Source organism: Anaerobacillus sp. MEB173 (assembly GCF_052119505.1).
In the GTDB taxonomy this organism is placed as follows: Bacteria; Bacillota; Bacilli; order Bacillales; family JBJMAU01; genus JBJMAU01.
Genome location: NZ_JBJMAU010000004.1, coordinates 228,967 through 344,309, shown reverse-complemented (window position 1 = coordinate 344,309; position 115,343 = coordinate 228,967). Strand labels below are relative to the sequence as shown.

The 115,343-nt window shown below is 36.8% G+C and carries 124 protein-coding genes, 1 pseudogene and 2 riboswitches (2 of these 127 only partly in view); of the genes and pseudogenes, 104 read left to right on the top strand and 21 right to left on the bottom strand.

Features of this window, described 5'->3' with window-relative positions:
• The 8 genes from ACJ2A9_RS11620 to ACJ2A9_RS11585 all read left to right on the top strand — a co-directional run.
• On the top strand, positions 1 to 976 hold the 3' end of the coding sequence (locus tag ACJ2A9_RS11620; RefSeq protein WP_441421814.1) for a flagellar assembly protein A. The gene continues 1,124 nt to the left of window position 1, outside the view; 976 of the gene's 2,100 nt are visible here — the last part of the coding sequence; the start codon falls outside the window, past its left edge; it ends in the stop codon at positions 974 to 976.
• A 13-nt stretch (positions 977 to 989) separates the two neighbouring features.
• Positions 990 to 1,301, top strand: a complete 312-nt coding sequence (locus tag ACJ2A9_RS11615; protein WP_441421813.1) for an STAS domain-containing protein — start codon at positions 990 to 992, stop codon at positions 1,299 to 1,301.
• A gap of 52 nt (positions 1,302 to 1,353) precedes the next feature.
• Positions 1,354 to 1,722, top strand: a complete 369-nt coding sequence (locus ACJ2A9_RS11610) for a PilZ domain-containing protein (RefSeq protein WP_441421812.1) — start codon at positions 1,354 to 1,356, stop codon at positions 1,720 to 1,722.
• A gap of 185 nt (positions 1,723 to 1,907) precedes the next feature.
• Positions 1,908 to 3,170 (top strand): Y-family DNA polymerase, encoded by a 1,263-nt coding sequence (locus ACJ2A9_RS11605; protein WP_441421863.1) that lies wholly within the window; start codon positions 1,908 to 1,910, stop codon positions 3,168 to 3,170.
• Between the two features lie 138 nt (positions 3,171 to 3,308).
• Entirely contained in the window at positions 3,309 to 3,644 is a 336-nt protein-coding gene (locus ACJ2A9_RS11600) for a YolD-like family protein (protein ID WP_441421811.1), read from the top strand.
• 141 nt (positions 3,645 to 3,785) lie between these two features.
• Positions 3,786 to 4,079 carry a hypothetical protein gene (locus ACJ2A9_RS11595; protein WP_441421810.1) on the top strand — a complete coding sequence of 98 codons (294 nt, stop codon included), beginning with the start codon at positions 3,786 to 3,788 and terminating at the stop codon, positions 4,077 to 4,079.
• Positions 4,080 to 4,232: 153 nt separating this feature from the next.
• Entirely contained in the window at positions 4,233 to 5,168 is a 936-nt protein-coding gene (locus ACJ2A9_RS11590) for a hypothetical protein (RefSeq protein ID WP_441421809.1), read from the top strand.
• Positions 5,168 to 5,638: a low molecular weight protein-tyrosine-phosphatase gene (locus ACJ2A9_RS11585; protein ID WP_441421808.1), complete on the top strand. Its 471-nt coding sequence runs from the start codon at positions 5,168 to 5,170 to the stop codon at positions 5,636 to 5,638. Before ACJ2A9_RS11590 ends, ACJ2A9_RS11585 begins: the two co-directional genes overlap by 1 nt.
• A gap of 51 nt (positions 5,639 to 5,689) precedes the next feature.
• Here the strand turns inward: ACJ2A9_RS11585 and ACJ2A9_RS11580 are convergent, their stop codons facing one another.
• The gene (locus ACJ2A9_RS11580; RefSeq protein ID WP_441421807.1) at positions 5,690 to 5,869 is read right to left on the bottom strand and encodes an H-type small acid-soluble spore protein; all 180 of its coding nucleotides are present in this window, start codon (positions 5,867 to 5,869) and stop codon (positions 5,690 to 5,692) included.
• A 176-nt stretch (positions 5,870 to 6,045) separates the two neighbouring features.
• On the opposite strand from ACJ2A9_RS11580, the gene asnB reads away from it, so the two are divergent.
• The 41 genes and pseudogenes from asnB to ACJ2A9_RS11375 all read left to right on the top strand — a co-directional run bounded on the left by asnB (position 6,046) and on the right by ACJ2A9_RS11375 (position 48,189).
• A complete protein-coding gene (asnB, locus tag ACJ2A9_RS11575; protein ID WP_441421806.1) occupies positions 6,046 to 7,893 on the top strand; it encodes an asparagine synthase (glutamine-hydrolyzing) in 1,848 nt (615 codons plus the stop codon).
• A gap of 156 nt (positions 7,894 to 8,049) precedes the next feature.
• Positions 8,050 to 9,042 carry a zinc-binding dehydrogenase gene (locus ACJ2A9_RS11570; protein ID WP_441421805.1) on the top strand — a complete coding sequence of 331 codons (993 nt, stop codon included), beginning with the start codon at positions 8,050 to 8,052 and terminating at the stop codon, positions 9,040 to 9,042.
• Positions 9,043 to 9,341: 299 nt separating this feature from the next.
• Positions 9,342 to 9,770: a MaoC/PaaZ C-terminal domain-containing protein gene (locus ACJ2A9_RS11565; protein WP_441421804.1), complete on the top strand. Its 429-nt coding sequence runs from the start codon at positions 9,342 to 9,344 to the stop codon at positions 9,768 to 9,770.
• 19 nt (positions 9,771 to 9,789) lie between these two features.
• Entirely contained in the window at positions 9,790 to 11,148 is a 1,359-nt protein-coding gene (locus ACJ2A9_RS11560) for a sigma-54 interaction domain-containing protein (protein WP_441421803.1), read from the top strand.
• Positions 11,149 to 11,410: 262 nt separating this feature from the next.
• On the top strand, positions 11,411 to 11,842 hold the full coding sequence (locus ACJ2A9_RS11555) for a Zn-ribbon domain-containing OB-fold protein (RefSeq protein WP_441421802.1): 432 nt from the start codon (positions 11,411 to 11,413) through the stop codon (positions 11,840 to 11,842).
• Positions 11,842 to 12,984: an acetyl-CoA acetyltransferase gene (locus ACJ2A9_RS11550; RefSeq protein ID WP_441421801.1), complete on the top strand. Its 1,143-nt coding sequence runs from the start codon at positions 11,842 to 11,844 to the stop codon at positions 12,982 to 12,984. The genes ACJ2A9_RS11555 and ACJ2A9_RS11550 overlap by 1 nt, the downstream gene beginning before the upstream one ends.
• 78 nt (positions 12,985 to 13,062) lie before the next feature.
• A complete protein-coding gene (locus ACJ2A9_RS11545) occupies positions 13,063 to 13,503 on the top strand; it encodes a hypothetical protein (protein WP_441421800.1) in 441 nt (146 codons plus the stop codon).
• 189 nt (positions 13,504 to 13,692) lie between these two features.
• Positions 13,693 to 15,366, top strand: a complete 1,674-nt coding sequence (locus tag ACJ2A9_RS11540) for a class I adenylate-forming enzyme family protein (protein WP_441421799.1) — start codon at positions 13,693 to 13,695, stop codon at positions 15,364 to 15,366.
• A 160-nt stretch (positions 15,367 to 15,526) separates the two neighbouring features.
• Positions 15,527 to 15,652: a hypothetical protein gene (locus ACJ2A9_RS11535; protein ID WP_441421798.1), complete on the top strand. Its 126-nt coding sequence runs from the start codon at positions 15,527 to 15,529 to the stop codon at positions 15,650 to 15,652.
• A 210-nt stretch (positions 15,653 to 15,862) separates the two neighbouring features.
• Positions 15,863 to 16,711, top strand: coding sequence for an SDR family oxidoreductase (locus tag ACJ2A9_RS11530; RefSeq protein WP_441421797.1), 849 nt, complete (start codon positions 15,863 to 15,865; stop codon positions 16,709 to 16,711).
• A 92-nt stretch (positions 16,712 to 16,803) separates the two neighbouring features.
• Complete coding sequence (locus tag ACJ2A9_RS11525; RefSeq protein WP_441421796.1) at positions 16,804 to 17,589, top strand: enoyl-CoA hydratase/isomerase family protein; 786 nt, start codon at positions 16,804 to 16,806, stop codon at positions 17,587 to 17,589.
• A gap of 181 nt (positions 17,590 to 17,770) precedes the next feature.
• A complete protein-coding gene (gene dctP, locus ACJ2A9_RS11520) occupies positions 17,771 to 18,904 on the top strand; it encodes a TRAP transporter substrate-binding protein DctP (protein WP_441421795.1) in 1,134 nt (377 codons plus the stop codon).
• A gap of 140 nt (positions 18,905 to 19,044) precedes the next feature.
• Entirely contained in the window at positions 19,045 to 20,370 is a 1,326-nt protein-coding gene (locus ACJ2A9_RS11515; RefSeq protein ID WP_441421794.1) for a TRAP transporter large permease, read from the top strand.
• Positions 20,371 to 20,441: 71 nt separating this feature from the next.
• Entirely contained in the window at positions 20,442 to 20,945 is a 504-nt protein-coding gene (locus ACJ2A9_RS11510; RefSeq protein ID WP_441421793.1) for a TRAP transporter small permease subunit, read from the top strand.
• Between the two features lie 363 nt (positions 20,946 to 21,308).
• Positions 21,309 to 22,070 carry an SDR family oxidoreductase gene (locus tag ACJ2A9_RS11505; protein ID WP_441421792.1) on the top strand — a complete coding sequence of 254 codons (762 nt, stop codon included), beginning with the start codon at positions 21,309 to 21,311 and terminating at the stop codon, positions 22,068 to 22,070.
• A 48-nt stretch (positions 22,071 to 22,118) separates the two neighbouring features.
• Positions 22,119 to 23,270 carry an acyl-CoA dehydrogenase family protein gene (locus ACJ2A9_RS11500; protein ID WP_441421791.1) on the top strand — a complete coding sequence of 384 codons (1,152 nt, stop codon included), beginning with the start codon at positions 22,119 to 22,121 and terminating at the stop codon, positions 23,268 to 23,270.
• 81 nt (positions 23,271 to 23,351) lie between these two features.
• On the top strand, positions 23,352 to 24,149 hold the full coding sequence (menB, locus tag ACJ2A9_RS11495) for a 1,4-dihydroxy-2-naphthoyl-CoA synthase (RefSeq protein ID WP_441421790.1): 798 nt from the start codon (positions 23,352 to 23,354) through the stop codon (positions 24,147 to 24,149).
• A 9-nt stretch (positions 24,150 to 24,158) separates the two neighbouring features.
• The gene (locus tag ACJ2A9_RS11490) at positions 24,159 to 24,941 is read left to right on the top strand and encodes an enoyl-CoA hydratase/isomerase family protein (protein ID WP_441421789.1); all 783 of its coding nucleotides are present in this window, start codon (positions 24,159 to 24,161) and stop codon (positions 24,939 to 24,941) included.
• A 24-nt stretch (positions 24,942 to 24,965) separates the two neighbouring features.
• A complete protein-coding gene (locus ACJ2A9_RS11485) occupies positions 24,966 to 25,709 on the top strand; it encodes an SDR family NAD(P)-dependent oxidoreductase (protein WP_441421788.1) in 744 nt (247 codons plus the stop codon).
• 54 nt (positions 25,710 to 25,763) lie between these two features.
• The gene (locus tag ACJ2A9_RS11480; RefSeq protein ID WP_441421787.1) at positions 25,764 to 26,675 is read left to right on the top strand and encodes an SDR family NAD(P)-dependent oxidoreductase; all 912 of its coding nucleotides are present in this window, start codon (positions 25,764 to 25,766) and stop codon (positions 26,673 to 26,675) included.
• Between the two features lie 49 nt (positions 26,676 to 26,724).
• On the top strand, positions 26,725 to 27,177 hold the full coding sequence (locus ACJ2A9_RS11475; RefSeq protein WP_441421786.1) for an FAS1-like dehydratase domain-containing protein: 453 nt from the start codon (positions 26,725 to 26,727) through the stop codon (positions 27,175 to 27,177).
• Between the two features lie 240 nt (positions 27,178 to 27,417).
• Positions 27,418 to 27,819: a MaoC/PaaZ C-terminal domain-containing protein gene (locus tag ACJ2A9_RS11470; protein ID WP_441421785.1), complete on the top strand. Its 402-nt coding sequence runs from the start codon at positions 27,418 to 27,420 to the stop codon at positions 27,817 to 27,819.
• Between the two features lie 58 nt (positions 27,820 to 27,877).
• Positions 27,878 to 29,122, top strand: a complete 1,245-nt coding sequence (locus ACJ2A9_RS11465; RefSeq protein ID WP_441421784.1) for an acyl-CoA dehydrogenase family protein — start codon at positions 27,878 to 27,880, stop codon at positions 29,120 to 29,122.
• A 285-nt stretch (positions 29,123 to 29,407) separates the two neighbouring features.
• Positions 29,408 to 31,093 carry a class I adenylate-forming enzyme family protein gene (locus ACJ2A9_RS11460; RefSeq protein WP_441421783.1) on the top strand — a complete coding sequence of 562 codons (1,686 nt, stop codon included), beginning with the start codon at positions 29,408 to 29,410 and terminating at the stop codon, positions 31,091 to 31,093.
• Positions 31,094 to 31,163: 70 nt separating this feature from the next.
• Complete coding sequence (locus ACJ2A9_RS11455; protein WP_441421782.1) at positions 31,164 to 32,243, top strand: TRAP transporter substrate-binding protein; 1,080 nt, start codon at positions 31,164 to 31,166, stop codon at positions 32,241 to 32,243.
• Between the two features lie 83 nt (positions 32,244 to 32,326).
• On the top strand, positions 32,327 to 32,836 hold the full coding sequence (locus tag ACJ2A9_RS11450) for a TRAP transporter small permease (protein WP_441421781.1): 510 nt from the start codon (positions 32,327 to 32,329) through the stop codon (positions 32,834 to 32,836).
• Positions 32,837 to 32,899: 63 nt separating this feature from the next.
• The gene (locus tag ACJ2A9_RS11445; protein ID WP_441421780.1) at positions 32,900 to 34,210 is read left to right on the top strand and encodes a TRAP transporter large permease; all 1,311 of its coding nucleotides are present in this window, start codon (positions 32,900 to 32,902) and stop codon (positions 34,208 to 34,210) included.
• Between the two features lie 111 nt (positions 34,211 to 34,321).
• Entirely contained in the window at positions 34,322 to 35,074 is a 753-nt protein-coding gene (locus tag ACJ2A9_RS11440) for an SDR family NAD(P)-dependent oxidoreductase (protein WP_441421779.1), read from the top strand.
• 658 nt (positions 35,075 to 35,732) lie between these two features.
• Positions 35,733 to 36,719 (top strand): MBL fold metallo-hydrolase, encoded by a 987-nt coding sequence (locus ACJ2A9_RS11435; protein ID WP_441421778.1) that lies wholly within the window; start codon positions 35,733 to 35,735, stop codon positions 36,717 to 36,719.
• 161 nt (positions 36,720 to 36,880) lie between these two features.
• The gene (locus ACJ2A9_RS11430; RefSeq protein WP_441421777.1) at positions 36,881 to 38,056 is read left to right on the top strand and encodes a CaiB/BaiF CoA transferase family protein; all 1,176 of its coding nucleotides are present in this window, start codon (positions 36,881 to 36,883) and stop codon (positions 38,054 to 38,056) included.
• Between the two features lie 24 nt (positions 38,057 to 38,080).
• Positions 38,081 to 39,247: an acyl-CoA dehydrogenase family protein gene (locus ACJ2A9_RS11425; RefSeq protein ID WP_441421776.1), complete on the top strand. Its 1,167-nt coding sequence runs from the start codon at positions 38,081 to 38,083 to the stop codon at positions 39,245 to 39,247.
• Between the two features lie 50 nt (positions 39,248 to 39,297).
• Positions 39,298 to 40,176 carry an HpcH/HpaI aldolase/citrate lyase family protein gene (locus ACJ2A9_RS11420; protein WP_441421775.1) on the top strand — a complete coding sequence of 293 codons (879 nt, stop codon included), beginning with the start codon at positions 39,298 to 39,300 and terminating at the stop codon, positions 40,174 to 40,176.
• A gap of 33 nt (positions 40,177 to 40,209) precedes the next feature.
• Positions 40,210 to 40,680 carry a MaoC family dehydratase gene (locus tag ACJ2A9_RS11415; RefSeq protein ID WP_441421774.1) on the top strand — a complete coding sequence of 157 codons (471 nt, stop codon included), beginning with the start codon at positions 40,210 to 40,212 and terminating at the stop codon, positions 40,678 to 40,680.
• A gap of 33 nt (positions 40,681 to 40,713) precedes the next feature.
• A complete protein-coding gene (locus tag ACJ2A9_RS11410) occupies positions 40,714 to 42,663 on the top strand; it encodes an AMP-binding protein (RefSeq protein ID WP_441421773.1) in 1,950 nt (649 codons plus the stop codon).
• Positions 42,664 to 42,685: 22 nt separating this feature from the next.
• Positions 42,686 to 43,300, top strand: a complete 615-nt coding sequence (locus tag ACJ2A9_RS11405; protein ID WP_441421772.1) for a TetR/AcrR family transcriptional regulator — start codon at positions 42,686 to 42,688, stop codon at positions 43,298 to 43,300.
• A 67-nt stretch (positions 43,301 to 43,367) separates the two neighbouring features.
• Positions 43,368 to 44,546, top strand: coding sequence for a thiolase family protein (locus ACJ2A9_RS11400; RefSeq protein WP_441421771.1), 1,179 nt, complete (start codon positions 43,368 to 43,370; stop codon positions 44,544 to 44,546).
• A 53-nt stretch (positions 44,547 to 44,599) separates the two neighbouring features.
• On the top strand, positions 44,600 to 45,370 hold the full coding sequence (locus ACJ2A9_RS11395; RefSeq protein WP_441421770.1) for an electron transfer flavoprotein subunit beta/FixA family protein: 771 nt from the start codon (positions 44,600 to 44,602) through the stop codon (positions 45,368 to 45,370).
• A gap of 15 nt (positions 45,371 to 45,385) precedes the next feature.
• Positions 45,386 to 46,363, top strand: a complete 978-nt coding sequence (locus tag ACJ2A9_RS11390; RefSeq protein WP_441421769.1) for an electron transfer flavoprotein subunit alpha/FixB family protein — start codon at positions 45,386 to 45,388, stop codon at positions 46,361 to 46,363.
• A gap of 268 nt (positions 46,364 to 46,631) precedes the next feature.
• Positions 46,632 to 47,396: pseudogene (locus ACJ2A9_RS11385) on the top strand (MBL fold metallo-hydrolase); the annotation flags it as partial.
• A 61-nt stretch (positions 47,397 to 47,457) separates the two neighbouring features.
• Complete coding sequence (locus tag ACJ2A9_RS11380) at positions 47,458 to 47,859, top strand: acyl-CoA thioesterase (protein WP_441421768.1); 402 nt, start codon at positions 47,458 to 47,460, stop codon at positions 47,857 to 47,859.
• A gap of 42 nt (positions 47,860 to 47,901) precedes the next feature.
• The gene (locus ACJ2A9_RS11375; RefSeq protein WP_441421767.1) at positions 47,902 to 48,189 is read left to right on the top strand and encodes a Dabb family protein; all 288 of its coding nucleotides are present in this window, start codon (positions 47,902 to 47,904) and stop codon (positions 48,187 to 48,189) included.
• Between the two features lie 275 nt (positions 48,190 to 48,464).
• Here the strand turns inward: ACJ2A9_RS11375 and ACJ2A9_RS11370 are convergent, their stop codons facing one another.
• Both ACJ2A9_RS11370 and ACJ2A9_RS11365 read right to left on the bottom strand, forming a co-directional pair.
• Positions 48,465 to 48,602, bottom strand: coding sequence for a hypothetical protein (locus ACJ2A9_RS11370; protein ID WP_441421766.1), 138 nt, complete (start codon positions 48,600 to 48,602; stop codon positions 48,465 to 48,467).
• Positions 48,603 to 48,716: 114 nt separating this feature from the next.
• Entirely contained in the window at positions 48,717 to 49,526 is an 810-nt protein-coding gene (locus ACJ2A9_RS11365) for a stalk domain-containing protein (protein ID WP_441421765.1), read from the bottom strand.
• Between the two features lie 249 nt (positions 49,527 to 49,775).
• Between ACJ2A9_RS11365 and ACJ2A9_RS11360 the strand changes: the two genes are divergently transcribed.
• From ACJ2A9_RS11360 to ACJ2A9_RS11345, 4 genes are all read left to right on the top strand, one after another.
• The gene (locus ACJ2A9_RS11360) at positions 49,776 to 50,885 is read left to right on the top strand and encodes a GerAB/ArcD/ProY family transporter (RefSeq protein ID WP_441421764.1); all 1,110 of its coding nucleotides are present in this window, start codon (positions 49,776 to 49,778) and stop codon (positions 50,883 to 50,885) included.
• Between the two features lie 161 nt (positions 50,886 to 51,046).
• Positions 51,047 to 51,520 (top strand): nucleoside deaminase, encoded by a 474-nt coding sequence (locus ACJ2A9_RS11355; RefSeq protein WP_441421763.1) that lies wholly within the window; start codon positions 51,047 to 51,049, stop codon positions 51,518 to 51,520.
• 62 nt (positions 51,521 to 51,582) lie between these two features.
• Entirely contained in the window at positions 51,583 to 53,313 is a 1,731-nt protein-coding gene (ade, locus tag ACJ2A9_RS11350) for an adenine deaminase (protein WP_441421762.1), read from the top strand.
• Positions 53,314 to 53,402: 89 nt separating this feature from the next.
• Positions 53,403 to 53,687, top strand: a complete 285-nt coding sequence (locus ACJ2A9_RS11345) for a hypothetical protein (RefSeq protein ID WP_441421761.1) — start codon at positions 53,403 to 53,405, stop codon at positions 53,685 to 53,687.
• Positions 53,688 to 53,740: 53 nt separating this feature from the next.
• On the opposite strand, the gene ACJ2A9_RS11340 is transcribed toward ACJ2A9_RS11345, so the two are convergent.
• The 3 genes from ACJ2A9_RS11340 to ACJ2A9_RS11330 form a co-directional block, all read right to left on the bottom strand.
• A complete protein-coding gene (locus ACJ2A9_RS11340) occupies positions 53,741 to 54,001 on the bottom strand; it encodes a DUF2621 family protein (protein ID WP_441421760.1) in 261 nt (86 codons plus the stop codon).
• A gap of 116 nt (positions 54,002 to 54,117) precedes the next feature.
• A complete protein-coding gene (locus ACJ2A9_RS11335; protein WP_441421759.1) occupies positions 54,118 to 55,287 on the bottom strand; it encodes a toxic anion resistance protein in 1,170 nt (389 codons plus the stop codon).
• Positions 55,288 to 55,291: 4 nt separating this feature from the next.
• Entirely contained in the window at positions 55,292 to 55,936 is a 645-nt protein-coding gene (locus tag ACJ2A9_RS11330) for a 5-bromo-4-chloroindolyl phosphate hydrolysis family protein (protein ID WP_441421758.1), read from the bottom strand.
• A gap of 289 nt (positions 55,937 to 56,225) precedes the next feature.
• Here ACJ2A9_RS11330 and ACJ2A9_RS11325 point away from each other — a divergent pair, with 289 nt between their 5' ends.
• The 4 genes from ACJ2A9_RS11325 (at position 56,226) to ACJ2A9_RS11310 (ending at position 59,812) form a co-directional block, all read left to right on the top strand.
• Positions 56,226 to 57,734, top strand: coding sequence for a flotillin family protein (locus ACJ2A9_RS11325; RefSeq protein WP_441421862.1), 1,509 nt, complete (start codon positions 56,226 to 56,228; stop codon positions 57,732 to 57,734).
• 183 nt (positions 57,735 to 57,917) lie between these two features.
• Positions 57,918 to 58,130 (top strand): PLDc N-terminal domain-containing protein, encoded by a 213-nt coding sequence (locus ACJ2A9_RS11320; protein WP_441421757.1) that lies wholly within the window; start codon positions 57,918 to 57,920, stop codon positions 58,128 to 58,130.
• Positions 58,131 to 59,039, top strand: coding sequence for an ATP-binding cassette domain-containing protein (locus ACJ2A9_RS11315; protein WP_441421756.1), 909 nt, complete (start codon positions 58,131 to 58,133; stop codon positions 59,037 to 59,039).
• A complete protein-coding gene (locus ACJ2A9_RS11310) occupies positions 59,036 to 59,812 on the top strand; it encodes an ABC transporter permease (RefSeq protein WP_441421755.1) in 777 nt (258 codons plus the stop codon). Before ACJ2A9_RS11315 ends, ACJ2A9_RS11310 begins: the two co-directional genes overlap by 4 nt.
• A gap of 30 nt (positions 59,813 to 59,842) precedes the next feature.
• Here the strand turns inward: ACJ2A9_RS11310 and ACJ2A9_RS11305 are convergent, their stop codons facing one another.
• The 3 genes from ACJ2A9_RS11305 to ACJ2A9_RS11295 form a co-directional block, all read right to left on the bottom strand.
• Positions 59,843 to 60,514, bottom strand: a complete 672-nt coding sequence (locus ACJ2A9_RS11305) for a TetR/AcrR family transcriptional regulator (protein ID WP_441421754.1) — start codon at positions 60,512 to 60,514, stop codon at positions 59,843 to 59,845.
• Between the two features lie 39 nt (positions 60,515 to 60,553).
• Positions 60,554 to 60,925 carry a PaaI family thioesterase gene (locus tag ACJ2A9_RS11300; protein WP_441421753.1) on the bottom strand — a complete coding sequence of 124 codons (372 nt, stop codon included), beginning with the start codon at positions 60,923 to 60,925 and terminating at the stop codon, positions 60,554 to 60,556.
• Positions 60,926 to 61,169: 244 nt separating this feature from the next.
• Positions 61,170 to 62,378, bottom strand: coding sequence for an MFS transporter (locus ACJ2A9_RS11295; protein ID WP_441421752.1), 1,209 nt, complete (start codon positions 62,376 to 62,378; stop codon positions 61,170 to 61,172).
• A gap of 346 nt (positions 62,379 to 62,724) precedes the next feature.
• Here ACJ2A9_RS11295 and ACJ2A9_RS11290 point away from each other — a divergent pair, with 346 nt between their 5' ends.
• From ACJ2A9_RS11290 to ACJ2A9_RS11275, 4 genes are all read left to right on the top strand, one after another.
• On the top strand, positions 62,725 to 63,786 hold the full coding sequence (locus ACJ2A9_RS11290; protein WP_441421751.1) for a DctP family TRAP transporter solute-binding subunit: 1,062 nt from the start codon (positions 62,725 to 62,727) through the stop codon (positions 63,784 to 63,786).
• Positions 63,787 to 63,853: 67 nt separating this feature from the next.
• A complete protein-coding gene (locus ACJ2A9_RS11285) occupies positions 63,854 to 64,348 on the top strand; it encodes a TRAP transporter small permease (protein WP_441421750.1) in 495 nt (164 codons plus the stop codon).
• Positions 64,345 to 65,673: a TRAP transporter large permease gene (locus ACJ2A9_RS11280; RefSeq protein WP_441421749.1), complete on the top strand. Its 1,329-nt coding sequence runs from the start codon at positions 64,345 to 64,347 to the stop codon at positions 65,671 to 65,673. Before ACJ2A9_RS11285 ends, ACJ2A9_RS11280 begins: the two co-directional genes overlap by 4 nt.
• 25 nt (positions 65,674 to 65,698) lie before the next feature.
• Positions 65,699 to 66,676, top strand: a complete 978-nt coding sequence (locus ACJ2A9_RS11275; protein WP_441421748.1) for a bile acid:sodium symporter family protein — start codon at positions 65,699 to 65,701, stop codon at positions 66,674 to 66,676.
• 52 nt (positions 66,677 to 66,728) lie between these two features.
• Here the strand turns inward: ACJ2A9_RS11275 and ACJ2A9_RS11270 are convergent, their stop codons facing one another.
• The gene (locus ACJ2A9_RS11270; RefSeq protein WP_441421747.1) at positions 66,729 to 68,009 is read right to left on the bottom strand and encodes an acetyl-CoA hydrolase/transferase family protein; all 1,281 of its coding nucleotides are present in this window, start codon (positions 68,007 to 68,009) and stop codon (positions 66,729 to 66,731) included.
• A gap of 368 nt (positions 68,010 to 68,377) precedes the next feature.
• Here ACJ2A9_RS11270 and ACJ2A9_RS11265 point away from each other — a divergent pair, with 368 nt between their 5' ends.
• A complete protein-coding gene (locus ACJ2A9_RS11265; RefSeq protein WP_441421746.1) occupies positions 68,378 to 69,463 on the top strand; it encodes a D-alanine--D-alanine ligase family protein in 1,086 nt (361 codons plus the stop codon).
• A gap of 55 nt (positions 69,464 to 69,518) precedes the next feature.
• Here the strand turns inward: ACJ2A9_RS11265 and ACJ2A9_RS11260 are convergent, their stop codons facing one another.
• Positions 69,519 to 69,767, bottom strand: coding sequence for a hypothetical protein (locus ACJ2A9_RS11260; protein ID WP_441421745.1), 249 nt, complete (start codon positions 69,765 to 69,767; stop codon positions 69,519 to 69,521).
• Positions 69,768 to 70,061: 294 nt separating this feature from the next.
• On the opposite strand from ACJ2A9_RS11260, the gene ACJ2A9_RS11255 reads away from it, so the two are divergent.
• On the top strand, positions 70,062 to 70,187 hold the full coding sequence (locus ACJ2A9_RS11255) for an anti-repressor SinI family protein (RefSeq protein WP_441421744.1): 126 nt from the start codon (positions 70,062 to 70,064) through the stop codon (positions 70,185 to 70,187).
• A gap of 233 nt (positions 70,188 to 70,420) precedes the next feature.
• Here ACJ2A9_RS11255 and ACJ2A9_RS11250 read toward each other — a convergent pair whose 3' ends face one another.
• A complete protein-coding gene (locus ACJ2A9_RS11250) occupies positions 70,421 to 70,753 on the bottom strand; it encodes a helix-turn-helix domain-containing protein (RefSeq protein WP_441421743.1) in 333 nt (110 codons plus the stop codon).
• 153 nt (positions 70,754 to 70,906) lie between these two features.
• On the opposite strand from ACJ2A9_RS11250, the gene ACJ2A9_RS11245 reads away from it, so the two are divergent.
• Positions 70,907 to 71,644, top strand: coding sequence for a glucose 1-dehydrogenase (locus tag ACJ2A9_RS11245; protein ID WP_441421742.1), 738 nt, complete (start codon positions 70,907 to 70,909; stop codon positions 71,642 to 71,644).
• A gap of 206 nt (positions 71,645 to 71,850) precedes the next feature.
• Here ACJ2A9_RS11245 and ACJ2A9_RS11240 read toward each other — a convergent pair whose 3' ends face one another.
• On the bottom strand, positions 71,851 to 73,368 hold the full coding sequence (locus tag ACJ2A9_RS11240; RefSeq protein ID WP_441421741.1) for an NCS2 family permease: 1,518 nt from the start codon (positions 73,366 to 73,368) through the stop codon (positions 71,851 to 71,853).
• 188 nt (positions 73,369 to 73,556) lie between these two features.
• A complete protein-coding gene (locus ACJ2A9_RS11235) occupies positions 73,557 to 74,144 on the bottom strand; it encodes a xanthine phosphoribosyltransferase (RefSeq protein WP_441421740.1) in 588 nt (195 codons plus the stop codon).
• Positions 74,145 to 74,291: 147 nt separating this feature from the next.
• A riboswitch (purine riboswitch) is annotated at positions 74,292 to 74,393 on the bottom strand.
• A gap of 269 nt (positions 74,394 to 74,662) precedes the next feature.
• On the opposite strand from ACJ2A9_RS11235, the gene ACJ2A9_RS11230 reads away from it, so the two are divergent.
• The 4 genes from ACJ2A9_RS11230 (at position 74,663) to trpB (ending at position 80,238) form a co-directional block, all read left to right on the top strand.
• Positions 74,663 to 75,505, top strand: coding sequence for a tyrosine-type recombinase/integrase (locus ACJ2A9_RS11230; protein ID WP_441421739.1), 843 nt, complete (start codon positions 74,663 to 74,665; stop codon positions 75,503 to 75,505).
• Between the two features lie 276 nt (positions 75,506 to 75,781).
• Positions 75,782 to 76,969 (top strand): acetyl-CoA C-acetyltransferase, encoded by a 1,188-nt coding sequence (locus ACJ2A9_RS11225; RefSeq protein WP_441421738.1) that lies wholly within the window; start codon positions 75,782 to 75,784, stop codon positions 76,967 to 76,969.
• A gap of 373 nt (positions 76,970 to 77,342) precedes the next feature.
• Positions 77,343 to 78,968: a citramalate synthase gene (gene cimA, locus ACJ2A9_RS11220; RefSeq protein ID WP_441421737.1), complete on the top strand. Its 1,626-nt coding sequence runs from the start codon at positions 77,343 to 77,345 to the stop codon at positions 78,966 to 78,968.
• A gap of 82 nt (positions 78,969 to 79,050) precedes the next feature.
• The gene (gene trpB / locus ACJ2A9_RS11215) at positions 79,051 to 80,238 is read left to right on the top strand and encodes a tryptophan synthase subunit beta (protein WP_441421736.1); all 1,188 of its coding nucleotides are present in this window, start codon (positions 79,051 to 79,053) and stop codon (positions 80,236 to 80,238) included.
• Positions 80,239 to 80,289: 51 nt separating this feature from the next.
• Here the strand turns inward: trpB and ACJ2A9_RS11210 are convergent, their stop codons facing one another.
• From ACJ2A9_RS11210 to ACJ2A9_RS11200, 3 genes are all read right to left on the bottom strand, one after another.
• Positions 80,290 to 80,475, bottom strand: coding sequence for a Spo0E family sporulation regulatory protein-aspartic acid phosphatase (locus tag ACJ2A9_RS11210; RefSeq protein WP_441421735.1), 186 nt, complete (start codon positions 80,473 to 80,475; stop codon positions 80,290 to 80,292).
• Between the two features lie 204 nt (positions 80,476 to 80,679).
• Positions 80,680 to 81,639 carry a TIGR03943 family putative permease subunit gene (locus ACJ2A9_RS11205; RefSeq protein ID WP_441421734.1) on the bottom strand — a complete coding sequence of 320 codons (960 nt, stop codon included), beginning with the start codon at positions 81,637 to 81,639 and terminating at the stop codon, positions 80,680 to 80,682.
• A 26-nt stretch (positions 81,640 to 81,665) separates the two neighbouring features.
• Positions 81,666 to 82,688, bottom strand: a complete 1,023-nt coding sequence (locus ACJ2A9_RS11200; protein WP_441421861.1) for a permease — start codon at positions 82,686 to 82,688, stop codon at positions 81,666 to 81,668.
• A gap of 190 nt (positions 82,689 to 82,878) precedes the next feature.
• On the opposite strand from ACJ2A9_RS11200, the gene ACJ2A9_RS11195 reads away from it, so the two are divergent.
• Entirely contained in the window at positions 82,879 to 83,874 is a 996-nt protein-coding gene (locus ACJ2A9_RS11195; RefSeq protein ID WP_441421733.1) for a CobW family GTP-binding protein, read from the top strand.
• A gap of 54 nt (positions 83,875 to 83,928) precedes the next feature.
• Here the strand turns inward: ACJ2A9_RS11195 and ACJ2A9_RS11190 are convergent, their stop codons facing one another.
• Positions 83,929 to 84,759 (bottom strand): undecaprenyl-diphosphate phosphatase, encoded by an 831-nt coding sequence (locus ACJ2A9_RS11190; RefSeq protein WP_441421732.1) that lies wholly within the window; start codon positions 84,757 to 84,759, stop codon positions 83,929 to 83,931.
• Positions 84,760 to 84,951: 192 nt separating this feature from the next.
• On the opposite strand from ACJ2A9_RS11190, the gene ACJ2A9_RS11185 reads away from it, so the two are divergent.
• From ACJ2A9_RS11185 to ACJ2A9_RS11165, 5 genes are all read left to right on the top strand, one after another.
• Positions 84,952 to 85,368: a fluoride efflux transporter FluC gene (locus ACJ2A9_RS11185; protein ID WP_441421731.1), complete on the top strand. Its 417-nt coding sequence runs from the start codon at positions 84,952 to 84,954 to the stop codon at positions 85,366 to 85,368.
• Positions 85,361 to 85,735, top strand: coding sequence for a fluoride efflux transporter CrcB (crcB, locus tag ACJ2A9_RS11180; protein ID WP_441421730.1), 375 nt, complete (start codon positions 85,361 to 85,363; stop codon positions 85,733 to 85,735). The genes ACJ2A9_RS11185 and crcB overlap by 8 nt, the downstream gene beginning before the upstream one ends.
• 21 nt (positions 85,736 to 85,756) lie before the next feature.
• Positions 85,757 to 86,692 (top strand): DMT family transporter, encoded by a 936-nt coding sequence (locus ACJ2A9_RS11175; protein ID WP_441421729.1) that lies wholly within the window; start codon positions 85,757 to 85,759, stop codon positions 86,690 to 86,692.
• Positions 86,693 to 86,707: 15 nt separating this feature from the next.
• Positions 86,708 to 87,349, top strand: coding sequence for a TlpA disulfide reductase family protein (locus ACJ2A9_RS11170; protein WP_441421728.1), 642 nt, complete (start codon positions 86,708 to 86,710; stop codon positions 87,347 to 87,349).
• 114 nt (positions 87,350 to 87,463) lie between these two features.
• Complete coding sequence (locus ACJ2A9_RS11165; protein WP_441421727.1) at positions 87,464 to 88,537, top strand: DUF3866 family protein; 1,074 nt, start codon at positions 87,464 to 87,466, stop codon at positions 88,535 to 88,537.
• On the opposite strand, the gene mciZ is transcribed toward ACJ2A9_RS11165, so the two are convergent.
• On the bottom strand, positions 88,534 to 88,668 hold the full coding sequence (gene mciZ / locus ACJ2A9_RS11160; protein ID WP_441421726.1) for a Z-ring formation inhibitor MciZ: 135 nt from the start codon (positions 88,666 to 88,668) through the stop codon (positions 88,534 to 88,536). The two genes, ACJ2A9_RS11165 and mciZ, sit on opposite strands and share 4 nt — an antisense overlap.
• A gap of 88 nt (positions 88,669 to 88,756) precedes the next feature.
• On the opposite strand from mciZ, the gene ACJ2A9_RS11155 reads away from it, so the two are divergent.
• From ACJ2A9_RS11155 to ACJ2A9_RS11115, 9 genes are all read left to right on the top strand, one after another.
• Complete coding sequence (locus ACJ2A9_RS11155) at positions 88,757 to 89,308, top strand: NUDIX hydrolase (protein WP_441421725.1); 552 nt, start codon at positions 88,757 to 88,759, stop codon at positions 89,306 to 89,308.
• Between the two features lie 6 nt (positions 89,309 to 89,314).
• Complete coding sequence (locus ACJ2A9_RS11150) at positions 89,315 to 90,487, top strand: endonuclease Q family protein (RefSeq protein WP_441421724.1); 1,173 nt, start codon at positions 89,315 to 89,317, stop codon at positions 90,485 to 90,487.
• 198 nt (positions 90,488 to 90,685) lie between these two features.
• Positions 90,686 to 91,330, top strand: coding sequence for a stage II sporulation protein M (gene spoIIM / locus ACJ2A9_RS11145; protein ID WP_441421723.1), 645 nt, complete (start codon positions 90,686 to 90,688; stop codon positions 91,328 to 91,330).
• Positions 91,331 to 91,479: 149 nt separating this feature from the next.
• Positions 91,480 to 91,944, top strand: a complete 465-nt coding sequence (gene fur / locus ACJ2A9_RS11140) for a ferric iron uptake transcriptional regulator (protein ID WP_441421722.1) — start codon at positions 91,480 to 91,482, stop codon at positions 91,942 to 91,944.
• Positions 91,945 to 92,094: 150 nt separating this feature from the next.
• Positions 92,095 to 92,325: a YqzK family protein gene (locus ACJ2A9_RS11135; protein WP_441421721.1), complete on the top strand. Its 231-nt coding sequence runs from the start codon at positions 92,095 to 92,097 to the stop codon at positions 92,323 to 92,325.
• A 36-nt stretch (positions 92,326 to 92,361) separates the two neighbouring features.
• Complete coding sequence (gene xerD, locus ACJ2A9_RS11130) at positions 92,362 to 93,255, top strand: site-specific tyrosine recombinase XerD (RefSeq protein ID WP_441421720.1); 894 nt, start codon at positions 92,362 to 92,364, stop codon at positions 93,253 to 93,255.
• Positions 93,256 to 93,391: 136 nt separating this feature from the next.
• Positions 93,392 to 94,573: a phosphopentomutase gene (gene deoB / locus ACJ2A9_RS11125; RefSeq protein ID WP_441421719.1), complete on the top strand. Its 1,182-nt coding sequence runs from the start codon at positions 93,392 to 93,394 to the stop codon at positions 94,571 to 94,573.
• 187 nt (positions 94,574 to 94,760) lie between these two features.
• Complete coding sequence (locus ACJ2A9_RS11120; RefSeq protein WP_441421860.1) at positions 94,761 to 95,567, top strand: purine-nucleoside phosphorylase; 807 nt, start codon at positions 94,761 to 94,763, stop codon at positions 95,565 to 95,567.
• A gap of 189 nt (positions 95,568 to 95,756) precedes the next feature.
• Complete coding sequence (locus ACJ2A9_RS11115) at positions 95,757 to 97,058, top strand: pyrimidine-nucleoside phosphorylase (protein WP_441421718.1); 1,302 nt, start codon at positions 95,757 to 95,759, stop codon at positions 97,056 to 97,058.
• A gap of 86 nt (positions 97,059 to 97,144) precedes the next feature.
• Here ACJ2A9_RS11115 and ACJ2A9_RS11110 read toward each other — a convergent pair whose 3' ends face one another.
• Entirely contained in the window at positions 97,145 to 97,771 is a 627-nt protein-coding gene (locus tag ACJ2A9_RS11110) for a carbonate dehydratase (RefSeq protein ID WP_441421717.1), read from the bottom strand.
• A gap of 219 nt (positions 97,772 to 97,990) precedes the next feature.
• On the opposite strand from ACJ2A9_RS11110, the gene ACJ2A9_RS11105 reads away from it, so the two are divergent.
• The 20 genes from ACJ2A9_RS11105 (at position 97,991) to ACJ2A9_RS11010 (ending at position 114,032) form a co-directional block, all read left to right on the top strand.
• A complete protein-coding gene (locus ACJ2A9_RS11105) occupies positions 97,991 to 99,160 on the top strand; it encodes a D-alanyl-D-alanine carboxypeptidase family protein (RefSeq protein WP_441421716.1) in 1,170 nt (389 codons plus the stop codon).
• A 181-nt stretch (positions 99,161 to 99,341) separates the two neighbouring features.
• A complete protein-coding gene (spoIIAA, locus tag ACJ2A9_RS11100) occupies positions 99,342 to 99,692 on the top strand; it encodes an anti-sigma F factor antagonist (RefSeq protein WP_441421715.1) in 351 nt (116 codons plus the stop codon).
• Positions 99,693 to 100,133 (top strand): anti-sigma F factor, encoded by a 441-nt coding sequence (spoIIAB, locus tag ACJ2A9_RS11095; RefSeq protein WP_441421714.1) that lies wholly within the window; start codon positions 99,693 to 99,695, stop codon positions 100,131 to 100,133.
• A 12-nt stretch (positions 100,134 to 100,145) separates the two neighbouring features.
• Complete coding sequence (sigF, locus tag ACJ2A9_RS11090) at positions 100,146 to 100,904, top strand: RNA polymerase sporulation sigma factor SigF (protein ID WP_441421713.1); 759 nt, start codon at positions 100,146 to 100,148, stop codon at positions 100,902 to 100,904.
• A gap of 240 nt (positions 100,905 to 101,144) precedes the next feature.
• Complete coding sequence (locus ACJ2A9_RS11085) at positions 101,145 to 101,756, top strand: stage V sporulation protein AA (RefSeq protein ID WP_441421859.1); 612 nt, start codon at positions 101,145 to 101,147, stop codon at positions 101,754 to 101,756.
• The gene (locus ACJ2A9_RS11080) at positions 101,746 to 102,168 is read left to right on the top strand and encodes a stage V sporulation protein AB (protein WP_441421712.1); all 423 of its coding nucleotides are present in this window, start codon (positions 101,746 to 101,748) and stop codon (positions 102,166 to 102,168) included. The genes ACJ2A9_RS11085 and ACJ2A9_RS11080 overlap by 11 nt, the downstream gene beginning before the upstream one ends.
• A 21-nt stretch (positions 102,169 to 102,189) precedes the next feature.
• Positions 102,190 to 102,651 carry a stage V sporulation protein AC gene (gene spoVAC, locus ACJ2A9_RS11075; RefSeq protein ID WP_441421711.1) on the top strand — a complete coding sequence of 154 codons (462 nt, stop codon included), beginning with the start codon at positions 102,190 to 102,192 and terminating at the stop codon, positions 102,649 to 102,651.
• Between the two features lie 30 nt (positions 102,652 to 102,681).
• Positions 102,682 to 103,704 carry a stage V sporulation protein AD gene (spoVAD, locus tag ACJ2A9_RS11070; RefSeq protein WP_441421710.1) on the top strand — a complete coding sequence of 341 codons (1,023 nt, stop codon included), beginning with the start codon at positions 102,682 to 102,684 and terminating at the stop codon, positions 103,702 to 103,704.
• Positions 103,697 to 104,050, top strand: coding sequence for a stage V sporulation protein AE (gene spoVAE / locus ACJ2A9_RS11065; protein ID WP_441421709.1), 354 nt, complete (start codon positions 103,697 to 103,699; stop codon positions 104,048 to 104,050). The genes spoVAD and spoVAE overlap by 8 nt, the downstream gene beginning before the upstream one ends.
• Before the next feature lie 8 nt (positions 104,051 to 104,058).
• On the top strand, positions 104,059 to 104,628 hold the full coding sequence (locus ACJ2A9_RS11060) for a stage V sporulation protein AE (protein WP_441421708.1): 570 nt from the start codon (positions 104,059 to 104,061) through the stop codon (positions 104,626 to 104,628).
• On the top strand, positions 104,621 to 106,096 hold the full coding sequence (locus ACJ2A9_RS11055; protein WP_441421707.1) for a spore germination protein: 1,476 nt from the start codon (positions 104,621 to 104,623) through the stop codon (positions 106,094 to 106,096). The genes ACJ2A9_RS11060 and ACJ2A9_RS11055 overlap by 8 nt, the downstream gene beginning before the upstream one ends.
• Before the next feature lie 177 nt (positions 106,097 to 106,273).
• Entirely contained in the window at positions 106,274 to 107,584 is a 1,311-nt protein-coding gene (gene lysA / locus ACJ2A9_RS11050; RefSeq protein ID WP_441421706.1) for a diaminopimelate decarboxylase, read from the top strand.
• A gap of 103 nt (positions 107,585 to 107,687) precedes the next feature.
• Positions 107,688 to 108,122 (top strand): peptidylprolyl isomerase, encoded by a 435-nt coding sequence (locus ACJ2A9_RS11045; RefSeq protein ID WP_441421705.1) that lies wholly within the window; start codon positions 107,688 to 107,690, stop codon positions 108,120 to 108,122.
• 148 nt (positions 108,123 to 108,270) lie between these two features.
• Entirely contained in the window at positions 108,271 to 108,591 is a 321-nt protein-coding gene (locus ACJ2A9_RS11040; RefSeq protein WP_441421704.1) for a hypothetical protein, read from the top strand.
• Positions 108,592 to 108,970: 379 nt separating this feature from the next.
• The gene (locus ACJ2A9_RS11035; protein WP_441421703.1) at positions 108,971 to 109,252 is read left to right on the top strand and encodes a hypothetical protein; all 282 of its coding nucleotides are present in this window, start codon (positions 108,971 to 108,973) and stop codon (positions 109,250 to 109,252) included.
• 139 nt (positions 109,253 to 109,391) lie between these two features.
• Positions 109,392 to 109,540: riboswitch (FMN riboswitch) on the top strand.
• Positions 109,541 to 109,796: 256 nt separating this feature from the next.
• A complete protein-coding gene (ribD, locus tag ACJ2A9_RS11030) occupies positions 109,797 to 110,888 on the top strand; it encodes a bifunctional diaminohydroxyphosphoribosylaminopyrimidine deaminase/5-amino-6-(5-phosphoribosylamino)uracil reductase RibD (RefSeq protein ID WP_441421702.1) in 1,092 nt (363 codons plus the stop codon).
• Positions 110,888 to 111,541: a riboflavin synthase gene (gene ribE / locus ACJ2A9_RS11025; protein WP_441421701.1), complete on the top strand. Its 654-nt coding sequence runs from the start codon at positions 110,888 to 110,890 to the stop codon at positions 111,539 to 111,541. Before ribD ends, ribE begins: the two co-directional genes overlap by 1 nt.
• Positions 111,542 to 111,675: 134 nt before the next feature.
• Complete coding sequence (locus ACJ2A9_RS11020) at positions 111,676 to 112,869, top strand: bifunctional 3,4-dihydroxy-2-butanone-4-phosphate synthase/GTP cyclohydrolase II (RefSeq protein WP_441421700.1); 1,194 nt, start codon at positions 111,676 to 111,678, stop codon at positions 112,867 to 112,869.
• A gap of 115 nt (positions 112,870 to 112,984) precedes the next feature.
• A complete protein-coding gene (gene ribH, locus ACJ2A9_RS11015) occupies positions 112,985 to 113,452 on the top strand; it encodes a 6,7-dimethyl-8-ribityllumazine synthase (protein WP_441421699.1) in 468 nt (155 codons plus the stop codon).
• Positions 113,453 to 113,675: 223 nt separating this feature from the next.
• Positions 113,676 to 114,032: a GNAT family N-acetyltransferase gene (locus tag ACJ2A9_RS11010; RefSeq protein ID WP_441421698.1), complete on the top strand. Its 357-nt coding sequence runs from the start codon at positions 113,676 to 113,678 to the stop codon at positions 114,030 to 114,032.
• A gap of 6 nt (positions 114,033 to 114,038) precedes the next feature.
• Here ACJ2A9_RS11010 and ACJ2A9_RS11005 read toward each other — a convergent pair whose 3' ends face one another.
• On the bottom strand, positions 114,039 to 114,554 hold the full coding sequence (locus ACJ2A9_RS11005; RefSeq protein ID WP_441421697.1) for a DUF309 domain-containing protein: 516 nt from the start codon (positions 114,552 to 114,554) through the stop codon (positions 114,039 to 114,041).
• Between the two features lie 139 nt (positions 114,555 to 114,693).
• Between ACJ2A9_RS11005 and ACJ2A9_RS11000 the strand changes: the two genes are divergently transcribed.
• Positions 114,694 to 115,343 carry the 5' portion of a segregation/condensation protein A gene (locus tag ACJ2A9_RS11000; RefSeq protein WP_441421858.1) on the top strand. Its footprint extends 103 nt past the window's final position, so only the first 650 of its 753 coding nucleotides appear in the window; its start codon is at positions 114,694 to 114,696; the stop codon falls past the right edge of the window.

Genomic DNA, 115,343 nt, shown 5'->3' with positions numbered 1-115,343 from the left:
ACTTGTAAAAATATCGATCATGTCTAAATTAATTCATCATGGTAATGTCGATATATCATCAGGAAACATCAATTTTAAAGGTGATGTCGAGATAACAGGTTACATTGAGGACAGAATGATAGTAGAGGCCGTTGGCGACATTACAGTTCATAAAACTGTCAATATGGCTACACTTACTGCCTCAGGTGCAATTGTTACGTATGGTAATATTGTTGGTGGAGAACTATCAGCAGGAAAACATAATATGCTTATTACGGAATTAGGCCATCTCCTTGGGATTTTGTATCAAAGCATTGAAAAAATGGTTCAGGTCATTAATCAACTTACGGAATCTCCAGCCTTTAAACCAAATGATCTTACAAATGGTGGATTACAACCGTTAATAAGGATTCTTTTAGAAAGAAAATTTAAAGGATTTCCTACTTTAGCAAAAAAATACGTGGACGTAGTACGAAGAGGAGAAGACTATTTGGAGGATGATATTTGGAGAGAAGTAGCAGTCTCCTTATCACAATTATTTCTCTCATTAACAAATGAAATCACTTCACTTGAACGAATTAAACAATTATCGGAAAAAATGAAAGAGTTACATGAGGTTAGTGAAACCCCTGTTGAACCTAATTCTTATATAACGATCCCGAGTGCCTCTAATAGTAGCCTTTATTGTAGCGGAAATATCCTTATTTTAGGTCAAGGGTGTGTCAATACAAAAGTTCATGCTGGTGGGATGTTAAAAGTTAATGGTATTATTCGGGGTGGAGAAGTATATGGACGGTTAGGGGCTGAAATTAATGAAACAGGATCAGAAAGTGGCACGCCAACGATTGTAGCCGTCCCAAATGATCAAAAAATTAAGATTAAGACTGCAATGGAAGGTACAATTCTTAGATTTGGTCATATAAAATATACGTTAGAGAAAACGATGTATAATCTTGTAGCGAAATTAGATGAAAATGATTCGGTTGTTTTTGAATAATAGGGGTGATTGTATGTTTAGTTTTTCAATCAAAGAAACGGATAATGCCATTGAAGTAATCTTTGCAGGAGATTTGGATATTGAAGGTACAGAAGTTGTAGAAAATGAATTGATTCCAGCTCTCAATAACTGCCAAAGAGTGAATATAGACTTTACAGATGTTCCATTTGTTGATTCTTCTGGAATGGGATTGTTATTAGATTTAGTTCAGACATTAAAAGAAAAGGGAACAATCGTTACGATAACTAAAGTTAGTGAGGAAGTGATGGATGTTTTTGATCTTTTGCAAATTCCAGAGATATTAGGATCAGACGTTTTTGTTTAAGCTTTTCTGCAGCTGATATTTACGAAAAAGGTTAATGTCGGGAGAGGGGAAAATGAGGTATAAACGGGCAGAAACATTTAGATATGAATTTGGCAGGCCGCTAGAGTGTGAATTTAAGATAATTAAAATAAATGGAGGGGACAAAGCTAGTAATCCAGGTAAAGCTAAACTCCATGATATCAGTCCAAGTGGGTTGAAAATTTCAACAAATTTAAACTTACTTTGTCATAAAAATGAGGTAGAGTTAGAGGTTCAGTTTACTTTGTTTTCCTGTTTTGTTGTGAGGGGAAAAATTGTCTGGCAAAAGCTGGATCGATATGGTGAATATTTTTATGGAGTAAATCTATTTATAGATGATAAAGGAAAAGATGAACTAATTAATGACTTGAAAAATTATATTCAAAAAGAAAGAGTTATATAAGAATAAAGTGGCTTAAAGCAATTTCATCTTGTCTAAGAGCCAAAATACGGGGATGTCTCAAGAACAAAGAGACAGTTCCCGTTATTTTTTTGCACAAATTTCCAATTGAAATCGAACATATATTCCTTTATAATGACATATACTACGAACGTAAGTTCTTTATAAATGTGAAAGGAACGATGGATATGAGGATCGATTACGATTCATTTCCAAAACGAACGATTTTTTGTGTAGATATGAAAAGCTTTTATGCAAGTTGTTCTGCTGTTTTACTTGGTCTTGACCCATTAACGACCTATCTTGCAGTTGTTGGAGATACAGAACGGGAGGGAAGTGTCGTACTAGCGGCAACTCCTCCATTAAAACAGGATTTCGGTATTAAAACAGGGAGCAGGCTCTTTGATATTCCTAATGACCCGCGAATACACATCGTGAATGCACAAATGTCGACGTATTTAAAAACATCAATCGCAATTACGGAGCTGTTTCATCGGTATGTACCGATGGAATGTATTCATACGTACAGTGTAGATGAAAGTTTTCTGCAGGTCGATGGGACAACGAGACTATGGGGAGATAAGTTCTCTCTTGCTGAACAAATAAAAGAAGAGATGCAAAAAGAATTTGGTTTAAGCTGTGCAATCGGAATAGGACCTAATATGCTGATGGCGAAACTATGCCTTGATTTAGAAGCAAAAAAGAAGGGGATTGCTGAGTGGACGTATGATCAAGTGGAAGCAAAGCTTTGGCCAGTTTCACCATTAAGTAAAATGTGGGGGATCGGTACGAGAATGGAAGAGCGCTTGCATCGTCTTGGGATTCGTACTGTTGGTCAACTGGCAAATTATCCACGCCATTTATTGGAGAAGAAGTTCGGCGTGATGGGTAACCAGCTCTATTATCATGCACATGGAGTTGATTTATCTGACTTAGGCGCTCCCATTATGCAAGGACAAATCAGTTTTGGAAAAAGCCAAATGCTATTACGTGATTATACAAAGAAGAAAGAGATTAAGCATGTCATACTTGAAATGTGTGAGGAAGTAGCAAGAAGAGCGAGAACAGCCAACAAAGCAGGCAGAACAATCAGTCTGGGCATTGGTTACAGTAAGAAAGAAGGCGGGGGAGGGTTTCACCGCTCTCAGACAATTGCTGAACCAACGAACATGACAATGGAGATTTATCAGACATGTTTGCAGTTGTTTGAAAAGCATTTTGATGAGCGAACAGTGCGGAAAATCTCAATTTCACTCTCAAATGTTGTTGACGATGATCAGCTGCAGCTAAATTTATTTGATCATAGGAAACCAAAACAAAGAGAGATTGGCTATGTAATGGATGCTATTCGGCAAAAATACGGCTCCAACGCCTTACTGCGAGCCGTCTCCTACACAACCGCAGGCACAGCCAGACATCGGGGAAGACTTGTAGGAGGGCATAAGGCGTAAATGTAAAATTAAAAATTTAAAATGTAAAATTGGTTCGGGATGATTCAGGGATGTTTTAAAAGAATGCTTCGATGAAAATCTCTCAAAAATTTTAAATTTTACATTTTAAATTTTACATTCAAAAAGGGGGTTTTCAACGTGATTCGTGATCGGGGGAATATTAAGTGGACGGCGATGATGCTGCCTGAGCATGTCGAGATGCTTAAAACGTTAGAGGAAAAAACAGTGTACAAAACAAAGCCTATTGTTGATGAACAGCAGCTTACAGAAATGAATGAAACACTTTGTGAGGCGATGGCTGAAAATCAGTCACTTTATTTTACGTATTTTCAACATCATAATTATCATGTTCTTGTCGGAAAAGTTCATGATTTTGATCAAGTCAATGAGAAGCTTCGTATTAAGGATTATTTTGAACATGTCCATATTTTAGACATAAAAAATGTTATTGATATAAGGATCGACAACGATTGACAAGGTTCTTTCTTTGGTGAATTCGAGTTCACGGAGCTGTAATTTAATTTTCACAAATTGGTAACAACATTTTTTTCTAAAAATGTTATAGTTAATACGGGTTAAGGAAAACCATAAAAAAAGATAGGAAGTGAAGAGAACGTGATCGTTCAAGGCTTGATTGAAACCAAAGAATATTTTACTGGGGAAACGAAGGATAATTACTTTGTCATTTATGAAAAGTTTGAAAACACAGATGCTGTATTTAAAGGAAACATCGTAGAAGAAAACCATTGCGGTACAGAGGAATTTATTCAAATTTTACGCGGAAATGAAGAGTGCAGCTGTTCCCTTAGAAATGTGATTAGTTTTCGGGTTGGTGATCAATGTAAGTCAGTAGATGAAATCTTACTTAAAATTAAAAGCGAACATAAAGACATTTTTAAGTCTAATTAATTATAATAGTAAAATAAAATGCCCCTTCCATATGAATATTGGAAGGGGTTTTTCATTTTTAGGAAAAAAACTATCCTTAAAAATAGTAACGCAGATTAAAAAAGATTATGCGATAATAAAGTTAAATGGATAGAGATAAAGGGGAGAAGGAACATGTACACTGCTGTTTTTGCATCACCGCGAACGAAAGTAGGACTATCTACAGTTGTAGAGTCATTACTGGGTTGGCTACAGGAAGAAACGAGTTTTCGAGTTGCAGTCTTTCATTGGACGGAAAAAGAGAGAGGCCTTTCAACCGAAGAACTTTTAAATAAGACGAATGAGCAAATTTGTGAAATGAATACGTTTTACTTCAAGGATTTGCAGCATTTATCAGAGGAACAATATCATGAACTGCAAGCAAAGTTAGAGAATTGTTTTGATATTTTACTAGTGGATTTACCACTATTTAAAAAAATGGATTACCTTCATATTATTGAAAGTGCTGACCGTTTATTTTTGTTGCATAAAGAAGGAGTGACTTCTACAATAGCAGCAGAGTTAGAAATGTACATGCAAAAATCAAGAAAAATCCAAAAGAGTCGAATCTCTTCATTTAGAACAAAAATAGGTGAACAGAATAAAGTATTACTGTTTGAAGAAGTACAATCAGCACCAAACAACTTAGGCTTTATTCATGAATTAGGCGATGATAAACCTGTTGATGTTGGGCTGTTAGGCGAAGTGTTACATGGAGAATTTGTCATTAAAGAATTAAAAAAGCGAACAAATGAAAAGATAGATAGAGCAATAGAAAGCATAGTAGCAGACATAACAAAGAGTGAAGATTTTCTCCAATTATTAATGGAACGGATTGATCAAATTGACATTCCATTTCAAGACAAGCTTCTGCTGCAAAGATATTTTTTTCTCCGCTTGTATCTAGGTCAGGAGCCGTTGGAGGCTGTAAATGATATTTTTAAAATGTACCAGGCATTTTTCCCGGAAGAACTTCTGAGGCAGTTTGAGTTTGAATTGAATTTAAGTAAGATTCAGTTTTCATTTAACGGTTCGGAAGAGAAAATAAAAGAGGAAGAGATGGTGAGATAATGGTTCGTGTATTATTTGTTTGTTTAGGAAATATTTGCCGGTCTCCTATGGCTGAGGCTGTGTTTCGGCATAAAGTATCAGAGGCAAATCTTAATCATCAAATCGAGATTGATTCAGCAGGTACTGGACATTGGCATGTTGGTAAAGGTCCTCATGAAGGAACGAGAACAATTTTAAACGAGAACAACATCAGTTATGAAGGGATTGTTGCTCGTCAAGTTGTGGAAGATGATTTAACAAGTTATGATTATATCATTGCAATGGACGCCGAAAATCTTGGTCATTTACATCGAATGGCTGGCAGAACGAATACAGGTGAAATTGCGAGATTGCTTGACTTTTTACCTAAGGCAAAGATGGAAGACGTCCCCGACCCTTATTTCACAGGGAACTTTGAAGAAGTATACAGTTTGGTTGACGGGGCATGTGAAGAGTTGTTATCGTACATTTGTAAGCAAAAACAATTATGAAGATAAAGATGACACTTTAAATTTTAAGGTGTCATCTTTTTATTGCTCAGATTATTGCTCAACGAGTTCATGAATAGGCACGGTCATTTCATCGTCAGGCTTTTCTCTTGTGTAAACTCTAGCTGTTTCACTTTTATCATCGACATTTTGAATCCAAACAGGTGTCCCATTATAGCGAACGATAATTTCCTCAGGTGATTCAATGATTTGCTGCGCACGCATGATATCCATTCGTTCTCCTCCTTCATACCGTTTTTATTATTATTTTCAAATACAGGGAAATTATTCTACTGCTATTGTCAGATAATCATCCAGTAAAAAAATTAAGAGGCACACAAAATCAATCACACATCAAACAGAAAACGAATATTGTATACCAAATACCAAAACTCAAGGGGTTGATGTGGATGTGTGGGATTACTGGATGGGTGGATTGGCAACGTGATTTACGGGTGGAAGAGGGAACGTTAGAAAAAATGGCACGTACTTTATCAAGAAGAGGGCCAGATGATTTAAATGTTTGGAGTTGTAAACAGGCAGCTTTTGGTCATACACGTCTAATTGTTGTCGATCCAGAAGGCGGCGTTCAGCCCATGACAAAAACAGTTGGCGATCGTTCTTTTACAATTGCTTATAACGGAGAGCTGTATAACACAGAGGATCTAAGAAAAGAGTTACTGCAGCGCGGACACAAATTCAGCTCACATTCAGACACGGAGGTATTGCTGACGGCATTTATTGAATGGGGTCCGGATTGTTTAGAGAGGTTAAATGGTATCTTTGCGTTTGCAATATGGAATACGAAAGATCATCACCTGTTTATCGCACGTGATCGTCTCGGTGTAAAACCACTGTTCTATACGGAGAAGGCTGGTGGACTTATTTTCGGTTCAGAAATAAAAGCACTACTTGCTCACCCAATGGTTAAAGCGGAAGTGGATGCCGAAGGGTTAGCGGAGGTGTTTGGTTTAGGGCCATCAAGGACACCAGGGCATGGCGTGTTTTGTGGGATCCATGAATTAAGGCCCGGTCACGCGATGCATTTTACGAATAATGGTGTGAAAATAACTCGTTATTGGAATGTACAAAGTAAAGAACATTATGACAATGTGGAAGAAACAGCAAGAAATATCCATGACATTTTACAAAATGCTGTTGAGCGCCAGTTAGTTGCCGACGTACCAGTGGCAACATTTTTATCAGGTGGTGTTGATTCAAGCGCATTGACCGCTTTTGCTAGTCACTATTTTAAAAGAGAAGGAAGAGGTCCTCTTCATACGTACTCTATTGACTATGTTGATAATGAAAAATATTTTAAAGCAAATGAATTTCAACCAAATGCAGATGGACCGTGGATTAAAATTGTTTCTGATGCATTGGGAACAATCCATCATACCCATGTCATTCAGACAGACCAGTTAGTTGAAGCTCTAAAAGAAGCAGTACATGTCCGTGATATGCCGGGGATGGCTGACATTGATTCTTCATTATTATGGTTTTGTAAGCAAGTAAAAAAAGATGTGACGGTCGGACTTTCAGGCGAATGTGCAGATGAAATCTTTGGTGGCTATCCGTGGTTCCGCAGAGAAGAAGATTTAACTCGTGGCGGATTCCCATGGATGAGATCAACAAAAGAGCGTGAGCAGCTCCTTCATCCAGAATGGCGTAAAAAACTTAATCTCGAAAGCTATTTGCACGATCGCTATAACGAAACGTTAAAAGAAGTGCCGCTCTTGCCTGGTGAAAGTAAGGAATCTGCAAAAAGAAGAGAACTGTTCTACTTTAACATGGTTTGGTTTATGACAACATTACTGGACCGTAAAGACCGGATGAGCATGGGAGCAAGCTTTGAGGCAAGGGTTCCGTTTGCTGATCATCGGCTTGTAGAATACGTTTGGAATATTCCATGGGAAATGAAAAACCTGGATGGAAGAGAGAAAGGGATCTTACGTAAGGCATTAGAAGGCGTCCTCCCACATGATGTGCTTTATCGTAAAAAAAGCCCTTATCCAAAAACGCATAATCCGCATTACACGAATGCTGTAAAAAAATGGTTATTAGAGATTATCGACAACCGAAATGCTCCGATCCTTCAGCTCATTGATGAACAGAAAGTTCGTGACATTGTGAATACAGACGGGGAAGCATTTAAAGTGCCTTGGTTCGGTCAACTAATGAGCGGTCCTCAACTGATTGCTCATTTATCACAAATGAATACGTGGTTGGAAGATTATAAGATTGAGATAAGAGGATAGGTTTTGTGGAAAGCAGCCCGGGAACGTGCTGCTTTTTAATTAATAGCTTTAATACTGATGTATTAGGTTTGTAAGTGACTGGTCATTTGGCATGAAATTTGCAAAAAATAATTTATATAAGTATCAAAATTATTTTAATTAGATGGAGGCGATTATATGAAGGCATTTGTACACAAAGGTAAAGCAGGACTAGAAAACACATTTTATACTGATATGGAAATAAGAGAACCTAATAACGGTGAAGTGAAAGTACGACTTAAGAATGCTGGCTTGAACCATCGTGATATTTGGAATCTTTCTCGCAGAGTAGAGGATGCTCCTCCTGTAGTATTAGGATCCGATGGAGCTGGTGTGGTTGAAGCAATTGGAGATGAAGTAGACAATATTCAAATCGGTGACGAGGTCATTATAAATCCAAGCCTTCGATGGCATGATAATCATGATGCTCCCCCGAGTGATTTCGAAATACTTGGTGTGCCAACACATGGCACATTTGCAGAGTTTATTATTATTCCTGCTGAAAACGTTGAACGTAAACCAAAGCATTTGTCGTGGGATGAGGCGGGCGTCTTACCACTAGCAGCATTAACAGCTTATCGGGCGTTATTTACGAGGGGAAATTTGCAACCAGGCCAAAGTGTGTTAATACCAGGTATTGGAAGTGGTGTAGCTACATTTGTGTTATTAATGGCCAAGGCTATTGATGCTCGTGTCATTGTAACCTCGAGAAGTGAAATGAAAAGAAGGCAAGCAATAGAGTTAGGAGCAGATGTAGCTCTCGACAGTGGGAGTGATTGGAATGAAGGCTTACTAGGTGAAAAAGTAGATTTGGTTATTGAAAGTGTAGGACCAGCTACATGGCAAAAATCTATGGACGCTTTGCGTGTAGGAGGTACCCTTGTATGTTATGGTGCTACATCAGGTGAGGAGGTATCAATTAATTTGAAGACACTCTACTTTGGCCAGTTTAATATAATGGGTACAACAATGGGAAATCACGAAGAATTTAGAGAAATGCTTGAATTTATAGAAGAATATCAAATTAAGCCTGTAATTGATAAAGTGTATCCACTTTCAGATGCTATCCATGCGTTTAATCGTATGAATGATGGGGCACAGTTTGGCAAGATAGGGTTACAAATCGGATAACAAATAAACAAAAAAACGAAAAGGTTAGCCAGTTTTATTTTTACTGGTTGGCCTTTTTTAGGTTTTAGGAAGTTCCACCGTTTGTATTAGATTATTGTTAGACATCAAATACTATATTTATGCAAAGTTAAAGCTATGATATGATAAAATATATACTTAAAAAGGTCCTCTAAGAGGTTTGTTCAGTCATTAAGAGAGAAGAAAAAAATACGCCCGAAAAACACAGAATATTCATTATTTTTCAAAAAATACTTTTACAAGTGGAAATAACTTAATAAGATTGAAAGGGTGAAGGAAAGATGAATAAGGTGAAAAAGAACATAAAGGATTTTTCGATTGGCCAAAGCAGTAGTATTGCACGCGTTTTTACAGAAAAGGATGTCAAGCTTTTTATTGAATTAACAGGAGATGATAATGCCGTATATTCATGTGATTTACGCACTAAAGATTTAAAGGGACCAATTGTTCCTGGGTTATTAACTGAAGGTTTAATTATGGAAGTCATGTCAAAAAAACTCCTTGGTACCACAGGGCTGATGTTACAAAAAGATATGGTTTTTAACCATCCGGTTTATATCGGGGATACAATTACTGCCAAAGTAGAAATCATTGATATTGATGTAAAGAGATCTTGGGTGACAATGATGACACGATGCATGAATCAAGATGGCGAGTTAGTTATAACAGGACAAGTTGTAGGTTTAATTATTACTAATATAGATGGGTAGGTGATATATGATGGAAACGATGTATGTTAGTAATAAAATAAACAAAATAGGTTTCTTTTACGTTGATTTAAAGGGTAAAGTGAAATACTTCTGCTCTAAATTATCGGAAAATTTCAAATTGGATGAAAGTGATTTCGTTGGATTGACAGTGAATCATGTTTTAAAGAGCCAAGTATCTGAAAAACAGTTGTTTGAAATGGCCCAAAAGAACCAGACTGTTTTTGGTGTTATTAAGGATGAACCGTGCCTTATCCATATCTCCTCTTGTTCTGAAGAAGAAAAATCGAATGGATATACCTGCCATGTCGTACTGCGTGCTAGAGACATTCGAGAGAATGATGTTTTAGAATTTTGGAAATCAATGAATTCTCAAAATAAATCTAAGGAAAAAAGAAGAAATAAAAATGCTTATTCCCATAGGTATAGCTTTGAAAATATTATAGGATCAAGCCCCGCGATGAATGAGGTTGTAGAACTTGCTTCTAAGGTCGCAAAGGGTCAGTCGACAATTATGATTTCAGGTGAGAGTGGAACAGGAAAAGAGCTATTCGCTCAAGCAATTCATGATCTAAGCCCACGACGAGAAGGACCCTTTGTTGCAGTTAACTGTACAGCAATTCCTGAACAATTGTTTGAATCTGAGCTTTTTGGGTATGAAGGTGGGGCGTTTAGTGGAGCTAAACGGGATGGGAAAGCTGGTAAAGTAGAGCTAGCACACAATGGAACTTTATTTTTAGATGAGATTTCAGAACTGCCTTTATTACTACAGGGGAAACTTTTACGTGTGCTGCAGGAAAGAGAGATTGAGAGAATTGGTGGAATAGATAGAAAAGATATTAATGTTCGAATTATTGCAGCAACTAATAAAAGTCTAAAGAAGCTTATTGATGAAGGGAAATTTAGAGAAGATTTATATTATCGGCTGCAAGTTTTCGAATTGAAAATCCCAGCGTTAAGATACAGAAATGATGATATTATACCATTAGCGTACTATTTTATTGAAAAATTTAATAACCAACTTGGTTTAAGTGTTAAGCACATAGAACCGACACTCAAACATTGGTTGTTGAATTATCATTGGCCTGGGAATGTGCGGGAATTACAGGCGAAAATAGAACGAGGAATGAATATTGTCGAAGGTGATACCCTTCTCATGAAAAATATGGGTGCTCAGTCAGACTCTAACCAAATAAAGGAACCGACTACTATAGAAAACTATTTACCATTAAAAGAAGAAGTAGCTAATGCTGAGATTAAGGCAATTAGCCGTGCTTTAAAGAAATCCAATGGTGACAGGATGGCTGCAGCACAACTCTTAAAAATTCATATTGCTAGTTTGTATAGAAAACTAGAGAAATATAATATGAAGGAAATTTAATAAGTGGCGATTAGTAATTGAAATCGGCATGGATAAAACATACTTTGTTTTATTTGCAAAAGAGTATCGCGTGTTTGCGATACTCTTTTGCGGTTATGAGAAATATTTAATCTCTAACTTTTTAAATTAAGACATTAGTATCGGCATGATGCTTGCAATAGAACTATTAATAGGGAGGGAATAAAATAATTTAATTAATTATTTATCATGACCTTTTCTTTTTGTTTATTTAAGAGCATTAGTATAGGTGGAGGAGAGTATTATGAACAGTGATAACCAGTTACTACTACAACAGGTGAAAGGAAATGTGTCTAAAAAGTATTGGGACAATTTAAAGGAAGAAAAGTTTATGTTTCAAAAGTGCAAAGATTGTGGCTTCTCAATTTTTTATCCAAGGGTTGTTTGCCCAAAGTGTATGTCCGAAAACCTTTCTTGGCATCAGGCAAAAGGTAACGGACAGATCTATTCATATACGGTAGTCTATAGAACGGGTGATCCAATATTTAAATCTGAAACTCCCTATGTAGTAGGATTAATTGAATTAGCTGAAGGGATTCGTGTGATGGGAATTATTATCGGATGGGATGATCCAGAAGCACTGCAAATCGAGCAAGGAGTATCAATAGTGTATGACAAAGTTACAGATGATGTCACTTTACCAAGGTTTAAAATTAATAGAGAGGGGGTTGTCTAATGAGTATTAAAGGAAAAGTTGCAATAGTAGGGGTGTCAGAAACCGATAGCTGGTACATGCCAGACCTATCTCCACTTGACATGATGGCAAAGTCGGCAAAACGGGCCTTGGACGAAGCTGGAATTGATAAGTCTGAAGTGGATGGATTGTTCTCGGCCTCTTCATATTATTATATGCCCACGCTCTCCTTAGGTGAATATTTAGGGATCACCCCACGCTATACGGATTCTACTACTGTAGGTGGTAGTTCTTTTGTTTCTTTTTTAATGCATGCAGCAGCAGCAATCTCATCAGGTTTATGTAACGTTGCTTTAATTTGCTACGGAAGCTCACAGCGTAGTGATTTTGGTAAAGTTACAAGTATGTCCGAAAAAAATCCATATGAAGACCTAATGGGAGTACTTTATCCGCTAAGTTCTTATGCGTTAGCGGCACAAAGACATATGGCAGAGTATGGGACAACAAACGAACAATTAGCGGAAGTAGCAGTAGCCTCAAGGAAATGGGCAGCACTAACTCCAAAAGCGACAAAGACTGAACCAATTACGATCCAAGATGTCCTTAATTCACCAATGATTAGTTCTCCCCTCCATAAAATGGACTGTTGTCTTGTTACGGATGGAGGAGGTGCTGTTGTCTTAACATCAGCTGAACGTGCGAAATCATTGAAACAAAAACCGGTCTATCTTTTAGGAGCTGGAGAGTCACATTTTCACCGTTCGATTAGTTCAATGCCTAATTTGACTGAAACAGCTGCAAAACCATCAGGAGAAGATGCATTTAAAATGGCAGGGGTTACACAAGCAGATGTTGATTTATTAATGCTTTACGATGCGTTTACGATTAATGTGATTCTTTTCCTCGAAGATTTAGGATTCTGTCCAAAAGGAGAAGGTGGAGCTTTTGTCTCAAACGGTCGAATAGCGCCTGGTGGACAACTTGCAGTTAACACAAACGGTGGAGGACTCTCCTATTGCCATCCAGGTATGTTTGGAATCTTTTTGATTATCGAAGCGGTACGACAACTGCGGCGTGATGCAGGTGAAAGGCAATTAGAAAAATGTGATATTGCTCTAGTTCATGGGAACGGTGGTACGCTGTCAAGTCAGGCAACAGCCATTTTGTCAAATCAATCATCATAATAGTCTTGATAACGTTTAACGGGCTAGCTTTTTTCAGTGAACAAGTTATAAAAATGTACATTGAAAGGATGTGCGATAATGAAATTTGTGACTAAAGAGATTTCAGAGCTGTCAATCGGACAAAGTTGTAGTATCGAACGGACATTTACTGAGGATGATGTAAAGCTTTGTATTAGGCTAACAGGTGATAATAATGCCGTTTATTATAACGATAACGATCATAACTTTAAGACTAATGACTTGGAAGGACCAGTTACTCCAGCATTATTAAGTGAAGGATTAATCATGGAAGTCATGTCAAATAAACTCTTAGGTACTGCAGGGTTGATGTTACAAAAGGATATGATTTATAACCATCCCGTTTATGTTGGGGATACAATTACAGCCATCGTAGAAATCATTGATATTGATATTGAGAGGTCGTGGGTAACAATGATGATACGCTGCATTAATCAAGATGGAAAGGTAGTCACTACAGGACAAGTTGTCGGTTTGATTATTACGGAAATGGATAATTAATTACTAGGTAAATATAAGAGAATTAGAGATGATTCTTTCTTATCATTGTATCACAATATCGCGAAAAATATTCGCAATATTGTGAAAAAATAAAAAGCATTAATTCAGTCATAAAGCTAATCTCAATTGGTATGATAATTGCATATATTTAGGATTGATTGGATTAAATTATAAAAGGAGTTGTGCATAGTGGGAAAATTGGAAAAAAGTGTTGAGCGTCTTCTTTCACGTGACGATGTTAGGCTTACGAAAGAACAGGTAAATCATTATGTGAAGACGAAGCAATGGGGTGAAGAAAGCTTTGTTGACTATCTTGAGCAGCATGCAAAAACCAACCCAAATAGAGTTGCTATAACAGATGAAAATGGAATAGATACAACTTATGCACAATTACAGCAACAAACTGACCAAATTGCTTTAGCTTTACTAGAGTTGGGATTAGGACCTGGGGATCGAATTGCCGTTCAATTACCAAATTGCAATGAGTTTATTCTCACTTTAATGGGGGCTGCGAAAGCTAGTATTGTGCCTGTATTTTGTCATATGCCATATACAGAACATGATCTCGATTATGTAATTGGTTTGACTGAAGCCAAAGCGATTGTCATACCAGATACATTTAAAAACAAAAATTATATTGAGTTAATTGATAAGGTAAAAGAAAAACATACTTGTCTGGAGCATGTGATTGTTGTTTCTGAAAATCTCTCTGCTGGTACGATTAACTTTTACGATTTACTTCAAAAAGACACTCCTGCCGCTTCTAATAAGTTGGATGAAGTACGTCCTGTTGGGACTGACCCATTTTTCATTTTATTCACATCTGGAACAACAGGTAAACCGAAGGCAGTATTCCATTTACATGCAAATAATCTTTTCTATACGAAGGAGTTAAATAAAAACTTAAACATTCCAAATGATGGGAAAATGCTCGTTGTTCCTCCAATTGCACATTTGACTGGTTTAGCAGTAGGGTTTTTGACTTCACTCTATCGGGGAGGTTCCATCGTTTTACTTTCTTCCTGGGATGTAAATAAAGCGGTAGATTTAATCGAAAGTACGAAACCTTCCTACTTCCTAGGGGTTACCCCAATGTTAATTGATTTAGCTAGATTTGTAGGGTCAAATGAGAGGGATATTAGTTCATTAACTAATATGGTTTATGCGGGTGCTCCATGTCCATCTGAAATATTAAATATTTATAGTCAAAATTATAATTGTGAAATCATGGCCCTTTATGGTTATTCTGAAGGCGGATTAACACATTGTACTCGGCCTGGTGATGATACGACCATTACTAGTACAAGCTTTGGTAAAGTTGCAGACGGAATTGAAGCAAAAATTATTGATGGATCAGGGAATGCTCTCGAAGGACCTTGTGAAGGAGAGGTTGTAGTACGAGGTGCAAATTTCATCCCAGGATATTTTCGACAACCTCATAACAACAACAAGATGTTTGATAGTGACGGCTGGTTTTATTCTTCAGACATTGTCCGAATGGACGAAAATGAATACTGTACATTTTTAGGACGAAAGGATGATCTTATCAATCGAGGAGGGTATAAAATTGACCCTCGTGAAATCGAAGAGGCTCTTTATGCTCATCCCGATGTCAGTCAAGTAGCTGTAGTTGGAATTCCTGACGAAAGGCTCGGTGAGAGAATAGCGGCATGTATTATTTTAAAAGATTCAATGAAAACGCTATCACTTGAGGATGTTACAACATTCCTTTCGACAAAAGGTGTGAGTAAAAAGCATTGGCCTGAAGCGATTAAAGTCGTTGAAAGCTTTCCGATGACAGCCTCAGGAAAGATTCAACGATTTGTGTTAAGAAAGCAGGCGAGAGAATTGAAAATGTCTTAGTAAGTTTTAGATAGTTCATATTGTGGTACAAGATTAGTATTACTAGTTCACGGTAAAAATTCGCAATATTTAAATTGTTGCGAATTTTTATCATTTCATGGCCTATTCTAATGGGAAAAAGCGGAGATTTGGATATGAATATAGATGAAGGGTGTTGAACATGGAACAAAAAATGATGCGATTAGAAAAAAGTGTTGAACGGCTTCTGTCTCGTAACGATGTCAGGTTATCAAAGGAACAGGTGGATCATTACTTACGTTCCGGGCAATGGAATGCTGATTGCTAATGAGTTTTGAATAAAGTAACTGTAATATTAGCCAAAGTTTCTTTTGGCTTTAGTAATACAAATTTGCAAATTTAATTCTCTTATCCGCGAAATATTCTTAATATTAAGAATTTACTGACCTATTTTCGTGCTCTTATGGATTGGTACAACTTTTGCATAAGTAATAAAGGTATAGAGATGCTTTCTACAAAATTTAAGGGGGAATGTTTTATGTTTCAATCTGACCTATTAAAGGACAAAGTAATACTTATCACAGGTGGTGGAACTGGCCTTGGTCGTGCAATGGGAGAAAGGTTTCTTGGACTTGGTGCCAAATTAGCTATAACAGGCCGTCGTGAAGAAGTCCTACAAAAGACTGCATTTGAAATGGGCTCTAATGGCGGAGAGGTTTTCTATACAACTTGTGACATTAGAGATGCAGATCAAATAACTGAAATGGTAAATAGGGTTGAGGATCATTACGGACATATTGATGTGCTAGTTAATAACGCTGCAGCAAACTTTATTAGTCCTACAGAACGCCTCTCATCTCGTGCCGTCGATGCGATATTGAACACCGTACTCCATGGTTCGTTTTATACTACCCTTGAGATTGGGAAACGATGGATTGAACAGGGTAGAGGCGGAACAATGCTGAACATGGTAACCGTTTATGCTGAAACAGGCTGCGGATTTTTAGTTCCTTCTTCTGCAGCAAAGGCTGGTGTTTTAGCTTTAACACGCTCCCTCGCTGTTGAATGGGCTAAGTACGGAATTCGACAAGTGGCGATCGCACCGGGCTCTTTTCCAACAGATGGTGCTTGGTCACGCTTGGCACCGACTCCAGAATTAGCGGAGGGGATGGTGAAGAGAATTCCCGTAGGGCGTGTTGGGAATAAGGAGGAACTTAATAATTTAGCTGCGTTTCTAATATCCGATAATGCTGGATTTTTAAATGGAGAAGTCATTACCATTGATGGTGGAGAGTGGCTAAAAGGGGCAGGAGTGTTTAATAGCCTCGTTGACTTAAACGAAGAACAATGGGATGAAATTGCTGAGCTTACACGAAATGCGAAGTAATGTAAAGAATGAATTAAGTAACTAGATTAATAGTAAGCACACAACATGATTTAAGCTCTATTTTAATCCGATTTGAAAGGAATGTATAAAATATGAAAAATGCAAAATTTGAAAAGGAAGGTTCGATAGCAAAAATTACGTTAGCACGACCAAGTCAAAAAAACCCACTAAATAGACACTTTTATAAGGAAATGAATGAGTATTTAGATGAAATTGAAAGAGATGGTGAGATAAGAGTAATTTTATTATCTGGTGAAGGAGAAACATTTTGTTCGGGTGGAGACGTAAAAAATGCACTAAGTGAAGATGAAGCCGAGATGATTCCAGAAAGAAATTTAATTCGGGATTTCTTGAGAATTCCTTTAAGAATGAGGAATATGGACATCCCGATTATTACAGCGGTTAATGGACCAGCTGTAGGAGGAGGGGTCGCATTAGCACTTGCTTCAGATATTATTATAGCTTCAGATCTTGCTAAGTTTCATATGGGCTTTGTAAAAATAGGTTTGTCAGCCGCAGATATGGGAATGACCTACTTTTTACCACGGAATGTCGGTTATGCGAAAGCGTCTGAACTTCTATTATTTGGAGAAGTGATCAGTTCTGAAGAAGCCGAAAGAATTGGAATGATTAACAAAGTCGTCCCACATCAGACTTTAATGTTAACAGCTGATGAATGGGCTAATAGAATAATAGCCGGTCCCCCAGTCGGGATATCTTTAACAAAATATGCTTTAAACAAAGAGCAAGGCATGGATATGACAACCGCATTAGAATTTGAAACCTATATCCAAAGCTTTGCGATGAGAACTCATGATCATAAAGAAGCAGTTTCTGCATTTCTAAATAAAAGAAAAGCTGAATTTGTAGGTAAATAAAGAATAGCAAAAGCAGCAAGTCCACATGAGTGTAAAACGTGATGTAGAAACCATGTTGAGAGATAAGGGTTAACATAAAGAAATTGTCAGCATTGTCAATTTCTTAGTTATCATCTCACAACTTAATACCTAGTAGAAAAGTTTTTTTATAATTATACCCTATAGATGGAGGAGAAATAATATGAAAAAACACTTACAGTTACTACTTATATTGACCATAGGGTTAATCATTACGAGCGGTTGTGTGGATCGACAGGCTGGAAGCAACCAAGTAGATGGAGCAACGAATGAAGGGGACGAAACAATTAACCTACGACTTTCTTCAGGTCTTAGTATGAAAAGTGGTGCAATGGAAGGTTTCTTTGTCCCTTGGATGGATCGTGTTGAAGAGGAGACTGATGGTAAAGTACAGTTTGAAGTATTTACATCCGGAGAACTTGTACCAGTTACCGAAGAATTACGTGCCTTAAAAGATGGTACGATCGATATTGCAGCCCCGATCTATACACCTTATGATTCTCAGAGATTTCCGTTAAGTGAAGTAACTATGTTACCTTTAACAAATTCGGATGCAAAAATTGCAGCTCAGGCCTATGCTAATTTAATGAAAAGTGACGTTATCCTAAAGGATAGAAAAACCTTTTCTGAATTAGAATTTGAGGCAAATGGTATTAAAGCATTACCAACAAATATTGCAGAGAAAGCAGTAATCTCTACTGTAGATCATCCAATACGTACAGTAGAAGATTTCAACCTCTCTTTAAGAACGTCTACACGGGTAAGTGAAATATTTGCGAAGCATGTAGGAATTAGTACGGTTACAATGCCGGCAACTGAACAATATGATGCATTAAGTAGAGGAACTGTAGATGGAGCAATTATTAGTATTCCAGATTGGACGGGTTATGGGGTACATGAATTATTTACATTTGCTTTAGAAGGGTTAAATCTTGGACACTTTTCTTACATTTGGGCCATGCCGAAAGAGAAATGGGACAATTTTCCTGAAGATGTGCAACAGATTATGGAAGATGTGGCTTACGAAGAGGTTATTACTGGAGCTGAGTTGTGGTTGGAACGGGATAAGGAAACGAAAGAATATTTACTAGAAAAGGGTGGACAAATAGGAGAGTTTAGTGAATTAGACCCTGAAACTCGTCAAGTGTTAGAAGAGGGTATTATTAATACTTGGCGTGAGTGGATTGAAGATTTAGAGAATCGTGGAGAACCTGGTTTAGAAGTGGCTATCCTATGGAGAGATTTGATTGTTGAACTAGGTGGAGAAGTACCTGAGGGTGTTATGGAACTAGAATAATCTATCGGCTAATTTATAAGGATCTTGGGAATATTTGAAAACTTAAAAATAATTCCAAGGTCCTTCAATTTTGATCATCTTAATCGACTACGGGAAACCAACGAAGCTTTGCTAGTTGATCTATAGAAAGGGGAAAGTAAATGACAATTGAGGTAATGTTTATGATAGTTTTTTTGGTATTTTTCATGCTACTTATTTCGGGTCTTTATATTCATTCTGTACTCCTTGGAGTAGGAGTAATTGGAATTGCTTTATTAGAAGGACCGACCTTTGTATCGGGGTTTCTTACAGCTGATCCATTTGTAAAAGCTGCAAGTTATTCTTTAACTACAATCCCCTTATTTATATTAATGGCTCAATTTATTGTACAGTCGGGTATAGTACAGGATATGTATTCATTTATTTTTAAAATTTCACGTGGGAAAACTGGTGTTTTAGGAGGATTAACTGTCATTATTGGTGGCGTTTTAGGAGCAGTCTCGGGCTCACCATCTGCATCTTCTGCAGCACTCGGTCAAGTAGCCGTACCTCAACTAACAAAACGTGGTTTCAAAGAAGATGTAGCTGGAGCAACCGTTGCTGCAGCAGGATCTCTTTCAGGAATTATCCCACCAAGTGTCATATTAATTTTATACGGAGTTGTCACAGAAACACCGATTGGAGCACTTTTTATGGGGGCTGTGTTTCCAGGGATTATTATGATGTTTGTTATCATCTTATGTATGGTAATAGCTAACTATCGCACAATGAAAAAGGCGGACAATCATACTAGTCAAGAGATAGCTGCAACATATGATCGTGAAATCCTTAATATACCAAGGATTATTATAGCAATTAGCTTAACCTTCGCTATTGTTACAATTATATTTGGCGGAATTTATTCTGGCTTTTTTACTCCTACTGAAGCAGGGGCGGTAGGAGCGTTTGTCAGTTTGATTGTAGCAGCGATCCTAAAAAAAATAAACGTAAGCTTTTTTGAAAAATCACTAAGTGAAACAGTCAAAATTACAACAATGGTACTACTAATTATGATTGGTGCACAAATTTTCGGCAGGTTTGTATCTCTATCATTATTACCAAGGAAAATAACAGAATTAATTAACCCGATCATGGAATATCCAATTATTGTATTGATTTTAATTAGTATTTTATATTTTGTTTTATTTATGTTTATAGAAGGTGCAGCTGTAATTGTAATGACTACCCCAGTAATCTTACCAATTATTGCAACCATGGGAATCGATTTATTATGGTTTGGAGTGTTTGTATCTGTAATTTGTACAATCGGACTGCTCACTCCACCAGTTGGGTTAAGTGCTTATGCAGTGGCAGGGGTTACAAGCATATCAATTGAAAGAATTTTTAAATATACAATGATGTATGCATTAGTATTAGCAGTGATTACGTTAGGGTTGCTAATTGCATTTCCAGAAATAGCAACATGGCTTCCGAGCGTTATGAAATAGAAGGATGATTTCATTTAACTAAAACAATAAGGGGTGGTGTTTTCATGCCTGAATTTTATACGAGGGTATATATGGTATTTAATAAGGTGAAAAAAATAGGTCTATATATAAGTGGAATATCTGTCTTTTTAATGATGTTTTTTATTGTGGCAGATGTGTTTATACGTAATATTTTAAATTCTTCTATATCGGGGAATTTTGAGTTTGTTAAAAATTATTTTATGCCAATGGCTGTTTTTCCAGCACTTGCTTTTACATTTGGATCGGGTATTTTGCCGAGAATTAATATATATATAGAAAAAATGAGAGAGCAGTTTCAACGAATAACTGCTATTACACTTTTACTTTTTGAGATGGTGTTATTTTTATTACTAACTTATTATGGGTGGCAATATGCTGTGATGTCGATGGAAGAATCACTAGTATTTTCAGCAGGGGGAAATATGTATCCTCTATATCCGGCAATTTTTTTAGTTCCTCTCGGTTTTGGGTTAGTCACAATAGAAATCGTGTTTTTACTAATAAAAAATATTGTTCAAAATAAAGTTTCATTTAAAGCCTTGGATCTTGACTAAGTCCAGTTTTAAAAAGAAGGAATCTTGATTGAATATTCTATTATCAATCTAGATCTACTATGCGAAATCTAGTAAATATCTAAAACTATAAATTAAGTTAATCTGCTCTTACCTTGTCTTGTCTCTCTTAAAAGGGGGACGTTTTTTATTGTTTTTTTGCCATTTTCTTCGTATCGCATCATTGTATCGCATATATGCGAAATCTTATTGCGATATCGAAAATGTTAGTTCCGCTTAGTGACTTAGACCGCAACTTTAAAGTTGGCATAGAAATTGCAATTATAAATATGTGTAAAGAAACATTCAGCTTTATAAGATCTGCAACGAAACTATCGAATAAAAAAGTATATAGGGGGAATTTTGGTGACTAAAACAGCACTGATTACTGGAAGTTCACGTGGAATTGGCCGTGCTACTGCACTAAAAATGGCAAGTCAAGGATTTAATATTGTTGTTAATTACAAAAAGAATGAAGAACTTGCTCTAGAAGTAGTTGAAGAGGTAAAAAAGTTAGGGGTAGATGGGTTTGCTGTTTCGGCGGATTTAGAAAGTCCTGAAGAAATACGAGCGATGTTTCAAGAAGTGAAGCAACGTGTTGGGCACTTGGATGCTTTAGTTCTTAATGCTGCCGCAGCTGCTTTTAAACCACTAAATGATTTAAAAGTACACAACATAGAAAGAACATTTAATTTAACTGTCAGAGGAGCAATTGTAGCTGTGCAGGAAGCAACTCCATTAATGAAGGGACGATCTGGAAAAATTGTTACAGTTTCTGGCTTTGATAGCTTTAAGTATGTTCCTTACCATGGCATGCTAGGTGCAGCCAAATCCTCTTTAGAAACTCTGACACGTTACTGGGCTTGTGAACTCGCTGATGATGGAATAAATGTAAACTCTGTAAACCCGGGTGCTATTGATACTGACTCTTCAAGAACATACGCAGGTGATAACTGGGCTTCTTGGGAAAAGGAGTGGCTTGCGGCAACACCGAAACGTCGCATGGGAACGCCAGAGGATATTTCAGGAGTAATCGCTTTCCTCTGTTCTCCTGCTGCTGAATTTATTGTTGGTCAAACGATTGTCGTTGATGGAGGAATCACGATTACGTCACCACCTTTTTCCTAATGAAACCCTTGAAGAAAACTTATAATTTTATGAATGGAGGTTATATACATGTTGAATTTTTCATTTACTGATGAACAAGAAGAACTTCGTAAAGTGTTAAGGGATTTCGCTAAATCTGAGTTACTGCCAACGTATATGGAGTGGGATCGTAAAGGGGAGTTTCCACGTCATTTATGGGAGAAAATGGGTGAACTCGGTCTTACTGGGCTTCGAATTCCAACTGAGTATGGGGGTAGTGATGCAGATTGCATTACTACTGGAATAGCTGCCGAAGAAATAGGACGTGGAAATTTTAGTATGACTGCTGCTGTCTCTTCGAATGCACTTATTGGAGAAATCCTCAATAAGCATGCATCAGAAGAAATGAAAAAAGAGTGGTTGCCACCTTTTGCTAGTGGAGAAAAAATTATTGGGATAGCAGTAACAGAACCTGGATCAGGCTCTGATGCAGCAGGTCTTAAAACAAGGGCAGAACGAAAAGGAGATTCATACATTATTTCTGGGGAAAAATCAGGGATTACGTTGGCAACTGTTGCGGATGCGTTTATCATTTTCGCAAAAACTGATCCAGAACTTGGTGCTCGTGGTGTGAGTGCATTTTTAGTCACTGCTGATCTGCCTGGATTTGAAGCAAAGGGATATGAAGATATGGGGAATGTGCCTACAGGTCGTGGGTCATTATATCTCGATGAAGTAGAAATACCAAAAGAAAATTTAATTGGTGAAGAAAATAGAGGGTTCTATCAAGTTATGAATGGATTTGACTTAAGTCGCCTTTTACTCGGATTGCAGTGTATGGGTACTGCCAAGCAAACATTAGAGGAAACAGTAGAGCATGTCAAAACTAGACAGTCCTTTGGACAACCATTAGGAAAATATCAAGGCGTTTCCTTCCCTATTGCAGAACATTACTCAAAAATAGAGTTGATTCGTTGGCAGAGCTACAGAGGTTTGTGGTTACGTGATAATGGAAAGCCTCATACAACTGAAGCAGCAATGAGTAAATGGTTAGGACCAAATGCAGCACAGGAAATCATTCATGATTGTCTGTTATTAAATGGACATTATGCTTACACGAAAGAAATGCCAATCGAACAGAGATTACGGGATGTAATTGGGATTGAAATAGGTGATGGAACAGCTCAAATCCAGAAATTAGTCATTGCTAGGGGAATATTCGGTAAGGAGTTTCGACCGTAATTTGTCGGTTATTAGAATGGTAGATTATTAGATTAAATAGTAATAATAAAAATTTTATGAAAACTATTTGGAGGGATAAACATGGATTTAAAAGATGTCTTATATGAAAAAACAAATGGAACTGCAACAATTACGATCAATCGTCCGGAGGTTTATAATGCATTTCGTGCACTAACAGTTAGAGAGTTGATATGGGCATTTAGAGATGCATGGGATGATAATAGCGTTGGCGTTGTGGTTTTAACAGGTGCTGGAGATAAAGCATTCTGTACGGGTGGAGACCTGACTTCACGTGATGAGAAAGGGTATGAGGATTCTAAAGGGTTAGGAGGGGGAGTTGGATTAGAAATTGAAACTCTCCATAGTGTGATCCGTGATATACCAAAGCCTGTAATTGCCGCTTTAAATGGCTATGCAATAGGTGGAGGACATGTTTTACAAGTTATTTGTGATTTAACAATTGCTTCAGAACAAGCGATTTTAGGGCAGGTTGGTCCGAAAGTTGGGAGCTATGACGCTGGATATGGTACCGCTTACCTATCAAGAATTGTAGGCGAAAAAAAAGCGAGAGAAATATGGTATCTATGTCAAAAATATTCTGCAGCTGAAGCACAACAAATGGGTCTTGTTAATAAAGTCGTTCCTCATGAGAAATTAGCAGAAACAGTTGAGGATTGGTGTAATCAAATCATTAGAAAAAGTCCAACAGCATTAAAAATGATCAAGTATTCATTTAATGCTGACACGGCAAATATTCATGGGATCGCACAGATGGGACTGGGTAGTGTTGCGATGTACTATAAAACCGAGGAAGCTCTTGAAGGAAAAAATGCCTTTATTGAAAAAAGACCTGTTGATTTTAATAAGTTCAGAAAGTAGGGATTACTATTGAATTTTGAAACGATACATTTCGAAATAAAAGAAGAGATTGCCTACATTACTCTCAATCGCCCGAAACAACTAAATGCTGTTAATCGACAAATGCTTTCTGATTTAAATGATGCGATTGATATTGTGGAATCCAATAATGATATCAAGGTCCTAATCGTAACTGGAAATGAAGATGTATTTGCGGCAGGTGCGGACATTGTTGAAATCACTTCATTTGGTTCGACGATTGAATTTTTAGAAACAAGCCATCAAGGACATGAAGTTTTACTTAGGCTAGAAAATTTAGATAAACCCAGTATCGCTGTTGTGAAAGGCTTTGCTTTTGGGGGAGGTTGTGAAATTAGTCTTGCTTGTGATTTTCGGATAGCTGCAGACAATGCAAGGTTTGGAATACCGGAGATCAAGCTTGGCTTAATCCCTGGCTGGGGTGGAGCTTCACGTCTACAAAAGTTAATCCCATTTGTGAAATTTAAAGAAATGCTACTGACAGGTGATTCGATTACTGCTGGTGAAGCAGAGGCAATTGGGTTAGTGAATAAAGTTGTTTCAGTAGAGAGTGCAATGGAGGCTGGGCATGAGTTAGCAAGCAGGTTAACAAATAAATCAGCTGTTGCTCTTAAATATGCAAAAAGATTAGCTAATACGCAGTTAAATACTGATTTACAAACAGCGATAGAATTAGAAAAACAAACAATTGGTGTTTTATTTGGAACAAAGGATAGAACTGAAGGTACAAATGCTTTTGTAGAAAAAAGAATACCTATTTGGTCGAATTCTTAAACTGTAGAAAGAAGGGATATATGTATGAATCATAACCGTGTAGCATTTATTACTGGTGCAGGTAGAGGAATGGGGGAATCAATTGCAAAGAAATTGGCTCTTCAAGGAATGTCAGTTGTTGTTGCAGATATTAATGAAGAACAAGCAAATAAAACTGTACATTCAATTAAAGAGAATGGAGGAGATGGCTTAGCCGTTCAATGTGATGTTACTAGTTTATCTGAAGTTAGCAAGGCTGTTGATAAGGTAATCACTCATTATGGACGTATCGATGTATTAGTGAATAATGCAGGCTGGGATAAAGTAGAGCCATTCTTAAAAAGTGAACCCGAAACATGGGATAAGGTTATAAAAATTAACTTACTAGGACCGATTCATACATGTAAAATCATTTTACCTATCATGATCGAGAATTCTTATGGAAAAGTAATTAACATTGCCTCTGATGCTGGTAGAGTAGGTTCGATAGGAGAAGCAGTCTATTCGGGCACAAAAGGTGGGGTCATTGCTTTTACAAAAACATTGGCACGTGAAATGGCCCGTAACAAAATCAATGTCAATTGTGTAGCACCTGGGCCGACTGACACACCACTTTTTAAAGAAATGTCAAACGAGGGGTTAAAAGAAGCATTGGAAAAATCGATTCCTTTAAGAAGATTAGCTGAGCCGGAAGATATTGCCGGGGCAGTAGCGTATTTTGCTTCAGATGAGGCTGCTTATGTCACAGGTCAAACATTGTCCGTAAGTGGCGGATTAACGATGTCTTAATTTTTCTGAATATTTTTAATGTTTAATATAAAGTTTACGCTTGGGGGAATAGTGATGCTAGATTTGAATAACAAAGTAGCAATTGTAACAGGGGCAGGTCGTGGAATTGGAAAAGAAATCGCTTTACTTTTAGCAAAAGAAGGTGCAAATGTCGTTGTCAATGATTTAGGGAGTGGTTTAGACGGAACTGGAGCAGATGTGAAAGTTGCTGATCAAGTTGTTCAGGAGATAAAGGAGTTTGGTGGTGAAGCGATTGCCAACTATGATTCGATTACAGAGTATGAAAATGCTAAAAAAATGGTTCAATCAGCAATCGAAACATTTGGAAGAATCGATATTGTTGTAAATAATGCAGGGATTGTTAGAGACCGAATGGTTTTTAAAATGTCTCAGGAAGAATGGGATGCGGTTATTGCTGTACATTTAAAGGGGTCATTCAACATGACAAGTGCTGCGGCTCCATATTTTAAAGAGCAAAGAAGTGGTAGATTTATAAATTTCACCTCTACATCAGGCTTAATTGGAAATCTTGGTCAGGCTAATTATTCTTCGGCGAAGTTAGGGATTGTTGGATTGACCAAGTCTACTGCGATTGATATGGCAAGATATAACGTAACTGCAAATTCGATTGCACCTTTTGCATGGAGTAGATTAGTAGGAACGAAGCCAACCGAAACAGATGATCAGAAGGAAAAAGTAGAGAAGATTAAAAAAATGTCACCTGAACTGATTGCCCCTCTTGTTGCCTATTTGGCAACAGATGATGCAAGTGACGTAACTGGTCAGATCTTTGGAGTTAGAGGAAAAGAAGTGATCTTGTTCTCGCAACCCCAACCAATCCGTAGTGCTTATAACTCGGTTGGCTGGACAGTTGAAAGTCTCGCTGGAATGAAGCAGTCCTTTAAAGCGGATTTTACTCCTGTAAAGACGAGTGCAGAAGTATTTCATTGGGATCCGTTAGTGTAACCGGTAATTTGTGATTTAGAAATAGTATCTGATTGAGAGGTGAAATTGCTTGTCTGATGTTAAGGATTTAATTGGGATTGAATTTAAGCCATATAGCTTTGAAATAGAAAAAGGCAAAATTAAAGAATTAGTGAAAGCAATTGGAGATGATAATCCTATTTATACAAGTTTGGAGGCAGCTAAGGTAGCAGGATATGACGGTATACCTATCCCGCTCACGTTTCTTAATGTAGTTGATCTATGGGGTGGTTATGGATTTGAAGAAAAAGTGAAAAAGTTGAACTTAAATCCATTAAAATTATTAAATGGAGAACAGGAATTTGAATACATGAAGGATATTTATGCTGGAGATCTGATTACTGTTCAAAGCAAAGTTGTTCAAGCTGAAACGAAAACAGGAACAACTGGAAAAATGGAATTAATTACGACAGAGAATCAATACAGGAATCAACAAGATGAATTAGTAGCCATTTCAAGAAATGTAATCGTTAACAGAGTGTAAATAACTAGAAAAAACGAAACAAATTTATTGATATCCCATATAAAAAATCCCAGGATAAATTCCTCATAGTACTTTTACATGGAAGGTCCTTTTATAAAGCCTAGCTTTTATAGGTGGAAAGCATCGAGTTACGGAAAGATGCTTTCCACACACAGAAATTGAATGCGAATGTACAGCTTTAGAAAACGTTCATTACATCCACATAAATTTGTTGAAGTTATTCATTAGGAGGTAGAAGCAATGAATTTTGAAGAGCTAAAAGAGGGAGATACATTCCCACCTCTTAAAAAGGAAAAAATTACAAGGGTCCAATTAGCAAAATATGCAGGAGCATCTGGGGATTTCAATCCACTCCACCTAGTTGAGGAAGTTGGAGAGAAAGCAGGTTCAGGAATTATTGCCCATGGGATGTTAATTATGGGAATGGCTGGGCAAGGCGTTACGAGTTGGATTCCTAGAAAATATATTACTAAATTTAAGGTTCGTTTTAAAAAAATGACTTTTCCCGGAGAGGAAATAGAGATTACTGGGAAAGTGGTAAAAAAAGAACCTAACAATAATATTATCGGAGAAGTTGTGGCTAAAAACAGTGCAGGTGAGGTTAAAGTTTCTGGAATGTTTGAAGCTACACTACCTGAGTAAAAACAGGCCAGACATATTAGATTGATAGATTTTAATTTGAGGGGGAGGTTTTGTCGTAATGGTAGATTTTATGGTTCCTGATGAAATAAAAGAAGTTATCGCTTCTATTGAAAAATTTGTGGATCGAGAAATAGAGCCGCTCAAAAAAAAGTGTCATAAACAGTTAGAAAATGAGAGGTATTTTTACGATGAAAATGGTGTTTATGCCAAAGAAATTTTAGACGCCATGCGAGAAATAAGAATGAAATCCGCAAAAGCTGGTTTTTATAATATGTTTGGTGATCCAGAACTTGGAGGAAATGGAGATGTATTTGGTCCAATGGCGGTTGCCTTAATTCATGAGGCATTAATGAGAAAATATGGACTTGATCCTCTCGTGATGGAGATTTTCCCAGGTGGTTTGTTTACAAACGGTCTTACCCCGGTATTGTTAGGTCTTCACCCTGAAGTGAAGGATGAAGTGTTGCCTGGTGTGGCAAGTGGTGAGACAGTTCTATGTTTTGGCTTAAGTGAGCCTGATGCAGGTTCTGATGTTTGGAGTATGAAAACGAAGGCGGTTAAAGATGGGGATCATTGGGTTATCAATGGGACGAAGCAATGGATTTCTCATGCTCCTTACGCTAAGTATGCGATGATTTTTGCAATAACAGACCAGGAGTTAGCGAAGGAAAGGAAAGGCGGGATTAGTTGTTTTCTCGTACCATTTGACGGTGAAACATGCGCTAATACTTCTGTTATTCCAACTTTAGGACACTTGGGAGGACGGATTGGGATTGTCTCTCTCGACAATGCTCGTGTTCATGAGAAGTATATCATTGGTGACCTACATCAAGGCTTTGGTAAAGCTCTTGAAGGAGTAGATATTGGCAGAGTTGTTATGGCCGCTAATTGTGTTGGTGCAGCTCAATGGGCCTTAAATAAAGCGATTGATTATGCGAATGAAAGAAAAACATTTGGAGTGACGATCGGTAATCATCAGGCTGTCCAAATGATGCTGGCAGATTGTGCAATGGATATTTACAGTGCTCGTAATATGCTCTTGCACTGTGCCTGGAAGATGGAGAACCAGGATAAGCTTCCACTGAAGGAAATTTCAATAATAAAAGCATATTCAACTGAGATGGTACAGCGAGTTGTTGACCGCTGTATGCAGATCCATGGTGGTATGGGCTTAACGAATGAATTGAAACTTGAAAAAGTATGGCGCTGGGCAAGATCGCAAAGGATTCCTGATGGAACGACTGAAATTCAAAAGCGAACCATTGCTAGACGGTTGTTGAAGGGAGATCGAAACTTTTTCTAGTAAATTTACAATTAATAATGCTTTCTAATTTATTACTTGACGTGATAAATTGGAAAGCTCAGTTCTGATATATTAATTTTGCAAAATAGTGTTTCTATAACACATTTATGCGAATTATTTTCGCAATATTGTGAAAATTTTAACGATGGGTAGTATTATAAGGGGGAATTAACTGGCATGTTATTTGCAATTTGAAGGGTAAAGGGGGATTGATAAATAAATACAGAGAACCAGAATGGGGCAATGAAACTAAAATTATAAAGGCTGATAAAGGAGATGATGATAATGGAACAAAACCAAAGGTTAAAAAAAAGCATTGAACGCCTCATATCCAGGGTTGATGTCAGGTTAACGGAAGGGCAAGTAAATAATTACTTGAATGCAGGTCAATGGACAAAAGAAAGCTTTGTTGATTACTTAGAACAGCATGCCCAAAACATACCAGATCGAATTGCTATTACTGATGAAAATGGTAAGACAACTACTTATGCTGAGTTATCTGAACAGACTGATCAATTTGCTAAGGCATTATTAGAATTAGGGATAGGACCAGCAGATCGAATTGCCATTCAATTGCCAAATTGGAGTGAGCTTATTACTGCTTTTATGGGAGCTGCGAAAGCAAGTATCTTACCAGTGTTTTGCCATATACCTTATACAGAGCATGACTTAGATTATGTGGTAGGTTTGACAGAAGCAAAAGCTATCGTCATCCCTGATAATTTTAAAAATAAAAATTTTATTGATTTAATAAAAAAAGTACAAGAAAAACATTCTTGTTTGAAGCATATTATTGTTGTTTCTCAAAGTCGTTATGATGGAACGATTAATTTTTATGATCTACTAGAAAAAGGAATTCAATCAACCTCTTTTAACCTAGAAGAAGTAAGACCGGTTGGAACCGACCCCTTCTTTACTATATTTACATCGGGGACAACGGGGAAACCAAAAGCGGTTTTTCATTTGCATGCTAATAATTTGTTTTATATAAAGACATTAAATAAGAACCTAGGAGTTCCGGATGAAGGGAAAATGTTAATTGTACCTCCATTAGCTCATTTAACAGGTCTAGCAGTAGGAGTGTTGACGGCTCTCTATCGTGGGGGTTCAATTGTCTTGTTGTCTTCTTGGGATGTGAATAATGCTGTGAGTTTAATAGAAGATACAAAGCCGTCTTACTTTCTGGGAGTTACACCAATGTTAATTGACCTTATTAGTTATGAAGGTATAGAAGATAGGGATATAAGCTCATTAACGAATATTGTTTATACCGGTGCTCCGTGTCCCGCCAAAATCTTAAATATTTATAGCCAAAAATATGGTTGTGAGATTATGGCTCTTTATGGTTCTTCTGAAGGTGGACTAACACATTGTACACGTCTAGGTGATGATACATTTATTACTAGTAAAAGTTTTGGAAAAGCAGTTGAGGGGATTGAATCAAAAATTATTGATGAATCAGGGAATGAGCTGAAAGCTCCTTGCGAAGGTGAAGTGGTAGTGCGAGGCGCAAATTTTATCCCGGGATATTATTGTCAGCCAGAAAATAATAAAAAAATGTTTGATGAAGACGGGTGGTTTCACTCTTCTGATATTGTGCGCATGGATGAAAATGGCTACTGTACATTTTTAGGACGCAAGGATGACCTTATTAACCGTGGTGGGTATAAAATTGATCCTCGTGAAACTGAAGAGGCTCTTTTTACACATCCTGAGATTAATCAAGTAGTTGTAGTTGCCATGCCTGATGAAAGACTTGGTGAGAGAATAGCAGCTTTTATTATTCTAAAAGATAAATTGAAAGCGCTATCATTAGAAGATATTAAGAAGTTTCTATCGGAAAAAGGTATAAGTAAAAATCACTGGCCTGAAGTGATTCAAATTGTTGAAAGTTTCCCTATGACAGCTTCAGGTAAAATTCAACGTTTTGCGATGCGCGAGCAAGCAAAAGAGTTGAAATTGTCAAGGTGAACTAACTTTAACTAAGACTAAAATATATTTGTACTTCGAGTTAATTTTTAAAAAATTAGGAGGTAATATGATGAAGAAATTAAATATGTTTATTTTTTTATTCATAATCATGGTAATTTCAACCGCTTGTGGCAATGAGGAGACATCGTCAAGTGAAAAAGCTCCGAATGAAGAGGAGTCTAATGTTGAAACTTATGTATTAAAGGCTGTAAGTACTTATCCAAGCGGGTCAGTGCCAATACAAATTTTAGAGAAATATGGTGAGGAACTTCAAACACGGAGTGAGGGGAGATTGACACTAGAAATTTACCCAGGATCTCAATTAATGCCTGCAGCTCAGGAAATTCCATCAGTTTTGAGTGGGCAAGTAGATATGGCACTTACTGCATCTACTACTATTCAAGGGTTTGAATCTAGTTACTATATTTTCGACCTACCTATGGCGTTTAATCATGAAAAAGATGATGTCAACATTTTTATAAATGAAGCTAGAGAATATTTTAATAGTGAGCATGGTGGAAAGAAAATAGATAGCTTAATGGAAGAAAAAGGAATAAAAGTTTTGTCAAATACTTTAGGGGATGGTCCTGGGATATTGTTCATGTCAAGTGAAAACCTTATTACAGACGTAGAAAGCGCAAAAGGAAAAAATATACGGGTATCAGACGGCCAAATAGCACCTGAAATTTTTAGGGCTATTAATGCAAATGGAATTTCTGTACCTTCAGTAGAATTACATCCAGCTTTACAACAAGGGATAGTTGACGGTGCGCTTGTTCCAGCAATGTTTGCACATGATGTTAAATTACCTATAGATTCAGCAACAGTTGTACCTTTACTACAATATGTTCTACCAATTGTTATCTCGAATGAAAAGTTTGAGTCATTACCTACTGATCTTCAGGAAATAATCGTACAAGTAGGTAAGGATATAGAAGTATTTTCGGATGAGTTTGTGGCCGAACGTTATAACAAGATTGTCGGAGAGCTTGAAAGTAATGATGTGCATTTCTACTATCCAACAACCGAAGAACTTGAAGAATGGAGAGCAGCATTATCGCCTGTATGGTCAAAATTTACAGAAATTGTGGATAACGGAGAAGAATTAATTGATGGATTGAACAAAAGTTTGGAGGATATTCGAAACTAATTAATTAAACAAAAAATACTCGAGTATAGACTTAAATGTCAAGCTCGAGTATTTAAAAAAATTTTAAAAAAAGGAGTTATTAAATGGATAAAATCGACAGAATTGAGAAGTCTACTCAGATGTTGGACAGAATTTTAGAGTATATTGCTGTATTTTGCTTAATTCTAAGTGTAGTTTTATCAATTTTCAGTATTACAATGAGGAACTTTTTTAATCTCTCATATGGTATTGTCGAAGAACTAACTCGTTTCTTTATCATATATGGTGTATTTTCGTATATTGGTCCTCTAATTAAAAAAAATGAACATATTAAAATGGATTTAATACAAAAGATTATAAAAGCAAGATGGAAAAACATTATTAATTTAATTATCAGTATAATTTTATTTTGTTCATTTGCATTCTTGTTATGGAATTCTATTCAGTGGGTGTATTCTTTACTACAAATGAGACTAAAGACTTCTACGGGAACTATGCTTATGTTTGTCCCTACTCTTGCAATACCAATAGGAATGTTGTTTGGGTGTGTCTACTCTTTTATAGAAATTATTAAAGATACTTATAAGATAAAATTAATAAACAAAGAGCATTAAAAGGGTTAATTGCCTCACCTAATAAAGTGAATATTTAGTTTATTTTAGGCGGAGATTAAAAAAATGAAAGGAAGTAGTTCAAAGAATATAAAGGGGGGTAAGAGTTTGTTAATAATAGGAATGATTATGTTTATTATGCTACTAATTATAGGTGTTCCAATATGGTTAACCTTAGGAATCTCTGGAGGATTCATTGCTTTATTTTCTATGGGTCTTCCAGCAGATAATATTCCTACTCACTTTTTTAATGCAACAAATAGTTGGATATTATTAGCAATACCTTATTTTCTACTAGCAGGAAATTTAATGACCTACTTAGGTTCTGCCAAGAAAATGTTAGGGTTTATATATGATTTAGTCGGGCACTTACCGGGAGGGCTATCGTCAGCAGCAGTTATAACTGCTACAATTTTCGGAGCTTTATCAGGTTCAGCTACTGCTACGGTTATTGCTGTTGGTTCAATGATTATCCCTCAAATGATCGCATTAGGCTATTCTAAAGAAAATAGTTTTGGTGTTGTAGCTGCTTCAGGTACTCTAGGTTCTATGATTCCACCAAGTATCATTATGATTTTATATGCCTCAATTGTTCAAATTAATGTGGCGGATCTGTTTATTGCAGGGATTATACCAGGTATTTTTATTGCAATCTGTTTAATAATTACTAGTATAATCGTTAGCTTCAGAGAGAATATGGCTAGAAAAGAAAAGAGTTCCTTATCAAAGCTGAGAAAATCATTTCTTGAATCCATACCAGCATTGATTATGCCAGTTATTGTATTAGGTGGAATTTACACGGGAGTATTTACACCTACTGAGGCTGCATCAATTGCTATTGTATATGTTTTATTTATTAGTTATTTCTTTAATAGAAAGGAATTCACATTAATAAATATAATCCAAAGTTTAAAAAGTACAATGGTTACGACTTCAGTTATTTATATAATTTTAGGTGGGGCTACGTTATTTGCTACATCACTTACTTTTGCTCAAGTTCCACAACAGATTACAGAGTTTGTATCGAACCTTCCATTATCAAGCTGGTTAATAATGTTAGTAATAATATTATTATTATTAATTTTGGGTACTTTTCTGGATGCCGCACCGATTCTATTTATTACAGTTCCAATATTATTTCCTACTGTTATTGAGTTGGGATATGATCCGATACATTTTGGTATTTTAGTAATAGCTTGTATAATGGTGGGTCAAATAACTCCTCCTGTTGGACTTAGCCTATTTGCCATAAGTGGTCATTTTAAAGAAAATTTAAATGTAGTAGTAAAGGGTGTTATCCCTTATTTGTATGTTTTAATAATTGCAACTATTATTCTCTTATATGTTCCGTGGCTAAGCACCTTCTTAGTAAACTAACATTGTATTTTGTTCGCTATCTCGAAAATAAATCTATAAAAATTTTCATCAATTAAGACTTATAGATTGGTAGATTTTGCACGGAACAAACCTTAATTGAGGTGAAAAGAAATGCGCTTAAGAAATAGAGTTGCTATGATCACTGGTGCTGGTGGTTTAATGGGCCAAGCAATTGCGTTGCGCTTTGCTGAAGAAGGTGCAAAGCTGGTAATAACTGATATATCAGAAAGAAAACTAATGGATACAAAAAAAATGCTAACAAAATTAACGAAGGATATTATCGCTATAAGATCTAACGTATTAAATTATGATGAGGTTAAAAATGTTGTCAACGATACTTATGCTCAGATGGATAAAATTGATGTGTTAATTAACGTCGTAGGAGGTATTAGGAGTCATCCTATGAATCAATCGATTTTGGAAATTAGCGGGGATCGATGGGATGACACGATGACATTAAATATGAAGGGAACATTAAATTGTATACAACTAGTTGCTCCAAATATGGTTAAACAGAAATACGGAAAAATTGTAAATATATCTTCTATTGGTTTTGCGGGGGAATCAGGTCTATCCGATTACGGAGCAGCGAAGGCAGGAGTAGCATCCCTAACAAAAACTACGGCTATAGAATTGAGTCCTAACATAAACGTTAATTGTATTGCTCCTGGTTTAATTCAAACATCAATTACAACACGACTTGGGAATGATGAACTTGAGTACTATAGGAATCAAACACTTACAGGTAAATTGGGTGAACCAATTGATGTTGCTAATACTGCTCTTTTCCTTTCAAATGATGAATCTCGTAATATAACAGGACAAATAATAGCTGTTTCAGGTGGAATATCTCCACATTTGTAATTATTATGATGAATGCATTATGATCGAGAACGTATCAAGGATCTATGAAATAAAACCTGTTAGAGATAATAAATAAAAAGGAAGCTGTTGGGAGCTTAGATATCTCGGCAGCTTTTTTAATTTGTAATAATAATAGAAAGAATATAGAGGAAATTTGTGAAAACAATAACCATGGAAGGTACATTTCTTTTATAGAAGAACTTCCTTTACATTACTTATAAATTCGTCTTTTTCTTTTGGATCGCATCATTGTATCGCATATATGCGAAATCTTATTGCGATATCGTAAATTGTTTATGATTTTCCTCATTAAACAGTCTATCCATAGTTGGCATAGAAATTGCTATATAAATATGTGAGAGTAAAATTTAACCTTTAACCTTTTTGATTATGGCTATGAGGATAATTGAAATGAAAAATTAGATTGGGGGAAGATTGATGACTAAAACTGCACTGATCATTGGAAGTTCACGAGGAATAGGTCGTGCTACTGCAATAAAATGGCAAGTCACAGATCTAACATTGTTGTAAATTACAAAAACACTGAACATTCATAGACGCTTCTTAAAAGGGGGATCGCAACTTTTTCTAAATAGTAGATTGGAATTTAAAAATTTCGTTTCAAAAATAAATTCAATTATGATAGGAGAATTGTTACATGCAACCTCTCATAGAAGAAATATACCCTCATATTTACAAGGTTTCTTTATCTATTCCTGTTCCGCTAAAAGCGGTAAATATCTATTTATTTAAGGGTAGCGATGGTTGGAGTATCGTAGATTGTGGTTTTCATGATGATCATAGTGAAATGATTTGGGACACGGTTTTCAAGGAACTCAATATTGACTACGATGATGTAGCTCAAATTGTTGTCACTCATTATCACCCAGATCATTACGGGGCTGCGGGCTGGCTTCAAGAAATAACTGGAGCAGAAGTACTTTTACTTGATAAAGAAAAAGAGTATTTAGATTTGAATTGGCATGATAAAAACTACCCTTCACTAATAAAGCAATTTTTTCTAGAGCATGGATTGCCGGAAAATCTTGCTTTAGCTGTTGAGGATGAACATGTAAGTAGATACTCAGCTGTTTCACCACATCCTAGTGAAATGACATTACTATCTGAAGGGGTTGAAATACAATTAGGTAATTATCGTTTTAAAACGATATGGTCACCAGGTCATACCGAAGGTTTAATGACATTATGGAGTGAAAGTGAAGCAATTTTTATTGCCAATGACCTTGTTTTACCAAAGATCACACCTAATATTTCATTCCATCCAAATTCTGCCGTCAACCCTTTAAGTGATTTTTTATCTTCTTTAAGAAAAATAAGAGAATTGCCAGCAGAGGTAACATTGACTGGGCATAGGGAAACCCTTACAAATTTAAGAACAAGGGTAGACGAAATTATTATTCATCATGATCACCGGTTCGAAGTCATTAAAAATATTTTGAAGACTAATCAGGGATGTAATGCTATTTCAGCATATCAAATTTCTAATGATTTATTTGGTCATTTAAAAGGTATTGTACAACAGAGGTTTGCATTTTCTGAAACATTATCCCATTTGGAGTATTTAGTTCACGCTAATGAACTAAAAAAAATGTATGTTAATGAGAAATATTACTATTTTATTTAAGTATCCATCTATTGTAATTAGAAAGCCTCTTACTATCCATTAATCAATGTTTTTTCGTTTTGGCATAATTATTGCGATTAAAAAGCTATAACGCTTAACCAGGATTAGTAAGGAAAAAGGAAAGTGGAATTTTTAATAAAAGTTTTGAAAGGGTGAACGTTATGTTTAATAACATTACCGTACTAGATTTCACAAGAGTATTTTCAGGACCCTTTTGTACACAAATGTTGGCAGAACTTGGAGCTGATGTAATAAAAGTCGAGGAACCTACAAGAGGTGATGAAACGAGAGGCTGGTATCCTGTTGAGAAAGGATGGAGTGGTTATTTTATGGCCTTAAATCGGAGTAAAAAATCACTCACACTGAATTTAAAGGATGAAAAAGCCAAAGAGATTATAAAAGAAATTGTCAAAACGTGTGATGTTGTCGTTGAAAATTTTGCTCCAGGCGTTGCCGAAAGACTAGGAATCTCTTATGAAGATTTAAAGAAAATTAAGCCAGACATTATCTATCTTAGCTTATCTGCTTATGGTCAGAATGGTCCAAATCGAAAAGTTAAAGGCTATGACCCTATCATTCAAGCTGATGCTGGTGTAATGAGCCTAACGGGGGAACGAGGAGGGGAACCAGTAAAAACAATGTTCCCGATCGCAGATATTTCCTCAAGTCTTTATGGAGCTTTTGCAGTAGCTTCAGCCTTATACAAACGGGCAATGACACAAGAAGGAGAGTACATTGATATCGCCTTATACGATTCAGTTGTATCTTTAATGGGAATTTTGGCGGCAATTCCTTTTTTCAAAAATGAAGTTCCGGAACGGTTAGGCTCAGAACATCCACACCGAGTTCCAAGTCGGAACTATCAAACGAGTGATGGCACTTATATCCATGTGATATGTAACGAAAGTCAATGGCTAATTTTATGTGAGGTACTACAACTAGATGAAAAATATAAACGAGAGCCTTATACCATTGATTTAGGTAGACTTGAACGGCGTGAAGAAATTGACAAACTTGTTCAAGATGCTCTATTAACAAAGCCGGGAAGTGAATGGATGGACATCTTACAAGAAGCTGGTGTTCCGTGTGCATTAGTAAATAGTCTTGACCAAGTGTTAAAAAGTGAGCAAACCAAGTCGCGAGAACTGCTTATTAACTGGGCACAAGACAATTTGGGGGAGGCGGTAGGGTTAAACTTCCCATATAAGTTTGCAAATGCAAAATCAAAAGTGACAAGGCCTGTTCCCAAGCTAGGAGAACATACGGAAGACATACTTGAACAATTTGGATATACATCAATGCAGATTAATGAACTGAAAAAAAATGGAACCATTTAACTTTATTAATAGGGGGAATTAATAATGAATTTTGAACTAACACAAGAACAAGAAATGTTAAGAAAAGTAACGCGTGATATTTGTAAATCATTTGATGATGAGTATTGGAGACATATCGAAAAAGAACATGTATTTCCGACTGAATTTTGGAATGCATGTGCTGAGGCTGGTTTAATCGGTGTCTTAATTTCCGAAGAATATGGTGGTGCGGGACTTAACATTACAGACGCTGTTCTTATTTTAATGGAAATTGCAAAATCGGCAGCTGGTATGGATGGAGCTTCAACAATCCACTTATCAATGTTTGGGGCAAATCCGTTATTTTATCACGGGAACGAAGCACAACTTAAAAAGTATTTGCCGGATGTAGCAAGTGGAAAACTTCACGTTTGTTTCGGTGTAACAGAACCTAATGCAGGAACTGATACATCAAGGATTACTACTTTTGCTAAGAAACAAGGCAATAAATACATTATTAATGGACATAAAGTTTTTATTACGAAAGCACAGCATTCAGATCGTATGTTACTTCTTGCACGGACAACACCGTATGATGAGGTTACGAAAAAAACAGACGGAATGTCGCTGTTCTTTGCCCCAGTCGATCGGTCAGCGATAACGATAAAAGAAATTGAAAAAATGGGCCGTAATGGTATTGATACGAATGAACTGTTTATTGAAGATTTAGAAGTTGATGAGTTTGATTTGATTGGTGAAGAAGGCAAGGGGTTTTATTACCTTTTAGATGGTCTAAACCCAGAAAGAATGCTTATTGCGGCTGAAGCAGTTGGGATGGGCTACGGGGCAATTGAACGAGCATGTCAATATGCTAATGAACGAGTCGTTTTTGGCCGACCAATTGGTAAAAACCAAGGTGTGCAATTTCCATTAGCGGATGCTTATTCTCATTTGAAAGCAGCTGAGGCACTGATTTACCAGGCTTGCTGGTTATATGAAAATGGAAAACCGTGCGGTGCAGAAGCGAATATGGCAAAGTTACGTGGGTCAGAAGCAGGCTTTAATGCAGTTGATGCTGCTTTCCAAGTATTTGGTGGCTACGGTTATGCAAAAGAATATAATATTGAACGTATTTTCCGAATGGCTAGACTACCAAGGCTTGCCCCAATTACAAATGAATTAGTAAAAAGTTTTGTTGCAGAGAAAGTATTAGGGCTTCCTAGGTCTTATTAATTCAGAATTTTAATTATTTTCGTAATAATGAATAATTTAGGGGGAGAATCATGAAGCCGTTTCGTTCGATGTTGTTTATTCCTGGAAGTAAACCAAAGTGGTTTGAAAAGATAACTACTTTTGGTACTGACACAGTTATTTTAGATTTAGAAGATAGTGTACCGGTAAATTTAAAAGCTGAGGCTAGAAATAATGTGAAAAACGCAATCTCAAGTCTAAAAGACCAAAACCAAAGAGTATACGTACGAGTAAATAGAGGGCCTTATGGTTTTGATATTGATGACTTAGAGGCTGTAATCATGCCGGAACTAGAAGGGATTGTTTTACCGAAAATTGATGGTCCTGAAGATGTCGACACAATAACTAGTCTTGTTTCAGAAATTGAATATAAGAAAAAGATGGACATCGGCTTAACAAAGTTTGTAGCGACGTTAGAAACTGCACGCTCTATATATATGGCTTATGAGATCGCAATTAAAGAACGAGTCATTAGCTTAGCTGGAGTTAGTCCGAAAAGTGGAGATGTCGCACGCTCTGTTGGGTATCAATGGACACCTGAAGGTTTAGAGAGAATTTTCATACGATCACAAGTCGTATTGGCTGCACGTGCAGCCAATGTAATTCCAATCGGTGGCCTATGGCAGGATGTACATGATTTAACCGGATTAAGAGAAGCGGCTAGTTTTAATCGGCAATTAGGGTTTGCAGGAGAAATGATTGTACATCCTTCAAATGTTTCCGTTATTAATGAAGTGTACTCTCCTTCTACAGAAGAAATTGATTATTACAAAAGAATGATCGAAGTGTTTGAAACAGCGTTACAAGAAGGAAAAGGAGCTGTTTTGTTTGAGGGCGAGCATATTGACTATGCCCATGTAAATACGGCCAAACAAATGATTAAATTTGCAGAGAACTTTAAAGTTAACTAAGTAAAATCATGTAAATAACAAGGAGTGATCTAGATGAGCAAAGGAAAATATTTCGATGAATTACACGTTGGGGAAGTTTATGAACATGCAGTAACAAGAACAGTAACAGAAACAGATAATCTATTATTTACGACGTTAACACACAATACCCAACCCCTCCATTTAGATGCAGAGTTTGGGAAAGCATCTATACATGGAAGCATTGTTATTAACAGTATGTTCACGATGGCATTTGCTGTTGGGATATCAGTTTCTGAATTAACTTTAGGTACAACGCTAGGAAACTTAGGTTATGAAGAAGTCAAATTCCCAGCACCTGTTCGAATAGGAGATACATTAAGAGGTGAAACCGAAATTATTAATAAAAGAGAATCTAAATCTAATCCTGATCGCGGAATTGTCTGGTTTGAGCATAGAGGTTATAACCAAAAAGATGAATTAGTCGTAGCGGCTAAGCGTGTAGCTTTAATGATGAAATCTCCAGCTAATATTATTCAAAAATAGGCAAAGTTTATAATAAAAGTAGGAGGGGTTGACATGAGTAGTAGAGCTGTATGGTCACCTACAAAAGAACTAATAGAATCTTCGAGACTTTTTAACTTGATGAAAAAGTTAAATATAACCAATTATGATGATTTCTATAAACGTTCGATCCAAGATATTGCTTGGTTTTGGGGCGAAGTCGAAAAGGACCTAGGTATTAGTTGGTTTAAGCCTTATGACAAGGTGTTGGATCTTTCTAAAGGGATGAAGTGGCCCCGGTGGTATGTTGGTGGTGAACTGAATGTTACCCATAATGCATTAGATAAATGGGTAGCTGACCCTGATGTTAAAGACCGAACAGCGATCATTTGGGAAGGTGAAGATGGAGAAACGCGTAAGTATAGCTATGAAGAATTGGCTGAACAGGTGAATCGGTTCGCCAATGGTCTAATCAAACAAGGTATTCAGAAGGGTGATCGGATTGCGATCTATATGCCGATGATTGCTGAGGCGGCAGTTTCAATGTTGGCGATTAGTAAAATTGGGGCGGTATATATGCCGGTCTTTTCTGGATATGCTGCTGATGCAGTTGCCAAACGGTTAAATGATGCCGAAGCAAAAATGCTAATTACAGCTGATGGATGTTATCGTCGTGGAAAAGAAATAAATATGAAACAAGAAGCAGATAAAGCGGTAAGTAATAGTACTGTAAAAAAGGTTGTCGTCGTTAGCCGTTTAAAAAAGGAAGTGGCTTGGAACAAAGACATAGATATAACTTGGGAAGAAATGATTACGGATAATAAGCCTGTAGCAACAGAGTCGATGAAAAGTAACGACCCATTTCTATTAATCTATACGTCAGGAACAACTGGTAAGCCGAAAGGAATTGTTCATACTCATGCTGGGTTCCCGATCAAAGCGGCATCAGATGCAGCATATGGTTTTGAGTTACATCCTTGCGAAGTACTGTTCTGGTATTCAGATATGGGTTGGACAATGGGACCAATTTTGGTGCTATCTGCATTGCTTAATGCAAGCACAATGGTTCTTTATGAAGGCTCACCCGATTATCCAAGTCCAGGACGACTGTGGCAATTAGTTGAAGACCATAGAATTACTCACTTTGGAATTTCACCAACTTTAATTCGCTCCTTAATGCAATATGAGGACAAGTGGTATAGTGACTGCGATCTTAGTAGTTTACGCGTTTTTGGTTCCACAGGAGAATCATGGAACTCTGAACCATGGAATTGGTTATTCAAAAAAATCGGCAAAGAACGTGTCCCGATCTTTAATTATTCAGGGGGAACAGAGGTTTCGGGGGGGATTCTTGCAAATACATTGCTAAAGCCAATCGCACCTGTTGGATTTAATTCTAGAATGCTAGGGATGGATGCAGAAATTTATGATGCAAATGGAAAATTTGTACAAGGTGAAGTAGGCGAGCTTGTCATTAAGCAGCCATGGGTTGGTATGACTAATGGATTTTGGAGAGATTCTGCTAGGTACGAAAAGGCGTATTGGAATAATGATTGGCCAGATACGTGGATCCATGGTGACTGGGTAGAAGTGGATAACGAGGGATTCTTGTACGTAACTGGACGTTCTGATGATACTCTCAATGTTGCTGGAAAGCGAATGGGACCGACTGAAATGGAATCAGTACTAGTAGAACACTCTTGTGTTGCTGAGGCTGCAACAATAGGTGTTCCTGATCCGTTAAAAGGTGTAGCAGCTGTTTGTTTCGTTGTTTTAAATCCTAATGAAGAAGCAAAACAAGAGTTAGAGAAGCAATTACACAATTTAATTAGGGAACGATTAGGTAAAGCATTACAGCCTAAGGTCATTCATTTTGTGGAGAAATTACCTAAAACAAAAAATGCAAAGGTTATGCGTAGAGTGATTCGGTCAGCTTATCTTAACCTCGATATGGGAGATCTTTCATCATTAGAAAACCCAGAAGCTGTGGAAGAAATATTACAATGTAGGAAACAAAAGATTTGATAAAGCTGAGGTGATCTACATTATGTCACTTTTAATCTTAGAAAAAAACGATTTTGCAAATGAAAAAAGAGAGATTATTATTCAAGCTACAATCGGATTAATTATCGAAAAGGGTTATGAGAGAACGACAACAAGGGAAATTGCTAGTGAAGCCAGTATGAGCTTTGGGAGTGTTTTTAAATACTTTGGCTGTAAAGAAAATATTCTTATTTCTGTAATAGAAAGTATCTATGCAGATTTATTATGTAAGATACAAGAATTTGAGAGTATTGAAGTAGAAGGGTATATACGACTGAATGAAATAATTGAATTTTTAGTTCGTATTTATGATGAAATGAAGGACGAAATATTAATTATATTACAAGAGTTTAAATCGATTCCTAAAGAGAGTCAAAACCTTCTGCTGAAAAATGAGGATCTTCTTAATAAAGCTGTAGAAGATCTAATTCGACCCTGTCTTGAGGTTGAGGAAAGTTCACGTTCTAAAAAAAATACTTATTTATTGTCCCAAAATATTCGAATGATCGCACAATTATGGACGCTTCAATATAGGTCACTTAAAAGAGAAGTTACAATGGAAGAATATATTACTAGTCAGGCTAGTTTAATTGCAAATAGTCTGATGAAGGGGCAGTAACAAATCCCCTCTGACTTTCTCGTCATAACAGAAATAGTAAAAGAACATTTTTAAAAGGGAGGTACTTATGCGTGAAGTTGTAATTGTAAGTGGAAAAAGAACACCAATTGGTGATTACTTTGGGGCATTAAGTGATGTTTCAGCTGTTGATTTAGGTGTTGTTGCACTGAAGGCTGCGATTAAGGGTGCGGGTATAGATGCTGGTCAAGTTGAAGAAGTAGTTGGAGGACATATCTATCAATCTGGCTGTAAAGGGAATACAGCTAGACAAGTAACGTTAGGTGCGGGATGTAGCGTCGAAACGGTGTCTTCAACAATCAATCAGCAATGTCCGTCTTCGTTACGGGCAACAGAAATATTAGCACAAAACATTATGTTAGGCAAGATCGATATTGGTGCAGCAGTTGGCTATGAAAGTATGACAAACGTACCATACTTGTTACCACGAGCTAGAAAAGGATACAGGATGGGAAATAGTGAAGTTGTCGACGCTCTCCTTCATGATGCTTTAGTCGACGCGTTTAATAATTATCATATGGGTGTAACAGCTGAAAACTTAGTAGAAATGTATGAAATTTCTCGAGGCGAACAAGATGAGCTGGCACTACTTAGCCATAAACGAGCAAGTCAAGCTATAAAGGAAGAAAGGTTTAACGAACAAATTGCTCCAGTTGAACTAAGTACAAGAAAAGGTACAGTCGTTTTTGATAAAGATGAACATCCAAATTCAAACCTAACAATAGAATCACTATCAAAGCTGAAACCAGTTTTTAAAAAGGATGGGACTGTTACTGCCGGTAATGCTTCTAGTCTTAGTGATGGTGCTGCAGCATTAATCCTTATGTCTAGAGACAAAGCAAATGAACTAGGCTTAAAACCGATGGCTAGAATCATATCGTCTGCTTCTGCAGCAGTAGATCCGAAAGTGATGGGAATTGGAGTAGTTCCAGCAGTCGAAAAGGCGTTACAATTCGCTAAGTTAACGAAGGATCAAATCGATTATTGGGAAATAAACGAAGCATTTGCAGCTCAATTTTTAGCAGTAAATCGTGAACTAAAGCTAGATATGGATAAAGTAAATGCCAATGGATCGGGGATTTCACTAGGTCATCCAGTTGGTTGTACTGGAGCACGTATGGTTGTTTCATTACTTAGTGAGATAAAACGAAGAGGGGCACGTTATGGCTGTGCTTCATTGTGCGCAGGTGGCGGTCCTGCTGCCGCTATGATTGTTGAGGTATTGTAATGAAATTAATATAGGTAGTTTACAAGATAGATTAAACTGAATGGAGGAATACAATGAATATTTTTGTAGTTTTGAAGCGAACCTTTGATACAGAAGAAAAGATTACAATTAATAATGGCACAGTAGTTGAGGAGGGTGCAGAATTTATTATAAATCCATATGATGAATATGCTGTTGAGGAAGCTATTAACCTACGTGATGAGCATGGTGGTGAAGTAACTGTTGTTACTGTAGGTGATGAAGACGGTGAGAAAGAGCTTCGCACCGCCTTAGCGATGGGTGCAGATAAAGCGGTTTTAATTGACAGTGAAGATGTTGAAGCTGGAGATCAATTCACTACAGCAATGATCTTAGCAGCATACTTGAAAGATAAACAAGCTGACATTGTGTTTGCAGGGAATGTTGCTGTTGATAATGGTTCAGGGCAAGTAGGACCACGCTTAGCCGTAGAACTAGGTATGTCAGCTGTTACTACAATAACGAAGCTAGACGTTGAAGGAGATAAGGCAATCATTGAGCGTGATGTTGAAGGGGATCATGAAGTAGTTGAGGTTTCACTGCCAGTACTTGTAACATGCCAGCAAGGATTGAATGAACCACGTTATCCGTCATTACCAGGAATTATGAAGGCGAAGAAAAAGCCGCTTGAGATATTAGAGTTAGATGATTTAGATTTAGATGAAGATGATGTAGAAGCAAAAACAAAGGTCGTTGAACGCTTTTTACCACCAACGAAAGAAGCAGGAAAAGTTTTAGAAGGTGAAATCGATGAGCAAGTAAGAGAATTAGTTTCATTATTAAAATCTGAAGCGAAAGTTATCTAAGTAGGAGGAGTTTATGTGGCTAAAAAAGTAGTAGTTTTAGGTGAAATTCGTAATGGAGAATTACGTGCTGTTTCGTATGAAGCAATTGCTGCAGCAAAGGAAGTCGCTAACGGTGGAGAGGTTGTTGGATTACTTCTAGGAGAAAATGTTAATATATTAGCAAATGAAATCATTCACTATGGTGCAGATCGAGTTATTACAGTTGAACATCCCGATTTGAGAGCTTATACACCTGATGCGTTTTTACAAGCAATTTTACAAGTGTTGGATGCTGAAAAACCAGAAGGATTGATTTTAGGACATACAGCTATTGGTAAGGATATTTCACCAAGAATTGCTGCTAAATTAAAATCAGGATTAATTTCTGATGCCGTAAGTGTTGAAGTTGCTGGCGAAGAAGTACTCTTTACTCGTCCAATTTATTCAGGTAAGGCTTTTGAAAAGAAAGTGATTCAAGATGGGATTGTATTTGCAACGATCCGTCCAAACAACATTGCACCATTGGAGAAAGACGAGTCCCGTTCTGGTGAAGTCCGTGAGGTTAATGTTGATATTAAAGATTTACGAACAGTGATAAAAGATATTGTTCGTAAAACGACTGGCGGTATTGACCTTTCTGAAGCAAAAGTGATCGTTTCAGGAGGCCGTGGTGTAAAAAGTGCTGATGGCTTTAAGCCAATTCAAGAGCTTGCTGATGTATTAGGAGGTGCTGTTGGTGCATCACGTGGAGCATGTGATGCAGATTACTGCGACTACTCCTTACAAATTGGTCAGACAGGTAAAGTTGTAACACCAGACCTTTACATTGCTTGCGGGATTTCTGGAGCAATTCAGCATGTAGCTGGAATGAGTAATGCAAAAGTGATAGTAGCAATTAACAAAGATCCAGAGGCACCAATCTTTAATATTGCTGATTATGGCATTGTTGGTGATTTATTTGAAGTCTTGCCGCTTATAACAGAAGAATTTAAAAAAGTTGCAGTTAATAGTTAACTAATTTGCACAATCTCTGAGGCTGGCATTCTTTAAAAGCGAGCCTCTTTTATTTTTATGGAGAACGATTTTGTTATAGCAAGGATGTGATAAGATGTATACTGTAAAAAATTCTCTTAAAATCTTTCCGATCATAGTCCCATTATCAACAGGTCTTAAAACAACAAATTTTTATTTAGTAAAAAATAATGACTCTCTATGTTTGATCGATGCTTGATGGAATACGGAAGATTGTTGGAATAAACTACAAGAAACATTAAGTGACAACGGCTATTCTATGCAAGATATAACAGAGATTTTATTAACTCATCACCATATCGACCATATAGGGTTAGTAAATAGGATTCTATCTGTTAATAAAGAGATTAAAGTCTATGCTCACAATAATGGAATCCCTAATTTAATCAGAGATAAAGATTTTCTGAAAATGAAAATTGCATTTTTTGAAAGGCTATATCAAGAAATGAATTGTAACATAAAGGGTGGTCAGATTTTAGAACGGTTGCACCAATCACTAAACAGCGATCATCTGAAACTCCATGCAAATATTATCCCCCTAAAAGAAAATGAAACGATTGTAGGGTTTAAGGTAGTATCATTACCAGGGCATTCTGCAGATCAAATAGGATTTTATCATGAAAAAGAAAAGTTTCTTTTTAGTGGGGATCTAGTGATGGAGCACATCTCAACGAACCCACTTGTTGGTCCAGATCTATCTGGTAAGAGGTTACACTCATTAAGCCAACATATTCAATCACTTACTAAATGTTTAAAAATGAATATTAAAGTTATTTTTCCAGGGCATGGAGAGGTGATTAGAAATTCAAAAAACATTATTTCAGAAAAACTCACCGAAATAGAAGGAAAGTCTGGTCAAGTCTTTGATTTAATAAAAAGTGGTGTTTCTACAGGTAGTGAATTAGCACAAGAGATCGACGAAAAAAAGTATGTAAAAAAGTTCCGATTTGTTATGTCAGAAATTGTTGGTCATTTAGAATATTTGGAAGAAAAAGGTAAGATAAAAAAGAGTTAAATGATGGAGTTGTGTATTATTCATAAATCTATTGATTTTCTGGAAAGAAGAGGTGTTCATTTTGGATGTTGTATTAAAGATAAAAACGAAAGATGAAGATATGGATGAAGTTGGGCACGTTAACAATATTAAATATGTTTCATACTTAGAACAGGCCCGTAAAAAATGGTACGAATATGCTGGAATTCCATTCGATGAAATGCAAAAAAGGAATATTGGCACAGTCATATTAAAGCTAGACATTATGTTCTTAAAAGAAGCTAGACTTGGGGATACGTTAGAAGTAATAACTAAACCAATAAAGATAGGGAATAAGAGCTTTGTATTAAAACAAGATATTTATAACCAAAGGAATGAGCTTTTGACAGAAGCAACGGTGACCTCAGTTATGTTTGATACCGCTGCAAGGGAAAGTATTAAAGTATTAGATGAGATAGCTTGCCAGTTTGAATCAAAAGAATAGACGATAACATCTACAAGAAGATAAAAGAAAGGGTAGGGAAATATGATTCAACATATTGTTTTGTTTAAATTTAAACCTAGTACAACAAAAGAGGAAAAAGACAATTTAATTGTTCAGTTAAAGAAACTAAAAAATGAAATTGCTGGAATTATCGATTTGCAAGCTGGGTTAAATTTTTCAGAGAAGAGTCAAGGATATGATTTTGGACTTTCGGTTCGCTTTGAAAGTAGGAAACATTTTGAGGAATATGGACCTCATCCAAAACACCAAGAAATCGTTCAATACTTAGAAAAAATTGGACTTGCAGAAATGATAATAGTAGATTTTTAAATTTTACATTGTTATTTTAGGGTTTTGTGTACTATCCACTTGTTCGGTCAACTAATGAGCGGTCCTCAACTGATTGCTCATTTATCACAAATGAATACGTGGTTGGAAGATTATAAGATTGAGATAAAGGGGTAACAAATTGAAACAGCTAGGGAGTTAAAACCTTCTTGGTTGTGTAATTTGTGCAAAAAAAGAAAGGCTGGTAACTAAAAAAAGGTGAAAACTGTTTTTAGTTTAGAAAATAGAGAGTGCTATATGCACTCTCAAATAGAATTTTATGATCCATTTTTTAGATTCTTTAAAACCGTAGGCATTTTCTTTTTAGCTTCTTTTCCTTTTTGTTCACGATTGTTACTTGAAGGCTTTCCCGCTTTAAATCTTGCTTCATCCATTCCATCTATAATGTTCGTCAATATGATTCCCTCCTTTTCACCTTTAGTATCACCTACATTTCTTAAAATAAAAAAATAAAACGAAAGACACTTGGGAACGAACCTTTCCCAAGTGTCTCTTTATCTGAAAGAGTTTTATTTCGTTTCAATGGTTTTTAACATTGCCCAAAAACTAGGACCAATGCCTTCCGCGGCTTCTTTTGCAGGAATATGGATGGTGAACTTCAGTTTTTTTGTTCCATAGTCTCTTACCAGATGAGTAATCGAAACATTCACGTTGCCATTTTTCGCTTCTTGTAATAAATAAAAGTCAGCGTTATGGAAAAAGCTATCGAAAATTTGATTAGGATTAAGATCATGTACTTTTCCGTCCAAACTATTTTTTAGATCGTTTTTATAGTTTGTCATATTCACTTTTTGATCCAAGACTTCGATTCGAACAAAGAAACTGCTGTCAAAATTGGAGAGCAGCACATCCCGGAAAGGTTCTTCGGCTTCCAATGAGAAATTGTTTAATACATACATATCGTAGTTTAAGTTACCATTTTTTAATTTTGCCTCCCGCATATCAGTCATCCCTTCAACAAAAACAGGAATTTTCTTTGTTGTTGGACGAGGAACTGTGTGAGCATCATTAAATGAAATACTTCTAGTTTTGCTTTCCCACACAACATCTTTCCCAAAGCTTTCTGCCACTACACGAATAGGGACATAGGTTGTTCCCTCGTAAATCATTGCAGATGGAACCCATGTTCTGCCGTTATAGTACATACTATTTTTCGGATTAATGCTATCGTGCTGAATTTCAACACCGTTTTCTTTTAATGTGATTGGCTTCGTATTAACCGTTATATTTTGAACAAAGTTTCCAGCAGTTGATAATGAGGCAAACCCTAATGAACCAATGACAAGACCAATGATAAAAGCTTTTTTGAACTTAAACACTTTAATCACCTCTGATTAGAATTTAACTACATCTATAAGACGTCATTTAGTGTAAAAAAGTTCCATTTAAATTTAGAAGGAGCTAAAAAATGTTATCCTAAACGTGATTACCTTTAAACTAGAAAAATAATGTGATTCATTTTGGAGAAAACTAAATATATCCATTTATGGCGATGAAAAAATAAGCTGCTGAAATTAGAATGCAGAATATAGGTTAAAAGTAGTTACCATAAAAAATGAGGGTTGCTAATGGTTATAAAAAATGAGTATCAAATAACACAAGCAGAAGCGGGAATTACTTTAGTTTCTACTATTTTTGGAGTGGCGGTCCTTAGGATCCCAAGTAGATTAGCAAATGAAGTCGGTACAGCAGACGGCTGGATTTCCGTCATTATTGCAGGATTAATTACTATGTTGCTCATTTATTTATATATTCGATTGCAACGGAATTTTCCTTACCAGTCGTACCTCCAATACATTGGAAGGGGAAAGGTTGGGAAGTGGGGAGCAAAAACGATTGCTCTTCTGTGGATTATTTGGTTTTTGATTGCACTGGGGACGATTTCAAGAATGTTAGCCATAACATTAGAAATGTATTTAATTAATCAAACCCCGTCTGAAGTTGTAGTTGGTGTTTTTTTGCTTGTTGTAGCATATGGCGTATCAAAAGGGTTGCAAGGAGTAATCCATATCCATTTGTTATTTACTCCAATTATTTTGCTAACCGTACTATTTGCAATTATTTTTAACGTGGGAAATACGGATTTTGAACAATTGCTGCCAATCATGAGTGAAGGGGTATTTCCTGTACTTTCTGGAGTCTTACCGGCAATGTTCCCATTTAGTGCTTTTTTAGTTTATTTTTTTATTATGAAACAGATGAGGATGGCAGATATCCGTGCATTACCGCAAACTATATTTATGGGTGCAGCGGTTTTTATTTTCGTGTTATTGACGGTAACAACATATGCAGTATTTGGTACCGAAATGACAAAGTTAATGGTTTTTCCTTCTGTTGAGCTAGCCAAGGAAATTGAAATTGCAGGAGGATTTATTGAACGCTTAGAATCACTTTTTCTAACGATTTACATTATGGCAATTTTTACTTCGATGTTAACGGTATTATACGTTGTTCATTACGTAATGAATGAGCAGTTTCTTTATAGAAAACCTAATCCATGGTGGTTACATCCAATTGTAGTATTTGTCATTTTCATTATTGCGTTTATTCCTGACTCGATAAGTGAAAGTGATTTCTTGAATCGAATGTTGACTATTTATATCATTATTTTAAATGTTGGGACAATTGGAATTGGTTATCTAACGGTTTGGATAAGGAATCGAAAGCAGTCTATGTAGATAAAACAGTTCATGGTTGAATGAACTGTTTTTTTTTACTAAGCCCTTTTCTTTTTATAAAACAAAAAAATTTTTTTGTCATAAACATTCTCACAATCTAACATGAGTATAAATGAATATACTATAGTTTTTGTGTAGTCACTTTACTGAAAGTGGTGAATATGTTGACTGATATAAAGTTTATGGAAAAGGCAATTCAAATTGCTTGTGAAAATGTTTCAAATAATCAAGGCGGTCCTTTTGGTGCGTTAGTGATCAAAGATGGAATTGTTATTGGTGTTGGAAAAAATGAAGTGACAGCAAAAAATGATCCCACTGCACATGCAGAGGTCCAGGCAATTCGGGCGGCTTGTGATTATTTACAGCATTTTCAGTTAACTGGCTGTGAAATTTATACAAGTTGTGAGCCTTGTCCTATGTGTATTGGAGCAATTTATTGGGCAAGACCAAAAGCAGTCTATTTTGCAAGTACAAAGGAAGAAGCTGCAAAAATCGGCTTTGATGATTATTTTATTTATGATGAAATTGCATTGCCAATCGAAAGTAGAAATATGAAAATGAAGCGATTAAAAATAAAAAATTATGCGTTACCATTTAAAATGTGGGAAAAGGCAAAGGATAAGAAGGAATATTAAGACAAGAGGTCTAATATGCTTGTAAGCGTCACTATAATGAAATGAACTGGTGGGGGAAAACAATGGACAAAAGAATATTAAAACGCAGAATCGACGTTGCTGCAGGAAGGGAGGAGGCAGATCTTGTCATAAAGAACGGTAAGATCATTGATGTGTTTAATGGCGAAGTGATCACAGGAGATATCGCCGTAGCGGATGGTTATTTTGTAGGAATTGGTAATTTTCATGGGAAGAAGACTGTTGATGCGGCTGGTTGCTATGTAAGTCCTGCATTTATTGATGGACATGTCCATATTGAATCTTCGATGATTTCACCTCGGGAATTTGCCAAGTTGGAACTGCCACATGGGGTTACGACAGTGATTGCTGATCCTCATGAAATTGCCAATGTTTCAGGTGTCAAAGGAATCCAGTATATGATTGATTCCTCAGAGGAGCTTCCTTTTGATGTTTACTTTATGCTTTCTTCGTGTGTTCCAGCTACAAATTTTGAGCTTTCAGGCGCAAAGTTAGAGATAGAAGAGCTTCTTCCTTTTTTCGATCATCCTAGAGTGTTAGGCTTGGCAGAAGTGATGGATTTTCCTGCGGTATTGAATGGTGAGGATAGAATGCTAGAAAAAATACTAGAAACAAAACGCAGAGGTGCCAAGATTGATGGACATGCTGCGGGGCTTCAAGCAAGTGACCTAAATGTTTATATGTCAGCAGGGATACGAACAGATCATGAATGCACAACAGCAAAAGAAGCAACAGAACGTCTGCAACGGGGAATGTACTTGATGATCCGTGAAGGAACAGTTGCAAAGAATTTAAAAGCTTTGATAAAAGTTGTGAACGACCGAAATGCAAGGCGTTGTTTATTTGTCACAGATGATAAACATTTAGATGATATTCTTTATGAGGGAACGATTGATCATAACATTCGTTTGGCTATAAATGAAGGAGTAGATCCAGTTACAGCAATTCAAATGGCATCAATCAATACAGCACAATGCTTTGGACTTGAGGAAAAAGGGGCGATTGCCCCAGGCTATCAGGCAGATTTTTTGTTGCTTGATGAAATGGACACTCTAAAGATTTCACATGTTTATAAGGGTGGCAAACTCATCGTTGAAGATGGAAAACTGATTGACTTCCCTGAGCAAGAACAAACCGTTAAAGTATCAGAATTAATAAACACAGTTCAGTTCAATCCTCTGAACGAAGCTGATTTTCAAATATCGATTAAGGAAAAAAGAGCAAATATTATTGAAATCATACCAAATAGTCTTATTACGAAACATCTTGTAGAAGAGGTGAAGGTAAATGAGCAAGGCTTGTTTCAAACGTCAATAAGAAAGGATCAATTAAAATTAGCCGTAATTGAACGGCATCACTTAACGGGGCATATCGGAGTTGGAATAGTAAAAGGTCTAGGTTTGCAATCAGGAGCTATTGCATCGACTGTTGCACATGATTCGCATAACTTAGTCATTGCAGGTGTTCATGATCTTGATATGAAGGTTGCTGCAATGAAAATCAAAGAAATGCAAGGTGGTTTAGTTGTTGTCAATGAAGGCAAGGTTATTGCAGCGCTGCCATTACAATTAGCCGGGCTTATGTCCACTTCTTCCTATCAGGAAGTGTTAACGAATCTAGAATTGCTCAATGTTGGGTTGAAAAAAGTAGGAGTAACCGAAGAATTTAATCCTTTCTTAACGTTGTCTTTTTTATCATTGCCAGTCATTCCAGATTTAAAATTAACTGCTCAAGGACTGTTTGATGTAAAGAATTTTAAACATATAACAGTATAAAAGGGTATTCAAAAAATCGCTTAGAAAATGATCTAAGTGTTTTTTTGTGTTATGCTACAATTAATTTTTAAAGAGTAGGAGAGAGTATTTTGATTGATTTAAACTTTGAGCGTTATTCAGAAACAAATCTTACAAATTTCAAACTTGTCCATAGTTATCAAGAACAGGAATGGACTCACTGTATTGTTACATTTTCAGCAGACAATATGCCGAGTGATATTGTTGATCCAGAGGCATTGGTTATTTTAAATAAGAATCAAGAAGTTTTACAAGTAGTTCTGTATGAAGAAGGCTGTGATTCGCCAAATTATCAATTTACAGAAAATGAGAAGCAGCAGATCATTAATTGGATCTATAGCCAGAAAATAAGTTGATTAACAATACGAAACAAGGGATGCCTCAAAAGACATCCCCTTGTAGTTTATTATTATTTTGTTTCTTCCAGTAGTGATTGGTATGGTGTTAAATCAACTTTTTTTGCTTGCAATAGCTTGACAGCACGGTCTTGCATTTTTCCTGGTGATGCAAGAATGTATCCTTTTACTACATCATCTTTTGTGATTGTAGAACCTTCTGCTACCTCAGCAATTTTCTTTTCAATTCCTTTACGAGCCATCGGGCGAACGAAGACAGGTATTGGACTTACTAGCTCATCAAGTAGTTCTTGCGCGTCTGTATTCCATTCCATTCAAAACAATCCTTTCACACGTATAATAAAAATAACAATTTTTATTATAGTATTACTAAAAGGAAATTACCACTATTTAGAGAGTGGTAATGTTTTTGGGTGTGGCGAACGATATGTTATCTCATCTCTAACAGCTTTTGTTTGATTTGCTCCTCCATTTTCAGGAGTTCTTGTTCAGCTTGCTGACGCTTAGTTCGTCCTTCTTGTTGAATGCGCATTGTTTCTTCTAATGTCGATATCAAGTTTTCTTGCGTTTTTTGGAGCGTTTCAATGTCGATTAGGCCGCGTTCGTTTTCTTCAGCTGTTTCAATACTATTTGTTTTAAGCATTTCGGCATTTTTTAATAGTAAATCATTTGTTGTTTGACTGACTTGTTTTTGAGCTTCAACTGCCTTTCTTTGCCGGAAAAGCGTTAGGGCAATTGCCACTTGATTTTTCCATAATGGTATCGAAGTCAGTATAGATGATTGAATCTTTTCGATTAATGCTTGATTTGTATTTTGAATGAGACGAATTTGCGGTGCGCTCTGAATTGTCATTTGTCTGCTTAGCTTTAAATCATGCAGTCTTTTTTCAAGACGATCAGAAAATTGAATCATATCGTTTAGCTCTTGGTAGACCATTTGATCATTTGAAAGTTCTGCTTTTTGCTTCAAGGCAGGAATGGCTTTAGTATGAAGCTCGTCCATCTTTAACTCTCCAGCTGCAATATAAATATTTAAGCCATCGAAGTACTCTTTATTTTTTTGAAACAATTCCTCAAGTAACTGATTATCACCAAATAAAACTTTCTTTTGATGATCTAGTTTCACACCAATTTTATCGATTTGAGCACCAATTTTTTGGTATTTAGAAAGAATCTCGTTTACTGATCCTGACACTTTCTTAAATATTCTAGTTAAAAAGTTTTTCTTTTCTGTTTGCAGCTCATCAGGATTAACTTGTTCAAGTCTTTTCATCAGCTCTTTCAACGTTTGTCCAATCGGCTCTGTATCTTGCTTTTGAACATGATCAAGCATCGAATGTGAGAAATCTGACAGCTTGGATTGGGGAATTGTCCCGAACTGTACGATCGCTTGTTGATCAGCTGGATTTATTTGTTTAGCGAGCTCGTATGCTTTTTGGCGATGAGCTGGTGACAATGAGTCAATGATCGTTTTCGGCTTTTCTTGTATTTCTTGCTTATTTTCAAATCCATCATTACTCTCTCCAAATGGATTTGCGAGTAAATCAGCTATTCCACTATCACTGTTACTGTTATGTTGATTTTTTTCTTCATGGTCCATATCGTTAGTCCCTTTCTTTCGGTAACATATTCTTCTCACGACGGAGAGTGTGTTTGGCAACATCGAGTTCAAAATTTAAGTGATCAATATCATTCGACAGTACGTTCAATAAGTCTTCTTCTAATGACTGGATTAAATGTTTGAGAGTGACTTCAGTTTCCGATAATGATCGGCGTACATCCTTATCTTTGACAGGTTGACGAGTTAAGAAAACATATCGTTCAGATAATTCAACTACAGAGTCTAAATGATAGAAGAAAAACTTTTCTGCCTGATAAAAGCGTTTTGGTTCGTTTTTTACAATTTGATAGATTCTGTTCACCATTTTTCTAAGCTTTCCTATTTGTCTCATGGCATAAATCGACCGGTTGCCGACGAATGCGTTATTCAGACGCTTAATTTTCTCTTTTGCTTCCTGTAAATTACTTTGAATGTATTTAAATTCTTTTCTCGTTAATTGATTTTGTGATAGCACTTTTTGCTTGCCGCGCCATTTTAAGATGGTATAGGAAGAGGCTCCGCCAATTAATCCGGCTAACACTGACATGCCAAAGGAGGCGTTTAATCCTAAAAAAGCAATGAAACCAGAGAGAGCGCCAACGTTTACAGATACAAATCCACGAAAAAGAAATGTGAAAACAGATTTCATATGATCGTCTCCTACTTTTTTATCTATTTCTCTTACCTCTATTATACGGTATTACATGTAGACAGGTTTCGTAATCACGTTAATTTTTTAGTACGATTCCCTATCAATTTTCGCCAATATTGACAGGTACTTGTTTAGTAGTTATCAATAGTAACTCATTGTTCGATATTTCCAATTGATTTCAAAATATGTGAAACTTTCTCATTTTTTGTTCGTACATAAAATAAGAGCAGAAATGAGGGGGATTCATTGTCTGCTTAAATACTTCATAGGGGTGATAGGATTTATGATGAGTATTATATGGTTTATTTTGGTCGGAATTATTCTCTTTATACTCTTAATTGGCGGTGGAATTGCTTTTTTCATTTACAAGAAGCGCTATAAGACAGCCAGTTCGAACCAAGCGTTAATTATTACGGGGCCGAAGTTAGGAAATCCTGAGGAAGATTCGCGGATCTTTGTCGATGAAAATGGCCGAAGCTTGAAAATTATCCGTGGCGGCGGCATACGTTTGAAAATGTTTCAGACGTGTACACCGGTTGATTTGAACTCCTTTCAAATTAAATTAACAACGCCAAAAGTATACACGTCACAAGGGGTGCCCGTTATTGCAGATGCCATTACATCAGTCAAAATTTCGGATACATTAATTGGTGTCGCTAATTATGCTGAACAATTCTTAGGGAAGAAACAATCAGAAATTGAAGAAGAAGTTTCAAAGGTTCTTGGTACGAACCTCCGTGCAATACTTTCAAAAATGACGGTTACAGAAATTAATAATGACCGTGAATCATTTAATGACCAAGTTCAAAATATTGCCCAAAAAGAGCTGGATAATATGGGCTTTAAAATTACGTCGTTCGGTTTGGATGATATACGTGATGCCGATGAGGAAAATGGCTACTTAGAAAATTTAGGCCGCCCGCGTATTGCTGAAATACGGAAAAAAGCCGAAATGGCAGAATCTGATGCTGAAAAAGAAACACGAATCTATAAAGCTAAAAATGATCAGGAAGCACAAAACGAAGAAAATATGCGCTTGACAGCTGTTGCTGAGTCAAAGAAAGAAAAGGATATTAAAGAAGCGCAAATAAAGGAGGAAACAGAAAGAGCAAGAGCAAAGTCTGAGCAAGCATATGAATTGGAAAAAGCGAAATTAGCGCAGCAAGTAAAACAAGAGGAAATGAAAATTCAATACATTGAACGCCAAAGACAGGTTGAACTTGAATTAGAGGAGCAAAAGCGTCGTAAAGCACTTGCAGATGCTGATGCATATGATATTAAAGCAAAAGCAGAAGCTGAAGCTGAAAAATCACGAATTGATGGGCAAACAAAAGCAGAGATTGAAAAACAAAAAGGTCTTGCCGAGGCTGAAGTCATTCGTGAACGCGGACGTGCCGAAGCCCAAGCGAAAGAGCTAATGGCACAAGCAATGGAAAAATACGGTGAAGCGGCGATTATTGAAATGTTTATCGATATGCTGCCTAAGTACGCACATGAGATTGCCCAGCCACTTTCTAAGATTGAAGGAATCAAAGTCATTGATATGGGTGGTTCCGAATCGAATGGTGGAGCTACAAAAATCACAAACAATGTGACAAAAACAATGCTAGGTCTTCAAGAAAGTCTGAAGGAGAGCACTGGTATGGATTTGAAGGCAATGCTGGAAAGCTATGTATCTCGCGGGCAAGTAAGCAATTTTACGAATTCTACTACAGAAGTTGCAGCTGCAGAACAAGAACAAGAAGGTATCAATAAAGAGTTAACTCAAAACGACAAACCTTCGAATAACAATTAATCCTAAAGTAAGAGCATAACTGACTCTATTCAGTAATGCTCTTTTAAATCGCCATATTTTTGTCTTATCTTATTTGTTTACAGACAGTGCAAGTATGTTATTTTCAAAGCATATTATAAAATATTGGAAAATTTTATAAAATAAGGAATAGTGACTTTATAACATAACAGGGGGATCTTTAATATGGAGGAGTTAAATGTAGCTTTTCAGTCAATACCATGGGCACTATTAGCACCGATTATTGTCATACAATTGATTTTAGTCATTGTCGCTATTATTGATTGGATCAGGATAGAAGAAACAAATGGACCAAAATGGTTGTGGTTAATCATTATTTTGTTTCTTAATATTATTGGACCGATTTTATATTTTATCGTGGGAAGGAGACAAACATAAATGGCACTCATCGAGGCGAAAGATTTATCAAAATCATATAAGCAACATGATGCAGTAAAAGGTGCCTCCTTCTCATTGGAAAGCGGGCGGTGTGTAGCCCTGCTTGGACCAAACGGTGCTGGAAAGACAACAATATTGAAGATGCTGGCCGGGCTTTTGAAGCCATCAAGCGGATCGATTACATATGAAAATGAAAAAGAAAATGCGGATGTACGTAGATATATTGGGTATTTACCACAGCAGCCAGTCTTTCATGATTGGATGACTGGAAGAGAGTTTTTGGAGTATGCTGGTAAGCTCTCCTATTTATCAAAGGAAGAGGCGAAGACAAGAACGGTTAAACTATTAGAATTGGTAGGGATTGCCGAAGCAAAAAATCGTCGATTAGGAAAATATTCAGGTGGGATGAGACAGAGACTCGGCATTGCCCAAGCAATTATTCATCAGCCTAAGCTGCTACTTCTTGACGAACCAGTTTCGGCGCTTGATCCATTCGGACGTAGAGAGGTTCTTGAAATGATTACAAAGTTAAAAAAAAATACGACCATTCTTTTTTCGACACATGTACTTAATGATGCGGAAGAGGTAAGTGATGATGTCATCATTATTAATGAAGGGGAAATAAAGGAAGCAAATAGTCTTGAAGCGTTACGAACAGCTCATCAGCAAGCAATGATTTTTATTCAAACGATCGGTCAAGCTGAAAGCCATGTTAAACATATGAAAGATTGGAGTATCGTAGCGGAAATTATTCATGAAGGCAATACAGCAAAAATTATCGTAAATGACCTGGAAGCAGCTAAACTGGCTATCCTGGAAGAGATTGTTAGCAAAAATATACCAATTTTAAAGTTTGAAATTGGACGAACGACGCTAGAAGATTTATTTGTAAAGGTGGTGAAGGGATGAATCAGTGGCTAACTTTATTTAACAAAGAATTATTAGAAATGTGGCGTAACTTTAAGTGGATTTGGTTGCCGCTCGTATTTATTATTTTAGGAATGACAGACCCTCTTAGCTCATATTATCTGCCAGTAATACTTGAAATTTTTGGAGGGTTACCAGAAGGAGCTGTTCTTGAAATACCAAAGCCAACAAGTAACCAAGTACTTTTAATGGCAATGAACCAATTAAATACATTAGGGATGTTGATTATTGTGTTAGCTTTTATGGGAATTATTGCTTCTGAAAGAAAAAGTGGGCTAGCAGCAATAATTTTAGTTAAGCCGATACCAATTTCAAAATACATAACTGCAAAATGGGTTAGTCTTTTGCTTATCGGCATGATTTCCCTTTTTCTTGGTTACTTTACTGGTTGGTATTATACGACGGTCTTATTTGGACCGGTCGCTTTTGGTTTGTTTTTAAAAAGCTTTCTTATCTTTGCGCTTTGGTATTTGTTTATTTTGACGATGACATTGTTTTATAGTGCAATAGTCAAGGTGAGTGGTTTGGCAGCATTTCTAACGCTTTTTACCATTATTGTTTTATCAGTAGCTACGAATTTGCTTGGTGATTTCATGAATTGGAGCCCAGCACAATTAACAGATAGTATCGGAAGTTTAGTAATGGTAGGTCAAGTTGCTGATTCATTTTGGCTGCCGGTAATGATGACAATACTATTAAGTGCTGCAATGGTAATAAGTGCGGTGACTATTTTTAAAAATAAGGAATTAGCTTAAAATGGGTGAACTAGTCGATTTATCTGTTTTCTACTTTTCTGTGGCCGGTAGAGTTGCTGCGATTTCTTCTTGAGCACTTCCGGGTGCACCTACACCTTTAAGTAAAAAGCTTGTCTGTAAATCAATATACTCGTCAATTGTATAGAGCTTCTGTAATGCCCAACGTCGGAAAGCCCACATGTGACCACTGACAATAATGTTATGGCTAGCTAATTTAATTTGATTTTCATTAAGCTGCAGTAAGCCGTTTTCTACACAGTGCCTGATCACCAGTTCAATATTGTTCGTCATTAAATCGTTTTTATGAAGGACATAAGGAAGTGCTTCGGAATCCAATGATTTTGCTTCTTGATACATTACAAGGAGCTCATCTTGAAGGTGATCAATCACTTTATAGTACGATCGAATGACTAGTTTTAGTCTTTCTATACCGACTACATCTGTCCTTAAGTGTGGCTGAAGACGTTCAATTACTTCATCAAAAATCGAGTCACAAACAAGGAACAGAATATCTTCTTTCGATCCTACATATTCATAAAGTGCACCAATGCTAAATCCAGACAACCTGGATATTTCTCTTGTCGTTGTTCTGTGAAAGCCTTTTTGTTTAAAAAGGCTAACGGCTGCTTTGATAATTTGGTTTCTTCGGTATTCAATGAGCCGTTGATCTTTAATAACGGAAGGAACCTTCTTTTTTTTCAATTGTGAACTCCCCTTTACACAACGATTTTTTTCTAAGTATTAACTGTTAAAAAAGATACCATTTGCTTTGGCAACAACATTTTCTTTGTCATCATAAATAAAACAGTCAACATGAGTGAGCGTATGTCCTTCTTTGACAACACTAGCATGGGCGACTAGGTATTCTCCTTTCGCTTTTTTTAGAAATGAGACATTGAGATCAATTGTAACGACTTGTTGAATATTGTTTTCATCAGGTTCGATTGTATTGCACATGGCAACATCAGAAAGTGAGGAAATAATCCCGCCATGGACAGCACCAACACTGTTTAAATATAAAGGTTTAACGGGTAATGTGACTTTAATGCTCTTTTCATCTACTCTTTCGTATTGAAAGCCTAAAAATTCATCAAATGGTTGTTGAATAAACATCGTTTCACTCCAATCTTAAGGAGAAGAACTAAATCAGTACCTTTCCTTACATTAAGCACTTACACATTCTAAGCGAGCGCTCATTTTTTATAATGAAATTGTTCTAAAATTTCTGAATATTTACTATATATTTTAAGATGTTTGTAAAGTTTAAGCAAGAAATTATTTAATAAAAATAACATAATTTACTGAAGAGATATGATCAGATACTCCTTCAGTAAATTATGGGTAGGGAGCAGGAAACCTAGTTGTACGTTTCTTTCCATTCAACCTCGCGTGCCTGCTTCTTATCTTCTTTTTTAGAAGCGATCCACAGTAGTCCGGCACTTATGAATAAGAATATTCCTGAAGTATAAAAAACAACCGCTACACTGAAATAGCTGGCAATAATACCACCCATGACAGGGCCAAGAACGTTTCCAAGAAAACGAAAGCTTACATTATAGCCGAGGACTTCACCTTGAATTGAGAGAGGGGCAAGTTGGCGTATATAGGCAGTGATACAAGGAATTAACCCGCCAATTATGATCCCATATAAGAAGCGGAGAAGGACAAGCTGCCATAGTTCAGTTACTACTGCTTGTGGAATAAAGAAGATAGGTGAAAATACGAGCAGGATCATAAGAACTTTATGATGCCCTATGTGATCCCCTAAATCTCCCCATTTTCTAGTGGATAATAAATTTCCTAATCCGGTTATTGAAAAAGCAAGCCCAGCGAGGAAGGCAAGATTTTCAGACGTACTAATCTCACTTACATAAAGTGCTAACAAAGGCTGAATGCTAAAGTTGGCAGCTTGTGCTATCGTTGTGATCAGCATGAGGGCAATTAATGTCGGGTTGCGAAAAACAATGAACAAAACTTCTTTCTGAGAAAAATGTTTTTGATTTTTTTTACGCTTTTCACTGGCGATAATTTTGACCTCTTTGATTCCGAAAATAACCAAGAGACTTGCAAGTGCGATAACGGCCCCTGTAATCGTAAACGTATATTGAAACCCAAAAGAGTCAACGAGCATTCCGCCAAGTAATGGGCCGCATAGACCCCCTGTAACTGTTCCAGTCTGCAATGTCCCGACAACTTTTCCGGCTTCTTCTTTTTTTGTTTGCGCAGAAATAAAGGCAATCGATGTTGGGATAAAACCTGTAACAATACCCATAAATGCACGCAGGATAAATAGGTAAATAACCGAGCTGGCAAATCCCATGAGAAAGACACTGAATGCAATTCCGACGCTAGTTATAATTAGAATTTTTTTGCGCCCATATTTATCACCAATTCGTCCCCAAACAGGTGAAAAGAAAAAAGCGACCAAAAAGGTAATCGCAAACACATAGCCAGCCCATTGCTGGACATACGAATCCGAGTAGTCACCGAACGTGTCAATATATAAAGAGATAAACGGCAATATCATTGTGTTGCTTCCTGCAACTAGGAAGTTAGCAAACCACATGATGGTAATGTTTCTTTTTTGTGTATTAATGGATAAGACACCTTCTTACTGATCTTAAAAACTAGAGATCTTATTTTTTGAGAATAAAACTATTTCGTCACTCTAAATAGTATAGGTGATTTGGATGGGAATTGGAAGTTTTACGACGTTTTTTGTAATGAATTAACTTAATTATTCTAATATTCTATCGTTCCCCCCCCTTTTACATACTAATTTTGTAAATTGCTGTAGATTTATAGATTTTAAAATGTTAGAATAGTTCTACAATAATAACTATTATAAAATTCAGTAATTTTATCAGTTAGCTGATGAGATTGCAACTTGAAAAGACCAAGGGGGAAGACAGATGAAGAAGACAAAGTTTTGGTCTGCCATCGCTGTAGCTATGCTATTACTACTATTAACAGCATGTGGTGGGCAATCAACTGGCAGTGACAGTCAGACGGATGATAGCAATAATGAGGATGGTGCGAGTGCTGACGGCCCAACTGATACATACAAATTAAGCATGTCAGTTACAACAGGTGAGGCATCAACATGGTATTTAGGCGGAGTGAAATTTGCTGAGGAATTAGCAGCACGTACAGATGGACGTTTTGAAATTGATGTCGTTGCTGATGAGCAATTATCAGGTGGTAACCAACAAACAGGAATTGAAATGTTACTTCGCGGTAATACCGACTTATCGTATCACTCTACTATTATTTACTCCATTATTGATGAGCGATTTGGTGTAGTGAGTGCACCATTCTTGTTTAATGATGTAAGTGAAGCACAAGCTGCATTAGCAGGTGCTGGTGGCGAAGGAATTAATGAAATTTTACGTGAAATCGGCGTTGAGCCATTAGGATATGGCGAAAACGGATTCCGTCAATTGACAAATGGTGTTCGCCCAGTTGAATCAGTTGAAGATATTAAAGATTTAAAAGTTCGTATTCCTGGAATTAGCATGTACATTGATTTATTTAGAGAGATGGGTGCAGATCCAACAACAATGGCATTTTCTGAAGTGTTTACAGCTCTTCAGCAAGGAACAATTGATGGTCAAGAGAATCCAGTTGATGTTATCCATTCATCGCGTTTAAATGAAGTACAAGATTATATCACAATGTGGAACTATTCTTATGATCCACTAGTATTAGGAATGAACAAGGTGTTATTTGAATCATTACATCCAGAAGATCAAGAAGCTGTTCGTGAAGCGGCAGCGATTGCTAACGAGTATCAAATCAGTTTAACTCGTGACCGTGAAGCAGAATTAATCGAAGACCTTAAGTCTCAAGGTATGGAATTTTCGTATTTAACAGACGAGCAATTAGCTGGATTTAGAGAATCTGTAGAACCGGTTTACGAGAAGTATGAGTCAATCTGGGGTGCTGAATTACTAGAGGCATTCCGTGGCAATTAAGAAAAGTGAGAGACAGAAGCAGATGCTTCTGTCTCAATTATTATCTAAATAAGTTAGGTGAAACTGCATGAATATCATAAATAAAATTCTTACCTATTTTGAATATACGTTAGTCATTATCAGCCTATCTGTCATGTCATTACTTACATTTGGGAATGTGATCTCTCGTTATTTTATTAATTATTCACTTTCATTTACGGAAGAAGTGACTGTTAATCTATTTGTACTGCTTATCTTTACAGGTGCAGCCATCGGAATCCATCGCAAAGCACATCTTGGCTTTAGCCTTTTCTATGACTTAGCAAACAAATCGATTAGAGTTATTATGATCGCTGTTACTGGGCTAATAAGTATGACGATATTCTTTCTGATCGTTTATTATACTTGGGATACGATTCAATTTCAGATGATGTTAAATCAAAAAACTCCTGCCTTAGGCTGGCCTCAATGGGTATTCTCTTCTGGTCTATTCATTGGTGGACTGCTTTGTCTCATTCGGACAGTTCAAGTAACCATCATTGAAATGTTGACCCTCATAAGAGAAGGGGGGAAGACAGCATGATTGGAATTGTATTATTTGGATTATTTTTCCTACTACTACTCATTAATGTTCCCATTGCGATTTCCTTGGCAGCTGCTTCTGTCACGACATTGTTTATTTTTGATGGTGTACGAGCGTTATCTACATTAACAGATATTATGTATGCTTCCTCGGCGAGATTTACGTTACTTGCAATTCCGTTTTTTATTTTAGCAGGGGTGATTATGGAATATGCAGGGATTTCTAAGCGCTTAATTGCCTTTGCAGATTCATTGCTTGGGCATCGAAAAGGTGGAATGGCACTCGTCACGATTTTAGTAGCTTTCTTTTTTGCAGCAATTTCCGGCTCGGGCCCGGCAACGGTTGCGGCGATTGGTACGATCTTAATACCTGCACTAGTAAAAAATGGATTTCCGAAGAAGACAGCATCAGGTTTGTTAGCAAGTGCGGGCTCAATTGGGATTATTATTCCTCCGAGTATTGCCTTTATTGTCTTTGCGGTTGTTGCCGGTGATCGTTTGCCGGTTTCGATTGGTCGCTTATTTATTGCAGGGATAATTCCTGGGATCTTACTTGGCCTAGGATTTTTAATGGCCGCGTATTATGTCCTTTACCGGGAAGGAAAAGGAGTGCTGAATGGAGCAGTTGAACAGTATACACCGAGAAAGAAAGCTTCATTTAAGGAAACTCTTCGTGCTTTGGTTAGTGCCTTCTGGGGGCTGTTAATGCCATTTATTATTTTAGGTGGAATTTACGGCGGTATCTTTACCGCTACTGAGGCTGCTGTTGTTGCTGTTTTCTATGGTTTATTTGTCGGCTTTTTTATTTACCGCGAATTAACCTTAAAGCATTTGAAAAATATACTGATCGATTCCTCAATTCAAACGGCAGTCGTTATGTTTATTGTTGCTTCTGCTTCTGTTTTTGCTTATATCATTACAAAAGAACAAATTGCGAGAACTGTAGCTGATAGTTTATTAGGCTTTACGGAAAGTCCAATTCTTATTTTATTGTTAATTAACGTAATCTTATTGATTGCTGGTGCGTTTATTGATGCGATTTCAGCGTTTTATCTTTTTGTACCGATTTTGATTCCAATCATCCTTCATTTAGAAGTGGATCCAACTGTCTTTGGGGTATTTATGACGATCAACCTTGCCATTGGTTTGTTTACACCACCTGTTGGTGTAAACCTGTTTGTGGCAAGTGGAATAGCAAATATAAGCTTGAAGGAAATATCAAGAGGCGTTCTTCCATTTGTTGTTGCGGCATTGATTGTTTTGCTAATGGTTACGTTTATCCCGCAAATTTCTACTTTCTTACCTGACTTGTTGGAAGTAAACTAGATTTATAGGAAAGGAAGTAGGAAAGGTGAATCAGACAAACTTACAGAAAGTAATATTTGTGTTACAACGTTTTTTACCACTTTGGATTATCTTTTTTGCGGTTGTTGCCTTTCTTTTTCCAAAGCCGCTTGAACCGTTAGGAGAGGCAACACCTTATGCTCTTGGCTTTATTTTCTTATTAATGGGGATGACGATTCCATTTCAAAGTTTTCTCGCTGTATTTAAAAAGCCGAAAGAACTATTGCTTGGGATGGCGCTGAAATGGGTGTTAACGGTCTTTATTTCAGTTGCACTGGCGTATGTATTTTTCCGGGATAATGCGAGCCTTGCTGCCGGTGTCATATTGGCTGGGACGGTTCCTAGTGGGACATCAGCCAATTTGTATACATTGCTTGCAGAAGGAACAGTTGCATTAAGTATTACGTTAGCGGCGGTTGATACGTTTATTGCACCATTTATGACGCCATTTCTTATGCAGGTGTTTGCTGGGCAATTTATTCCAATCTCGTTTTGGTCATTGTTTCTTAATATCGTTTACATTGTTTTTGTTCCGATTATTGCTGGGTTATTGCTGCAATGGAAATGGAGCGATAAAATCGCCGTTGTGAAACCATTTTTTCCGATTTCATCAATCTTGGCATTGTTTGTAATCGTTCTTGGTGTGACAGCCAGTGCATATGATTCGCTTATCACCTACACGTCATTATTGCCATTGTTATTTGGTGTTGTATTTTTCCAAGTTGCGGTTCCGATGGCTGGTGGATACTATATTGCTAAGCTGTTAAAGCTGCCAGAAGCAAGCTGTCGGGCAATGTTATTTCATATTGGCATATGCAATACAGCACTTTCGGCAACATTAGCGATGAATCATATCGATCCGATGGCTGCTGTTCCATCTGTGGTTAATATGGTCATTAATTTATCGCTCGGTGCATTTGTGGCAAATTGGTTAGGTCGTACTCCTGTATCGGAAGTAGAAGAAGTAAAGCATATGGCAAATTAACTATTAGACAAAGAAAAAACAGTTCTCGGTTGAACTGTTTTTTCTTTAAATTTTATATTAAACCTAACCTTTTCGCTTGGAATGTTAGCTCATCACGAAACTTCGGATGGGCAATTGAGATTAGCGCTTTTGTGCGTTCGGAAATGGTCATATAACGAAGGTGGGCAACACCATATTCCGTAACCACATAATCAACATCGTTTTTTGATGTTGAAACAACTGAGCCGTCACTTAACTGTGGTACAATTTTCGAGACACTTTCATCCTTTGTTGTTGAATGTAAGCAAATGATACCCCGCCCGTCCTCACATAATGAAACAGCTTTACTAAAATCAGATTGTCCGCCAGTCGATGAGTAATATCGTCCCTTTACAACTTCCGAATTACATTGTCCAAAGAAATCGACTTCAACAGTGCTGTTGATCGTAACAAATTGCTTAAACTGAGCAATATCGGTTAAACTGTTCGATTCATCTACAGGAATCATATTTAAAGCAGGATTTTCATGCATGAATTTATATAACCGTTCCGTACCAAACGCAAACGTTGCCGTTGACACCCCATTGTAAATCGGCTTATTTGCATTGGTGATGGCACCACTTTCGTACAGATCCACTAAATTATCTGGAAACATTTCTGTATAAATCCCTAAATCCCGATAGCTCTTTAAATGATCAATAACGACGTTTGGAATGGATCCAAAGCCAAATTGAATCGTGTCTCCATTTTTAATGAGTTCAGCAATCGATTGACCAATCACTTTATCCTTTTCCGTTAGCGTAGGAACACCGGTAGTTGGAAGGGGAGAGTGATGTTCAACTATAGCACTTACCTTAGAGAGATGAATTTGGTTTTTTCCGTATGTTCTAGGCATATGTTCATTCACTTGAACAATAATGGCTTTCGCATTGTCCAACAACGTTGCCGTATAATCACAATTTGTTCCAAGAGAGAAGTAGCCTTCGTCGTCCATCGGTGAAACTTGAGCCATAATAATTGGGTTCTTAACTCTTGCTTTTAATATTGTTGGTAAATTCGAAAAGTGATTAGGTAATAAGTCGATCTCCTGATTTGCAAAAGCCTTTCTCTCCTCATTATGTAAAAACATCGATACAATTTTCAGTTTCTCTTTCGGGAGAGTTTTCAGCTTGCGTAATGATAACATCTGAAACAATGTATTATTTTCAAGGCCGTCATACTCCATTAATTCATCCATTAATACAGGTGGCTCCCCAACTCCTAGAGGTACAATGATATTATCCCCTGGATGCACCAGTTGAATAGCTTGATTGGCATTCATCACTTTTTCTTGATAAGAAGATAACAGTAACAAAGTTATCCCACTCCTTTACATAAAAAAATAGCACTCTACAGTGAGAATGCACAGTTGTTAAATTCTTCAATAAAGATATAAATGAATTATACCACTACTTTTTTGCAAAAATAAACAGACTTTAGAAGAAGAGTGTGACAATGAATAACATAAGTAATGATGTATTCTGACGATTGATAAATTGTCCTTTTATCGTTTAAAAAACGTCATATAATATCATTGTTAGGATTTTAATTAGATTATATTTAGTATATTCTTACTTCCTTCAAATTACTCTTATATTCTCCTAAATACTCATTGAAAAATTTTGAAAACCTCAGTATAATCTTCTTGTCTATAAATAATTTATGATGAATGGAGAGTAAGATGTGAAACAGAAAGTCCTTTTTGTATATAATTGGGTAAGTGATGAAAAACGTACACAAGAATTTCGTGAGTGTGCAACAACGAGAACGGTAAATCAGATCAAAGCAATTATCGAATCGTATCAAATGGAAGTGATTTGCGTAAATGCTTTTAGTCCAGAACAAATGGGTTCAGTGATTGAGGAAAATTTACCGCTTGATGTAGCTTTTGTAATAGCAGAAGGATTTTTGGATGAACCATCTTCTCTGTTTGACGGTACAGGTGCATTACGAGTTAGGCAAGTGCTTGAATCGTATAATATCCCTTATACGCATTCAGCGCCAGATGCACATGAAGCATGTCGTAATAAAGATATCACATACAAGAAATTAACAGATAAAGTCATGATACCTCGTTTCTTTGTATTTGATCAATTGCAAGAAGAAGCAGCAAATATTGAAAAGGTAGAATATTATGTCGGCTATCCGATGTTTTTAAAGCCATGTGGCGGCGGCTGCAGCATTGGTATTGATGAAAAGTCCGTAGTCAATAACCGTGAAGATCTCATAAGTAAATTACAGCAATTAAGAGGATTAATTGGCGATCAGCCGATACTTGCTGAAACGTACCTATCAGGACGAGAATATACGGTAGGTGTAGTCGGAAATGGACTACCACACGTTCTTCCGATTGTTGCCTTTCCAGAAGATTTTCAAGTTCGCAGCCAGGAAGTAAAACGAGTGGAGCATAAAGAAAGAGAGAATTTTGAGATTGTTCCATTTACAGAGTCGGTAGGGATGAAAATACAAGAGGTAGCTACCGAAGTCTTTCAAGCGCTCGGAGCCAATGACCTTATTCGCATTGACCTGAAGGCTGATCATAATGGTCAGGTCTATGTCATCGATGTAAATGGTACACCATCATTATCATTAACAGGCTCATTAGCATTCATGGCAGAAAACAGCAGCATTCAATATTATGAATTCATCGGATTCGTCTTATACGTAACAATGAGTCGTAATTCTTTAGAAATTAATGAAACATTACAACAAACAGCAGATAAAGTTATCGTTCGTCTGCAAGGTGAGTTTGTCAATCAAATTGCTTAATATGAAAGAGGAGAGTTCTCGATGTGAGAACTCTCCTTATTACTTTTATGTAATCCTATTCTTCTACAAATCCTCTTTCATGCTGCCTGCAGACGGATATTTCAAACATGTGTCCTTCATCATTATGAACACGGTCAATAATGACGAGAACATCCCCTTTAGTTGTAGAGTAATTCGTAACATCCTTATTTTCGTTTAATACTTCGATTCCTTTATTTACCATTTCATTTATTTCTTCATCGGTTACCTCTTTACGACGATCACCAATCATATAAAAGTCATCCGGATATTTAGGAATTTTCATCGCAATAACTCCTTTCAACGATAAGATCAATTCTATTATTACTATCAGTTTTACTTTATCTACATATTGAAGAGAAAGCAATAGGGAAAATAAATGGTAAATTTAACCTCTAATTTTACATGAATATTACAATAATTACTGGAATATAAATAGCTTGTTTTTTATAAAATTTTTAAAAGGATTATTATCATTCGTCTTAAAACGGTATATTATGGGGGTAATAGTAAAAAAGGGAAACAGGCCTATTATAATTTACTGAAAATTCATATAAATTATGTATTAGGAGGGGAATGCATGGAAACTAAACTCGATGAGAAATTAGATCAAGAATGGTTAACACTAATTTATCAAGCAAAGGCACTGGGATTAACGATCGAAGAGGTTAGGGAGTTTTTAAATGGTAATTCAAATGTATATTGAAAAAAGACTGTACATAGTCCTATCGAAAGGAAGGATAGGCTTTTTTATATCACTTTTCGTTCTTTATGGTGAACTAAAACGTTCTTTTTTTGATTGTTTATGCAGAACTTTAAAGGGTTACTTTCTATTCCTTCGACCTAATTATCATAGTTATTCATCTCAAGAACAAGAATTACAGGTTTTTATACTTCAAAAAACAAAAACGCCTCTTATTTAATAAGTGGCGTTTCTTTCTATTCCTTCTCTTTTACATTACTTTTCCATTTATTAAACTCCAAAAACTCTTTGAATTGTTCTTTACTTACACCTGAATTCATTGCTTCTTTGACAAGGTCGACCCATGCAGGATCAAGGTTATCATCGGTATTATCACTTTCATGTAATAGTGTTTCAACTGAAACGTCTAATACAGATGAAATTTTATCCAGAAATTGAATTGATGGATTTGATTGTATATTTCTTTCAATTGAGCTAAGGTAGGACTTAGCCACGCCAGCACGCTCTGCAAGCTCTGAAAGTGATAATCCTTTTTCTTTTCGATATTTTTTAACTTTTTCACCAATCATTATATCGCCTCTTATTTTTGCGTATTTTATATAAGTATAGCAATTCTAAATATGTCCTGTAAAAGGAACTTTCTAACTATTTTAAAATAAAAGAAAGGAACACATCATTACAATTATAGTAAATACTAGTATAAATGAAAAGGAGTTATTTTTATGTTTATAGGAAAAGTAGTGATTGTTACTGGGGCTGGAAAAGGAATCGGACAAGAGGTTGCGGTTCAATATGCTTCCAAGGGTGCAAAGGTTATGATTGCAGAGAAAGATAAGAAGGCAAGTGAGTATACGAAAAGATTGATTATTGAAAATGGCGGTGTAGCAGAAGTATGTGTAACTGATGTCAGTAAACCTGATGAAATCATAACATTAATCGAAAAAACAGTAGCTACATATGGGACAATTGATATCCTGATAAATAATGCAGGTGTTTCGTGTTGGACCTCTCCATATGATCTTAATGTTGAGGAATGGGACAAGGTCATTAATATAAATCTCCGTGGAGTCTTTCTTTGTGCGAGAGAAGCTGCAAAAGTCATGAAGGAGAATGGAGGAGGTTCAATCGTTAATATGGCATCAACCAGAGCGCTGATGTCTGAGCCAAACTCTGAAGCCTATGCCGCATCTAAGGGAGGGATTGTGGCATTGACACATGCACTCGCACTATCCTTAGGGAAGAATCGAATTCGCGTAAATGCGATTAGTCCAGGTTGGATTGAAACAGGAGATTATGAACAACTCCGTACAACCGATCACATCCAACATCCTGCACAACGCGTTGGAAGACCAAGTGATATTGCTCGAGCTTGTTTCTATTTAACAGCAGAAGAAAACGACTTTATAACAGGAATTAATCATATTGTCGATGGTGGGATGACGAGGAAGATGATGTATTAGGAATGAAGTAATTAATAATTTATAATTAATAATTGTTTTGGGTTTTCAAGGCAGTATTTTTTAGTGAAATTCGTTGAGTTAACTTTATACTCTAAAAGAAAAAGAGGCAGAACAAATGATTTTTGTACCTGCCTCTTTTTGAGTTTTGTATTCCTCTTTAAATAATCAAGAAGTAATTCTACATTATTAATTATTAATTATTTGTTTCACGCTACATTTTGCTTTTCGCTAAGTTCACTATTAACTGCTGTATTCGTTTTTCTAAACGCATAGATGGCGAAGAAGCCGGCCATGATGAGATATCCAATTGCAAAGTCATTGGCTGCTCCGAATGCCATTGATGGTGCGTGCATAAGTCCGATATAGGAAAGGCCTGCACCGATGACTGAGAAGATCATTGCTTTTTTGAACTCGTGATCAATGATAAACACCGTGATTGCTCCAAGGATAATCGCTGTGAACATTGCACCTTGGCCGAGTGGAACGATACCACCTGAAACTTCTGCAACAGCTTCTCCAGCCGCGTTGTTAAAACGAGTCATTATATAGTTTGCAAAGTATGGCAGCATTGCAATCGCAATCGCTGGGAAGTATTTCGGTGCATTCGTTTGGAATGCTGTTGATACCATTGAGATTCCGACAAAAATTAAAATTGGAGCAATAACAGCTACAGGGATAATCGCTGCCATCGCTGCAATTAAACCGAACATTGCTGCAAGTGCAAACACAATGGCGTTTAAAATACTATAGCCACGACCTGCCCCCATCCATTTTGAACCTACTGTTGCGATATATACAGTTGTTGGGAACATTCCACCAAATAGAGCTCCAATCATCGTACCGGCACCGTCAACTGCTTGACATTCACGGACATCGTACTTGTCACCAGTTGCCGCCATCGCTTCGACATTATTCATTGTTTCAATCGCATTATAGATCGTAATCGGTAAAATAACCGCAAGTAAAGCAATCATTGTACCGAATAAGTAGCCGAATCCTTCAAATGCTGCAAGTGAAGGAACGATCGGATAAAAACCGATATTGCCTAGACCTTCAGTAATTTTATCAGTACTTGCTTGACCTAAAGAGAAAGCAAGTACCGTACCAATAATAATCGCAAATAATGAAGCAGGAATTCGAAATGGTAATGTAATCTTTCCAACAATACCAACAAGAATAATCGCTAATACAACAAACCCAACAACAGGCATTTCCAATGTTTTAAACAACATTTCAGCGGCGATAAATGTGATCGCTACCCCGGCTAGTGCACCTAGCATTGCCGCTTTTGGAAGGTGGTCACGGATCCAGTTGCCAGTTACACTGACAAGTGCTTCGATTAGGCCACTTAAGAAACATGCGGCTAAGGCAATTTTCCAAGCAAGTTCAGGGTCACCAGTGAGTGTTAACGCTGGCAATGTAACCCCAAATAAGAAAATAAACATAACAGGTGTACTGATTCCATACGATAGTGCGGTGACGTTAGTACGACCTTCTTTTTTTGCAAGACGTGCTGCTGAATAAGCATAATATAAGTTCCCGACAATAACAGCAGCGGCAGCCCCGGGAATGACTTTTCCGAATACAATGCTTGCCGGAAATCCCATTCCTAGAAGTGCAGCGGCAATAATCACAAAGTTTGCTAAGTTATTTTGGAATAATGCAAAAAATGCATCTGTATCTTCTTTTTTATACCATGGATAATGAATTGGTTTTGTAGACATTTGTTTGTAATCCCCCTAGATGGTTTGTTTTTATTTGAAGATAAGAAAGTATAAAGTTTCACAGATGTCTAGCTCCAGCGCCTAGCCGCTCGAGGTCACTTCGGGCCGTCAAAAGTGTCCAAAAGACGGGACACTTATTGTCGGCCCTCCAGTGCTTGTCGCGGCTGAACAAGGCGCTTGCGCTTTTCTTAAGCAAAAGTCATTTCTTCTACAAATTTCACTTGCCCGTCTTTTAATGAAGCGATTCTTGCTAAAGATTCCACGTCATAACCTGCTTCAATTAATTTATCACGGCCAGGCTGGAATGATTTTTCAATGACAATCCCGATTCCAGCGACTGTTGCTCCTGCTTGCTCTACTATTTTTGCAAGACCGATTGCAGCTTCTCCGTTAGCGAGAAAATCATCAATAACTAGAAGATGATCGTCGGCATCGATAAAGTTTTTTGAAACTGTAATTTCATTTGTTTCATTTTTCGTATATGAGTAGACGCTGGCAGAATAAACATCACTATTCATTGTTAATGACTTTTTCTTTCTCGCAAAAACGAGTTGTACATCTAGTTCAAGAGCAGTCATTAATCCAGGAGCGATTCCTGATGATTCAATTGTTAGAACCTTAGTTATTTTTTTTTCGGAAAATCGTCTTACAAATTCCTTCCCAATTTCAGCAGATAGCTTTGGATTAATTTGGTGATTTAGAAAAGAATCAACCTTGAGGACATCTCCAGGTAAGACAATCCCGTAATTCATAATTTCCTCTTTTAATTGTTGCACTTGTTATTCCCCCTATATGAATCAGTTTTTTTACTGTTTGATTTTTTACTAAAAAAGCTCGAGGATCTGTAGACTCAACAAATGAGTGAATACAGACCCTCGAGCTATAGTGTTTGTTATATAAAATACTATATAACAAAAAACTCTAGTGCCAAATTATTCACTCGTAGTCGAATCATTTGCGGTAATTCGGTAGAAACTTGTGAGCCATATCCCCACGATTATACGAGTTATTATTTTTGAATTTTTATTAATGAAGTGATTATAGCATACCTTTTTAAAAGAGAATAGAGAAAAGATGAAATTAACCGAACTTTTTATTGTTAATATGTTTTAATGTTCGTGTTTTGGTGTAAAATAAGATAAGAGACATAACTGTAGTTTACATTTAAAAGTATGATGTACGGTTACCGGATAGTATTTATAAAATGATTATTAGATAGTAAAAAGTATGAATTGTCGTAGAATTTGACTTTTCTGTATAACGAGAATATAATGATACAGGAGGAGGCGTTGTCATGAAAAAGAAATGCGCTGGAGCAACAGAAGTACTAGAATCGTTCGCTCAGGATTTACTTCAAAGGGGTAGATCTGAAAATACGGTTAAAACTTATGTAGGAGTGCTCCATTCATTTGCCAGCTGGTTAATCGAGGAAAAACAGGTTCAGCTTGATCAAGTTACAAAGGAAGATATTCAGTCGTACATGGACTATTTAGATCATGAGGGCCGAAGTGCAACCACCATTGATAAAATTTTTAATACATTAGGTGCTTTTGCACGCTATCTTGATCGCCCACAAATAATGAAAGAGGTTCATCGGAAGGAAAAAACATCTGATTATACACCTCCAGAATATTTGTCTGATAAGGAAATTAAACAGCTATTACACCGTCTTGAGAATGATGAAAATAATCGTAATATTGCCATTGCCTATACATTACTGTACACAGGAATTCGTGTTTCAGAACTCTGTGCATTGAATAAAGAAGATTTACAAAATGGTTTACTAATCATTCGCAGTCGGGATAAAGAACGAAATCGCCAAATTCCAGTTTCAAAAGTGACGATTGAATATATAAATAAATATTTAGATTCGAGAATTGATGACCAAGAAGCTCTCTTTTTATCAAACTATCAAAAGCGAATATCGACCCGCACTGTTCAGCACATGCTAAAACAGTATGGTGTTCATCCGCACAAGCTACGTCATACATTTTGTTATGAACTAGTAAATAAGGGTGTTGATTTAACATTGATTGCTGAGTTAGCTGGTCATTCAGATATTAATATTACAAAGCAATATGCAAAATCTTCAAAGCGAAGTCAGCTTGAAGATGCAATTAATAAAATGTATGCATGATGCTATATAATAAAAAAGTTCAGGGGGTTCCTGAACTTTTTTTGTGTATTTGTAATTTTTTTTGTAAAAATAAGCAGGAAAATGGAAAAACAATCTGAAATATAATATAGCGTGAGATATTTTTCTTTTGTAAAATTTCTGAATTTACAAAGAAGAGTAGATAAGTAAGGCTTACATAATTAATTTTGTGTGGATCGTCGTTACATGTACTTAAGAAGGACGTATCTCTTATAAGTCATGCTAAGCCAAGTTCATTAAAGAAAGGGAGACGAGAAAATGGGACAAAAAGAAGTTGTAATTGCTAGTGCAGTACGTACTCCAATTGGTAGTTTTGGAGGGAGCTTAAAGGATATTTCTGCGCCTAAATTAGGTGGCCTTGTAATTAAAGCGGCTCTTGAAAAAGCAGGTGTATCAGCTGATCAAGTTGATGAAGTAATTATGGGGAATGTTCTTCAAGCGGGTCTTGGACAAAACCCGGCGCGCCAAGCGGCAATTCAAGCTGGTTTAGCTCAAGAGGTTTCGTCAATGACGATCAATAAAGTTTGTGGATCTGGTTTGAAAGCTGTTCACTTAGCTACACAAGCCATTCTTTCAGGAGATGCTGATGTTGTTGTTGCTGGTGGTATGGAAAATATGAGCCAAGCACCATATATCGCGCCAGGAGCTCGTACTGGTTACCGTATGGGGGATGCGAAGATCGTTGACAGTATGGTATCTGACGGCTTAACTTGCGCATTTAATGATTACCACATGGGAATTACTGCAGAAAATCTTTGTGACCAATACGGCTTAACTCGTGAAGAGCAAGATGAATTTTCTGCGTGGAGCCAACAGAAAGCATCTCAAGCAATTGCAGATGGAAAATTCAAAGATGAAATCGTAGCTGTTGAAATTCCTCAAAGAAAAGCAGACCCAATCATTTTTGATACAGATGAGTATGTAAAAGCTGGTAGTACTGCTGAGAAATTAGCAAAATTACGCCCTGCATTTAAGAAGGATGGATCTGTTACAGCTGGAAACGCTTCTGGTATCAATGACGGTGCGGCTGCATTAGTCGTAATGAGCCGTGAAAAAGCAGAAGAGTTAGGTGTACAACCATTAGCGATTATTCGTGCTAACGCTAGCGCGGGTGTTGATCCAAGCATCATGGGTATCGGACCTGTTCCAGCAACGAAAAAAGCTTTAGAGAAAGCGGGAATTTCTTTAGCTGACTTAAGTCTAGTTGAAGCAAACGAAGCGTTTGCAGCTCAATCATTAGCAGTAGGCAAAGACCTTGAATTCTCTCGTGACATTTTAAATGTTAACGGTGGAGCAATTGCATTAGGACATCCAATTGGAGCAAGTGGTGCAAGAATTCTAGTAACATTACTTCACGAATTAAAACGTCGTGACGGAAAATACGGTTTAGCAACATTATGTATCGGCGGCGGCCAAGGCGTAGCAACAATCGTTGAAAAAGCATAATTATATCTAACTAAGGAAAGAGGGCAGAAATGTCCTCTTTTTTTCATGTTGAAAGGGGAAATGCTAGATTAGTTTAGAGTTTAGAGTGTAGAGTTTAGAGTTGTTTATAGTAGATTCGAGGCAGTTCTTTTAGAAAAATATTGAATAGTTTTTAGGAGATACACATATGTTTTTATTGCTGCTTTGCAGCAAAGAATTTATAACTCTACACTCTAAACTCTACACTCTAAACTTTAACTCTAAATTGTCGAAATTTTGTTTTTCCTCCATGGTCTTTTAATTCAAGCTGTGCTATACTTTTAGGCATTATTATTGAATTTTTCAAAAAATTTTTAGAGAGAGAATATGATGTAGTATAGAGGAGGATTTAGTCTTGAAGGAGCAAGTATATCTCTACGATACAACATTGCGTGATGGCACTCAGGGTGAGGGGATCAGTCTGTCTGTTGATGACAAATTAAAGATTGCTCAGAAGTTGGATGAAATGGGGGTCCACTATATTGAAGGTGGCTGGCCAGGGAGTAATCCAAAGGATATGGATTTTTTTAAGAGCGTACAAGAATTGAATCTGAAGCAAGCGAAAGTGACTGCATTTGGCAGTACACGACGAATTGGTGTTGAGGCTAGTGAGGATCAAAATTTACAGAGAATTCTGCAAAGTGGTGTGAAGGCAGTTGCCATCTTCGGTAAAACATGGGATTTTCAAGTGACTGAAGCATTGCAAACGACATTGGAAGAAAATTTAAACATGATCTATGATTCCGTTTTGTTTTTAAAAGAAGAAGGGTTAGAGGTTATTTTTGATGCCGAGCATTTCTTTGATGGATATAAAAATAATCGCGAGTATGCACTTCAAACGATAAAAAAAGCAGAGGAAGCTGGAGCTGATGTAGTTGCATTGTGTGATACAAATGGTGGCTCTTTACCGCATGAAGTTGCGTCCATCGTTACAGATGTAACGAACCATTTAACGATTCCGGTTGGTATTCATTGTCATAATGATGGTGAGGTAGCTGTTGCGAATACACTTGCGGCTGTTCAAGCAGGAGCACGTCATGTTCAAGGAACAATTAACGGTTATGGTGAGCGTTGTGGAAATGCAAACCTTATTTCGGTTATCCCGAATTTACAGCTTAAATTAGACTACCACTGTATTGATGATAATGAGATTGCTAGACTTACTTCTGTTTCAAAGTATGTTCATGAAATAGCGAATCAGGTTGCACCCAGCAATCAGCCCTTTGTAGGGAAAAGTGCATTTGCTCATAAAGGCGGGATGCATGTTAGTGCAGTATTGAAGCATCCTGAAACGTATGAACATGTTTCTCCTGAGGTGATTGGCAACAAGCGCAGAGTATTAGTTTCTGAGTTATCGGGGCAAAGTAACCTCTTATTTAAAGCGAAAGAATGGAATATTGATGTCGATAAGCAAAATCCAGAATCAAAGAAGATAATCGAAGAAATTAAAGAAAAAGAACATCAGGGCTATCAGTATGAAGCAGCGGAAGCATCATTTGAATTATTGCTGCGTAAAGGATTAGGTCATGTCAAAGAGTTCTTTGCTCTTGAGCATTTTAAAATCTTTGTTGAAAAAAACGGAGCGGAAACATTTACAACAGAAGCAGTTGTAAAATTACATGTTGAAGATCAAACTGTTCTCACAGCTGCGGAAGGAAATGGTCCTGTCAATGCACTGGACAACGCTTTGCGTAAGGCCCTTGAACAATTTTATCCAACAATTAAAGATATGTATCTATCAGACTATAAGGTTCGTGTCTTAGACGAAACGGATGCAACAGCTTCAAAAGTTCGAGTTCTCATTGAGTCAAGTGATGGACGTGAAAACTGGAGTACAATCGGTGTCTCTGCCAACATTATTGAAGCGAGCTGGTACGCATTAGTGGATAGTGTTCATTACTACTTAATGAAGCACGAAGATGAGATTGAAGTCGTTATTAATGATACAGACAGCAAACAAATTGGGATCATTAATCATTAATTATTAATTGTTGAAGGTATCTGAAATATCTGATAAGATATTTTTATCAAACTAGAATGATAGAAAAAGGAGAAATGATGAGATGAGTAAAGCAGAGGCAGTAGGAGTAGAGCAGAGTGAAAAAGGATATTTTGGTGAATTTGGTGGTAGTTTTGTCCCGCCTCAATTAAAGGAAGTCTTAGAGGTTTTAGATCAAGAATTCAATAAATACAAAGATGATCCAGAATTTAACCAAGAATTTCTTTATTATATGAAAGAATACGTCGGTAGAGAAAATCCACTCACATTTGCAGGCAGATTAACTGAAAAGCTAGGTGGAGCAAAGCTTTATTTAAAAAGGGAAGACCTTAATCATACTGGCGCACATAAAATCAACAATGTAATCGGTCAAATTCTTTTAGCGAAGAGAATGGGCGCACATCGTATTATTGCTGAAACCGGTGCAGGTCAGCATGGTGTTGCTACAGCTACTGCCTGTGCAATGTTAGGGATGGAATGTATCATTTACATGGGTGCTGAAGACATTCGCCGTCAAGAATTGAATGTTTTTCGCATGGAGCTGTTAGGAGCTAAGGTTGTTTCCGTGACAAAAGGACAAGGTCGTCTTAAGGATGCGGTGGATGAGGCGTTAAATGACTTAGTACAAAATTATGATCATACGTTTTATTTACTAGGTTCAGCGGTTGGCCCACATCCGTTTCCGACGATTGTTCATCATTTTCAGTCAATTATAAGTAAAGAGTCAAAACGACAAATTCTTGAAAAAGAAGGCCGTCTTCCTGATATGGTCGTTTCTTGTGTAGGCGGAGGAAGTAATGCAATTGGCGCGTTTTCAGAGTATATTCCTGAAAAGGATGTTCGTTTAGTTGGCGTTGAACCAGAGGAAGCTGCATCATTAACGAAAGGTACGCCAGGTGTTCTTCATGGTTTTAAATGTTTATGTCTACAAGACGAAGAAGGAAATCCGTTACCAACACATTCAATTTCAGCCGGTCTTGACTACCCGGGTATTGGTCCGGAACACAGCCATTTGAAAGTATCTGGTCGTGCAGAATATTATACAGTGACGAAAAAAGAAGTTCTTGATGCGTTCCAGGAATTATCTCGGACAGAAGGAATTATTCCGGCACTAGAAAGCGCGCATGCTGTCGCATATGCCCTAAAAGTTGCAAAAGAAATGAACAATGATCAAATCATTATTGTGAATATTTCTGGTCGCGGTGATAAGGATGTAAATGAAGTGAGGGAGCTTCTGAAAAAAGAATTATAAAAAAGAAAGAGGGTGGATCATAGTATATATGTATTATGATCCACCCTCTTATTATACTGTGTGGCAGTTTATTCGAAGATTAATTAGATAATATTGATTGAGGAGTTTGTCGAGTTCCTTGCTGCGCGTAACCGTTTCTTCACTTGTAAACCCTTTCATGTTAGCGGTTAATACTAATTCCCTACGTTTCGTTTCAATCTTTCTCAATAGCTGTTGTTCTTTTGCGCATCCAATCATGGTTTTCCTCCTCAAATAGACCTATCAAAAGTAATCAAATATAGTAAATACTACTTGATCATAGTGTACAAAAATTTAAAATGTATAGGAGTGATCTTTCTCACATTTTTTTAGTTAGAAAAAAATATTTTTAAAAGAGTATTACAAAGAGAGCCAGTACCAAACGATTTTGGTACTGGCTCTTCATCATATAATTATTCAATTCTACCGAAAACTAGGAAAAACGTATGGGTATTCAGGTTCATCAACGGTCTGTAATTCTCGTAGATGGAGATATGGGATAATAAAATCGTTGTATGTCATTTTATCTATCGTTCCTGTTACTTTTACCCATGTATCCTCCTCTAAATTAAGTGCCTCACCCGTTTGAATCATCGTTCCATAAACGGCAGCATCGGCAACACAACAGGTCATTGAAAAGCGTGCAGCTACAAACTGGTCATCATGAAAATCAGGTTCCCTGTAGACAAACCCAACAATTTGGAGCTCCTTGCCAATAAACTGATCGATATAAATATCAAGCACTGTCATGACGTCCAGGTAGTTTTCTTCTGTCACAACGATACGATTTTCTTTCTGTAATTGTTTTGCCAGAGTATCATAATATTCATTAAAGCCTTCTTCAGAATAGAAGTCTTCAATTGTAAAATGCTCGATATCCTCATCAGTATCGTAGTTATCGTTTTCGAGTCCGTCTAAATACTGGTCTGGATTTTCAAGAAATTGGTCGGCTCTAGGTGTCTGAGAAGAATCAGTCGATGGAACGGCTGGTTTGGCATACATTCCAGACCCTAATTGAACACCACGGTTCGTCGCAACTGAACTATCCAAGGCTTTGTCAGGAATCATAAATCCCATTAAGATAGGGGCAATGAAAATTCCATAGATAAGCAGCTTGGAAATTCGGGAGCCGCTCATACGATGATCGACACCACAATCACAAGATTCCTCTTCTTCCTGCCCCTTAGCTGTACTCCTTAGAATTTGAACAATACCAAGGATAATAAATGCAGCTGTAGCAAAATAAATAAACGGCATCATTTTTGGAGCAATATAGTACCGAATATTACCTGTAAGAATGAATCCAAGTAATAACATCGCAAATCCAAAAAGGATAATACCGCGAATATAGGAGTGAAACCCCCAATCCTGGTTAGGTTTCATCTTCGTTCCCCCTTTCCTTTTTTAAGCTAGAGAATAAACATGTTTAATAGCATGACTCCGGAAAATACAGCAATAGTTACGACAAGCATAAATACAAGCACGAATTTTGCTCTAAAGAAAGCAAACAGCATAATGGTGTTTTTCAAATCGAGCATTGGGCCATATACTAAAAAGGCAATTAATGAACCTGTTGTAAATGTAGCGCCAAATGATGAGGCTACAAATGCATCAGCTTCTGAACATAGCGATAAAACATAGGCAAAAGCCATCATGACAATTGTAGATGAGACTTCGCCAGACCCTATTGATAGTAAAATGCTTCGGTCTAAAAATGTTTGGAATAAAGCGGCGATAAATGCCCCGGCAATTAAATATTTTCCCATATCAAAAAACTCATCAACTGCATGATACATCGTCTGTTTGAAGCGGTTCATTTTTTTGACGGGTTCTGAAGTAATTACCTGGACTTTTCCAATTAATTCTTCTTTACTCCATTTTAGTTGATCACTATTTTTAAAGATTAGATAGATAAGCGCTCCGATAATGATTGCCAATATAAAAGCCAGTCCCATTCTTGAATAAACAACGGTTATATCATTTCGAAACGCAAAAAACGTTGATGCAAATACAACAGGATTTAAAATTGGCGCAGCTACTAGAAAAATAACACCGATATGAAGTGGCATTCCTTTTTTTATTAATCGTCGAACAACAGGAATAATAGCACATTCACAGATTGGAAAAATCGCGCCTAGTATTGCTGCTGGTATTAAAGCTGCATAGGCATTCTTTGGCAGATATCGTTGAATCATATCCTCTGAAACATAGATTTGAATTAAAGCGGAAACAAAGACACCGAGTAAAATAAATGGAACGGCTTCAATGACAATACCTAAGAATATTGTATTTACATTGACCCAAGAGTCAGGTACAGAAAAGATAGGGGCTTCAGTGTCATTAAAGAGATCGATCATAAAAAAGAGGCCGATAAAGACGAGTAATAATAATAAACCAACTAAATCCTTACCTAATGATTTTAGTGGCTCCATATTTTTCATTGATAAACTCCTTACATTATCATAGATATTTTATAAAACTATCTACTATTCTATCACAAAAGCAGGTTAAGAGACTATATTTTCTTTAGTTAAATCAGAACGATTACTATTTACTTTTGTTAGTGATATAATAATTTTATGGATAAACTAATAAGTTGAAAGTTGGATGAGGGGGATATCAGTGGGTAAGAAGATACCAGTTTATGTGATCAGTGGGTTTTTGGGGAGCGGGAAAACAACGGTTTTATTACATATCATTGAAGAGTGTAAAAGGCGTAAGTTAACACCGGGTATTATTCTGAATGAGCTGGGTGAAGTGAATGTTGAGAAAGATTTGTTTCAAGATCAACAAATGCTTGAGCTATTAAATGGCTGTATTTGCTGCTCGATCCAATCAGATCTAACGAGGGAAATTCGCCTTTTTCTTGAGCAAGCACAGAAAACTGATTCTGTTCCAGATCTTCTATTAATTGAGGGGACAGGTATCGCTAATCCTATAGAGGTTGTGATGGGGCTTACTGATCCAAGTCTAATTGATCTTCTTGAATTACAATCGATTATCACTATTGTCGATGGCAGTAAATACTTAGAATATCAAAGTATATTTACAAGTTCAAAGGAGATTAGAGAGGTTTTAAAGGATCAACTAACAAATAGTACGCTCGTGTTACTAAATAAATTGGATATTATTTCAGGAAAGCAAATTGAGAAAGTGAGAAAGAAAATAAGAGCAACTGTAAAAGATTATGTTGAAGTCATCGAAACTCAATTTGGGAAGGCCGAAATTGACGAACTTTTAAAGCAAAGGATGAAATCGATAACTCTCCACAACCATGAGGGGGAATGTAATGAAAATTGTAACTATGAAAGTCACGATTCAGTCTCTCATCATCATAATCATGCATTCCAAACAATTAAAGTTGATGAACTTCCTGTTTTTGATCATGTTCAATTACAAAAGTGGTATGAAGGGCTTCCTGAAAATATAGTAAGAGGAAAAGGACTCATTCGATTACTAGATTCTCCCGGGTTATTCCAATTTCAATACTCTTCTAAGCAATTTCGAATACAGCGTGTTAATCAGGCGGAGCCTCAAAAACCTTGTATGATTATCATCGGTTATCAATTAAATAGTAAGCAAATAAAAGATTCATTTGAAAAAACTTTTCTACAGTAATAAAAAAGCTAACCCAATTGATTGATGGTTTCAAACAAGGGTTAGCTTTATCTTTTATAGGTCGATAACTGATGTTGGATCAACAAACAAGAATACGAGAATAGCAACAACAAAGCAATATATAGCAAAGTAGACTAATTTGCTTTTTTTCAAAAATTCAATTAGCCAAACAATACCAAGCCATGAAAAAATAAAAGTAGAGATAAACGATACGACTAGTGCTCCGGTTCCAATCTCAGCCCACATTCCGCTGCTAACATCGCCAAAGGCTAATACAGTTGAGCCCAGGATAATAGGGATTGAGAGTAAAAATGAATACCTGACAGCGGTCTCTTTATCAAGGCCAGCCCACAGTGCAACAATAAGCGTTGATCCTGATCGGGAGATACCGGGAAGGACAGCTAATGTTTGTCCTAGACCAACGAGAATAGAGTCAACAAATGTCATTTCCTTTTCTGTACGAGTTCCATATTTATGAAAACGTTCAATCGCAATTAAGGCAATTCCTGTAATAGAAAGTGTTATCGCCATAAATGTAGGAGTTTTCATCGTTGCGCCAATAAAATCTTCAAGGATCAGTCCAAGTACACCTGTAATAAATGTTGCAACAATAATATAGATACCGAAATAGAATTGTACCTTATTTTCAGGTGATTTTGTTTTAAAATAACTAAAGAAACCAGTAATGACTGTCACTAAATCTTTACGAAAATAAATAATCACTGCTAAAATGGAAGCTATATGTAAATAAATTTCAAATGCGAGTCCAGGAAAGCTATAGCCCAGTAAAAGCTGTGTAATAACAATATGTGCTGTACTTGAGATAGGCAAGTACTCACTAATTCCTTGGACTATACCAAATATTAATGCTTCGAGTATTGACATAATAAACCCCTTTCAAGATGAACATAAAACCTATTATAGTCTAGCAAAAAAAACATAAAAAGAAAATGTAAAATTGAAAATGAAAAATGTAAAATTATCGTAGGCTATGACCTAGGACTTTAAGAAACTTCATGGAAACAACTTACAAATAATTCTAAATTCTAAATTATTAATTAAAATGGGGTTTTCATTTTGAGTTTACTAAAAAATATAATAGCAGTAGGGCTCGGTGGCGCATTAGGATCATTATTCCGGTATTGGATCAATCTGAATACAGTACATACTCAATTTCCATTTGGGACATTGCTGGAAAATTTGATCGGGAGTTTATTGTTAGGAATACTGACTGGCTGGCTTGTGAATCGACAAATGAAAGAATGGATAAAGTCTGGAATTGGGGTTGGTTTGTGTGGTGGATTTACTACGATGTCCACACTTGCTGCGGATACGATGATGCTATACGGTACTAGTTCACCCTTTTTATTTGTTACTTATATTGCAATATCAATGTTTGGTGGAGTATTCTTTGCTTTAATAGGATACATATCTATTGTAAAATGGCATGAGAAGAAAGATAAGCATGAAAGGTGGACCACCAATAATGAATAATTGGTTAATTATGATTGGTGGATGCTTAGGGGCAATTTCACGTTATGCAGCGGGACTATATTTGATGAAGCTTTTTCCTAAACCACCAATACCGATTGCTATGCTTACTGTTAATCTATTAGGTTCTTTAGGATTAGGCTTTTTTTTAGGAAGTTATTTTTCAGAAATTCCAATTAGTTCAGATCAACCGATCTATTTATTGTTGGCCGTTGGCTTTTTTGGAGCATTTACAACCTTTTCTACGTTTAGTGTTGAAGCCATGCAGCTATTGCGCGATCGTCAGCTGAAGCAAGCAATTCTTTATATTGGTTTATCAATCTTTGGTTCAATTCTATGTTTTATTATTGGATTTTATCTAACAATCTAGTTTTTTGAAAGAAGGATGGATATGAGTGATTTAATCTCGAGGGTGCAGCGGTATCCATATGTTCTGTTAGTATTGGCTACATTTTTTTGGGGAACAAATTTTGTTTTTGGAAAGGTTCTTGTTGAAACGATACCACCTTTTCATATTGCTCTTATGAGGTGGATCGTTGCTATACTCGTATTTTTGCCATTTGTTTGGAAGGATTTTATTAAACATAAACAATTGTTGCTAAAAAATTGGAAAATCCTTTTCTTTTTAGCTCTAACGGGTGTTGCCGGATTCAATACTTTGTTGTATATTGCAGTACAGTATACGACTTCAATTAATGCATCACTTGTCAACTCAACAGCACCACTACTAATTGTATTACTATCAGTCATATTTTTACGAGAACAACTTGTCCGTTTTCAAATCGTCGGTGTGATCGTTTCGTTTGTCGGGGTGATCGTCGTCATTTCTCAGGGAAGCATCGAACGACTGCTTCAGCTGTCGTTTAACCCTGGTGATATTTTTGTTGTAAGTGCCGTTATCTCATGGTCAATTTATTCGATTTTAATGAAGAAATATGGAGTAACGTTACCGAAAACAGCTACATTTGCGGCTACAATGATCATAGGTCTATTAATTTTACTGCCTTTTACAGTTTGGGAAAGCAGTACAACAGAGTTTGCCGTTGCACAATTATCGCTAACCCACTGGCTGGGGATTATGTATTTAGGCATATTCCCAAGTATTGTTTCTTTTATTTGTTGGAATGAAGGTGTTGTTCAAGTTGGACCGGGAAAATCCTCTAATTATTTACACTTAATTGTTGTTTTTACCGGTATAATAGCAGTAATGATCGGTGAGACTTATACAATTATTCAATTTATTGGTGGGGTATTAATTTTAACAGGTGTTTTCTTTGCTTCTAATCAGTCTCTCTTAAAAAGAAGACCGGTTACAGTAAAGTCTTAGTGAGGAGGTTAGGTAATGAAGGGTCGATTCACGACAATTTTTATCCTCGGTATTGCAGCCGTTGCGATTATCTATGTATTAATTAGTTCCAATAGTAATAAGCAAGTATCTGAACAAAATCAATTTCTTACTGAGGGAGAACAGTCAGATCAAACTGCAGAAAATGAACAGGACGTAAATACAGAAGAAATCATAAATGAAGATGGTGAAATAAAGACAGGGATTTTTGAAGGGATGATTGCTGAAGATTTCACGCTTCCACTATGGGAGACTGAAGAAAAAAAAGCACTCTCCGATTATAGAGGAGAAATTGTCATCTTAAATATGTGGGCTTCTTGGTGCCCTCCATGTCGTAAAGAAATGCCGGATTTAATTCAATTGCATGATGATTATAAGGAGCAAGGTGTCGCTGTTGTCGGGATTAATATGGCTAGTGTTGAACGAAATGCTTATGATGCTAAGGAATTTATGGAAGAATTTCAAGTGAATTTCCCAACATTAGTCGATGTTGATGGTGAAGTAGCAGATATTTATCAAGTGTTAGGGATTCCCGTTACGTATGTTCTTAATGAAGATGGTGTGATTTACAAGCGAATAATGGGAGCGGTAACGTATGATATGTTAGCTGAATTTATATCAGAAATTAAAAAGCAATAATCGATAGGAGAGAGTACTCTCCTTCTTTTTTTACCTGTCAAAAAGGATAATTCAACCTGTTTAGGTAATAGTATACAATAACTATAATTACTTTAAAGTTGTGGAGCAGGAATTATGTATAAGGAAATGATTGTTCGTGTGACAGAAATATTATATGAAGATCATCAAATTCAACTCCTCCAAACTTCTGGCGGAGCGAAACGGGCGATGCTATATCGAAGTTTCATTGCGAAAGCAAATATAGGGGATACGATTCTTGTAAATACAACAGCAGTTTCATTACGTTTAGGAACTGGGGGCTGGGATATTGTGAAGACAATAGTCTCTCCTCTTAAAGAACACTCACAAACTCAAGAAGGTCATATTATGAAAGCTCGGTATTTACCTAGTCAATATAGTGTCCTTTCGGTTGAAGCACAAGAAAGTAAAGATCACGAGCTATTCCTTCAGCCATTTACTTTATCTGGGAAGAGCATTTTAATTGGAGAATTACATAGTATGATCCCTATTGCATATGGGGTTTTAAGAGAAATTGATCAAAATCGCTCAATGACAGTTATTATTAGTGATCAAGCGGCTCTTCCTCTAGCGATGAGTCGTCATTTGCGTTTTTTACATAATAAAACGAATTTTAGTTCGATTACCATAGGTCAAGCGTTTGGTGGTCAATATGAGGCAGTGAATTTGCAAACGGCACTGCAGTTTGCGACTGAAAAGCTACATTCAGATCTGATTATGGTTTCACTTGGTCCAGGTGTGGTTGGAACAGGAACTCGTTATGGTTTTAGTGGAATGGAGCAAGCAAATTGGGCGAATATTATTGGAAGCTTATCAGGTACACCTGTATGGATTCCGAGACTGTCGTTTTCTGATGGAAGAGAAAGGCACAAGGGGATCAGTCATCATACATTAACACCGTTAGAAAAATTCACATTCGTAAAAAGTGTTGTTCCACTTCCAACATTAAAAAAAGATTGGTTAACAAAGCTGCAAAAACAAGTAGAGCCATTGCAGGAAAAAGGACATCAAATTGAATTTGAGAAACAAAATGATTTGGAAACGTACATAGAATTGACGATTAAGAATTATCCTTTTCCGTTAAAAACAATGGGAAGAGAGTATAAGGATGATCCATCATTTTTTCTTGGCGTTGCTGCTGCGGTGAAGTGGGTTATGGAGCATAGTTAACGCTTAATGTCTTGTTTTTTGATCCACTCTTCCACTGTTTCGTACCGTTTCATATATTGTTTGATGATTGCACGAACTTGCCAGCCCTTTCCAACAACGGTAACACGTTGGTGTTGAATGTATACTTTCACTGTACTCATCCTTTCTAATGTTGAATTGAAACTGCTTTGTTAGAATGTATGTCCAAAAGTGAAATAAAAGAACAAAGGGGAAATTTATATGAAAAATGATCATTTATATGAGAAAACAATTGAAACAAAATCGATTTATAAAGGTAAAATTATTGATTTAAATCTAGTAGACGTTGAATTGCCAAACGGAGAAAAAAGTAAGCGGGAAATCGTTAACCATCCCGGGGCAGTCGCAATTATCGCTCTAACTCCTGATGAAAAGCTGTTGTTGCTTCGTCAATTTCGGAAGCCGCTTGAAAGAACCATTATCGAAATTCCGGCTGGGAAATTAGAGAAGGGTGAAGATCCGCTGGATGCAGCAGTTAGAGAATTGGAAGAAGAAACAGGCTACAAGACGAATGAATTGAAACACATCACTTCTTTCTATACATCTCCGGGATTTGCTGATGAATTGATTCACTTGTATTATACTGATCAATTATTACCCGGTCAGACGAACATGGATGATGATGAATTTCTAGATGTGTTGGAAGTCACGCTTGATGAGGCACTTGAATTCGTTGAAAAAGAAGAGGTATATGATGCAAAAACAGTGTTTGCGATTCAATATTTACAGCTGAAAAAATGTCTTAAAGGGTGATTTCTGTTGTCAGAGCATTTCTATGTTGATTTACATATCCATATTGGGAGAACGAATAGTGGAAAACCAGTAAAAATTACCGGTGCAAAGTCATTAACGATTACTAATATTCTTACAGAAGCTGCATTAGTGAAAGGGATGGACATGATAGGAGTCATTGATTGTCATGTACCTGAAGTATTGAATGAGCTAGAGCAAATGATAGAACAAGGTAATGTTATTGAGTTAGAAGAGGGCGGTTTACGTTTTGAAAACGTCACACTCATTCTCGGATCAGAAATTGAAATATATGATGAGCATTGCCAGGGGCCGATTCATGTTCTTGTCTATTTTCCATTTTTGGAGAAGATGAAACAGTTTACAGACTGGCTCGAAGGAAGAATGAAGAATCGTACTCTTAGTTCACAAAGGCTGTATGAAACTGGCATAAACTTACAGAGAAAAGTGAAAGAGTTAGATGGCCTCTTTATTCCCGCTCATATTTTTACACCATTCAAAAGCCTGTACGGAAAAGGTGTAAATAAAAGTCTCGAAGAAGTATTTGATCCAACACTTATTGATGCCGTTGAATTAGGGTTAAGCTCAGATACAACGATGGCTGATCAGATAAGTGAGCTTCATCATTATCCATACCTTTCAAATTCTGATGCTCATTCTCTTGCAAAGATTGCTCGTGAATACCAAGTGCTCAAGATGGATCAACCGACGTTTAAAGAACTACACATGGCGATTAAAGGTGAAATGGGGCGTGCGATTATCGCTAACTATGGATTAGATCCCCGATTAGGAAAATACCACCGAACCAGCTGTGAAAAGTGTTGTACTATTATTGAAGACAGTGATCTTGAGAAGTGTGCTGCATGTGGACATCATCGCTTTACAAAAGGGGTTTACGAGCGGCTGATTGAGCTTACAGATCATCAAACAAGTAGTCAAGAAATAAATCGGCCTCCATATGTGCATCAAGTTCCTTTGGAATTTATTCCAAAGCTTGGTCCTAAGACGTTAGCAAAATTAAGAGATTATTTTAAAACCGAAATGGCGATTATCCATGAGGCACCCGAAGAGGCATTACGTGAAGTCGTTTCAGATGCCATTGTCTCCTATATTATGAAAGCAAGACTAGGTGAGCTCACCTTTAAAACAGGTGGCGCAGGGAGATATGGGAAAGTAGAGTAATAAAAAAATGTAAAATGTAGAATTTAAAATGTAAAATTAGTGAGGGATTTAATCGAGAAGTCTTTTAAAAGATCTTCTTGAATTAGCTTTCAACTAATTTTACATTTTCCATTTTTACAGGTTATAGATTCAGGGTTGTTTTCATAGATTGGATTAAGAGAGTTTCACTGACCGTATATCCAATCTAGGAGGATGATTATGAATCAGGGGCTAAGATTAAAACAAGCAATTTCTTATCATATAGAAGATAATCGCTCGCTATATTTATTTACGATTGTACTGTTTTTAATGGGAGTTATCTTTGGAGCAATCGTTGTAAATAGCTTAAGTTTAACTCACAAGTATGATTTATATATGTATTTAAGTCAGTTTTTTGGACAAGTTGCTGATGGGCACTTTGCCAATTCTGCCGCAATGTTTAGTCAAAGCTTTGCTCACTACGCCAAATATGTTGGAATGATGTGGTTATTAGGGCTCTCAATTATTGGGCTGCCAATTATTTTGATCCTGCTCTTTTTAAAAGGGTTAATGGTTGGTTTTACGGTAGGTTTTCTTGTCAATCAAATGGGGATGCCGGGATTTGTCCTGTCATTTGTGTCAATTATGCCACAAAACTTTATTATCGTTCCGGCATTTATTATTGTTGGAACGGCATCGGTTGCCTTCTCATTAAAAATGATTCGTCACCAATTTATTAAAAAAAGCCATGAGCCAATTTTTCAGCAATTGTTACGATATTCCTTACTTATCCTTTGTATTGGTGCCCTCTTAAGTATTGCTTCTGCATTTGAAGCATATGTATCCCCTGCACTGATGAAATTAATTGTTGGCTGGATGGGGTAAGGGTGTTATTAGTTGAAAGTTGATTATCATTTTATAATTATTATTATCTTAAAAATAGTACAAAAAAGATTTTATAATGGTTATAAATTGACAGGCCCTTCTTGGACATTTATAATAAAATTGTTGAATTGGCTGAGGAGGGGCAGAATATGGAAAAAAGAATTGAACGGATAAAGAAACAGCTACACTCACAAAGCTATAAGCTTACTCCACAACGTGAAGCCACGGTTCGTGTTTTATTAGAACATGAGGAAGATCATTTGAGTGCAGAAGATGTATACCTCCTTGTTAAAGAAAAGGCACCTGAAATTGGACTAGCTACTGTTTATCGAACATTAGAATTGTTAAACGAATTAAAAGTAGTGGATAAAATTAATTTTGGTGATGGTGTTTCCAGATATGATTTACGACAAGAAGGGGCTGCGCATTTTCATCATCACTTAGTATGTATAGAATGTGGCTCAGTTGACGAAATTCAAGAAGATTTATTAGGCGATGTCGAAATGATTGTTGAGAGAGATTGGAATTTTCAAATAAAAGATCATCGTTTAACATTTCATGGAATATGTCATCGTTGCCAGGATAAAGAAGAAAAAAATGAAACTGAATTATAATACAAAAGAACCTTTCAGGAAAAGATCTGAAGGGTTCTTTTTAATTCTTTTGTAAGTTTTTCCAACTTTCAATTTTTAACTATATTTAAAGTATAAACTGTGAATCATTTGGCATACCTTGTACTAAGGGTTTTTTAAGGAGGAAATGGTATGAGGTCATGGTTATCATTAGTATGGGAAACGACGAGAGTTTTTCTATTGTTTATGGGGTGCACGTTATTATTTTATTATGGTATATTATGGGTGAGCCAGGAGTATGAAAACTATCATCGCTACGATGAACCACAAGGACGTGCTGTCAAAGTATTTCATATGGATGGCGAAGCAGGAGAAAGTAAATTGTTGGATCGACTCTTCTTATTCTATCATTATGGAGAATAAGTGGAGGTAAATCTAAGCTAAAATAGGGGCGAATGAATGAAAAACGAGATTCAAAGCTTTTTATACTATTTAACTGTTGAACGGGGATTGGCACATAATACGATACAATCATATCGTAGAGATTTAATGCAATATACACGTTATATTGAACTCGTTGAACAAATCACATCAATGAATCAGATAAAACAAACAAGTATTGTAAACTATCTTTATCATGTACAAGAGCAGGGACGTTCACAAGCAACGATTGCAAGACAGCTTGCATCGATCCGTTCCCTTCATCAATTTTTGTTACGTGAGAAATTGACGGAAACGGATCCCACCGTACATATTGAGACTCCAAAGACGGAAAAGAAAGTTCCATTAATATTAACAACGGCTGAAGTTGAAGCGTTACTTGAAGTTCCGAATTTAACTACATCGTTTGGCATAAGAGATAAAGCAATGCTCGAGGTATTGTATGCTACTGGAATTCGTGTGACTGAATTATGCTCGTTGAATATCAGTGATATTCACTTAACAATGGGTTTTATCCGTTGTATTGGGAATGGACAAAAAGAAAGAATTATCCCATTAGGTCAGATAGCCACTACTTCATTAACACATTATTTAGAAAAAGGCCGACCGAAATTAGTGAAAAACAATACCAGTGAAGATGCTTTGTTTGTTAATCATCATGGAAGGAGATTATCGAGACAAGGTTTTTGGAAGATTCTCAAAAAAATGGCTAATCAAGCTAATATTGAAAAACAATTAACTCCTCACACATTACGCCACTCATTTGCTGCACATTTACTTGAAAATGGTGCTGATATACGCGCTGTTCAAGAGATGCTAGGACATTCAACGATTTCGACAACACAAATGTATACCCACGTTTCAAAGAAAAGGATAAAAGATGTCCATACAACTTATCATCCGAGAGCATAATATACTGGAGTTTATAGTGTAAAACGTAAGCTATAGACTTTTTTCTTAACATTGATTTATTGCTGTAAGGGTATAGTAACTAAATGTAATGGAAAGTGTACAAACTTGTAATTTTCGAATATAGGAGGTCTTTGTAATGGCTCAATATCGTTTCAAACGAATTTTTTTAATTGTAATGGACTCAGTTGGTATCGGTGAGGCACCTGATGCAGATAAATTTGATGACATAGGTTCAGATACGTTGGGACACATTGCTGAGAAAATGAACGGTTTACATATGCCAAATATGGCCAAGCTTGGGTTAAGTCATATTCGGGAAATCAAAGGAATTGAAAAAGTTTTACAGCCATTGGCACATTATGGAATGATGCAGGAGGCTTCTAACGGGAAAGATACAATGACTGGACATTGGGAATTAATGGGGTTACATATTGAGCAGCCATTTCGTACATTTCCGGATGGCTTTCCGCCAGAGTTAATACACCAATTAGAAGAAAAATCAGGTCGAAAGGTAATTGGGAATAAGCCAGCATCAGGTACGGCGATACTTGATGAATTAGGAAAGGAACATGTGGATACAGGAGCCATCATAGTCTACACTTCTGCCGATTCGGTATTACAAATTGCTGCGCATGAGCAAGTAGTTCCACTTGAAGAATTATATAACATTTGCAAAATAGCCAGAGAGTTGACGCTTGATGAAAAATATAAAATTGGCCGCGTCATTGCCCGTCCATTTGTTGGTGAAGCAGGAGATTGGCAGCGGACATCGAACCGTCATGATTATGCTTTAAAACCGTTTGAACCTACTGTTCTTGATGCCTTGAAGGATGGCGGTCTGGATTCCATTGCGATTGGAAAAATATCTGATATCTATGACGGTGAAGGAATTACCGACTCATTACGCACCGTCTCAAATATGGATGGAATGGATAAGCTCTTACAAACGATCGATATGGAGTTTACTGGACTAAGCTTTTTAAATCTTGTGGACTTTGATGCTCTTTATGGACACCGTCGGGATCCGATCGGCTATGGAAAGGCATTGGAAGAGTACGATACTAGACTGACGGAAGTCTTTGAAAAATTAACGGAAGACGACCTGCTTATTATTACTGCTGATCATGGCAATGACCCTATACATCACGGGACTGATCACACGAGAGAATATGTCCCGCTTATTGTTTATAATAAAGGACAAAAAGAAGCAAAAAAATTAGGCACCCGTCAAACGTTTGCCGATGTCGGTGCAACCGTTGCCGATAACTTCAACGTCAAAGCCCCAAAACATGGGGAGAGCTTTTTAAATTCAATTTAGAATTGAGAATGTAGAATTTAGAATTTGTTGAGGGAAAGTTTAGAGTTTAGAATGTAGAGTTTAGAGTTGTCTGTAATATTTCGAGGAGGTTTTTAAGAACACTACGTTGAAACAGCCGAAAAACAACTCTAAATTCTAAACTCTACACTCTAAACTAAAAGGAGGTTTACCGTTGTTTGATTCTGAAATGATTAGTGAATCTGTTCAATATATAAAAGGAAAAGTTTCTGACTCTCCAGATATTGGTTTAATTCTTGGTTCCGGTCTTGGGATACTTGCTGATGAGATTGAAAATCCGGTCAAGATTCCTTACAGTGATATTCCGCAGTTTCCTGTTTCTACAGTTGAGGGTCATGCCGGACAATTTGTATTTGGAACCTTACAGGGTAAGAACGTAGTGGCAATGCAAGGGCGTTTTCATTTTTATGAAGGCTATTCGATTCAAAAAGTAACATTCCCGGTTTTGGTGATGAAGCAGCTTGGTGTAAAAACATTAGTTGTTACAAATGCTGCTGGCGGTGTAAATGAATCATTTGAGCCTGGAGATTTAATGATAATAGAGGATCATATCAATAATATGGGGCAGAATCCATTAATTGGTCCAAATGATTCTAGTTTAGGTGTTCGTTTTCCAGATATGTCTCAAGCGTACTCAAAACGACTCCAAGAAAAAGCAAAACAAGTCGCTGCATTATTGCAGATTAACCTAAAACAAGGTGTATATGTAGGGAATACCGGCCCGACCTATGAGACGCCTGCAGAAGTCAGAATGATCCGAAAGTTAGGTGGGGATGCTGTTGGAATGTCAACGGTACCTGAAGTCATTGTTGCAACATACGTTGGGATTGAAGTTTTGGGAATTTCATGTATTTCAAACATGGCTGCCGGTATACTCGACCAGCCTTTAACACATGATGAAGTAATAGAAACAACGGAAATGGTTAAAGAAAAATTTTTAGCACTCGTTAAGAATGTTGTGAAGGAAATTGATTAAGTTATTTGAGTGTAGAGTTTAGAATGTAGAGATTAGAGTTGTTGAGGGATGTTCTGGAAGTAATGAAAAGACACTGCCAAGATTTATCCTACAAGTAATTCTAAATTATACATTCTAAATTCTAAATTCGTTTTTAAAGTCTTTTAACTCTACACTCTAAACTCTAAACTAATAGTGAGGGTGTTTTCTATGCGGATGGTTGATTTAATTGAGAAGAAACGCGATGGAATGGAGTTAACAAAAGAAGAGATTGATTTTATCATTGCAGGTTATACGAATGATGAAATTCCTGATTATCAAATGTCTGCACTGGCGATGGCGATTTTTTTTAACGATATGACTACAGATGAGCGTTCGTATTTAACGATGGCTATGGTGGAATCTGGAGATCAAATCGATCTATCAGCCATTCATGGAATTAAAGTAGATAAGCATAGTACAGGAGGAGTTGGTGACACAACAACATTAGTACTTGCTCCGTTAGTTGCAGCGGTTGGTGTTCCTGTGGCAAAAATGTCTGGTAGAGGACTTGGGCATACTGGAGGAACAATAGATAAGTTAGAAGCGATTACTGGCTTCTCAGTCGAAATCACAAATGATCAGTTTATTGACCTTGTTAATACAAATCATGTTGCAGTAATAGGTCAAACAGGAAATCTTACCCCTGCGGATAAGAAGCTCTATGGTCTCCGTGATGTCACAGCGACTGTTAATTCAATTCCCCTTATTGCAAGTTCAATTATGAGTAAAAAAATTGCATCAGGTGCAGATGCTATCGTTTTAGATGTAAAAACAGGTGCCGGTGCCTTTATGAAGGAGCTTGATGATGCAAAAGAGCTTGCGAAAGCAATGGTGGGCATCGGAAACAAACTCGGTCGAAAAACAATGGCAGTGATCTCTGATATGAGTCAGCCATTAGGATTTGCAATCGGTAACGCACTTGAAGTGAAGGAAGCGATTGACACATTAGCTGGTAAAGGACCAAAGGATTTATATGAATTATGCTTAACGTTAGGCAGTCATATGGTTTATTTAGCAAATAAGGCGGAAACTCTTGAGGAAGCAAGGCAAAAATTAGAAGAAGTTGTAGCAAACGGTAAGGCGTTAGAGAAGTTTAAAACATTTGTTGCCGCACAGGGTGGGAATCCAGAGATTGTTGATGATCCTTCTAAGCTGCCAACAGCGAAATATACAATTGAGGTTGAAGCTAAGGAAGACGGAGTTATTTCAGCAATTACTGCTGATAAAATTGGAACTGCAGCAATGATCTTAGGTGCAGGAAGGGCAACGAAAGAATCGAAAATCGACTTGGCCGTTGGGGTCGTGCTTCTCAAAAAAATTGGTGATAATGTAAAAAAAGGAGAATCGCTGGCAACGATTCACAGCAACCAGGAAGAGGTTGCTGATGTAATAAAACGGATTGAAGAGTCCTATTCCATTTCTCAGGGGAACGTTGATATCCCATCACTTGTCTATGATGAAATTAAATAGACGGCATTACAAACAAAGCGTGTGAACTCTCCAATGAATTCACACGCTTTTTAACTGTCTAACTCCGGCGCCTACGCTTTTCTATTTTATTCATATGAAAAAGCTAGGGGGGTATTTTGGTAATATGATTTTCCTAATCGGTAATAGTGATCAACGATTTCTTGATTTAAATTTTTATGTTTTTCAGGTACTTCAGGGAGCTGATCCGCATCCTCTTGCTTCCAGATCGATTGTCCAGGTGCGACAAATCGGTCGTCCCCAATTTTTACACCGTTTGTTACAGTCGCACCGTGCATGATGACACAGTTTCGTCCGATAATAGCATCATAGATATTTGCATGCTGTCCGACGAATGTATTATGACCAATAAAGAGAGGACCATGAACTGCAGCATGATGCAATACACTATTTTCCCCTTCTAAATAGACACCCCACTTATTCCCATTCACTTCAACGTGTTCTCTGCCTGGATGAACATGCATTAATACATAGTCTTGGATATTTGTGCGTGGACCAACATAATATGGATAGCCGGAATCCGCACGTAATAAATTTTTAAAGCCTACGAAGACATCGTCTGCAATGGTAATATCACCAATAATCATTGAATCCGTACCAATCACTGCTATTGGACTTATGGTTGGATAACTAATACTTGTAACTTCTGCTACTGGTGGATTTTGACTGATTATTGGGTATCGATATTGATTCATGGGTAATCCGCCCCTTTTTTGTATTCTTTCTTACCATATGCTAAATAAATATCTTGGGTGACATGAAGCGGCTGCTCCTTCAATAATGAAATTTTTTTAATCTTTTCTAATAAAATTCCAAAACTTGTATAGAATAGTTACTGTTTGGAAAAAATGCCTATATAAAACTTGGTATAGGAACGCCTTTTTTGAAAAGGTATGAAAAATGGAGGGATTTAAATGTTCAGGGGATTAATGATAAGCCTTTTAAGTTTTGTAATGATTGTTACATTATTTACTGGATATGGTTTTGCCCAAGATTCAAACGTAGAGTTAGCTAAAGAAGCCGATTCAGCGATTATAATTGAAAGAGATACCGGAGAAATTCTCTATGAGAAAAACAGTGATCAACCACTCCCGCCTGCAAGTATGACAAAGATCATGACAATGCTTCTGATAATGGAAGCGATTGACAACGGAAAAATAAAAATGGATGAAAAGGTACGAACGAGTGAAAGAGCGGCTTCAATGGGAGGTTCACAAATTTTTCTTGAGCCTGGAGAAGAAATGACTGTTGAAGAAATGTTAAAAGCAATTGCTGTAGCATCAGGAAATGATGCCTCTGTGGCGATGGCTGAGCATATTGCTGGTTCAGAAGAAGCATTTGTCACGATGATGAATGATAAAGCGAAGGAATTGGGGTTAAAAAATACAAGCTTTATGAATTCAAATGGGCTTCCTGCCAAAGAACATTACACAACAGCTCACGATTTAGCAATTATTTCAAAAGAACTGTTAAAGTATGATGAAATCACGAGATTTACGGGAATCTATGAAGATTATCTTCGGGAAAATACAGACAAGAAGTTTTGGTTAGTCAATACAAATAAACTAGTCAAATTCTATCCTGGTGTTGATGGGCTGAAAACTGGATATACTCGTGAGGCGATGTATTGTCTTACAGCGACTGCAAAGAAAAATGATATGCGTGTGATCGCTGTTGTCATGGGCGCCCCTTCACCGAAAGAACGAAATCGTCAAATTACTGAAATGTTAGATTATGCATTCAGTCAATATATGGTTCACAAATTATATGATCGAAACCATGTCATTTCAGATGTAAAAGTGAGCAAAGGGCAAGCTGAAACTGTTCCTCTTGTAACGTCAGAAAGCGTATCCATCCTCACGAAAAAAGGTGGAAATATTGAGGATGCTACGGAGAATATTGTACTAAACGGACAATTAAAAGCACCAATAAAAAAGGGTGATGAAATTGGAACGTTAAAAATTGAACAGGATGGAAAAGTCATCATGGAATCTTCATTGGTTGCTGGAGAAGATGTGGATACCGCATCATGGTGGAGTTTATTTAAACGGTCCTTCAAGAGCTTTGCCGGAACAATTCATTAATCGTATCTTCAGGATTGTAAACAACACGTTGTCAAAGCCTGCATGTATGTTCACTTTTATTGCCGAATAGCCACTAGTTTTGTCACGGAGGAGGAGTCATCATTGCATCTATCGAAAACAAGTTATAGTAATGATGAAACATCTCATAAGGTCAAAACAATTATGCAGGGAGTGAACGATTGTGAGTTTACGTATTGATCTTGAAAAGAAAGGCAGCGTACTATGCGTCCGACTTAAAGGTGAATTAGATCATCATACCGCCGAATTATTACGGAAAAAGGTTGATGAGAAAATTAATGAAGATAAGATTCAGCACATTATTTTAAATCTAGAAATGCTCTCATTTATGGACAGCTCAGGTTTAGGTGTTATTTTAGGCCGCTACAAGCACATTAAGAATAACGGTGGAAAAATGGTAGTATGTGCAATTTCTCCTGCAGTCAAACGTTTATTCGAAATGTCAGGGTTATTTAAAATTGTTCGGTTAGAAGAAAATGAACAACATGCCTTGCAAACATTGGGGGTGGCCTAAATGAAAAATATAATGGAAATTAAATTTTCGGCGTTAAGTGAGAATGAGTCGTTTGCTAGAGTAACTGTAGGTGCTTTTGTTGCACAACTAGACCCAACGATGGATGAACTAACTGAAATTAAAACCGTTGTCTCTGAAGCAGTCACAAATTCGATTATTCATGGTTATGATAATAATCCGGAAGGAATGATCTATATTTCAGTGACGCTTGAACAAGATGTTATTCATTTAACGATTAGAGATGAAGGAATCGGAATTCCGAATCTTGAAGAAGCGAGACAACCGTTATTTACAACAAAACCCGAACTAGAACGTTCAGGAATGGGCTTTACCATTATGGAAAATTTCATGGATGAAGTGAAAGTTGTTACAGAACCATCAGTAGGAACAACCATTTACTTAACAAAGCATCTATCAAAAAGTAAAGCGTTATGCAATTAAGGAGTTCTGCTTATGGACGTGGAGGTAAAGAACGATAAAAAAGAAGCATATTTAAAGGATGATGAAGTCAAGAAGTTAATTGCACGCAGTCAAGCCGGAGACCATGAAGCACGTGATGTCATTGTCGGGAAAAACACGAGACTGGTTTGGTCAGTTGTTCAACGTTTTTTAAATCGGGGCTATGAACCGGATGATTTATTTCAAATTGGCTGTATTGGCTTAATCAAATCAGTTGATAAATTTGATTTATCCTATGATGTTAAGTTTTCGACGTACGCAGTTCCTATGATCATCGGTGAAATTCAACGCTTTTTGCGAGATGACGGGACTGTTAAAGTTAGCAGATCATTAAAGGAAACTGCCAACAAAATTCGTAAAGCAAAAGATGAATTATCTAAATCATTAGGACGAATTCCGACAGTTAATGAAATTGCTGAAATGCTAGAGATCACAGCTGAAGAGGTGGTCTTTGCCCAAGAAGCGAGTCGAAGCTTATCATCCATCCATGAAACAGTCTACGAAAATGATGGCGATCCAATTACGTTACTAGATCAAATTGCTGACCACTCAGAAACAAAGTGGTTTGATAAAATTGCATTAAAAGAAGCGATACGGCACTTGGATGAAAGGGAGCGGTTGATCGTATATCTCCGCTATTACAAAGACCAAACTCAATCAGAAGTAGCAACAAGACTGGGGATTTCCCAAGTGCAAGTTTCACGACTCGAGAAAAAAATATTAAAACAAATCAAAGACCAAATGGGCGATTAACGCCTTATTGGTCTTTTTTTAGTTTAGAGTTTAGAATTTAGAGTTTAGAATTTAGAGTTTAGAGTTTAGAGTGGTTTTAGTTGATTCAAAAGAAGCTTTCAAACAACTTCTTAGAATAACCGGAGCAACTTTAAACTCTACACTCTAAACTCTAAACTATATAATGCATGGAAATCGGTGGAGAAATCCATACTAGTAACAAATATGGAAGAAGGGGGGAGTCAATTGGTTGAAGATCAGATGGTTTACTTACGAATGAGACATAGAGTTGAAGTAAAGCTAGATCAAGATGTAACCATAGGGGATATTGCACAAATTGTTTCAGCAAATCAGATTCGAGAAGAAATCGGCAAGATAATGATTCATCATGTAACAAAAAATGATAAAAATCTAGTTGTTATTGATGTGATGAAAGTGATTCTCGAAATTCGAAAGCAGATGCCAGATATTGAAGTCCAAACAATAGGTGGTTCACAAACGATTTTACAAGTGTACTATCCAAAGAAAACGTTCACTCCCGTCTATTTTATTTCTGTATGGCTTTTATTGTTTGTAGGTGCTGGATTAGCAATTATGAATTTTCATGAAGATGTGAGTATGCAAAAAGTCCATCAAAAAATATTTGAAATTGTAACTGGGGAAGAAAACTCAAAACCTTTACTTTTTCAAATTCCGTATTCTATAGGTTTAGGAGTAGGAATGATTCTATTTTTTAATCACCTGTTTCGAAAGCGGATTAATGAGGAACCTAGTCCTCTAGAAGTAGAAATGTTTAATTATCAACAAGACCTCGATCAATATGTCATTATGAATGAAAACAGTGAAAGTGAAACAAAACTAAATGGCAATTGAGTTTATCTTAACGGTATTAATTGGGTTTGCGGGAGGTCTTGCTGTCGGCAGTGGACTTGTTGCATTTTTAACCGTACTTGGTATTGTGCCGCGATTGGCGCAGTTAACGAAAACGAAAAAATTCATCCATGCTTACGAGTGGGGTGTTGTTAGTGGAGCATTAGTCGGTTCATGGTTAAGCCTCAGGGAGCCTACATTGAATTTGGCTAGCTTTTGGTTAATTATTTTAGGATTAAATGCTGGCATCTTTGTTGGAATGCTGGCAGCCGCACTTACAGAAGTCTTAAATGTACTGCCTATTTTGGCGAAACGAATTGGTGTTTCTGACAAAATTATCATTCTCCTTATGGCGATTGTCCTTGGAAAAATTTGTGGTTCATTATTCCATTGGATCTATTTTGTTGACCAATAATATCAAAGGTGGAAGAACTTCATGGACGAAAAAACAAAAAAGAAAAAATTATACAAAAAAAAGATAGCGCCTTATCAACCAAAACCTAATTATATAAGAAATTGTTTAAAAGCTTTTCTGGTTGGTGGTTTTATTTGTGGTATAGGGCAAGGGATAGCAAACTTCTATATTTTTAATTTTAATATCACACAAAGTGCGGCCGGAGCACCAACGATTGCAACGTTAATACTTATTGCATCATTATTAACGGCATTTGGTGTCTATGATCGAATCGGGCAGTTTGCAGGAGCCGGGTCAATAGTTCCAGTTACCGGGTTTGCAAATTCAATTACAAGTGCAGCACTCGAACATCGGAGTGAGGGACTTGTCCATGGTATTGCAGCCAATATGTTTAAAATCTCTGGTGCGGTTATCGTCTTCGGGGTAGTATCTGCTTACGTTGTTAGTATGGTAAGACTGTTAGTACAAACATTAATTTCGTAAATGATTGATTTCTAGAAGGGGGAGACAGCAATGAAGCTGAAAGGGAAACAAACATGGCGTTTTGAAAATGATATCTATCTTTCCTCATGTGGAACAGCTGTTGGACCAATCGAAATGGAAGGCCCTCTTGGAAAAATGTTTGATAAAACATACGACAATTTATATTGCGGTGAAGAAAATTGGGAATTAGCCGAAAGAAAACTAATGACTGATGCAATTGAAAGCTGCCTGAAGAAAGCACATAAGAAAAAATCTCAAATTGACTTTTTACTAGCTGGTGATCTGTTAAATCAAATCGTTACCTCGAATTATGTAGCTAGAGAGATGGAAATTCCGTTTCTAGGTATGTTTGGGGCATGTTCTACTTCGATGGAAACTCTAGCATTAGGTGCAGTCCTCGTTGATGGGGGATATGCGAGTAATGTGGTTGCTGCGGCCAGCAGTCATAATGCAACAGCAGAGCGTCAGTTCAGGTACCCCACTGAATACGGCGGACAGAAACCGGATTCAGCAACATTTACTGTGACGGGTGCAGGAGCTGCTTTGGTAAGTCGGGAAAAGTCAAAGATTAAAATTACTGAAGCAACGATAGGAAAAGTTGTGGACTTAGGTGTAAATAATCCATTTGATATGGGTTCAGCAATGGCCCCTGCAGCCCATGATACAATTTTGGCTCACTTAAGGGATACAGGAAGAGATGCTTCTGAATATGATTTAATTGTTACAGGAGATTTATCGCGAGTAGGAAGTACGATTCTTTTGAAGTTGCTCGAAGATGAAGGTGTTCATTTACAAAATAACTTTTCAGATTGTGGGGTTATGATATACAGTCCCGACCAGCCGGTCTTTGCGGGAGGAAGCGGGTGTGCGTGCTCAGCTGTTGTTACATACGGACATTTGGTTGAAGAGATAAAAAATGGACATTTAAAAAAAATTTTTGTTGTGGCGACTGGAGCTTTATTAAGTCCATTAATGATTCAACAGAAAGAAACAATCCCGTGTATTGCTCATGGCGTTGTCTTGGAGCTCGATGAGGGGGTTCCAAATGGCTGAGTATGTCATCGCTTTTGTTGTCGGTGGAGCAATATGCGTGGTCGGACAAATTCTGCTTGATTTTTTTAAATTATCACCTGCTCATGTCATGAGTTCATTGGTTGTTGCCGGTGCGTTATTGGATGGATTTCATTTATATGATCGTTTGATCGATTTTGCCGGTGCAGGAGCAACGGTACCAATCACGAGCTTTGGACATTCACTTGTACATGGAGCAATGGTTGAGGCTGACAGGCATGGATTTTTGGGTATTGGAATGGGAATTTTTGAAGTAACATCGGCTGGGATTTCTTCTGCTATTTTATTTGGGTTTTTTGTTGCATTACTTTTTAAACCAAAGGGGTGAAGGCAAGCATGAACAAGAAAAAAAGGGTCATATTAATTACTGATGGAGACGATTCGGCCAAAAAAGCTGTACAAGTAGTAGCAAAACAAATTGGTGGTCGCTGTATTACACAATCATGGGGGAATCCAACGAGACTATCAGGAGATGAACTTGTGAAGCTCATTCATCAGGCACCATATGATCCTGTTCTTGTTATGTTTGATGATTGTGGGTTTCAAGAGGAAGGACCCGGAGAGGTTGCAATGCGAATTGTTGCCGAACATCCAACGATTGAGGTATTGGGAGCAATTGCCGTTGCATCAAGAACTCATGCTTCAGAATGGACGAAGGTTGATGTAAGTATTGATCGCTATGGGATGCTAACAGAATATGGGACTGATAAATATGGCTTAAAAGATCTGGAACGAGGTCGGATTAATGGAGACACCGTATATATTTTGGATCAATTAAATCTACCTATTGTTGTTGGGATCGGTGATATTGGGAAGATGGCTGGAAAGGATGCAGTTGAAAGAGGAGCTCCCATTACAAGGAAAGCGGTAGAAATCATTTTAGAACGGAGCGGATACAATGAGTAAAAATACAAAAGAGAAACAACCTGTATCGAAGAACATCCATCAAAATGAAGATTACTTAACAAAACAGCTTGGTATTGGGAAAAGCTTCGATGTAGGTATAAGGAAAATAAACATCTTAGGTAAAGAATTGCAAATATATTTTGTCAATGGGTTATGTGATACAGCTTTTATTATAGAGTTAATGAAGGAATTAATGGAGCTTGATCGTCATGAGAAGAAACAGATCATTCCTCGTAAAGCAATTGAAAACCGTTTAACACACCAACAAGTTGAGTATGCTGAAGATTTAGATCAAGCAATAATTCAACTTCTTTCAGGACTAATTATTTTACTTATTGAAGATGAATCGGAAGCGATTATAATAGATGTGCGAAGCTACCCTGGCCGAGGCCCGAATGAGCCTGATACAGAGAAAGTGGTACGTGGAGCAAGGGATGGGTATACAGAAAATATTATAGAAAATACTGGCTTAACAAGACGAAGAATCCGTGATGAGCGGCTTAGACATGAAATTCTTCAAGTGGGTGAGCGGTCCAAGACCGATATTTGTATTGCCTATTTAGAAGATGTAGCTGATGATGCAATGGTGAAAGTGATTCGAAAAGAAATTGAAAATATTAAGATTGATGGCTTAACGATGGCTGATAAAGTTGTCGAAGAGTTTATTGTAAAACAAGGAATGAATCCATTTCCTCTCGTTCGCTATTCTGAACGTCCTGATGTTGTGGCAACACACATACTGGAGGGACATGTTGTCGTCTTTGTAGACGGGTCCCCAAGTGCAATTATTACGCCAACGACTTTTTTTCACCATGTTCAGCATGCAGAGGAGTTTCGCCAAGCACCAGCTGTAGGGACGTTTTTTAGATGGGTTCGTTATTCGGGAATGATTTTTTCTTTAATTATTCTACCGTTATGGTATTTAATGGTTGTACAACCAGATATGTTACCGGCGGCCCTTGAATATATTGGGCCAAACGAAACAAAAAATGTGCCTGTTTTTGTCCAAATCCTCCTGGCTGAGTTTGGTATTGAGCTGTTGCGGATGGCGGCAATTCATACCCCTTCACCGCTAGCGACTGCGTTAGGTCTAGTCGCCGCATTGTTAATTGGGGATATTGCCATTTCTGTTGGACTTTTCATCCCTGAGGTTATTTTATATGTTGCAGTAGGAGCGATAGGGACGTTTGCAACGCCTAGTTATGAGCTCGGAGTTGCTATGAAAATTGTTCGTTTAATCCTCATTGTCATGACAGCTATCTTTAAGGCGCCTGGTTTTATTATAACGTTGACAATATTTGTTCTATGGTTAGCAAGTATTCGTTCATTAGAGAAACCATATTTCTGGCCGTTTTTACCATTTAATCCGAAAGCTGCAATGCAAATCATTGTTCGTACGTCCGTACCGACAATGAAGAAACGTCCGAGTATAGTTGGTACGAAAAATAACACAAAACAGCCGGTTTAACTAATATTTGCCTAGTCGTTGTTAGTGAGTTTTTATTGAAGTAAAGTGATAATTATGATAAAGTGTTACGTAACTTATTTTAGATACGTAACAGCTATATCTTTTAAAAGGTAGCTAACTAGCCGAGCTTATTAGCTGCCTTTTTATCATTTTAGGTTTAGTGAGAGGGGAAAAGGGATGTTTTTACACGGTACAAGTCAAATTAATCAACAAGGACATCTTGAAATCGGCGGGGTGGATACTGTTGAGTTATCAAAAAAATATGGAACACCATTGTTTGTCTATGATGTTGCACTAATAAAACAAAAAGCAAATGAATTTAAAGAAGCATTTAAAAAACATGGAGTAAAGGCTCAAGTTGCCTATGCAAGTAAAGCATTCAGTTGTGTTGCAATGTGTCAACTGGCTGATGAATTAGGTTTAAGCTTAGATGTCGTTTCAGGCGGAGAATTATATACCGCACTAACAGCAAATTTCCCTGTTGAACGCATTCATTTTCATGGAAACAATAAAAGTCCCGAAGAAATTGATATGGCTGTAAAAGCAGGTATTGGTTGTTTTGTTGTTGATAATTTTTATGAGCTTGAATTAGTTGAACAAGCATGTATCAGACACCAAACGAAAACAGCTATTCTGTTACGCACCACACCGGGGGTAGAAGCACATACTCATGAATATATTACAACCGGGCAGGAAGATTCGAAATTTGGATTCGATCTTGTAAGTGGCCAAGTTGATCAGGCTATTTCCATGACGAAGGATAAGGAGACACTACAGCTGCTTGGATTACATTGTCATATTGGCTCACAGATTTTTGAAACGACTGGATTTGTGATGGCAGTGGAAAAAATCTTTTCATACTTAGCAAAATGGAAAGAAGAGCTTGATTTTACACCTACTGTACTGAATTTAGGCGGAGGCTTTGGTATTCGTTATGTAAAAGGTGATGAGCCATTACCATTGTCAGAATATGTTGATGCAACTGTTGAGGCCGTTATCGAACAATCGAGAACTCTTGGTATGGAAGTTCCTGAAATTTGGATCGAACCAGGACGTTCACTTGTTGGAGATGCAGGTACAACATTGTATTCAGTTGGTTCAGAGAAGGACATCCCAAATGTTCGCCATTATTTATCGGTTGATGGAGGGATGACGGATAATTTACGTCCAGCACTGTATCATGCTGAATACGAGGGAATTCTTGCAAACCGGGCAAGAGAGGAAAGTGACCACGTATACTCGATCGCCGGTAAGTGCTGTGAAAGTGGGGACATGTTAATTTGGGATCTTCCATTACCTAAAGCAAATCATGAAGATCTATTGGCTGTCTTCTGTACAGGAGCATATGGTTATTCAATGGCAAATAACTATAACCGTATACCAAGACCAGCAGTTGTCTTTGTAGAAAACGGTAATTCCCAAGTTGTTATTAAAAGAGAAAGCTATGAAGATTTGATTCGTCTTGATGTTTCATTAAATACGTTATAGTTACATCTACTACCCTTTCTCTAATTGAGTTGGGGTATTTTTTTCTCATTTGTACTAATTTATGGTATTATGGGAAAGATGTTATCAATAGGAGGTATTACATATGAAAAAGGGAAGCATTACATTTGAAAACGGAGAAAAAATTGAATTTGATCTTTTTCCGAATGAGGCACCAATAACAGTTGCTAATTTTGAGAAACTAGCGAATTCTGGATTTTATAATGGTTTAACATTCCACCGTGTTATTCCTGGTTTTGTTGCACAAGGTGGTTGTCCTATCGGAAATGGTACAGGCTCTGCTGATGAGCGCATTCCATGTGAAACTGAAGGTAATCCGCACAAGCATGTTGCAGGTGCATTATCAATGGCTCATGCAGGGAAAGATACAGGCTCTTGCCAGTTTTTCATCGTACATGAACCACAACCTCATTTAGATGGTGTACATACAGTTTTTGGTCAAGTAACTGAAGGAATGGACACTGTTTTACGTGTTAAACAAGGTGATGTAATGAGTAAGGTAGAGGTTGTAGAAGCGTAAGAATAAAAAATAATATTTGTAGAAGCCGAATGGAGGGGATCTTCATTCGGCTTTTTTCTTGAATCGACAAAATAATTAAAAATACTTTAATGGATTAGCAGGTAAATAGCACCTTTTGACGAATGATAAATAATAAGAGGTGATTAATATGACGGATCATGTAAGAGATGAGATTAGTAAATGGCGAGAGGAATTAGAATTAGAAAAAAGAAATAATGTGGGTGACGTAAACGAAGCTGTAGAAAAAATCTCTGTAGTACGAGCTAAATACTACGTAGCTGAAAGAGCGTTAAATTCATTTGATAACGCAGAAGAAAGAAAGAAGTTTTATGAAGAAAACGTTAAACCTCTTGAAGAAGCATTAGATAAAGCAGAAGAATATTTTGAAACAATTAAATATGCTAAAGGTATGAGAAATGCTCATATAGATTTATTACTTGCTCAAATTGAAATAAATCTCACTTCATAGTATTCTATTTTTACAGTTTTATTTTTAAGGGTAGAGCCTATAAGAATTATGCAAAATTTAAAAGGGAATTCATACCTTTCTATAGTATATTAATATACTATAGAAAGGAGATGAAATAAGTATTGTTCCCTAGTAAGGACGAAGTAATTATCACAGTTGGAATAACTGTAGTAAAGTTAATAGTAGTTGCTGTAATCATTTATTTATGGAGAAGGTACCATAAATAAATATTTTACGTAGAATAAAGAAGACTGTCTATTTTTAGGCAGTCTTTTCAACTTTTTATGAAAAATGATTCTTTGTTGAAAAGTTGTAAAAAAAACATGTAGGAAAATACATAACTTTCGCAGAAAATAAAGTTGAGGGGAGGGAGGTCTTCATGAGTGAGAATTTACAATATTATGTAATTGAAACGAATGGACGTATTCATTTCTTGACAAAATATGATGAGAACGAAGCATTTAAAAAACTTATGGAATCTAACGAAAATATTCTTGAAGTGTGGATGGATGGGATGATGTTAATTGATATTACGTACAATCCAGAAAAAGAAGCGTTTCAGACTGCATTGCATCGAAAATTAGATTTTTATCCTGAAAAAGGTCAGCAAATGTTTCATCAGATTGTTGAAAAACTAAGTGAAATTTATCAGGATATTTAAATTTTAAGTTGAAAATTGAAAGTTAAAGTTGAAAGTTGATGCAGGGGGAGCGTCAAGATTTGGCTAGTTTAATGACAATATATTGACGATATGTGATTCAACAGGTAATATTGAATTATAATAAAATAGCATGAATAAAAAGTTCCTTCGGGGTAGGGTGAAATTCCCAACCGGCGGTGATGAAGTTTGGTTACTTCTAAGTCCGTGACCCGGTAAGCTTGTATGCTTAGCGGTGGATCTGGTGCGACTCCAGAGCCGACAGTATAGTCTGGATGGGAGAAGGAAGAAAATAGCAAAAAAATGCCTGTTTAGATTACGGGATAAGTGTGTCTTTTTTTAGCAGTTATAAGGAATGATTTACTTCTTAAGTAACATTATAGAAGTAAGTTTTTACCTCCAACTGTAAACAATAAAAAGGACCTGTTGCTTATTAGTATTTTCTTCTACTTATACCACCCTGGGAATGATACCTCAGGGTTTTTTGTTGTATTAATATATAAGACACTCACATTTTACAACTTTAAACAAAAAAGCGGTGGTAACAATGAATGATCATCAATATATGAAACTTGCCCTTGAACTTGCAAGTAGTGCAAAGGGACAAACAACCCCTAATCCTTTAGTCGGGGCAGTTGTTGTTAAAGATAATCAAATTGCAGGTATGGGAGCGCATTTAAAAGCAGGGGAGCCGCATGCTGAAGTTCACGCATTACGAATGGCTGGTGAAAAAGCAGAAGGGGCAACTATCTATGTAACGTTGGAGCCATGCAGTCATCATGGCCGTACACCCCCATGTGCCGATCTTGTAATAGAATCTGGAATTAAGCGAGTCGTCATCGCCTCTACTGATCCTAATCCAAAGGTGGCTGGTAAAGGGATAGCAAAACTTAAAGATGCTGGAATAGATGTTGAAGTTGGCTTGTTAAAAGAAGAAGCTAATGAGTTAAACCGAGTATTTTTCCACTATATTGCTACAAAGAAACCTTTTGTGACATTAAAGTCAGCGACTAGTTTAGATGGGAAAATTGCAACTGTTACAGGCGAAAGTAAGTGGATCACTGGTGAATTGGCCAGGGAAGATGTTCATTATTTGCGACACCAACATGATGCGATACTTGTAGGGGTAGGGACTGTTATAGCAGACAATCCTTCTTTAACGACCCGACTTTTGAATGGTGGGAAGAATCCGATTCGGATTATTTTAGATCATCAATTAAGAACACCGTTGGATGCTTCGGTTGTAACCGATAGTCAAGCCCCAACGTGGTTTATAACAAGTCAACAAGCACCTGCTGAAAAAATAGCTGCTTTAAAAGAAATGGGGATGACGGTTCATCAACTTAATTCTAGTGTGATTGATGTTAATAAGATGCTCGAAGTACTGGGAGCAAATGGAATTAGTTCTTTATTAGTAGAGGGAGGAGCAAAAGTTAATGGCAGCTTTTTGCTTTCGCGGGCTGTTAATCAGGTGATTACGTATATTGCTCCAAAGTTAATTGGTGGACAAAATGCTCCAACATCTTTTAGTGGTACAGGTTTTGAAAGTATCGCGGATGTTTTATCACTAAGAGTGAGGTCAGTAGAACAACTGGGAGATGACATCAAGATTATCTCTGTGCCAAAGGGGGAAATATAATGTTTACAGGGATTATTGAAGAAATTGGTACGATTGAACAAATGAAGCAATCCGGGGATGCAATCGTTATGACAATTCAGGCTAGTCATATATTATCGGATGTTCAAATAGGTGATAGTATCGCAGTTAATGGTGTATGCTTAACCGTTACCTCATTTGATAAACAACGGTTTACAGTTGATATGATGCCGGAAACAGTACGTAATACGAGTTTGCGGCAGCTAGGTCGCAGTTCTAATGTAAACTTAGAAAGAGCGATGGCAGCTGGAGGACGATTTGGAGGTCATATTGTTTCAGGACACGTAGACGGAATTGGCGAAATTGTAAAAAAAGAAAGAGTTGACAATGCCGTCTACTATCAAATAAAGGTTGATCCTGATATTCGAAAATATATTGTATTAAAAGGCTCAATCGCCATTGATGGTACAAGTCTTACGGTGTTTGGAGTAACCGATGATACATTTACTGTTTCAATTATTCCTCACACATTAACAGAAACCGTCATTGGTTCTAAAGGTGTGGGAGATATTGTAAACCTTGAATGTGATATGATCGGTAAATATATTGAACAATTCATCGATCAACGCTTTTCAAACCAAAAACAAGGATCCACAATTACTGAGAATTTTTTGGAAGAAAACGGATTTAAGTAAATTTAGAATTAAGAATTGAGAATTAAGAATTGATTTTCGTAATTTCTAAGAGGCTTTCTTCTGTGAAATCACATGAAGTAATTCTAAATTCTAAATTTTTAATTCTTAATTAAAAAAGAGGGGTGGGGGATTTTATGTTTGACCCGATTGAAGAGGCGATTTATGAATTAATGCAAGGTAAGGTTGTCATTGTTTGTGATGATGAAGACCGTGAAAATGAGGGGGACTTTGTATCATTAGCAGAGAAAACGTCACCAGAGGTTATTAATTTTATGATTACACACGGGCGTGGACTTGTATGTGCACCAATTACAGAGGAGAGAGCAAGAAAATTAGAATTAGTACCAATGGTTGATCATAATACAGATCCACATGGGACAGCTTTTACGGTAAGTATTGATCACAAAACGACGACGACTGGAATTTCGGCTCATGAACGTTCGACAACTGTTAAAGCACTTGTTGATGAAGAAACAAAAGCAGGTGATTTTAAAAAACCTGGTCACATTTTCCCTCTCGTCGCGAAAGATGGCGGTGTATTAAGGCGTGCTGGCCATACCGAAGCTGCAGTTGATTTAGCAAGGTTATGTGGTGCAAAACCAGCAGGTGTAATTTGTGAAATTATTAAGGAAGATGGATCAATGGCCCGTGTTCCGGACTTACGGAAAATTGCTGATGAGCATGATCTGAAAATGATTACGATTAAGGATTTAATTCAATATCGTAATCGCAAGGATAAATTAGTAACCAAAGAAGTTGAAATTGATCTTCCAACTGAGTTTGGTGATTTTAAAGCAGTAGGCTATTCAAATATTGTTGATGGAAAAGAACATATCGCATTAGTAAAAGGCGAAATCATTCCTGATGAGCCAACGTTAGTAAGAGTCCATTCTGAATGTTTGACTGGTGATGTACTTGGGTCATATCGTTGTGATTGTGGACCACAGCTTCATGCTGCGTTGACTCAAATTGAAAAGGAAGGTAGCGGTATACTTTTATATATGCGTCAAGAAGGACGCGGGATCGGCCTGCTAAACAAAATGAAAGCATATAAGCTGCAAGAAGAAGGCTATGACACAGTTGAAGCAAATGAAAAATTAGGATTTGCTCCTGATCTTCGTGATTATGGAATTGGTGCTCAAATTTTACGTGATTTGGGTGTAACAAAAATGAAACTGTTGACGAACAATCCTCGTAAAATTACGGGCTTGAAAGGGTATGGCTTGGAAGTTGTCGACCGTGTACCACTACAACTGCCACATAACAGTGCCAATGAAAATTATCTGCGTACAAAACATAAGAAATTAGGACATTTACTTCATTTTTAAATGTAAAATGTAAAATTGTTCGGGTTTATCAGGATGTTGTCTTCTGTGAGTTCACTGAAGTAACTCTAAACTATAAACTCTAAACTATAAACTAATCACAGGGGAGTGTTGAGAAATGGGTAAAGTATATGAAGGAAATTTAGTAGCATCTGGGTTAAAAATCGGGATTGTTGTAGGGCGATTTAATGAGTTTATTACAAGTAAATTATTAAGTGGTGCACAGGATGCGCTTAAGCGACATGGTGTTAATGAAGAAGATGTAGATATCGCTTGGGTACCAGGAGCATTTGAAATTCCATTAGCAGCGAAAAAAATGGTTGAGACAAACAAATATGATGCTGTTCTTACATTAGGTACTGTGATCAGAGGAGCAACTCCACATTTTGATTTTGTTTGTAATGAAGCAGCAAAAGGTGTGGCAGCAATTTCTTTACAATCAGGGGTGCCAGTAATCTTTGGAGTGTTAACAACAGATTCAATTGAACAAGCCGTTGAACGTGCAGGAACAAAAGCAGGTAATAAAGGCTGGGATACAGCAGTATCTGCAATTGAAATGGCAAACCTAAGCCGCTCATTTGAATAAAAACATGAAAACGCTTGGTCAACCAAGCGTTTTCTATTGTGCTGTTTCTTTATTTCAAATAAACAGCATAGGCATTTGTCTATTTTTTTCCCTATTATTACAATAGTCTAAAAATTTAATCACATTTTTATATTAAATTCGTTATAATATTGTTGAGCAACTAGTATTTGGTGTAAAATCTAGTTGTAAAATGATAATCTTTTATATTAACGAGGGATGAAAAATGCTAGTACCGTATAAACCAAGTTATGAGAAGATTGCAATGGGGCTGCTATCTTATATGCCTGAAGAAAAGGAGATAAAAAAGCTCCAACAAACAATCAGGCGGTACGAAACAGATGAGGATTGGCAATTATTCCTCTGGAAAAAGGACGATATTATCGGAGTCATCGGGATTCATTTATTACAAGATAGTACCGCTGAGTTATGCCACCTTTGTATCAATCCTTCTTATCGAGAAGAAGGTTTAGGGAAAGAGATGATCGAAGCGATTCGAAAAAAAGTGGATGGAAAATTGATCCCGACTACTTGTACAATGAGCTTTTACAGAAAATGTGGCTTTCAATATGTTGATTTGTAGAAGGGATTAACTCCCTTCATTTTTTTTTCTTTTTTGGCGTTGTCGTTCTGCAATGACATCAGTGCGGTCTCGAAGTCGATGTTTATGAATGAGAAAGGGGTCTTTTTCAACAGTTAATTCACCCCATGTGTATCCTTTTTTACTACAAAGCTCTCGGCAGTGCTCTATTAGTTGCGTATTGGTTAATGGGATGTTGAATGGTGCATAGTCTGCTGCCGACTCGATCTCCTTTTTTCTATCTTTCATAGTAGCTAAAAGTTGATTACGATCAATTCCTAGAGAAAGTAGAGAAGCGGGTTCATTTTCTAAAATTTGAAGTGAACTGTGCATCATTCGTAATGCTCCACCTAGATTACCTCTTCGATGGTGATAGAGAGCAACGGCAAGCTGAATAAGTCCAACCCATTTTCTTTGTGGCGGGTTTTCGCTTTTCCAATGCTCCTCTAAAACTTCATGACATTCAAAATAATCCCTTGATCCATGAAAATAGACAAGGTACTCAATATAGGCTTTTGGGTACATACACAAAATCCTTCCTTAAAATGGTCTACTGTTAGTGTAACACTAAATAATAAATGAATAATACATTAAAGCAACAATTACCGTTTAGAAATATGGTATAATCCAAAAAGTAAATTATTACTTGGTGGTTTTTATTATGATTCAATATAATGTAAAGCTAGATGCTTTTGAAGGCCCTTTGGATCTTCTTCTTCATCTTGTAAATAAAGCAGAAGTGGATATTTATGATATACCGGTTTCAACGATAACTGATCAATATTTAAGTTATATTCATACAATGCAGGAATTAAAACTCGACGTTGCCAGTGAATATTTAGTTATGGCCGCGACATTATTAGCGATAAAAAGTAAAATGTTGTTGCCAAAGCAAGAAGAAATAATATTTGATGAAGAGTTGGGTATTGATGATTATGAGGATGATCCACGTCAGGAATTGATTGAGCGACTAGTGGAATATCGGAAGTTTAAAGATGCGGCAGAGCAATTGAAAGAACGGGAAAAAGATCGAGGTCTTCTTTATACTAGACCGGTTAGTGATTTCAGTCAATATGTTGTTGATGAAGTACAAGAAAGACCGATGATGAATGTATCAATCTATGACATGCTGACCGCCTTTCAACGACTTATGCAACGAAAAAAGAATACTTCACAAACGATGACCACAGTCCAGCGGGATGATATATCGATTGAAGCAAGAATGGGAGAAATACTAGAAGAATTAACCTATTCAAAAGGGAGTAAAAATTTTTATGACCTCTTCCCACATAATGATAAAGGTCATATGATTGT

Bases quoted from the DNA above. Each gene is read 5' to 3' on its own strand.
- ribH (WP_441421699.1), top strand. From the start codon at position 112,985: ATGGGTAAAGTATATGAAGGAAATTTAGTAGCATCTGGGTTAAAAATC.
- ACJ2A9_RS11155 (WP_441421725.1), top strand. From the start codon at position 88,757: ATGAAAAATGATCATTTATATGAGAAAACAATTGAAACAAAATCGATT.
- ACJ2A9_RS11115 (WP_441421718.1), top strand. From the start codon at position 95,757: ATGCGGATGGTTGATTTAATTGAGAAGAAACGCGATGGAATGGAGTTA.
- ACJ2A9_RS11400 (WP_441421771.1), top strand. From the start codon at position 43,368: ATGCGTGAAGTTGTAATTGTAAGTGGAAAAAGAACACCAATTGGTGAT.
- spoVAD (WP_441421710.1), top strand. From the start codon at position 102,682: ATGAAGCTGAAAGGGAAACAAACATGGCGTTTTGAAAATGATATCTAT.
- ACJ2A9_RS11420 (WP_441421775.1), top strand. From the start codon at position 39,298: ATGAAGCCGTTTCGTTCGATGTTGTTTATTCCTGGAAGTAAACCAAAG.
- ACJ2A9_RS11340 (WP_441421760.1), bottom strand. From the start codon at position 54,001: ATGGAATGGAATACAGACGCGCAAGAACTACTTGATGAGCTAGTAAGT.
- ACJ2A9_RS11590 (WP_441421809.1), top strand. From the start codon at position 4,233: ATGTACACTGCTGTTTTTGCATCACCGCGAACGAAAGTAGGACTATCT.
- dctP (WP_441421795.1), top strand. From the start codon at position 17,771: ATGAAAAAACACTTACAGTTACTACTTATATTGACCATAGGGTTAATC.
- lysA (WP_441421706.1), top strand. From the start codon at position 106,274: ATGTTTTTACACGGTACAAGTCAAATTAATCAACAAGGACATCTTGAA.
- ACJ2A9_RS11290 (WP_441421751.1), top strand. From the start codon at position 62,725: ATGAAGAAGACAAAGTTTTGGTCTGCCATCGCTGTAGCTATGCTATTA.
- ACJ2A9_RS11440 (WP_441421779.1), top strand. From the start codon at position 34,322: ATGCGCTTAAGAAATAGAGTTGCTATGATCACTGGTGCTGGTGGTTTA.
- ACJ2A9_RS11570 (WP_441421805.1), top strand. From the start codon at position 8,050: ATGAAGGCATTTGTACACAAAGGTAAAGCAGGACTAGAAAACACATTT.
- ACJ2A9_RS11355 (WP_441421763.1), top strand. From the start codon at position 51,047: ATGTTGACTGATATAAAGTTTATGGAAAAGGCAATTCAAATTGCTTGT.
- menB (WP_441421790.1), top strand. From the start codon at position 23,352: ATGGATTTAAAAGATGTCTTATATGAAAAAACAAATGGAACTGCAACA.
- xerD (WP_441421720.1), top strand. From the start codon at position 92,362: ATGAAAAACGAGATTCAAAGCTTTTTATACTATTTAACTGTTGAACGG.
- ACJ2A9_RS11310 (WP_441421755.1), top strand. From the start codon at position 59,036: ATGAATCAGTGGCTAACTTTATTTAACAAAGAATTATTAGAAATGTGG.
- ACJ2A9_RS11255 (WP_441421744.1), top strand. From the start codon at position 70,062: ATGGAAACTAAACTCGATGAGAAATTAGATCAAGAATGGTTAACACTA.
- ACJ2A9_RS11545 (WP_441421800.1), top strand. From the start codon at position 13,063: ATGAAATTTGTGACTAAAGAGATTTCAGAGCTGTCAATCGGACAAAGT.
- ACJ2A9_RS11430 (WP_441421777.1), top strand. From the start codon at position 36,881: ATGTTTAATAACATTACCGTACTAGATTTCACAAGAGTATTTTCAGGA.
- spoIIAB (WP_441421714.1), top strand. From the start codon at position 99,693: ATGAAAAATATAATGGAAATTAAATTTTCGGCGTTAAGTGAGAATGAG.
- ACJ2A9_RS11360 (WP_441421764.1), top strand. From the start codon at position 49,776: ATGGTTATAAAAAATGAGTATCAAATAACACAAGCAGAAGCGGGAATT.
- ACJ2A9_RS11045 (WP_441421705.1), top strand. From the start codon at position 107,688: ATGAAAAAGGGAAGCATTACATTTGAAAACGGAGAAAAAATTGAATTT.
- ACJ2A9_RS11535 (WP_441421798.1), top strand. From the start codon at position 15,527: ATGGAACAAAAAATGATGCGATTAGAAAAAAGTGTTGAACGGCTTCTG.
- spoVAC (WP_441421711.1), top strand. From the start codon at position 102,190: ATGGACGAAAAAACAAAAAAGAAAAAATTATACAAAAAAAAGATAGCG.
- ACJ2A9_RS11615 (WP_441421813.1), top strand. From the start codon at position 990: ATGTTTAGTTTTTCAATCAAAGAAACGGATAATGCCATTGAAGTAATC.
- ACJ2A9_RS11500 (WP_441421791.1), top strand. From the start codon at position 22,119: ATGTTGAATTTTTCATTTACTGATGAACAAGAAGAACTTCGTAAAGTG.
- ACJ2A9_RS11485 (WP_441421788.1), top strand. From the start codon at position 24,966: ATGAATCATAACCGTGTAGCATTTATTACTGGTGCAGGTAGAGGAATG.
- ACJ2A9_RS11585 (WP_441421808.1), top strand. From the start codon at position 5,168: ATGGTTCGTGTATTATTTGTTTGTTTAGGAAATATTTGCCGGTCTCCT.
- ACJ2A9_RS11190 (WP_441421732.1), bottom strand. From the start codon at position 84,759: ATGTCAATACTCGAAGCATTAATATTTGGTATAGTCCAAGGAATTAGT.
- ACJ2A9_RS11080 (WP_441421712.1), top strand. From the start codon at position 101,746: ATGGCAATTGAGTTTATCTTAACGGTATTAATTGGGTTTGCGGGAGGT.
- ACJ2A9_RS11170 (WP_441421728.1), top strand. From the start codon at position 86,708: ATGAAGGGTCGATTCACGACAATTTTTATCCTCGGTATTGCAGCCGTT.
- ACJ2A9_RS11200 (WP_441421861.1), bottom strand. From the start codon at position 82,688: ATGGAGCCACTAAAATCATTAGGTAAGGATTTAGTTGGTTTATTATTA.
- ACJ2A9_RS11470 (WP_441421785.1), top strand. From the start codon at position 27,418: ATGAATTTTGAAGAGCTAAAAGAGGGAGATACATTCCCACCTCTTAAA.
- ACJ2A9_RS11605 (WP_441421863.1), top strand. From the start codon at position 1,908: ATGAGGATCGATTACGATTCATTTCCAAAACGAACGATTTTTTGTGTA.
- ACJ2A9_RS11530 (WP_441421797.1), top strand. From the start codon at position 15,863: ATGTTTCAATCTGACCTATTAAAGGACAAAGTAATACTTATCACAGGT.
- ACJ2A9_RS11250 (WP_441421743.1), bottom strand. From the start codon at position 70,753: ATGATTGGTGAAAAAGTTAAAAAATATCGAAAAGAAAAAGGATTATCA.
- ACJ2A9_RS11165 (WP_441421727.1), top strand. From the start codon at position 87,464: ATGTATAAGGAAATGATTGTTCGTGTGACAGAAATATTATATGAAGAT.
- ACJ2A9_RS11335 (WP_441421759.1), bottom strand. From the start codon at position 55,287: ATGGACCATGAAGAAAAAAATCAACATAACAGTAACAGTGATAGTGGA.
- ACJ2A9_RS11175 (WP_441421729.1), top strand. From the start codon at position 85,757: ATGAGTGATTTAATCTCGAGGGTGCAGCGGTATCCATATGTTCTGTTA.
- ACJ2A9_RS11435 (WP_441421778.1), top strand. From the start codon at position 35,733: ATGCAACCTCTCATAGAAGAAATATACCCTCATATTTACAAGGTTTCT.
- ACJ2A9_RS11395 (WP_441421770.1), top strand. From the start codon at position 44,600: ATGAATATTTTTGTAGTTTTGAAGCGAACCTTTGATACAGAAGAAAAG.
- ACJ2A9_RS11550 (WP_441421801.1), top strand. From the start codon at position 11,842: ATGAGTATTAAAGGAAAAGTTGCAATAGTAGGGGTGTCAGAAACCGAT.
- crcB (WP_441421730.1), top strand. From the start codon at position 85,361: ATGAATAATTGGTTAATTATGATTGGTGGATGCTTAGGGGCAATTTCA.
- ACJ2A9_RS11515 (WP_441421794.1), top strand. From the start codon at position 19,045: ATGACAATTGAGGTAATGTTTATGATAGTTTTTTTGGTATTTTTCATG.
- fur (WP_441421722.1), top strand. From the start codon at position 91,480: ATGGAAAAAAGAATTGAACGGATAAAGAAACAGCTACACTCACAAAGC.
- ribD (WP_441421702.1), top strand. From the start codon at position 109,797: ATGAATGATCATCAATATATGAAACTTGCCCTTGAACTTGCAAGTAGT.
- ACJ2A9_RS11260 (WP_441421745.1), bottom strand. From the start codon at position 69,767: ATGAAAATTCCTAAATATCCGGATGACTTTTATATGATTGGTGATCGT.
- ACJ2A9_RS11410 (WP_441421773.1), top strand. From the start codon at position 40,714: ATGAGTAGTAGAGCTGTATGGTCACCTACAAAAGAACTAATAGAATCT.
- ACJ2A9_RS11285 (WP_441421750.1), top strand. From the start codon at position 63,854: ATGAATATCATAAATAAAATTCTTACCTATTTTGAATATACGTTAGTC.
- ACJ2A9_RS11245 (WP_441421742.1), top strand. From the start codon at position 70,907: ATGTTTATAGGAAAAGTAGTGATTGTTACTGGGGCTGGAAAAGGAATC.
- ACJ2A9_RS11060 (WP_441421708.1), top strand. From the start codon at position 104,059: ATGAACAAGAAAAAAAGGGTCATATTAATTACTGATGGAGACGATTCG.
- ACJ2A9_RS11020 (WP_441421700.1), top strand. From the start codon at position 111,676: ATGTTTGACCCGATTGAAGAGGCGATTTATGAATTAATGCAAGGTAAG.
- sigF (WP_441421713.1), top strand. From the start codon at position 100,146: ATGGACGTGGAGGTAAAGAACGATAAAAAAGAAGCATATTTAAAGGAT.
- ACJ2A9_RS11295 (WP_441421752.1), bottom strand. From the start codon at position 62,378: ATGTGGTTTGCTAACTTCCTAGTTGCAGGAAGCAACACAATGATATTG.
- ACJ2A9_RS11560 (WP_441421803.1), top strand. From the start codon at position 9,790: ATGTATGTTAGTAATAAAATAAACAAAATAGGTTTCTTTTACGTTGAT.
- asnB (WP_441421806.1), top strand. From the start codon at position 6,046: ATGTGTGGGATTACTGGATGGGTGGATTGGCAACGTGATTTACGGGTG.
- ade (WP_441421762.1), top strand. From the start codon at position 51,583: ATGGACAAAAGAATATTAAAACGCAGAATCGACGTTGCTGCAGGAAGG.
- ACJ2A9_RS11230 (WP_441421739.1), top strand. From the start codon at position 74,663: ATGAAAAAGAAATGCGCTGGAGCAACAGAAGTACTAGAATCGTTCGCT.
- ACJ2A9_RS11320 (WP_441421757.1), top strand. From the start codon at position 57,918: ATGGAGGAGTTAAATGTAGCTTTTCAGTCAATACCATGGGCACTATTA.
- ACJ2A9_RS11055 (WP_441421707.1), top strand. From the start codon at position 104,621: ATGAGTAAAAATACAAAAGAGAAACAACCTGTATCGAAGAACATCCAT.
- ACJ2A9_RS11315 (WP_441421756.1), top strand. From the start codon at position 58,131: ATGGCACTCATCGAGGCGAAAGATTTATCAAAATCATATAAGCAACAT.
- ACJ2A9_RS11330 (WP_441421758.1), bottom strand. From the start codon at position 55,936: ATGAAATCTGTTTTCACATTTCTTTTTCGTGGATTTGTATCTGTAAAC.
- spoIIM (WP_441421723.1), top strand. From the start codon at position 90,686: ATGAATCAGGGGCTAAGATTAAAACAAGCAATTTCTTATCATATAGAA.
- ACJ2A9_RS11035 (WP_441421703.1), top strand. From the start codon at position 108,971: ATGAGTGAGAATTTACAATATTATGTAATTGAAACGAATGGACGTATT.
- ACJ2A9_RS11610 (WP_441421812.1), top strand. From the start codon at position 1,354: ATGAGGTATAAACGGGCAGAAACATTTAGATATGAATTTGGCAGGCCG.
- ACJ2A9_RS11110 (WP_441421717.1), bottom strand. From the start codon at position 97,771: ATGAATCAATATCGATACCCAATAATCAGTCAAAATCCACCAGTAGCA.
- ACJ2A9_RS11300 (WP_441421753.1), bottom strand. From the start codon at position 60,925: ATGTTTATTCAACAACCATTTGATGAATTTTTAGGCTTTCAATACGAA.
- ACJ2A9_RS11210 (WP_441421735.1), bottom strand. From the start codon at position 80,475: ATGATTGGATGCGCAAAAGAACAACAGCTATTGAGAAAGATTGAAACG.
- ACJ2A9_RS11565 (WP_441421804.1), top strand. From the start codon at position 9,342: ATGAATAAGGTGAAAAAGAACATAAAGGATTTTTCGATTGGCCAAAGC.
- ACJ2A9_RS11580 (WP_441421807.1), bottom strand. From the start codon at position 5,869: ATGGATATCATGCGTGCGCAGCAAATCATTGAATCACCTGAGGAAATT.
- deoB (WP_441421719.1), top strand. From the start codon at position 93,392: ATGGCTCAATATCGTTTCAAACGAATTTTTTTAATTGTAATGGACTCA.
- spoVAE (WP_441421709.1), top strand. From the start codon at position 103,697: ATGGCTGAGTATGTCATCGCTTTTGTTGTCGGTGGAGCAATATGCGTG.
- ACJ2A9_RS11455 (WP_441421782.1), top strand. From the start codon at position 31,164: ATGAAGAAATTAAATATGTTTATTTTTTTATTCATAATCATGGTAATT.
- ACJ2A9_RS11510 (WP_441421793.1), top strand. From the start codon at position 20,442: ATGGTATTTAATAAGGTGAAAAAAATAGGTCTATATATAAGTGGAATA.
- ACJ2A9_RS11425 (WP_441421776.1), top strand. From the start codon at position 38,081: ATGAATTTTGAACTAACACAAGAACAAGAAATGTTAAGAAAAGTAACG.
- ACJ2A9_RS11225 (WP_441421738.1), top strand. From the start codon at position 75,782: ATGGGACAAAAAGAAGTTGTAATTGCTAGTGCAGTACGTACTCCAATT.
- ACJ2A9_RS11325 (WP_441421862.1), top strand. From the start codon at position 56,226: ATGAGTATTATATGGTTTATTTTGGTCGGAATTATTCTCTTTATACTC.
- ACJ2A9_RS11465 (WP_441421784.1), top strand. From the start codon at position 27,878: ATGGTAGATTTTATGGTTCCTGATGAAATAAAAGAAGTTATCGCTTCT.
- ACJ2A9_RS11460 (WP_441421783.1), top strand. From the start codon at position 29,408: ATGGAACAAAACCAAAGGTTAAAAAAAAGCATTGAACGCCTCATATCC.
- ACJ2A9_RS11135 (WP_441421721.1), top strand. From the start codon at position 92,095: ATGAGGTCATGGTTATCATTAGTATGGGAAACGACGAGAGTTTTTCTA.
- trpB (WP_441421736.1), top strand. From the start codon at position 79,051: ATGAGTAAAGCAGAGGCAGTAGGAGTAGAGCAGAGTGAAAAAGGATAT.
- ACJ2A9_RS11480 (WP_441421787.1), top strand. From the start codon at position 25,764: ATGCTAGATTTGAATAACAAAGTAGCAATTGTAACAGGGGCAGGTCGT.
- ACJ2A9_RS11040 (WP_441421704.1), top strand. From the start codon at position 108,271: ATGACGGATCATGTAAGAGATGAGATTAGTAAATGGCGAGAGGAATTA.
- ACJ2A9_RS11240 (WP_441421741.1), bottom strand. From the start codon at position 73,368: ATGTCTACAAAACCAATTCATTATCCATGGTATAAAAAAGAAGATACA.
- ACJ2A9_RS11525 (WP_441421796.1), top strand. From the start codon at position 16,804: ATGAAAAATGCAAAATTTGAAAAGGAAGGTTCGATAGCAAAAATTACG.
- ACJ2A9_RS11405 (WP_441421772.1), top strand. From the start codon at position 42,686: ATGTCACTTTTAATCTTAGAAAAAAACGATTTTGCAAATGAAAAAAGA.
- ribE (WP_441421701.1), top strand. From the start codon at position 110,888: ATGTTTACAGGGATTATTGAAGAAATTGGTACGATTGAACAAATGAAG.
- ACJ2A9_RS11555 (WP_441421802.1), top strand. From the start codon at position 11,411: ATGAACAGTGATAACCAGTTACTACTACAACAGGTGAAAGGAAATGTG.
- ACJ2A9_RS11120 (WP_441421860.1), top strand. From the start codon at position 94,761: ATGATTAGTGAATCTGTTCAATATATAAAAGGAAAAGTTTCTGACTCT.
- ACJ2A9_RS11450 (WP_441421781.1), top strand. From the start codon at position 32,327: ATGGATAAAATCGACAGAATTGAGAAGTCTACTCAGATGTTGGACAGA.
- ACJ2A9_RS11105 (WP_441421716.1), top strand. From the start codon at position 97,991: ATGTTCAGGGGATTAATGATAAGCCTTTTAAGTTTTGTAATGATTGTT.
- ACJ2A9_RS11375 (WP_441421767.1), top strand. From the start codon at position 47,902: ATGATTCAACATATTGTTTTGTTTAAATTTAAACCTAGTACAACAAAA.
- ACJ2A9_RS11205 (WP_441421734.1), bottom strand. From the start codon at position 81,639: ATGAAACCTAACCAGGATTGGGGGTTTCACTCCTATATTCGCGGTATT.
- ACJ2A9_RS11280 (WP_441421749.1), top strand. From the start codon at position 64,345: ATGATTGGAATTGTATTATTTGGATTATTTTTCCTACTACTACTCATT.
- ACJ2A9_RS11005 (WP_441421697.1), bottom strand. From the start codon at position 114,554: ATGTACCCAAAAGCCTATATTGAGTACCTTGTCTATTTTCATGGATCA.
- ACJ2A9_RS11445 (WP_441421780.1), top strand. From the start codon at position 32,900: ATGAAAGGAAGTAGTTCAAAGAATATAAAGGGGGGTAAGAGTTTGTTA.
- ACJ2A9_RS11010 (WP_441421698.1), top strand. From the start codon at position 113,676: ATGCTAGTACCGTATAAACCAAGTTATGAGAAGATTGCAATGGGGCTG.
- ACJ2A9_RS11085 (WP_441421859.1), top strand. From the start codon at position 101,145: ATGGTTTACTTACGAATGAGACATAGAGTTGAAGTAAAGCTAGATCAA.
- ACJ2A9_RS11415 (WP_441421774.1), top strand. From the start codon at position 40,210: ATGAGCAAAGGAAAATATTTCGATGAATTACACGTTGGGGAAGTTTAT.